The sequence below is a fragment of the Nostoc sp. UIC 10890 genome (assembly GCF_054786515.1).
This window is the reverse complement of record NZ_JBSGKF010000001.1, coordinates 1,857,672-1,973,014: the sequence shown is the minus strand read 5'-3', so window position 1 is coordinate 1,973,014 and position 115,343 is coordinate 1,857,672. Positions and strand designations below refer to the sequence as shown.

Annotated in this window: 111 protein-coding genes and 1 pseudogene; 39 read left to right on the top strand and 73 right to left on the bottom strand. The window is 42.0% G+C overall.

What is annotated here, in order from left to right; translation table 11 throughout:
• Positions 1 to 104 precede the first annotated feature (104 nt).
• Positions 105 to 383, top strand: coding sequence for a hypothetical protein (locus ACWATR_RS07900; RefSeq protein WP_460331154.1), 279 nt, complete (start codon positions 105 to 107; stop codon positions 381 to 383).
• A 637-nt stretch (positions 384 to 1,020) separates the two neighbouring features.
• Positions 1,021 to 1,746 (top strand): hypothetical protein, encoded by a 726-nt coding sequence (locus ACWATR_RS07895; protein ID WP_460331151.1) that lies wholly within the window; start codon positions 1,021 to 1,023, stop codon positions 1,744 to 1,746.
• A 159-nt stretch (positions 1,747 to 1,905) separates the two neighbouring features.
• Here the strand turns inward: ACWATR_RS07895 and ACWATR_RS07890 are convergent.
• The 3 genes and pseudogenes from ACWATR_RS07890 to ACWATR_RS07880 form a co-directional block, all read right to left on the bottom strand.
• A pseudogene (locus ACWATR_RS07890) lies at positions 1,906 to 2,043 on the bottom strand (Uma2 family endonuclease); the annotation flags it as partial.
• Positions 2,044 to 2,091: 48 nt separating this feature from the next.
• A complete protein-coding gene (locus ACWATR_RS07885; RefSeq protein WP_460331149.1) occupies positions 2,092 to 2,796 on the bottom strand; it encodes a hypothetical protein in 705 nt (234 codons plus the stop codon).
• 337 nt (positions 2,797 to 3,133) lie between these two features.
• On the bottom strand, positions 3,134 to 3,805 hold the full coding sequence (locus ACWATR_RS07880; protein WP_460331146.1) for a LuxR C-terminal-related transcriptional regulator: 672 nt from the start codon (positions 3,803 to 3,805) through the stop codon (positions 3,134 to 3,136).
• A 101-nt stretch (positions 3,806 to 3,906) separates the two neighbouring features.
• Between ACWATR_RS07880 and ACWATR_RS07875 the strand changes: the two genes are divergently transcribed.
• The 3 genes from ACWATR_RS07875 (at position 3,907) to ACWATR_RS07865 (ending at position 6,420) form a co-directional block, all read left to right on the top strand.
• Entirely contained in the window at positions 3,907 to 4,563 is a 657-nt protein-coding gene (locus ACWATR_RS07875) for a DUF3386 domain-containing protein (RefSeq protein WP_069071365.1), read from the top strand.
• A gap of 164 nt (positions 4,564 to 4,727) precedes the next feature.
• On the top strand, positions 4,728 to 5,237 hold the full coding sequence (locus ACWATR_RS07870) for a HugZ family pyridoxamine 5'-phosphate oxidase (RefSeq protein ID WP_460331144.1): 510 nt from the start codon (positions 4,728 to 4,730) through the stop codon (positions 5,235 to 5,237).
• Positions 5,238 to 5,532: 295 nt separating this feature from the next.
• Positions 5,533 to 6,420, top strand: a complete 888-nt coding sequence (locus ACWATR_RS07865; RefSeq protein ID WP_460331141.1) for an alpha/beta fold hydrolase — start codon at positions 5,533 to 5,535, stop codon at positions 6,418 to 6,420.
• A 91-nt stretch (positions 6,421 to 6,511) separates the two neighbouring features.
• Here the strand turns inward: ACWATR_RS07865 and ACWATR_RS07860 are convergent, their stop codons facing one another.
• Positions 6,512 to 9,265 (bottom strand): zinc-dependent metalloprotease, encoded by a 2,754-nt coding sequence (locus tag ACWATR_RS07860; RefSeq protein WP_460331139.1) that lies wholly within the window; start codon positions 9,263 to 9,265, stop codon positions 6,512 to 6,514.
• A gap of 500 nt (positions 9,266 to 9,765) precedes the next feature.
• Complete coding sequence (locus ACWATR_RS07855; protein ID WP_460331137.1) at positions 9,766 to 10,365, bottom strand: Coq4 family protein; 600 nt, start codon at positions 10,363 to 10,365, stop codon at positions 9,766 to 9,768.
• A 163-nt stretch (positions 10,366 to 10,528) separates the two neighbouring features.
• Here ACWATR_RS07855 and ACWATR_RS07850 point away from each other — a divergent pair, with 163 nt between their 5' ends.
• Entirely contained in the window at positions 10,529 to 10,924 is a 396-nt protein-coding gene (locus tag ACWATR_RS07850; RefSeq protein WP_460331134.1) for a hypothetical protein, read from the top strand.
• A 1,171-nt stretch (positions 10,925 to 12,095) separates the two neighbouring features.
• Positions 12,096 to 13,544 (top strand): AAA-like domain-containing protein, encoded by a 1,449-nt coding sequence (locus ACWATR_RS07845; protein WP_460331132.1) that lies wholly within the window; start codon positions 12,096 to 12,098, stop codon positions 13,542 to 13,544.
• A gap of 307 nt (positions 13,545 to 13,851) precedes the next feature.
• Here ACWATR_RS07845 and ACWATR_RS07840 read toward each other — a convergent pair whose 3' ends face one another.
• Together ACWATR_RS07840 and aat are read right to left on the bottom strand one after the other, a co-directional pair.
• Positions 13,852 to 14,229, bottom strand: coding sequence for a hypothetical protein (locus ACWATR_RS07840; protein WP_181930994.1), 378 nt, complete (start codon positions 14,227 to 14,229; stop codon positions 13,852 to 13,854).
• An 815-nt stretch (positions 14,230 to 15,044) separates the two neighbouring features.
• Positions 15,045 to 15,623: a leucyl/phenylalanyl-tRNA--protein transferase gene (gene aat / locus ACWATR_RS07835; protein ID WP_460331130.1), complete on the bottom strand. Its 579-nt coding sequence runs from the start codon at positions 15,621 to 15,623 to the stop codon at positions 15,045 to 15,047.
• Positions 15,624 to 15,725: 102 nt separating this feature from the next.
• Between aat and ACWATR_RS07830 the strand changes: the two genes are divergently transcribed.
• Entirely contained in the window at positions 15,726 to 16,055 is a 330-nt protein-coding gene (locus ACWATR_RS07830) for a hypothetical protein (RefSeq protein ID WP_012410384.1), read from the top strand.
• A gap of 77 nt (positions 16,056 to 16,132) precedes the next feature.
• Here ACWATR_RS07830 and rpsN read toward each other — a convergent pair whose 3' ends face one another.
• The 6 genes from rpsN to ACWATR_RS07800 form a co-directional block, all read right to left on the bottom strand.
• Positions 16,133 to 16,435, bottom strand: coding sequence for a 30S ribosomal protein S14 (gene rpsN / locus ACWATR_RS07825; RefSeq protein WP_012410383.1), 303 nt, complete (start codon positions 16,433 to 16,435; stop codon positions 16,133 to 16,135).
• 235 nt (positions 16,436 to 16,670) lie between these two features.
• Positions 16,671 to 17,360 carry an endonuclease III gene (gene nth / locus ACWATR_RS07820; RefSeq protein WP_460331127.1) on the bottom strand — a complete coding sequence of 230 codons (690 nt, stop codon included), beginning with the start codon at positions 17,358 to 17,360 and terminating at the stop codon, positions 16,671 to 16,673.
• A complete protein-coding gene (gene rseP, locus ACWATR_RS07815; protein WP_460331125.1) occupies positions 17,336 to 18,436 on the bottom strand; it encodes an RIP metalloprotease RseP in 1,101 nt (366 codons plus the stop codon). Before rseP ends, nth begins: the two co-directional genes overlap by 25 nt.
• Positions 18,437 to 18,553: 117 nt before the next feature.
• A complete protein-coding gene (gene serS / locus ACWATR_RS07810; protein ID WP_460331122.1) occupies positions 18,554 to 19,834 on the bottom strand; it encodes a serine--tRNA ligase in 1,281 nt (426 codons plus the stop codon).
• A 163-nt stretch (positions 19,835 to 19,997) separates the two neighbouring features.
• Complete coding sequence (locus tag ACWATR_RS07805; RefSeq protein WP_460331120.1) at positions 19,998 to 20,198, bottom strand: hypothetical protein; 201 nt, start codon at positions 20,196 to 20,198, stop codon at positions 19,998 to 20,000.
• Positions 20,199 to 20,434: 236 nt separating this feature from the next.
• The gene (locus ACWATR_RS07800) at positions 20,435 to 21,013 is read right to left on the bottom strand and encodes a DUF3611 family protein (RefSeq protein ID WP_181930989.1); all 579 of its coding nucleotides are present in this window, start codon (positions 21,011 to 21,013) and stop codon (positions 20,435 to 20,437) included.
• A gap of 953 nt (positions 21,014 to 21,966) precedes the next feature.
• Here ACWATR_RS07800 and ACWATR_RS07795 point away from each other — a divergent pair.
• Positions 21,967 to 22,314 carry a PadR family transcriptional regulator gene (locus tag ACWATR_RS07795; RefSeq protein ID WP_069071351.1) on the top strand — a complete coding sequence of 116 codons (348 nt, stop codon included), beginning with the start codon at positions 21,967 to 21,969 and terminating at the stop codon, positions 22,312 to 22,314.
• Between the two features lie 141 nt (positions 22,315 to 22,455).
• Entirely contained in the window at positions 22,456 to 22,986 is a 531-nt protein-coding gene (locus ACWATR_RS07790) for a cofactor assembly of complex C subunit B (protein WP_069071350.1), read from the top strand.
• Positions 22,987 to 23,434: 448 nt separating this feature from the next.
• Here the strand turns inward: ACWATR_RS07790 and ACWATR_RS07785 are convergent, their stop codons facing one another.
• On the bottom strand, positions 23,435 to 23,752 hold the full coding sequence (locus ACWATR_RS07785; protein ID WP_041566316.1) for a DUF3155 domain-containing protein: 318 nt from the start codon (positions 23,750 to 23,752) through the stop codon (positions 23,435 to 23,437).
• 285 nt (positions 23,753 to 24,037) lie between these two features.
• On the opposite strand from ACWATR_RS07785, the gene ACWATR_RS07780 reads away from it, so the two are divergent.
• Positions 24,038 to 25,393: a sensor histidine kinase gene (locus ACWATR_RS07780; RefSeq protein ID WP_460331114.1), complete on the top strand. Its 1,356-nt coding sequence runs from the start codon at positions 24,038 to 24,040 to the stop codon at positions 25,391 to 25,393.
• A gap of 90 nt (positions 25,394 to 25,483) precedes the next feature.
• On the opposite strand, the gene ACWATR_RS07775 is transcribed toward ACWATR_RS07780, so the two are convergent.
• Together ACWATR_RS07775 and ACWATR_RS07770 are read right to left on the bottom strand one after the other, a co-directional pair.
• A complete protein-coding gene (locus tag ACWATR_RS07775; RefSeq protein WP_460331111.1) occupies positions 25,484 to 26,725 on the bottom strand; it encodes an S-layer homology domain-containing protein in 1,242 nt (413 codons plus the stop codon).
• Between the two features lie 477 nt (positions 26,726 to 27,202).
• Positions 27,203 to 27,922 (bottom strand): conjugal transfer protein TrbI, encoded by a 720-nt coding sequence (locus ACWATR_RS07770; RefSeq protein WP_069071347.1) that lies wholly within the window; start codon positions 27,920 to 27,922, stop codon positions 27,203 to 27,205.
• Between the two features lie 713 nt (positions 27,923 to 28,635).
• On the opposite strand from ACWATR_RS07770, the gene ACWATR_RS07765 reads away from it, so the two are divergent.
• Positions 28,636 to 28,902 carry a hypothetical protein gene (locus ACWATR_RS07765; RefSeq protein ID WP_460331107.1) on the top strand — a complete coding sequence of 89 codons (267 nt, stop codon included), beginning with the start codon at positions 28,636 to 28,638 and terminating at the stop codon, positions 28,900 to 28,902.
• 196 nt (positions 28,903 to 29,098) lie between these two features.
• Here ACWATR_RS07765 and ACWATR_RS07760 read toward each other — a convergent pair whose 3' ends face one another.
• Positions 29,099 to 29,251: a hypothetical protein gene (locus ACWATR_RS07760; protein ID WP_460331104.1), complete on the bottom strand. Its 153-nt coding sequence runs from the start codon at positions 29,249 to 29,251 to the stop codon at positions 29,099 to 29,101.
• A 289-nt stretch (positions 29,252 to 29,540) separates the two neighbouring features.
• Here ACWATR_RS07760 and sbcC point away from each other — a divergent pair, with 289 nt between their 5' ends.
• On the top strand, positions 29,541 to 32,567 hold the full coding sequence (gene sbcC / locus ACWATR_RS07755) for an exonuclease subunit SbcC (protein WP_460331101.1): 3,027 nt from the start codon (positions 29,541 to 29,543) through the stop codon (positions 32,565 to 32,567).
• A 61-nt stretch (positions 32,568 to 32,628) separates the two neighbouring features.
• Here the strand turns inward: sbcC and ACWATR_RS07750 are convergent, their stop codons facing one another.
• The 10 genes from ACWATR_RS07750 to ACWATR_RS07705 all read right to left on the bottom strand — a co-directional run bounded on the left by ACWATR_RS07750 (position 32,629) and on the right by ACWATR_RS07705 (position 40,976).
• Positions 32,629 to 34,059 carry a peptidoglycan-binding protein gene (locus tag ACWATR_RS07750; RefSeq protein ID WP_460331098.1) on the bottom strand — a complete coding sequence of 477 codons (1,431 nt, stop codon included), beginning with the start codon at positions 34,057 to 34,059 and terminating at the stop codon, positions 32,629 to 32,631.
• 224 nt (positions 34,060 to 34,283) lie between these two features.
• Positions 34,284 to 34,751, bottom strand: coding sequence for an SH3 domain-containing protein (locus ACWATR_RS07745; protein ID WP_460331096.1), 468 nt, complete (start codon positions 34,749 to 34,751; stop codon positions 34,284 to 34,286).
• Between the two features lie 284 nt (positions 34,752 to 35,035).
• Entirely contained in the window at positions 35,036 to 36,547 is a 1,512-nt protein-coding gene (locus ACWATR_RS07740) for an AAA family ATPase (protein ID WP_460331093.1), read from the bottom strand.
• A gap of 279 nt (positions 36,548 to 36,826) precedes the next feature.
• Positions 36,827 to 37,354: a YceD family protein gene (locus ACWATR_RS07735; protein ID WP_460331090.1), complete on the bottom strand. Its 528-nt coding sequence runs from the start codon at positions 37,352 to 37,354 to the stop codon at positions 36,827 to 36,829.
• 146 nt (positions 37,355 to 37,500) lie between these two features.
• Positions 37,501 to 38,028, bottom strand: a complete 528-nt coding sequence (locus ACWATR_RS07730) for a Jag family protein (RefSeq protein WP_460331087.1) — start codon at positions 38,026 to 38,028, stop codon at positions 37,501 to 37,503.
• Complete coding sequence (gene yidC / locus ACWATR_RS07725) at positions 38,025 to 39,176, bottom strand: membrane protein insertase YidC (RefSeq protein WP_460331084.1); 1,152 nt, start codon at positions 39,174 to 39,176, stop codon at positions 38,025 to 38,027. The genes ACWATR_RS07730 and yidC overlap by 4 nt, the downstream gene beginning before the upstream one ends.
• 177 nt (positions 39,177 to 39,353) lie before the next feature.
• Positions 39,354 to 39,746 carry a PH domain-containing protein gene (locus ACWATR_RS07720; RefSeq protein WP_069071333.1) on the bottom strand — a complete coding sequence of 131 codons (393 nt, stop codon included), beginning with the start codon at positions 39,744 to 39,746 and terminating at the stop codon, positions 39,354 to 39,356.
• Entirely contained in the window at positions 39,733 to 40,155 is a 423-nt protein-coding gene (gene rnpA, locus ACWATR_RS07715) for a ribonuclease P protein component (protein ID WP_460331081.1), read from the bottom strand. Before rnpA ends, ACWATR_RS07720 begins: the two co-directional genes overlap by 14 nt.
• A gap of 36 nt (positions 40,156 to 40,191) precedes the next feature.
• Positions 40,192 to 40,326 carry a 50S ribosomal protein L34 gene (gene rpmH, locus ACWATR_RS07710; RefSeq protein ID WP_084227158.1) on the bottom strand — a complete coding sequence of 45 codons (135 nt, stop codon included), beginning with the start codon at positions 40,324 to 40,326 and terminating at the stop codon, positions 40,192 to 40,194.
• A gap of 137 nt (positions 40,327 to 40,463) precedes the next feature.
• Positions 40,464 to 40,976: a DUF2808 domain-containing protein gene (locus tag ACWATR_RS07705; RefSeq protein ID WP_460331077.1), complete on the bottom strand. Its 513-nt coding sequence runs from the start codon at positions 40,974 to 40,976 to the stop codon at positions 40,464 to 40,466.
• A gap of 761 nt (positions 40,977 to 41,737) precedes the next feature.
• Between ACWATR_RS07705 and ACWATR_RS07700 the strand changes: the two genes are divergently transcribed.
• From ACWATR_RS07700 to ACWATR_RS07690, 3 genes are all read left to right on the top strand, one after another.
• Entirely contained in the window at positions 41,738 to 42,910 is a 1,173-nt protein-coding gene (locus ACWATR_RS07700; protein ID WP_460340271.1) for a Re/Si-specific NAD(P)(+) transhydrogenase subunit alpha, read from the top strand.
• Between the two features lie 110 nt (positions 42,911 to 43,020).
• Positions 43,021 to 43,314, top strand: a complete 294-nt coding sequence (locus tag ACWATR_RS07695) for an NAD(P) transhydrogenase subunit alpha part 2 (RefSeq protein ID WP_069071329.1) — start codon at positions 43,021 to 43,023, stop codon at positions 43,312 to 43,314.
• The gene (locus ACWATR_RS07690; RefSeq protein WP_460331074.1) at positions 43,311 to 44,717 is read left to right on the top strand and encodes an NAD(P)(+) transhydrogenase (Re/Si-specific) subunit beta; all 1,407 of its coding nucleotides are present in this window, start codon (positions 43,311 to 43,313) and stop codon (positions 44,715 to 44,717) included. Before ACWATR_RS07695 ends, ACWATR_RS07690 begins: the two co-directional genes overlap by 4 nt.
• 618 nt (positions 44,718 to 45,335) lie before the next feature.
• Here the strand turns inward: ACWATR_RS07690 and ACWATR_RS07685 are convergent.
• From ACWATR_RS07685 to ndhC, 7 genes are all read right to left on the bottom strand, one after another.
• On the bottom strand, positions 45,336 to 46,064 hold the full coding sequence (locus ACWATR_RS07685) for a nuclear transport factor 2 family protein (RefSeq protein ID WP_460331071.1): 729 nt from the start codon (positions 46,062 to 46,064) through the stop codon (positions 45,336 to 45,338).
• Between the two features lie 133 nt (positions 46,065 to 46,197).
• Positions 46,198 to 46,341 carry a hypothetical protein gene (locus ACWATR_RS07680; protein ID WP_460331068.1) on the bottom strand — a complete coding sequence of 48 codons (144 nt, stop codon included), beginning with the start codon at positions 46,339 to 46,341 and terminating at the stop codon, positions 46,198 to 46,200.
• Between the two features lie 24 nt (positions 46,342 to 46,365).
• Positions 46,366 to 46,815: a type II toxin-antitoxin system VapC family toxin gene (locus ACWATR_RS07675; protein ID WP_460331066.1), complete on the bottom strand. Its 450-nt coding sequence runs from the start codon at positions 46,813 to 46,815 to the stop codon at positions 46,366 to 46,368.
• Complete coding sequence (locus ACWATR_RS07670) at positions 46,812 to 47,090, bottom strand: hypothetical protein (RefSeq protein ID WP_460331063.1); 279 nt, start codon at positions 47,088 to 47,090, stop codon at positions 46,812 to 46,814. Before ACWATR_RS07670 ends, ACWATR_RS07675 begins: the two co-directional genes overlap by 4 nt.
• Positions 47,091 to 47,645: 555 nt before the next feature.
• Positions 47,646 to 48,176: an NAD(P)H-quinone oxidoreductase subunit J gene (locus ACWATR_RS07665; RefSeq protein WP_460331061.1), complete on the bottom strand. Its 531-nt coding sequence runs from the start codon at positions 48,174 to 48,176 to the stop codon at positions 47,646 to 47,648.
• Positions 48,169 to 48,906 carry a photosynthetic/respiratory NAD(P)H-quinone oxidoreductase subunit K gene (ndhK, locus tag ACWATR_RS07660; protein ID WP_181930966.1) on the bottom strand — a complete coding sequence of 246 codons (738 nt, stop codon included), beginning with the start codon at positions 48,904 to 48,906 and terminating at the stop codon, positions 48,169 to 48,171. Before ndhK ends, ACWATR_RS07665 begins: the two co-directional genes overlap by 8 nt.
• Positions 48,897 to 49,259 (bottom strand): photosynthetic/respiratory NAD(P)H-quinone oxidoreductase subunit C, encoded by a 363-nt coding sequence (gene ndhC / locus ACWATR_RS07655; RefSeq protein ID WP_012411797.1) that lies wholly within the window; start codon positions 49,257 to 49,259, stop codon positions 48,897 to 48,899. The genes ndhK and ndhC overlap by 10 nt, the downstream gene beginning before the upstream one ends.
• Before the next feature lie 324 nt (positions 49,260 to 49,583).
• Between ndhC and ACWATR_RS07650 the strand changes: the two genes are divergently transcribed.
• From ACWATR_RS07650 to ACWATR_RS07625, 6 genes are all read left to right on the top strand, one after another.
• Positions 49,584 to 49,919, top strand: coding sequence for a rubredoxin (locus ACWATR_RS07650; RefSeq protein ID WP_069071324.1), 336 nt, complete (start codon positions 49,584 to 49,586; stop codon positions 49,917 to 49,919).
• Positions 49,920 to 50,060: 141 nt separating this feature from the next.
• On the top strand, positions 50,061 to 51,080 hold the full coding sequence (locus tag ACWATR_RS07645) for a photosynthesis system II assembly factor Ycf48 (RefSeq protein ID WP_460331056.1): 1,020 nt from the start codon (positions 50,061 to 50,063) through the stop codon (positions 51,078 to 51,080).
• A gap of 193 nt (positions 51,081 to 51,273) precedes the next feature.
• Complete coding sequence (psbE, locus tag ACWATR_RS07640; RefSeq protein ID WP_104908256.1) at positions 51,274 to 51,522, top strand: cytochrome b559 subunit alpha; 249 nt, start codon at positions 51,274 to 51,276, stop codon at positions 51,520 to 51,522.
• 9 nt (positions 51,523 to 51,531) lie between these two features.
• Positions 51,532 to 51,669, top strand: coding sequence for a cytochrome b559 subunit beta (psbF, locus tag ACWATR_RS07635; RefSeq protein WP_015115279.1), 138 nt, complete (start codon positions 51,532 to 51,534; stop codon positions 51,667 to 51,669).
• 8 nt (positions 51,670 to 51,677) lie between these two features.
• Positions 51,678 to 51,800, top strand: a complete 123-nt coding sequence (locus ACWATR_RS07630) for a photosystem II reaction center protein L (RefSeq protein ID WP_094332364.1) — start codon at positions 51,678 to 51,680, stop codon at positions 51,798 to 51,800.
• 70 nt (positions 51,801 to 51,870) lie between these two features.
• The gene (locus ACWATR_RS07625; RefSeq protein WP_012411803.1) at positions 51,871 to 51,990 is read left to right on the top strand and encodes a photosystem II reaction center protein J; all 120 of its coding nucleotides are present in this window, start codon (positions 51,871 to 51,873) and stop codon (positions 51,988 to 51,990) included.
• A 185-nt stretch (positions 51,991 to 52,175) separates the two neighbouring features.
• Here the strand turns inward: ACWATR_RS07625 and ACWATR_RS07620 are convergent, their stop codons facing one another.
• Both ACWATR_RS07620 and ACWATR_RS07615 read right to left on the bottom strand, forming a co-directional pair.
• Positions 52,176 to 52,286 (bottom strand): photosystem I reaction center subunit VIII, encoded by a 111-nt coding sequence (locus ACWATR_RS07620; RefSeq protein WP_193950956.1) that lies wholly within the window; start codon positions 52,284 to 52,286, stop codon positions 52,176 to 52,178.
• Positions 52,287 to 52,555: 269 nt separating this feature from the next.
• On the bottom strand, positions 52,556 to 55,591 hold the full coding sequence (locus ACWATR_RS07615; protein ID WP_460331048.1) for a hypothetical protein: 3,036 nt from the start codon (positions 55,589 to 55,591) through the stop codon (positions 52,556 to 52,558).
• 596 nt (positions 55,592 to 56,187) lie between these two features.
• On the opposite strand from ACWATR_RS07615, the gene ACWATR_RS07610 reads away from it, so the two are divergent.
• Complete coding sequence (locus ACWATR_RS07610) at positions 56,188 to 56,385, top strand: hypothetical protein (protein WP_181930961.1); 198 nt, start codon at positions 56,188 to 56,190, stop codon at positions 56,383 to 56,385.
• Positions 56,386 to 56,466: 81 nt separating this feature from the next.
• Positions 56,467 to 56,943 (top strand): Tic20 family protein, encoded by a 477-nt coding sequence (locus ACWATR_RS07605; protein ID WP_460331046.1) that lies wholly within the window; start codon positions 56,467 to 56,469, stop codon positions 56,941 to 56,943.
• Positions 56,944 to 56,946: 3 nt separating this feature from the next.
• On the opposite strand, the gene ACWATR_RS07600 is transcribed toward ACWATR_RS07605, so the two are convergent.
• Positions 56,947 to 57,720 carry a fumarylacetoacetate hydrolase family protein gene (locus ACWATR_RS07600; protein ID WP_460331043.1) on the bottom strand — a complete coding sequence of 258 codons (774 nt, stop codon included), beginning with the start codon at positions 57,718 to 57,720 and terminating at the stop codon, positions 56,947 to 56,949.
• Positions 57,721 to 57,789: 69 nt separating this feature from the next.
• On the bottom strand, positions 57,790 to 57,933 hold the full coding sequence (locus ACWATR_RS07595; protein ID WP_460331040.1) for a hypothetical protein: 144 nt from the start codon (positions 57,931 to 57,933) through the stop codon (positions 57,790 to 57,792).
• A 175-nt stretch (positions 57,934 to 58,108) separates the two neighbouring features.
• Between ACWATR_RS07595 and rpsF the strand changes: the two genes are divergently transcribed.
• Both rpsF and ACWATR_RS07585 read left to right on the top strand, forming a co-directional pair.
• Positions 58,109 to 58,459 (top strand): 30S ribosomal protein S6, encoded by a 351-nt coding sequence (rpsF, locus tag ACWATR_RS07590; protein ID WP_069072911.1) that lies wholly within the window; start codon positions 58,109 to 58,111, stop codon positions 58,457 to 58,459.
• Positions 58,460 to 58,686: 227 nt separating this feature from the next.
• Positions 58,687 to 59,247 (top strand): Npun_F5560 family protein, encoded by a 561-nt coding sequence (locus ACWATR_RS07585; protein WP_460331038.1) that lies wholly within the window; start codon positions 58,687 to 58,689, stop codon positions 59,245 to 59,247.
• Positions 59,248 to 59,595: 348 nt separating this feature from the next.
• On the opposite strand, the gene ACWATR_RS07580 is transcribed toward ACWATR_RS07585, so the two are convergent.
• A complete protein-coding gene (locus tag ACWATR_RS07580; RefSeq protein WP_435027380.1) occupies positions 59,596 to 59,949 on the bottom strand; it encodes an STAS domain-containing protein in 354 nt (117 codons plus the stop codon).
• 487 nt (positions 59,950 to 60,436) lie between these two features.
• Between ACWATR_RS07580 and ACWATR_RS07575 the strand changes: the two genes are divergently transcribed.
• Positions 60,437 to 61,066 carry a DedA family protein gene (locus ACWATR_RS07575; RefSeq protein ID WP_069072908.1) on the top strand — a complete coding sequence of 210 codons (630 nt, stop codon included), beginning with the start codon at positions 60,437 to 60,439 and terminating at the stop codon, positions 61,064 to 61,066.
• A 62-nt stretch (positions 61,067 to 61,128) separates the two neighbouring features.
• On the opposite strand, the gene ACWATR_RS07570 is transcribed toward ACWATR_RS07575, so the two are convergent.
• The 5 genes from ACWATR_RS07570 to ACWATR_RS07550 all read right to left on the bottom strand — a co-directional run bounded on the left by ACWATR_RS07570 (position 61,129) and on the right by ACWATR_RS07550 (position 66,647).
• Positions 61,129 to 62,331 carry an argininosuccinate synthase gene (locus ACWATR_RS07570; protein WP_460331035.1) on the bottom strand — a complete coding sequence of 401 codons (1,203 nt, stop codon included), beginning with the start codon at positions 62,329 to 62,331 and terminating at the stop codon, positions 61,129 to 61,131.
• A 309-nt stretch (positions 62,332 to 62,640) separates the two neighbouring features.
• Positions 62,641 to 63,156 (bottom strand): PEP-CTERM sorting domain-containing protein, encoded by a 516-nt coding sequence (locus ACWATR_RS07565; RefSeq protein ID WP_460331033.1) that lies wholly within the window; start codon positions 63,154 to 63,156, stop codon positions 62,641 to 62,643.
• Between the two features lie 106 nt (positions 63,157 to 63,262).
• Positions 63,263 to 65,266, bottom strand: a complete 2,004-nt coding sequence (locus ACWATR_RS07560; RefSeq protein ID WP_460331031.1) for an alkaline phosphatase — start codon at positions 65,264 to 65,266, stop codon at positions 63,263 to 63,265.
• 39 nt (positions 65,267 to 65,305) lie between these two features.
• The gene (locus tag ACWATR_RS07555; RefSeq protein ID WP_460331029.1) at positions 65,306 to 65,545 is read right to left on the bottom strand and encodes a hypothetical protein; all 240 of its coding nucleotides are present in this window, start codon (positions 65,543 to 65,545) and stop codon (positions 65,306 to 65,308) included.
• 127 nt (positions 65,546 to 65,672) lie between these two features.
• Positions 65,673 to 66,647, bottom strand: a complete 975-nt coding sequence (locus ACWATR_RS07550) for a cation diffusion facilitator family transporter (RefSeq protein ID WP_460331027.1) — start codon at positions 66,645 to 66,647, stop codon at positions 65,673 to 65,675.
• Positions 66,648 to 67,245: 598 nt separating this feature from the next.
• Here ACWATR_RS07550 and ACWATR_RS07545 point away from each other — a divergent pair.
• Together ACWATR_RS07545 and ACWATR_RS07540 are read left to right on the top strand one after the other, a co-directional pair.
• Positions 67,246 to 67,392 (top strand): hypothetical protein, encoded by a 147-nt coding sequence (locus ACWATR_RS07545; RefSeq protein WP_460331025.1) that lies wholly within the window; start codon positions 67,246 to 67,248, stop codon positions 67,390 to 67,392.
• Between the two features lie 101 nt (positions 67,393 to 67,493).
• A complete protein-coding gene (locus tag ACWATR_RS07540; RefSeq protein WP_460331022.1) occupies positions 67,494 to 68,042 on the top strand; it encodes a PEP-CTERM sorting domain-containing protein in 549 nt (182 codons plus the stop codon).
• Positions 68,043 to 68,450: 408 nt separating this feature from the next.
• Here the strand turns inward: ACWATR_RS07540 and ACWATR_RS07535 are convergent, their stop codons facing one another.
• Positions 68,451 to 70,613 (bottom strand): PhoX family protein, encoded by a 2,163-nt coding sequence (locus ACWATR_RS07535; protein WP_460331020.1) that lies wholly within the window; start codon positions 70,611 to 70,613, stop codon positions 68,451 to 68,453.
• Positions 70,614 to 71,478: 865 nt separating this feature from the next.
• Here ACWATR_RS07535 and ACWATR_RS07530 point away from each other — a divergent pair.
• Positions 71,479 to 72,432: a glycosyltransferase family 2 protein gene (locus ACWATR_RS07530; RefSeq protein WP_460331017.1), complete on the top strand. Its 954-nt coding sequence runs from the start codon at positions 71,479 to 71,481 to the stop codon at positions 72,430 to 72,432.
• A gap of 52 nt (positions 72,433 to 72,484) precedes the next feature.
• On the opposite strand, the gene recG is transcribed toward ACWATR_RS07530, so the two are convergent.
• From recG to ACWATR_RS07500, 6 genes are all read right to left on the bottom strand, one after another.
• The gene (gene recG, locus ACWATR_RS07525) at positions 72,485 to 74,980 is read right to left on the bottom strand and encodes an ATP-dependent DNA helicase RecG (RefSeq protein ID WP_460340268.1); all 2,496 of its coding nucleotides are present in this window, start codon (positions 74,978 to 74,980) and stop codon (positions 72,485 to 72,487) included.
• Positions 74,981 to 75,095: 115 nt separating this feature from the next.
• A complete protein-coding gene (locus ACWATR_RS07520; protein WP_460331014.1) occupies positions 75,096 to 75,893 on the bottom strand; it encodes a hypothetical protein in 798 nt (265 codons plus the stop codon).
• A 212-nt stretch (positions 75,894 to 76,105) separates the two neighbouring features.
• Positions 76,106 to 77,050 carry a translation elongation factor Ts gene (gene tsf / locus ACWATR_RS07515; RefSeq protein WP_181930944.1) on the bottom strand — a complete coding sequence of 315 codons (945 nt, stop codon included), beginning with the start codon at positions 77,048 to 77,050 and terminating at the stop codon, positions 76,106 to 76,108.
• 231 nt (positions 77,051 to 77,281) lie between these two features.
• Positions 77,282 to 78,076, bottom strand: coding sequence for a 30S ribosomal protein S2 (gene rpsB, locus ACWATR_RS07510; protein ID WP_460340265.1), 795 nt, complete (start codon positions 78,074 to 78,076; stop codon positions 77,282 to 77,284).
• Positions 78,077 to 78,289: 213 nt separating this feature from the next.
• The gene (locus tag ACWATR_RS07505) at positions 78,290 to 78,457 is read right to left on the bottom strand and encodes a hypothetical protein (protein ID WP_460331012.1); all 168 of its coding nucleotides are present in this window, start codon (positions 78,455 to 78,457) and stop codon (positions 78,290 to 78,292) included.
• Positions 78,458 to 78,921: 464 nt separating this feature from the next.
• The gene (locus ACWATR_RS07500; RefSeq protein ID WP_460331010.1) at positions 78,922 to 79,836 is read right to left on the bottom strand and encodes a helix-turn-helix domain-containing protein; all 915 of its coding nucleotides are present in this window, start codon (positions 79,834 to 79,836) and stop codon (positions 78,922 to 78,924) included.
• 151 nt (positions 79,837 to 79,987) lie between these two features.
• On the opposite strand from ACWATR_RS07500, the gene ACWATR_RS07495 reads away from it, so the two are divergent.
• Together ACWATR_RS07495 and ACWATR_RS07490 are read left to right on the top strand one after the other, a co-directional pair.
• A complete protein-coding gene (locus ACWATR_RS07495; protein ID WP_460331008.1) occupies positions 79,988 to 80,494 on the top strand; it encodes an MAPEG family protein in 507 nt (168 codons plus the stop codon).
• Between the two features lie 30 nt (positions 80,495 to 80,524).
• Positions 80,525 to 81,235, top strand: coding sequence for a DUF4336 domain-containing protein (locus ACWATR_RS07490; protein ID WP_460331005.1), 711 nt, complete (start codon positions 80,525 to 80,527; stop codon positions 81,233 to 81,235).
• Positions 81,236 to 81,321: 86 nt separating this feature from the next.
• Here ACWATR_RS07490 and ACWATR_RS07485 read toward each other — a convergent pair whose 3' ends face one another.
• Positions 81,322 to 82,062 carry a Uma2 family endonuclease gene (locus ACWATR_RS07485; RefSeq protein ID WP_460331003.1) on the bottom strand — a complete coding sequence of 247 codons (741 nt, stop codon included), beginning with the start codon at positions 82,060 to 82,062 and terminating at the stop codon, positions 81,322 to 81,324.
• Positions 82,063 to 82,112: 50 nt separating this feature from the next.
• On the bottom strand, positions 82,113 to 82,910 hold the full coding sequence (locus ACWATR_RS07480) for an HAD family hydrolase (protein WP_460331001.1): 798 nt from the start codon (positions 82,908 to 82,910) through the stop codon (positions 82,113 to 82,115).
• 105 nt (positions 82,911 to 83,015) lie between these two features.
• Here ACWATR_RS07480 and ACWATR_RS07475 point away from each other — a divergent pair, with 105 nt between their 5' ends.
• Positions 83,016 to 83,834 carry a hypothetical protein gene (locus tag ACWATR_RS07475; RefSeq protein ID WP_069072890.1) on the top strand — a complete coding sequence of 273 codons (819 nt, stop codon included), beginning with the start codon at positions 83,016 to 83,018 and terminating at the stop codon, positions 83,832 to 83,834.
• Between the two features lie 68 nt (positions 83,835 to 83,902).
• On the opposite strand, the gene ACWATR_RS07470 is transcribed toward ACWATR_RS07475, so the two are convergent.
• The 4 genes from ACWATR_RS07470 to ACWATR_RS07455 all read right to left on the bottom strand — a co-directional run bounded on the left by ACWATR_RS07470 (position 83,903) and on the right by ACWATR_RS07455 (position 89,333).
• A complete protein-coding gene (locus ACWATR_RS07470; RefSeq protein ID WP_460340262.1) occupies positions 83,903 to 84,607 on the bottom strand; it encodes a DevA family ABC transporter ATP-binding protein in 705 nt (234 codons plus the stop codon).
• A 129-nt stretch (positions 84,608 to 84,736) separates the two neighbouring features.
• The gene (gene devC, locus ACWATR_RS07465) at positions 84,737 to 85,891 is read right to left on the bottom strand and encodes an ABC transporter permease DevC (protein ID WP_460330999.1); all 1,155 of its coding nucleotides are present in this window, start codon (positions 85,889 to 85,891) and stop codon (positions 84,737 to 84,739) included.
• A 239-nt stretch (positions 85,892 to 86,130) separates the two neighbouring features.
• Positions 86,131 to 87,555 (bottom strand): HlyD family efflux transporter periplasmic adaptor subunit, encoded by a 1,425-nt coding sequence (locus ACWATR_RS07460; RefSeq protein ID WP_460330996.1) that lies wholly within the window; start codon positions 87,553 to 87,555, stop codon positions 86,131 to 86,133.
• Positions 87,556 to 88,595: 1,040 nt separating this feature from the next.
• A complete protein-coding gene (locus tag ACWATR_RS07455) occupies positions 88,596 to 89,333 on the bottom strand; it encodes a phycocyanobilin:ferredoxin oxidoreductase (RefSeq protein ID WP_460330994.1) in 738 nt (245 codons plus the stop codon).
• Between the two features lie 202 nt (positions 89,334 to 89,535).
• Here ACWATR_RS07455 and ACWATR_RS07450 point away from each other — a divergent pair, with 202 nt between their 5' ends.
• Positions 89,536 to 89,766 (top strand): hypothetical protein, encoded by a 231-nt coding sequence (locus ACWATR_RS07450; RefSeq protein WP_460330992.1) that lies wholly within the window; start codon positions 89,536 to 89,538, stop codon positions 89,764 to 89,766.
• Positions 89,767 to 89,857: 91 nt separating this feature from the next.
• On the opposite strand, the gene ACWATR_RS07445 is transcribed toward ACWATR_RS07450, so the two are convergent.
• The 6 genes from ACWATR_RS07445 to ACWATR_RS07420 all read right to left on the bottom strand — a co-directional run bounded on the left by ACWATR_RS07445 (position 89,858) and on the right by ACWATR_RS07420 (position 94,394).
• A complete protein-coding gene (locus ACWATR_RS07445) occupies positions 89,858 to 90,451 on the bottom strand; it encodes a Maf family protein (RefSeq protein WP_460330990.1) in 594 nt (197 codons plus the stop codon).
• 99 nt (positions 90,452 to 90,550) lie between these two features.
• Positions 90,551 to 91,096, bottom strand: a complete 546-nt coding sequence (gene psbP, locus ACWATR_RS07440) for a photosystem II reaction center PsbP (protein ID WP_420759020.1) — start codon at positions 91,094 to 91,096, stop codon at positions 90,551 to 90,553.
• Between the two features lie 204 nt (positions 91,097 to 91,300).
• Positions 91,301 to 91,924, bottom strand: coding sequence for a GDSL-type esterase/lipase family protein (locus ACWATR_RS07435; RefSeq protein ID WP_460330987.1), 624 nt, complete (start codon positions 91,922 to 91,924; stop codon positions 91,301 to 91,303).
• Between the two features lie 153 nt (positions 91,925 to 92,077).
• Positions 92,078 to 92,407, bottom strand: a complete 330-nt coding sequence (locus tag ACWATR_RS07430; RefSeq protein ID WP_069072884.1) for a ribulose bisphosphate carboxylase small subunit — start codon at positions 92,405 to 92,407, stop codon at positions 92,078 to 92,080.
• Positions 92,408 to 92,452: 45 nt separating this feature from the next.
• The gene (gene rcbX / locus ACWATR_RS07425) at positions 92,453 to 92,863 is read right to left on the bottom strand and encodes a RuBisCO chaperone RbcX (protein ID WP_460330984.1); all 411 of its coding nucleotides are present in this window, start codon (positions 92,861 to 92,863) and stop codon (positions 92,453 to 92,455) included.
• 100 nt (positions 92,864 to 92,963) lie between these two features.
• Positions 92,964 to 94,394 carry a form I ribulose bisphosphate carboxylase large subunit gene (locus ACWATR_RS07420; protein WP_012410537.1) on the bottom strand — a complete coding sequence of 477 codons (1,431 nt, stop codon included), beginning with the start codon at positions 94,392 to 94,394 and terminating at the stop codon, positions 92,964 to 92,966.
• Between the two features lie 845 nt (positions 94,395 to 95,239).
• On the opposite strand from ACWATR_RS07420, the gene ACWATR_RS07415 reads away from it, so the two are divergent.
• From ACWATR_RS07415 to ACWATR_RS07400, 4 genes are all read left to right on the top strand, one after another.
• A complete protein-coding gene (locus ACWATR_RS07415; RefSeq protein ID WP_460330980.1) occupies positions 95,240 to 96,316 on the top strand; it encodes a ligand-binding sensor domain-containing protein in 1,077 nt (358 codons plus the stop codon).
• 107 nt (positions 96,317 to 96,423) lie between these two features.
• The gene (gene panB, locus ACWATR_RS07410) at positions 96,424 to 97,194 is read left to right on the top strand and encodes a 3-methyl-2-oxobutanoate hydroxymethyltransferase (protein WP_069072880.1); all 771 of its coding nucleotides are present in this window, start codon (positions 96,424 to 96,426) and stop codon (positions 97,192 to 97,194) included.
• Between the two features lie 519 nt (positions 97,195 to 97,713).
• Complete coding sequence (gene dapB / locus ACWATR_RS07405; protein WP_460330978.1) at positions 97,714 to 98,550, top strand: 4-hydroxy-tetrahydrodipicolinate reductase; 837 nt, start codon at positions 97,714 to 97,716, stop codon at positions 98,548 to 98,550.
• A gap of 39 nt (positions 98,551 to 98,589) precedes the next feature.
• Positions 98,590 to 99,276 (top strand): phosphate ABC transporter permease, encoded by a 687-nt coding sequence (locus ACWATR_RS07400; RefSeq protein WP_460330975.1) that lies wholly within the window; start codon positions 98,590 to 98,592, stop codon positions 99,274 to 99,276.
• Between the two features lie 335 nt (positions 99,277 to 99,611).
• On the opposite strand, the gene ACWATR_RS07395 is transcribed toward ACWATR_RS07400, so the two are convergent.
• The 6 genes from ACWATR_RS07395 to ACWATR_RS07370 all read right to left on the bottom strand — a co-directional run bounded on the left by ACWATR_RS07395 (position 99,612) and on the right by ACWATR_RS07370 (position 104,509).
• Complete coding sequence (locus tag ACWATR_RS07395; protein WP_460330973.1) at positions 99,612 to 101,027, bottom strand: right-handed parallel beta-helix repeat-containing protein; 1,416 nt, start codon at positions 101,025 to 101,027, stop codon at positions 99,612 to 99,614.
• 100 nt (positions 101,028 to 101,127) lie between these two features.
• Positions 101,128 to 101,757 carry a precorrin-8X methylmutase gene (locus ACWATR_RS07390; protein ID WP_460330971.1) on the bottom strand — a complete coding sequence of 210 codons (630 nt, stop codon included), beginning with the start codon at positions 101,755 to 101,757 and terminating at the stop codon, positions 101,128 to 101,130.
• Between the two features lie 104 nt (positions 101,758 to 101,861).
• A complete protein-coding gene (locus ACWATR_RS07385) occupies positions 101,862 to 102,671 on the bottom strand; it encodes a TPM domain-containing protein (protein ID WP_435020211.1) in 810 nt (269 codons plus the stop codon).
• 188 nt (positions 102,672 to 102,859) lie between these two features.
• A complete protein-coding gene (locus tag ACWATR_RS07380) occupies positions 102,860 to 103,399 on the bottom strand; it encodes a DUF948 domain-containing protein (protein ID WP_460330968.1) in 540 nt (179 codons plus the stop codon).
• A gap of 11 nt (positions 103,400 to 103,410) precedes the next feature.
• Positions 103,411 to 103,761: a YtxH domain-containing protein gene (locus ACWATR_RS07375; RefSeq protein ID WP_435020219.1), complete on the bottom strand. Its 351-nt coding sequence runs from the start codon at positions 103,759 to 103,761 to the stop codon at positions 103,411 to 103,413.
• Between the two features lie 412 nt (positions 103,762 to 104,173).
• Positions 104,174 to 104,509, bottom strand: coding sequence for a hypothetical protein (locus tag ACWATR_RS07370; RefSeq protein ID WP_460330966.1), 336 nt, complete (start codon positions 104,507 to 104,509; stop codon positions 104,174 to 104,176).
• A 674-nt stretch (positions 104,510 to 105,183) separates the two neighbouring features.
• Here ACWATR_RS07370 and ACWATR_RS07365 point away from each other — a divergent pair.
• A complete protein-coding gene (locus tag ACWATR_RS07365; RefSeq protein WP_460330964.1) occupies positions 105,184 to 106,176 on the top strand; it encodes a metal ABC transporter solute-binding protein, Zn/Mn family in 993 nt (330 codons plus the stop codon).
• Positions 106,177 to 106,444: 268 nt separating this feature from the next.
• Here ACWATR_RS07365 and ACWATR_RS07360 read toward each other — a convergent pair whose 3' ends face one another.
• The 4 genes from ACWATR_RS07360 to ACWATR_RS07345 all read right to left on the bottom strand — a co-directional run bounded on the left by ACWATR_RS07360 (position 106,445) and on the right by ACWATR_RS07345 (position 115,233).
• The gene (locus ACWATR_RS07360) at positions 106,445 to 106,942 is read right to left on the bottom strand and encodes a DUF427 domain-containing protein (RefSeq protein ID WP_460330962.1); all 498 of its coding nucleotides are present in this window, start codon (positions 106,940 to 106,942) and stop codon (positions 106,445 to 106,447) included.
• A gap of 103 nt (positions 106,943 to 107,045) precedes the next feature.
• On the bottom strand, positions 107,046 to 108,629 hold the full coding sequence (locus tag ACWATR_RS07355) for an HlyD family efflux transporter periplasmic adaptor subunit (RefSeq protein WP_460330960.1): 1,584 nt from the start codon (positions 108,627 to 108,629) through the stop codon (positions 107,046 to 107,048).
• 95 nt (positions 108,630 to 108,724) lie between these two features.
• On the bottom strand, positions 108,725 to 111,733 hold the full coding sequence (locus tag ACWATR_RS07350) for a peptidase domain-containing ABC transporter (RefSeq protein WP_460330958.1): 3,009 nt from the start codon (positions 111,731 to 111,733) through the stop codon (positions 108,725 to 108,727).
• Between the two features lie 818 nt (positions 111,734 to 112,551).
• Positions 112,552 to 115,233: an FG-GAP-like repeat-containing protein gene (locus ACWATR_RS07345; RefSeq protein WP_460330955.1), complete on the bottom strand. Its 2,682-nt coding sequence runs from the start codon at positions 115,231 to 115,233 to the stop codon at positions 112,552 to 112,554.
• Positions 115,234 to 115,343: the final 110 nt, after the last annotated feature.

The window sequence follows — 115,343 nt, the reverse complement described above, 5'->3', positions numbered from 1 at the left end:
GTTACAAGTATTTCGGGAGATTTCTGGAACAAGCATTGCACCTTGTGTAGTCAAATTCAAATTCCAACATCACTTGATGCTTTTATCAGCTCAAGGGGGGACTTATGATTAATCGGGCTATAGACATAATCTTTGTAGATTCATTGGCCTTTGTCATCAATGTCACATTTGGCACACTACTTCATAGTAAAATATGCAATTACTCGTGGGAAGGAAAACCACTCTTAGATCCACAACCAGAAGAAATTAGCTCTGATCCGTCGATTTCAACATCATCTTCGGAAAATATAGATTTAAGCACTCCTGTCCTAAGCAAATATCCCAAAGTGAATGCAAAAATGAAAGCAGAAGCTTTGAGTAAAAATAGTTCAACGAGTGCGTAGATCGCAATCATTGGTCATGAAATAGGGTGTGGATAATACGGTTTGTAGGGGCAATTCATAAATTGCCCCTACAGCAGAGTTTTGGGTAAATCCTCTAGGCGCATCTTCAAAAAGAAACGGTATAAGGAGCAAGGGGAAGAGATTCTTCTTCCCTTTACAAATAAAATATGCCTAAAAAATTTGTAGTATCCTCTTGACATTATGTAGGCTTTATACTACAAATGTAATATAAAGATGAAAGTCTCTTTAAAAGGCAAAACTAAAACCTCTAGCAGCCTTGACAATTGCCTGGATGCTACTTTTTGGGAATTAGTTTAGCAGCTTCTTTCGGTAGTGCCCACTTTTGGGGCCGCGATTGGTGTTCGACTGCTCTGAAACCAACAAACGGACGGTTGCAGGATTCGGGTTCAATTCCCGACGGCTCCACTAAACTCTACTTCGATTGAAGTTAATTGATATTACCTCTTTCTCTTTCCGCACCCTGACTTTTCTTATTCAGAATTCTGTATTCTGTATTCTTCTTCAAATCGTATTTGTCTATAACCTTTACTTAATAAAGAGGTGAGTTCAATGATGTTAGCTAACTCATGTTTAATCACAACTCAATTAGTACAACTGCATTTAAACAACGTGAGATATGAGCGAACATCGTTTGAGCGAGATTGTGATTGAGCGTCCTCGCGGTGGGAGGAGAATCAGTCTTAAAAAGGTGACTGGTTTTAAGAAGCAATTATACAAACTCACCGAGGAAGCAATTCAGGATGGATTGTTGAATTCCTACCTGATTAAACCAATAAACAAATCCAAATATCTTTCAGATCATCTCGGCCCCTTGCGGCGGTTTTTGCGATCGCAAGTTGGACAGCCTTGGAATGACGTTTACAGCCAACTTTGTCAACGATTAGATCCCAAAACAATGGCCGGACAGCATGTTGTCGATCATGTGTGGGACTATGTTGAACGGCATGTAGAAATAATTGATGGTAGTTTCTATAGCAAGCCTTACCGAGGGTATCGAATTCAGCTAGATGCAAGCTATCGCGATCGCTTCTATATTCATCCTGAAACTGGAATTCTTTGTGCAGCCGAGAAAATACCTCGAAAACAGCAGCAAAAGCAGAAAGAAACTGATATTGTCATCATTGATAATTATCATCAATACCAGAAGATAAACGAGATTTGGTATTTAATTACCTTTGAAGATTTTCCACCACCACCGACTCATTATGTGACGGATGTTGTCAAAGGTATAATTTATCGTTCTGCCGCAATGTATAGAAGCCAAACAATTTACGCTGTCAGGAAACAACAGTGTAGTAAGAAGGAAATTCGATTTATTTTAAATCAACTTTCTCAAAACTAAAATTTTCACTTCGTGCCCTAACTGGATTTGAAAGTTGGGGCATCTTTCAGGCTGTGGATGAGAAGACACAGCAAGAGTTGTGGAAGAAGCAGACTTGCCGCAAATTGGGGAATATCTGCAACACTTTCCCCAAGTACGACTGCGGTTAGCACACTCACTGCTCTGAATTGGGCTGTGTTCTCTTTGCGGTATCGGTTTTTGGATGATATGCCCATCAATGTATTCACTGGCGGGTTCTGTCTCTGACAGATCCAGGAATTCACTTAGAGTCAGGGCTTTCGCAGAGAACTGTACAATTTAAGGTTTTTGTCAAAAATTCATCATTCATCATCAAGATGTTGGAGATTATTGGCACATTTGCAACGTGCGGCGATCGCTAGCAGTGATAGAATTTAACCGATGAAAGTCTTGCAGAGCCACGGAGTAATCATAAGAGTTATACTCATTCTCACTCACGTTGGGCAGTTTATTGCTTGTAGCTACCTGATTCGATTGATTAGAGTTAGCTTCATTTGACGAACTATTAACCGTCATTGCCAACTCTCCTGATGGGTTGATTGTACCCTGAAAACAATTAAATTCTGATTGGGGCATATACAAAGCACCCGTTACCTTGCCTTGCTGCTTTTGAAAAATGATATAACCTTGACCAAGCTCGTTTGCTTTTGGGGATTGACCATAGAGGTAAATCCCATCTTTTACAGGAAAATTTGCTTTTGGTAAAACTCCTGCGCCTTTTGTAGTTCCCTGAGTATCGGGAACCAATGCTGTGATTGTAGGTACTGTTTTTCCACCTCCAGAAGCCGCATTCAGTTGACTTCTCTGCTCCCGAACTTTTCTCAGCTGCGACAAAAGAGAGTTTTCAGAGCTTTTCTGAATCTGAGCCGATGATGAGCTTTTCTGAATCTGAGCCGATGATAATGGAGAATCTTTAACTGATACTACTTGAGTCTGCTTGGCTATACAGCCGAAACCGAGAAGTAAGCCTAAGCCCGCAAGGGAAATTCCCCACTGACGGGGAGATAATAACTGATGAAGGTTGTTAAGCACCCTACTTCTCCTGTTAAAAAACTAACTAAGTTCTAAGAACTTACTTAAATCATAACCAAGTCTTAATTGTTAAAGACTTTATTTACGACTTATATTACTATTGTCCAAAAAAGAAAACTGTCAAAAACAAAAGTTTTTATTTAATTTGGTTCAACAATCTTAGATTATCATCAGTTAGAGTCTTTATAACAGAAGGCAGGAGGCAGGAGGCTTTGTATGTCGCTGCACTCTACTCAATACAATTATTCTTTTAAACTGGGTATAAACTCCAGAATTAAAGTAAGTTTTCATTCATAATTCTTATCTTCTGCTTTCTGCCCTCTGTTTCCTGTCTCCTTCAAGAAACTTGTATATCTTGTAACTTTGCTACCATTTCTGCACGTGCCGAAACCTTCAATTTCCGAAACATCCTCTTTAAAGCTTGTTTGACGGAATTTTGCGTAATCCAAAGTTTTTCCCCAATTTCCGCATTCGTTAACCCCTGCGCCACCAAATCGGCAATTTCTAACTCACGCGCTGTTAAAGGACTTACTAAAATCGAATTAGATATTTTGGGTTTTGTCCGTAGAGTTGCCATTTTTGCTGACAAATGAATGCATAAAGCACTCAGATCAGCTAAATCGTTGCCATTAAATGCGGGATTTCCCTGATCACGAGCCAAGTTAAGCGTTCCGACAAGACGACCATCGCAAACAATTGGCCCAGTCATTACATGTTCGTGATCCGAGCGTGAGCAAAAATGCTTCCAGTCTCCTGGTGATAATAATAGCTGCTCATGAGCGGGAGCATGACGTTCAACCACGTAGCGTCCCACTGGATTGCTCTCTAAGCATACTGCCGGAATGCCTGGAATATTAATCTCAGTGGTTGGCTGCTCATCTAGAAGATAAATACCCCAATTTTGCACGCCAAAATGCTCGCTAATTTTATCCGTGAGAGCTAGTCTTAACTCTTGCTCATTCTGGACATTAGCGATCGCATGAAATACAGCGTGTAGAGAATTAGCCATAAGTGTACCCAGTTGGGGACTATCCAAGCCTCAACAATTACTTCTATGCTAATACCAAGGAAACTAAAACGCTAATTAACAGTAGCGACTAGGAGAAGCACATGACAGTTACACAACTCTCTGCTCAGGAACTTTTCCGGGCTGCTTATGAGAACCGCTATACTTGGGACAAGAATTTCCCCGGTTATACCGCAAATATTACTTTTAAGCATGATGACAAAGTGTTTACAGGCAAAGTTATCATCAGTGCCAATTTAAAAGCCGAAGTTTTGGATGTAGATGACGAAGCAGCGCAGAAAGCAATTCATGGGCAAGCATGGGAGATAGCAATTCACCGCGTCCGCCGCAGCTTTGAAGACACTCACAGCGCCAATACCTTTAGCTATGGCAAAACTGACGAAACGGGTGCCGTTGAGCTTTTAATGGGCGGTAAGGCTGAGGGCGATAAATACAAAGTCCGCAATAATGAAGTCTGCCATGTTCACCGTCTAATTCACGGTACTTTTGTGACTATTGACACCTTCAGCAGTCACGACACCGGGGAAGGCTACCTATCCCACCGTTATGACTCTGTTTACCATGACCCCAAAACTGGGGAACAAAAGGGTGGTAGAAGCGAATTTATTGATGAGTATGAAAAAGTTGGTGACTATTTCATCCTAAATCGTCGGGAGATTCGCACCGAGACAGCAGGACAATTTTCTACTCAGGAATTTATCTTCTCTGACATTAAATTGTTGGAACCTGTTGCTGGTTAAACTGTATTCTGTAATCGAAAAATTAGCGATCGCTCTTGAGTTAAAGGGAGCGATCGCTTTTATTTTTGGGTATTCCATGCGTAGGCGTAGCTCATCATCATAGACATCGTTCAATCACGTTAAGATACTTAATTATGTGTTCCTAATCAAGTGATAATTTACTTATGAGTCAACTTGAAAACATTCAAGCTGAGTACGAAAAGTTTCCTGAAGCATTTGAGAGTGTAATCATTAGCACCGTTAGCGCCCAAGCAATACCCAATGCTAGTTATGCTCCTTTTGTAATGGATGACTCCAAGAATATCTACATTTACGTCAGCGGTCTTTCCACTCATACCAAAAATCTTTATGCTAATCCTCATGTTAGTGTCTTATTTATCGAGGATGAAGCTAAGAGTAATCTAATTTTTGCGCGTCGTCGTTTGAGTTTTGATTGTACGGCAACTTTAATAGAGCGTGAAACTGACAAGTGGAATCAAATTGTTGAGCAATTTCAAGGGCGGTTTGGTGAAATTATCGAGGTTTTGCGCGGCTTGTCTGACTTTCGGATTTTCCAGCTAACTCCAAGTGAAGGCCGTTTTGTAGTTGGTTTTGGCGGAGCCTATCAAATCAGTGGTGATAACCTCCATCAACTTGTGCAAATCACAGGAGATGCCGAGAAAAAGCAAGGGTAAATTATGAATTATAAATTGCAAGAATTCAGCACCCAGGAGCCAAAAGTTAGAATTTAGAAAGAATCAAGTGTAATTGATACAGCGAATTTCAAGTTAGTGAGGTACACAAGCTAAGTCTAAAAGCCAGGTATAAAGCCTGTTTTACTTCTGAATTCTGACTACTGAATTCTGAATTCTGCTGTATATTGATTCATCAAATGTTCTCCCGATTCTTGAACTATTCAGACAGATGTATTCTGACTCCTGAATTAGTTTGACCGTATGCAAATTAAACTAAACTAAACTTTTTAATTTTATGCTTCAGTTTCAACCTCCTGGCTTTGGACATAAAGTCATCCATACATCCTTGGGGGCAATGGTTTACTATACCCAAACGAATGCACCTTGGGCGATTGCTGATACTGAAGATTTACCTCCACTACTGTTTCTCCATAACTTTGGTGGTGGAGCATCTGCTTATGAATGGTCTAAAGTTTACCCGGCTTTTGCCTCTAATTACCGCATTTTAGCCCCAGATTTAATCGGCTGGGGAGAATCGGCTCATCCAGTCCGGGATTATAAAATTAGGGATTATCTCAGCACGATCGCAGAGTTTATTATCCAAACTTGTCGCCAGCCGGTGACGGTGATAGCCTCGTCTCTCACAGCCGCTTTTGCTATCCGCCTAGCGATTGTTCAACCCAATTTGTTCAAAGGATTGTTTTTGGTGTCTCCTTCTGGATTTGATGATTTTGGACAGGGTGCTGGACGCAGACTTCCGCTTTCGGTAATTAATGCGCCTCTGTTGGACAGTTTTATTTATATGCTTGGTGCTGAAAATGAAATTGCAGTCCGAAATTTTTTACAAAGTTTTCTGTTTGCTAAGTCACAACGACTATCCCAAGAGACTGTACAGGCTTATTTAACCTCGGCACAACAACCTAATGCCAAATTTGCCGCCTTGGCATTTTTGCGGGGCGATCTTTACTTTGACCTGAGTTTATATATTAAGCAACTGACAATTCCCACGGTAATTTTTTGGGGAGAAAAGGCACAATTTACCAACATCAAACTAGGACAACGCTTGGCAAATTTAAATCCAAGAGCAATTCGAGATTTTTGTGCGATCGCAGATGCCGGAATATTACCTCATTTGGAAATACCAGAAGTTTTTATTGGTCTATTGCAACGGTATCTTAGGTAACTGGGGACTGGGGACTGGGGACTGGGGACTGGGGAAGACGAGGGGGATGAGGGAGACAAATAACAAATGACAAATGACAAATGACAAATGACTACTTAGAAAGTAACTGCGCGTTTAAGGCTTTAGTGATGCGATCGCCAGAAGCTTCTAAGTGAGCTAAGGTGTAAATATCAAGGCTTTCACCAAGTTTTTTGAGTCTGACATCAATGGCTTTTTGCAGTTGGCGCAATTCATACCAAGCCAATGTTCGACCATCTTCGGGTGTATTAGTAGTACCCAACATCATCTGTAGCAAAATATTTAGATATTCCCGTTGCAATGAACGGCGAATGCTAGAAATTGGCTTTGGTTCTCCAGGGGCGAAAACTTCTGTCCAGATGCCTGTTTGCAGAGTATCTAACAGTTCTGGAAGGGAAAGTGCTTCTCCAGGAAGAGTTTTTAATTCTATATCTTGTAACCGATTCAGGCGATCGCTGTCTAATAGCGATCGCAATATCGCACTTTGAAAACTCAGAATGCGATCGTGAATTGGATAATCAAGGCGGTTATTAGGTGCATAACTACCCCAGTGTTCCCAACGCGACGGTGCCAGTTGATTAAGCAATTCTGGTGAAAAGCTGAAAGCATCCTCTGAAAAAACATACTTTTGTAATTTTGTCAATGCTTGGCGTTGTTTTAAAAGTGAAACTGGTACAAATGCCCAAGCAGCATCATCACTAGCATGGAGACGCCGAAACGATTGTCCACCAATGTATTTAGAAAGCAAGGAGGCGTTCCGAAAATAATATTTAAGTACTCTATTGAATCTCAGGCGCAGGTTACTATAGCTTTCTCCTTTCGATAGATAACCCTTGTCAAGGCGCTGCCACATAAAACGAGCATTATCCATTTGCCACTGCGAATAAAGTAGCACATCACTACTCATGTCCCAGACATTTGCTAAAGGATTGATGTCCCAGATATCTTCATCAGTTGCGTAAGATAATTCTGGTTGAGGCGACGCCAATGCAATCTGCTCTAAAAAACTTTTTTCTGATTCTGGAATAATTGCCTCAAGTGTTGTTGATGGAGATATTTTATAACCATATTCAATTGCCCATTCGTCATAAGGGCCAACAACTCCGGGGAAATAGTCACCTTGCTTTACTCCCTGTGGTGCTATATTCACAGGTAGATAATCCATCACCGAACCAACTAAACCTTTAGTGTGAGTGATTTCAGTATTATTTAATTCTTCGGGCGCTAACATGGTGCTGCCATGAAAGTTGTGGCGCAAACCCAAAGTGTGCCCTACTTCATGAGCGATGAGAGAACGCAAATATTGATGCACATATTCTTTCATCGTTTCACTACTGGGCGTAGTGTTGGGCAAAATTGACAACGCCAGCGCCCCCATAGCTGCTTGATTTGAGGATTCCATGCCATAGCAGAATTCAGAGGAGGAAAAGAGAGCAGAGGAAGAGAAAGTGGAGAATCTATCCAGGAATTTCCCCACATCCTCGTGTCCTCTTGCTTTTTCTTGACATGGGTTTGTGTTCAGTGATGAATTTGCTTCCATCAGTGCGTGATATTCTTGCTGAATTAAACGCACCATATTGGCATCCACAATGATATCTGCATCCAATATTTCCCCTGTGAATGGGTTGACGCGCATCGGCCCTCTGGCAAAACCTGCATCCAAAGAATTGAACCAGCGAATAGTGTTGTAATGTACATCTGCTGGCTGCCAATCAGCATCATCTGGCATTTGCTGCACTTCAATGGCATTTTGAAATCCGGCTTTTTCAAATGCTTTGTTCCACATCAAAACGCCTTCACGAATCGCATCGCGGTACTCTAGGGGTACAGCATTTTCAATCCAATACACAATTGGTTTTTTGGGTGGAGATAAGGCGGCGTTAGGGTCAGATGGTTCTAGATGCCAGCGATTGATGTAACGTACAAATGATTCATGAGGATTATTGTTAGAGAAATCTTGGAACGCAGTAATAAAATATCCCACTCTGTCATCGGCAAGTCTGGGAATATAACCATTGTTTTCTCTAAGTTGAGAAAAACTGTAGTGTACCTTCAGAGTGAATGCCCTACTATCGGGTACGGTGACTAAATTTGATCCTTCTAATGATGAAAAACCGTAAATCGAATCAATCTCTACATTTTCTGGGAAGCTGTTAACATCGCCAAAATATGACTTGCGTGGGTCTAATCGGTAATCAGCCTGTAAAGAATATTTCAATAGGGGAGTTAATCCCGAAAAATCCTGCATTAGCAGTTCATTCAAGTTGATTAAAATATTTTTACTCTTTGGATCAATAGTAGCTATTTCGAGTGAATAAAGAACTGAATCGCTAAATGAACGAGCAAGCGATCTCTGCTCTGCTCTACTTTCTGTGCGGAATTTAACATTGCGTAAAACAAAATGCAATCTATTATTTACTTGTCGAAAGTAGAAGATAAAATCAGAAAGAGGTAATCCACTATAAATCCCACTTTCTCCAACCCCTGATTCCAATGTCACTATAGCTAGGTAGTCTTTATTTAGTTGCTCTGGTTTAAGTTCTAAGTAAACTTTGCCCGAATCCTCACTACAATAAAGTGTGAAGAGTCCTTCTAGTTTATCTATTTTATTAAGAGTTCCATTAAATTGGCAAAAATCTTCTTTTTTAATCTCAGCAAGATTATCATCAGCAGTTGCTAAGTTATCATCTCCTGGAAGTGCATTTAATTGCTGCACATCAATATTTGAAAGGCTTGAAAGTTGGTTTGCTCCTGCATAATCAGTTGACAGGAACAAGCCATACAGTAATACTATACAGATTGCTAATTTCGTTATCCAGTATTTCATCCTTTGGCTTTCCACCTGAAGCAGTTCTCGTGTTAAGGAAAAATGTGGATTAGTTTGTCGTCTGCAAGCCCTTCAAATATCTAGGGATTACGATATAAATCCACTCATTCAGATAAACAACGCCTCTAGTACAGCACAGCAGATATACAACCAGCATTTTAATTAACCAGACAAATTGCTTAAGCAACTTGTTAAAGGTAGTCAAACTTCCGCCACAGTGTACTAGCCTAAAAGTCATGTGACTATTGATTGTTATTAGTAGCTCTTTAGAAATTATCTATCAAGCATTTATGTCTGAAGATAGATAAGTTTTACAACTAAAGATATATGTTTTTTTTACTTCTATCTGTATTAAAAACCAAATGTAGCATTAAAAATGTATTTAGTGCTACATTTAGCAGTCGCAGCAATCTCAAGCATGATTTATAAACAAAGAGCTAGCTTTCTAAGAACGCTATTATTAAGCAAATAAATCCTTTTTTCGGATTAATTGTGGAAATTTATTGTAATCTCAAGCGTTTTCTCACATCGTCAATTGGTTCTTCCCAATGGTCTTCAAAGCGGTAGCCCAATAGAAAATCAGCTTTCTTACCTAGTTCTCGCCCTTTCACCAGATTGGCGCAAATCGCTTTTATTTGTTGAGGAGCCAGGATAGGATAGAGCAATCTAGCCAACCACAAACCGATGTGAAGTGATTTGCTGTAGTTTTGTGTAGCAGCAAAAGCAAGTACACCAATTTCTCCGGCGTAGGTGGTGTCAAAATCAAGCAAAACATGAAAAATATCGTGGGTGACCAAATATCGCAGAGCAAATAGATTACTTTTGGCAATGTCTTCTAGTTCTGGGCTGATATTTAATGGTTTTAGTTGATTTGCTCGCAGATGATTGGCATATTCTCGTCCAAAGGAGCCTTGAGGATATTGGCTTAATTGGTGCAAATCAATTGTGGGATAATAACCTACTACTGATTGAAGTTTCGAGGCGACTGTTGGAGAAACTTTAGCACCAAAAAAATCAGATTTAAGAATTGCAATATCACCCAAATTTTCTGAGTTTCTATAAGCCAGAATTACTTTGATTTGTTGTAGTTTTTTGAGCATCTCAACTTCTCGCGAATGATTTAGGATTGCTAGAGTAAGTCGTCTCTTCCTCAGGATTGAAGAAGCCTTTGTTTTTCATTACTGATATATGTCTTTTGTTAGAAGGATAATTAGTTTTTTATAGTTAATCTTTATTTGTACTTCAAAAAGCAACCTATTTGGCATGATAAATTTGATTTCTAGGACGATTAGTCACATCAGTACCTTGCTTAAAGGACTTCAGATAAAAGGTTTTTTGGCTGTTGTCCTAGTTGGTTTTCTAATGCTGACGACGAATGCTGCTCCTGGGCAAAATAACACAGCCTTAAAGGAAAGAGTTCGTGAACAGATACAGCAAGATGATTCTCAAAGACCGAGAACAATCGGGGAGTGGAATAAAGAAGCTCGTGAAACGGAAGGTTCTCCTGGTGAACGACTTCAGAAGATTGGTGAAGAGTCAGCAGAAGCCTTTAAACAATTTGGCTCTGGGTACGTAGAGGGTGCTCAGAAAACTGCTCGTGATGTAGGGAATAGTGCAGCAGAAACAGGCAAAGATATCTCTAACCAAGTTCGACGCTAAATGTGTTGCCATACTATATTGTATTGGCAGCAATTGCTAAGAACTTTTCACTAAGAAATGAGTAACACGTCGGGACAGTGGTGTATAACCAGCCAACTCCTCTAATGCTTGAGTAATACGCTTATCGAACAGAATTCAGGAGTCAGGAGTCAGAATTCAGCATGAATTCTGACCGAAAAAGTGGATGAATAACCAGCGTTTTTGCACCCCCACCAAATCGTAGATTTGGTGGTTTTCAATCAGTGGGGGATTCAGACTGGCGACTGATAGCGCAGCGTAAATCCTTCTCTACGAGACGCTACCGCGTAGCTTGCTTCTCCGTAGGAGTATGCTTAGAGCGAGTCCGCGATAGCGTAGCGGTAGCGATTATTCGAGCGTCGCGTCTTAATTCTGACTTCTGAATTTTTCTTTAACCTTCCTGATAAGAGATTGTAGCGTTTTTGAGTTGTATAAAATATACGTCTTTAGTAAGGGTGCATAGCTAGCTGTGCACCCTTACTGTGTGTTGAATCCAAAAGATAATTAGTTTAGAATCGTCACCGATAGCGTAAAACAAGCTACGCGTAAATACGTATTATTTCTTGCGCTACGCGTCTCTAAAAAAAATTTTATTTTTTTTCATCAATAAATTTAATTGCTCTGTACCCTTGATCTTCAAGGCTAATTCTTCTCCTGTTCCCTCGCCCCGAAGAAGCTTGGTCACAACCTTGTTATATGCATCTACACTGTAAAATCCAGATTAATACCAGATAAGAAATAACTTTCAGTAACACTGAATAAATCGGTACAAATAAAGTGAACTAAGCTAATTGTCATTCAAATTGCATCTTTGCGTCGCCGCGTCCCCGTATCTTTCTAGCGATTGAACTATGCAACTTAAAAGCGCATTAGATTATTAAGGCTTGTGATTTTTATTTGCTAGTAGTAAAAAGACTCTTGATATAGCAGCCTCAGCGGATTTTCATTGAGGGAGGAAAAATGACAATCAATTATAGTTATGTTTGTTTATACCCACTCGTCTAATTGTAGCGAAAGAGGCGCGTATATTTTTTTACCTGTTAATTAGTAATTTAGGAGCAGTTAAGTAACTGTTGAATAACCGTTTGAAAACATGAAACAATGAGGATACAGCTAAGACGGTAAAGAAAAAAACAGATAGATAATTAGCGATATGAAGCAATCTAAGAGCACGCGAAGACGAGGACTTATCCTAACGATCGCTGGGTTGAAGCGTTTACAGGCGTCGATTCTGACGATGGAAAAGGTAGAAAATAATGGGCATCGCTTCACTCTAGAAGATTTAGGCGATCGCATGAATGTTTCTACCAAAACTCTAAATCGATTATGGTCATTGAATACAGGCGTGGATCAAAAAACCCTAAAATTATGCTTCAGCGCCTTTAACTTAGAATTACGCAGAGAAGACTATACAGTTTTGAGTGAATCGAATCATACTGAAAACTCTCAAACTTTCTCACTGAGTTTAGACACAGAAGAACAAAAGTTATCTCCGTCTTTATCCTTAGATTCATTTGTTACTCAACACCATAACCTACTCGAAAATCTTTGGTCATACCCAGATGGCCCCGTAGCTCTAGATTCGCCCTTCTATGTCGAACGCCCCCCCATTGAGGAACTAGTCTATCGAGAAATAATTCAACCAGGCTGTGTGATCCGGATTCGAGCGCCAAGAGAGATGGGTAAAACTTCTCTTGTGCTGCGGCTGTTAGCCTTTGCTAAGATGCAAGGTTATAGCCCGGTGAACGTGAATTGCAACCAAATCGATTCAAGCTGTCTGACAGACTTAAACAAGCTTTTGCGTTCTCTTTGCTGGCAAATTGCAACAGAATTAGGCATTGATCCTAAGTTAGATGACAACTGGGATGAGGAAATAGGCTGTAAGTTGAGTTGCAGTGTATATTTGCAATCTTATTTGCTCAACCAGAGCAAAAGTCCAGTGGTTTTAGTCTTAAATGAGGTTGACCGCTTTTTTGAATATCCTGAAATTGCTCGAGAGTTTTTTGGTTTGTTGCGCTCTTGGTATGAGGAAGCACGACAAGATAACAACTTGCAGAAACTGAGGTTAGTGGTGGTTTACTCTACAGAAGTATATGTCTCTCTGGATATCAACCGCTCCCCATTTAATATCGGATTACCGATCCGCCTACCAGAATTTACTGAGTATCAAGTAAAATATTTAGCTCATCGGCATGGACTAGACTGGACTTCTAATAAGGAAGTTAAGCAACTAATGTCTCTCGTGGGGGGACATCCAGCGCTAATTCGGATTGCTTTGTATTATCTCTGCTGTCAAGGGATTACTTTAGAAGAACTCATGCAGGATGCGATCGCTAACGGTGGTATCTATCGTTATCATTTATGGCGACACTGGGCAATTCTGCAAGAAAATCCTAGTTTGGTAAAGGCGTATGTTGAAGTTGTGGCCGCAAAGCAAAGCATTTCTCTGAATCCCATTGACACTCATAAGCTCGAAAGCTTGGGGTTGATCACTTATGAAGGCGATCGCATCCTACCGCGTTGCGAACTCTACCGTGCTTACTTTAAAAAACAACTAGGCGTTGCTGAATTTGAATATAAATCATTGCAAAAACGTGCCTAATAAAAAACTATCAGTTACTCTTTTTCTCGTGCTCACCTTACTCCTACAATATAAGCAAGCTAGCAAGAGCGTCTCCATAAGCGCAGCTTTTTGTAGAGAAGGAAAGGAGAAGTTCGAGCGGCAACTTCCTCCGCTCATACTTCTCTTGAGCGTGAGCTTTTTAGAACGGATTGTTAAGTTATGGAATGAAGTGTTTTGTTCTATAAGCCAGATAAAAAGCCTTTTTTAATCCTAAATTAGGACGATCTCTGTCTTTATTTTGCTCTAGTTTAGGGCTGCTGATTTTGGTATTTCCAACGAAAAACAATTAATTAGCTGACCAATAAAGCTGATAATCCTCAATATGAAATTTTCCATTATTGGAAGACATTTTGAAAAAGAAGTAATAATCTCCTGGCTCCCAAATACTAAATTCTTGCTCTTGTTCTTGAACATTAGCTGTCGAACCACCATTAGGGATAGTCATACTAGCAGTTTGTGTTCCGTTATATGCTCTCATCAGAAAAACTTCTAGCAGGCAGAAACCCTGTATTTCAGCCGAATAACGAATTTTAAAACGGATTTTTCCTCCATCCCGTAGGGTCTTTTTAATAGAGAATTTTTCAGTTTGAATGGGATTACCAGACAGATAAATGTCTTGACCTTGCGTTAACATATAGCTTTGCCTTTGATTGAGTGAACTCATGATTTTTTCCTCAAAAAAGAATAGAGTCTATTGAGATAATTGCATTGTTGTCCAATGTTTTTTACTGTCGCGTTTGTATTTTCTCGCCATCAGCAAGAAAACGCAATGACAGATAAGACAGTTAAGAAGACAGTTAAAAAATAAATTCTGATGGGCGAGCGCAATCTAGAAAAATAGAGATTAAAACAATTCGCAATGGGCTAACGCCCCGCTCCGCTAACGCAATTCGCAATGACGCGACGCTCCTGCGTCGCTAACGCTTCGCTATCGAAGACTCGCTACCGCTACGCTAACGCAATTATGTTTTGTAACAGGGATTTAACCCCGACACAAAACGTGCTGCCTATCTTTCTGGGGACTCAAACCCCCAAAGTTCATTGAACAGTCAGATTTTTTAGGGTGGTGGTAAAGTTACGCTGTTCTGCTGTTGCAATGAATGAGATAATTGCTTCACACGCCACAACAACGATTAACACCAGCTGATAAAAATCACAGCCTTCCAAACTATTGCAGGTTTTTCAAATCCAATTTAACCCTGTTTTGTCAAGCTGGAAGGAAGCAATCGCTGAAAGCATTTCTGAACTTTACTTTTCAGCTTTTGGCTATAAATTTTAGTTTCTACTAGAAAATAAAGGCTCAAAACTTTATTAAATAAAAGTTTCAGAGTTTCGCTTCGATTATTTTCTCCGAAAGTGATAAAACAGGGATAGAAGTAGTTAATACGATCTGACGCAATCAAGGCGCGAATTATTTTTAGAAGATCACGATAATTGCGAGAGTTTAACACAAATAAGTAGTTACAAATTTTAGTCTGACTAAATTATTAGAGAACATGGACGGTGTAATGCTTGCTTTAGTAAAACTTGATATTCTTCATCCTCAACTCGATAGGCACCAAACCTCTCAAGGTGAGGATTCATCATTTGGGCATCAAAAAATACAAATTCCCTCTGACGCAATCTTTCCACCAACTTGACCATCGCTACCTTTGAACCTTCGGGAATGCGGTAAAACATCGACTCACCAATAAAAGCCCCACCAATCACAATCCCTAAAATTCCCCCGGCTAGTTCGTCACCTTGCCAAGTTTCAAAACTATAAGCATAACCACTCTGGTACAGTAGCCAGTAAATCTTTTCCAATTCTGGTGAAATCCAAGTTGTCTCTCTGTCTGCACACCCAGCCACCACAGCTTGGAAGTCCCGATTAATCGCCACGCTAAAGCGTTCTTGATTCAGAACGCGCTGCAAAGACTTGGGGTAACGAAACCGCTCATCCAAAGGAATCAAAGTCCGATCGCGACTTCCGTACCAACTCAGGCGATCGCGTTCATCAGCCATGAGAAAATAGCCTTGTGCATAGCCCTCAACAATAGCGGCGATATCATATTGCATAAATAAATATAAAAAAACACTCTTAGAAACGCAATTTGATGCTAAAAGTCAACCTCAGCGTTCCTCTGTGTTTCCCTCCGCGTCCCTCTGCGTTTAAAAAAGATGACTCAACCAATTCCACCCATCACCCTACCACCGCCCGAAAATCCGTTGCTCGAAGGTGAATGGTTACGAGAACGCTTACAACGGTGGCTAGATACAGAATTTATCCCCGAAGCAGTCAACCAAAATATTGCCCAACGAGCCGCACAGATTTTTGTGCGTCAACGGATGGAAGGAGAAAATGACCTTGGTTCTCTGGTAATTGCCATTGTCACAGAGATGCAGTCCTATGATTTTTCCAATAGCTTTTATGGAGAGTTTGCGATCGCCAACGCCGTCAGCGATCTACTCTTAGAAAGTCTGGGAATTGATAAGTGTTGTGGTCAATAATATTTTGTCATTTGTCCTTTGTCATTAGTCCTTTGTTATTTACCAATGACCAATGACTAATGACTAATGACTCTTAACTACCAACTAGACTTAACAACTCCAGGTAAAAGACCTTCATGCGCCCATTCTCGTAGCACGTTCCGAGAGAGTCCAAAATCGCGGTAAACTCCTCTAGAACGACCAGTCAACCAGCAACGATTGCGGTGGCGGGTGGGCGCACTATTCCGGGGTAGCTGTTGAATCTTCCGGTGGATTTCTAGCTTATCCAAAGGAGATGCTGCACTTCTGAACTCTTCTAAGAGAGCTTCCCGTTTGTCAGCATACTTTTCTATCAACCTGGTGCGCTTTTTCTCGCGCTCAATCATGCTCTTTTTAGCCATATATTCTCTAACTTATTTAAAGACACCGTTTTCCATTCTACATTCTCTCCATCAATTCTGGGGTTACTTGTGTCAACATAATTCGTAATTGATAATTCGTAATTCGTAGTTGCAATCAATGCTTGCTCTGAACTCTCCACTGATTGTTGACCACTGAAATCAAAGATTTCAGTGCTTGCTCTTTACTCTCTTCAATTACGAATTACGAATTACGAATTAGTAATTATTTAGTCGCTTACCCTACAACCACTGGCTTATTGGCTACAGGGCATAAATCAGCAAGCTCACACGCAATACAAACTGGAGAGCGGGCTTTACAAATAGCACGACCGTGATAAATCAACCGAATTGACCAATTTTCCCAATCAGGCTGAGGCAATAAACCCATTAAATCTTGCTCAATCCGAACGGGGTCTTTTGCTTCAGTTAAACCCAAACGTTGGCTGAGGCGCTTGACGTGAGTATCTACTGTCACGCCAGCATTAATGCCATAAGCATGGGCCAGAACTACATTTGCTGTCTTCCGTGCCACACCTGGAAGCTTTAACAACTGTTCCATTTGGTTGGGCACAACAGAGTTAAATTCAGTAACAATCATCCGACAGGCGGCTTGAATGTTCTTGGCTTTATTGTGATAAAACCCTGTAGAACGCACCAAACTTTCTAATTCTACTAAGTCAGCGATCGCTAAACTCTCAGCATCAGGAAACTTACCAAATAAAGCTGGTGTTACCTTATTTACCCGCTCATCAGTACATTGAGCAGAGAGAATGGTTGCTACCAACAGTTGTACTGGCGTTGAGTAGTTCAAAGAGCAAGTAGCATCTGGATAAAGACGCTTCAGACGAGCTAAAATTTCTAGCGATCGCTGCTTTTTAGATAAGGATTTGCGCGTAGTACTCACTGGAATAATTTTTGTACCCACTCCAATTGACTAGTTAATTGAGTAGTTTCTTTGACGATCAGAAAAATTCCTAAGCCTAAGAGTAAAACCAAGCCTGTTTGCATTACACCTTCTTGAATGCGGCTAGGCACAGGCTTACCACGCAAACCTTCAATCAGCAGAAAAGCGAGTTGTCCGCCATCTAAGGCTGGTAAAGGCAAAATATTGATAATAGCCAAGTTAATGCTGATAATTGCCGCAAAAGACAACAGATTTACAGTATTGTCTTCAGCTAATTTTGCACCAATTTTGACAATATTAACTGGCCCAGAAACTTGCCCAGCAGTTTGTTGAAAGTTGGTAATTAACTGGCCAAAACCGCTTAGTGTACCAACAAATAATTGTTGAAATCTATTAGCAGCAAGACCAAAAATTTCAAAAGGACTATTAGGACGGCGATAAATTGCTGTAGCATTTGGACTAAGTGCCACACCAACTACACCTTTGCCATCGGCTCCTAGTTTTGGTGTTAATTTCAGAGTTTGTTGTTGGTTTTCACGCAGAATTTTCAGTTCGATTTGCTGATTGGGATGAGTTTGAATTTCTTTGGTCAGCAAAGGAGTTGACTGATCAGAAGCCGGGAGTTCCTGACCGTTCACAGCCAGAATAATATCACCTTCTCGAATTCCTGCTTGGTAGGCAACAGATTCTTGATTAACAGGCTGTACAAGAACACCAGCTTGATAGTTTAATTCCTTGGGAATACCAACAATACCCAATTGCAGAGCCAACACTAAGTAGGCAAATATTAAATTTGCGATCACTCCGGCACTGATAACGATCGCCCGGTCTAAAACTGGACGGTTACGCAGCAGATTTGGGTCATTGGGTGGAACATCGCTATCGGGGTCATCATCGGGAAAGCCCACAAAGCCGCCCAAAGGAAAGGCGCGGACAGCATATTCGGTTTGTGAACCTTGGTACTTCAAAAGAACTGGGCCAAAACCCAAAGAAAAACGGTTAACGAGAATGCCTTGAGAACGTGCTGCAACAAAATGTCCCAGCTCGTGTACCAAGATCAAAACAGCCAAGACTGCGATCGCTGCTAAAACTGACATAGAACAAATTACTGAAAATATTAAGCTATAGTTATCTCCATTCTAATTGGGCATTGGGTATTGGGTATTAGTCATTGGTCATTGGTAAATAACAAAGGACTAATGACTAATGACAAATCACAATACTTCACGTCCCAAGTAAGGTTGCAACGCTTCTGGTATCCTCACTGTCCCATCAGGTTGTTGATAATTCTCCAAAATTGCTGCCATCGTCCTTCCTACCGCCAAACCCGAACCATTCAGAGTGTGTACGAACTGAGTTCCTTTCTTCCCTGCCTCTTTGAAGCGAATATCAGCCCGTCGTGCCTGGAAATCTATAGTATTAGAACAGCTAGAAATTTCGCGGTATTTGCCAGAAGAGGGCAACCAAACTTCTAAATCATAAGTTTTGGTAGAGGCAAATCCCAAATCCCCAGTACTTAAATTTACTACTCGGTAAGGCAACTGCAATGCCTGTAAAATTGCTTCTGCATTCCCCACCAATTTCTCCAGCTCATCAAAAGACGTACTGGGTTCGACAAATTTCACCATTTCCACCTTATTAAATTGATGGAGGCGAATTAATCCCCGCATATCGCGCCCATAACTACCAGCTTCACGGCGAAAACAGGGAGTAAAAGCACAGTGGTAAATAGGTAAATCTTCAGCAGCGAGAATTTCACCCCGGTAGAGATTTGTAACTGGAACTTCCGCCGTCGGAATCAGCCATAAGTCATCATCAGCGCATTTAAAGCTTTCTTCCGCAAACTTGGGTAACTGACCGGTTGCAGTCAAAGACTCAGTATTTACTAACAGCGGCGGGCTGACTTCCACATACCCAGCTTGAGTATGAAGACTCAGCATAAATTGAATTAATGCCCTCTCCAATGCTGCACCGGCGCCTATCAATGTCACAAAGCGACTTTGGGCAACTTTTACAGCTCGTTCAACATTGAGAATACCAAGCTTTTCGCCAATTTCCCAGTGAGGCAGAATATTAGGATTTTGAGGAATGTACTCATCACCCCAACGGCGTACTTCTACGTTATCTTCCTCATTCTTTCCAAGGGGTGTAGAGTCGCTTGGCAAGTTGGGAAGTGCCAACACAAGTTGGGCAATTTCAGCTTTGAGTTCTTTTTCTTGGGGTTCCAGTTGGCTCAACGTAGCTTTGACAGAGTTTCCTTCATCCCGTAAGGCTTGAATTTCTGGGTCTTGAGGATCGATCCCAGATTTAATCTTCTGCCCGACAATTTTACCGATTTCGTTGCTACGGGCTTGGAGTTGACTACGTGTCCCCTCAAGCTCCCGTTGTTGTCGATCTAACTGTAAAATCGGTTCGATGTCGTATTTACCACTACGACTATTCAATCGTTCTTGAACTAATTGCGGATTTTCCCGTATTTGCTTGATATCCAGCACAGATTTTTCTCAGTTTTTAACCTATTATCTACCTGCCAACACATCAGCATATACTGATTTTGGCTTGCCATGATCAGAAAAGCAACCATAAAAATTTAGCCCTGCCAATCTTGCCAGGGCTAGAAAAATTTAAAATCCAAAATTTAAAATCCAAAATTTGGTATTACTCCTCTGATTTTCCAGACCCCTGAGTGTTTGCAGGTGAGGGTAGCCAGTAGGCAAGTACGCCTGATAAACCACTCCAATACACTGCTTGATTTTGACTATTATCGCGTTCCATAAAGATCAGGGAACTACACAATCCAATCATCAATGTACTAAAAAGTACTTGTATACCAAACTTCCAAATTTCTAGTTGTTTCATAATGGTAAGACCTCTAATAAAGATTAATTCACCCTAATAACGGTTCTGTTATCACTCTGTAGACGGATGCTAATATTAATTAACTGGTATGAGTCTTCACACTGTACTTTGATAATTTCGGAAAAGTACAATGAACATATTTGAATTATTCGCCATACAACCTCTGAAAAATAGGGGAAAAGAAGTCAAAAGAATTACTTGATTTTGACTTTTACCTTTTATTCCGACTCCCCTTTCTAAGGTCGGTTAATGCGATTGAGTAGCCAAAGCGACGCTACAAGCCCTGCAAAGTGTGCTGAGACAGTGTTGGTGTTTGCCTGCACCACAAGCATATCTAGACCGCTAATAATTCGGGTAGGGTCAAAAAATTGGGTAGTTATGGCTTGAGGAGATATGGATCTTGCTACCAGTGTTCCAACGATCGCTTGTGCCCCCAAAAGAGTCACTAGCGTTCCCCCTAAATTCACCCACAGCCCTAAGCGTAATACTTGCACTGTCTCACTTTTCCGAGGGCGGTTGCTGGGATTAGAGGATTCCAATTGCTTACCAATTCTGGTGTAACGGTAAGCTAAATAAATCCCCCCACCTAAAACAACCAATCCACAAATTGCTAAAAATACGCCAAAGCCAGTCCCAGGATTATTACTAGGACTGCCAGTTCTTTGATTAAAGATGGCGAACAGCAACACAATTATGCTAGAAACAACGCCTAGTACTAGCTGAATCCAGAAGCTAATCCAACCTGTAAGGCGAAAAGTTTGGGCAATTGCCCTAAGAGTTGAGGAAGATGATGGGGCATCGGGAGTTTGTGACATAGTTCACCAATGTGCTGGGCGCTTGATTAAAGGACATGGGGACGCGGGGATACGGAGACACAGAGAGTTATTTCCCCTCATTCCCGCGTTTCCCCGTCTTCTTTCTGACTTTTTATGCTATCTGGAAAACCTCTTTCTAAATCTCTTTCCTTCTAGGAAACATACTTTACGCCGTGTGCAACTTTCTCTCAGACCTAACCCCCAACCCCTTCCGTTGTAGGGAAGGGGAGCAAGAATCAAAGCCTCTCTCGCTGTGGGGGAGAGGAATGGAAGTGGGGTTCTAAGGATAAGTTGCACATCGCGTTACTTTGAATTTTCCCTTTCCCGATGCGGGAATGGGTTTAGGGTATTAGATTTTTCGTGGGCTTTTCCATATAACGTGAAAAGTCAGGTCTTCTTTCCCCCCGCCTTTAGGTCTTCTTTGATAAATTTACTATCACGCTTGCCAAATGACACAAGAGATTCTCTTGTTGAAGAAATTAGTAATGGTTACTGCTTAAGTGTTTCCACTGCCGTAGCAGCTTTAACCCAGACATTTCCCTTAGCGTAAGCTTTTAGAATTCGCATTGGGAAAATCACTGTAAAACAAAGTGTTTATTAACTTTTACAGACAAAATAGCATTTTACCTGTAAAATTTTTTCGATGGCATTTTATTGCTTAAGCGGTTCTAACTAGTTCGGCATCACTTGACACCAAGATAGTGAGTTCGCAACTGTCTGTTCGCTCCTCACCACACCGTATCGAGCTTGGGTAGGAATACATTATTTTCTGCCCCTAAAACTCGCAAACTCGTCCCACAACTTCACAGGCGTGGGTGATTATTTGGTGTTTACGCTTTGGAAATATAGTCTAAGTAGCTCTATCTGTATTACTCACTTAGTAGTAGCACTGTATACTGACTACAAGGATTGTAGACCTTACCCTAAGGCATTTTTTTAGCCATTCACTAACCATGAAACTTGAGGATATATATCAATTCTTTGAAAATCCTCCGCCAACTTACCTTTGTCAAGAACTAGCAGTTTGTTACATCCTGTCTGTTTTATTACAAGGTGAATCCTACGGAACCGAGTTGATCGAGCAATTAGAAACTGAATATCCCATCTACCGGCTTTCAGATACCGTACTTTACAGTGCAATCAAATTTCTGGAAGATCAAGGGGCAATCACTGGATATTGGAAGAAACTCGAAGGACGGGGACGCCCCAGGCGTATGTACCAAGTTTCTCCCGAATGGCAAGTTCAAGGTCAGGATTTAGCTTTTCTTTGGCAAGACTACATCAATAGGAGGACAAAGTAATCCGATTTTGGATTTTGGATTGTGGAAGAGTTCCTAGCGATCGCTTTTTGGCGTTCCATTTCTCGCAATCATTTTTCAAACTGGTATAACGAATAATTGATAATGAATAAGTCTCCTCCAGTCAAACACTAACAATTAGTTATGGATACTGCTATTCTGCCATCTACGTTCCTGTTAACCTTGTTGTTATCCGTTGGGCTGTTTTTCTTTATTCGTGCCTCGACTAAAGACCGCATAGAAACAGCGCAACTGGTATCTGAGCAAGACGAAGCTGTTTTAATGTCTCAATTAAAAGAGTATTTTCGCTCGCGGTCTTACCGAGTGGCAGCGGTAGACCGAGAACAAAACAAGGTGACTTTTGAAGGTAATGTTCGCCCCAGCTGGTTCTTAGCTATATTTCTAACTTTACTGGCAGCTATTGGGATTATTTGTCTATCTTTGGTGGTATACCTGCTTTTTCCTAGCCTCAGTACCATTGTTCTGGCTATGGTACTGCTGTCGCCTTTAAGTGGTCTATTTTATTGGAAAAAATCTGAAAGACTTGAGAAGGTTTCGCTCAAAGTAGAAACAACTCAGAGCGAACAAACCTCCTCAAGTAAGATAACCGTAGTAGCCCATCGAGATGAACTCAGTGAGTTACAAAGGACTCTACAGCTAAAGCCTGGGATATAATTGTTGATTTTTCTGACCATCTTTTAACTATGATATGCAGACTTCTGACCTGACCTACTCTTTAGGCAATGGAAAGTAGGAAGGAGGAAATCAAGAACATTGCTTTGTCAGTTTTCCCCACAACTTGTGTTGTGGGGAAAAATTTAAATTAATTAACTTAAATTCATTGACAGAGCTTGCCTAACAATCTACGGCATAGAGCGCAACTTCACTAGCGCTTTTAAACGCGCTTGGCTCTATACCTACTCCCTTCTGCATCATCAAAATAGTGTCAACCCATGCAATGTAGCGTGGTTTGAGACAAGTTTACTTTCCAACTACCTGGACTAGACTTACTGGCAAATCAGCTACAAACTAAAAAAAAATTAAATTTTGCATAAACTTAGCAATTTTGCCAGTTAATAATAGTCAGGAGCCACACTCAATGCTTAAGATGACCATCTATGGTTCACCGACTAGCTAAAGCAAGAGGTTCTTGACCTGGCGAAGGTTCTAACACCCTCAAGCTAGGAAACAAGAAATGGTTTTCCTCTACGTATTGAGCACCAAACAGTCCCTTTTCTGCCCAGAAATAACGATCTGTGGTGTGTTCATTTCGCTTTACGAGTAGCAATGCCGGTGGCAAAATCCCTTCAGCTTGAATGAATCTTCTCGCTGCTGTCACAGGCTTTTCTTCGCCACTTTCGATGCTATATTGAGGCACATGTTCCAAAATTCGCCGTCCTTCCTGACGACGACGACTCTTCCTTTTGCGTCTCCTTGCCAATCTATTGTCCTCCTCTTTCAAGCTATAGATTGTAGTGATAGCTACAAAATCCGTCGTCATTATATAGGTTCTAGTTCAAAATATCAATACTTTTTAACCTTTTCATGTAAGAAAGTTAATATCTTTGAAAATAGATAAAACAGAACCACCTAAAGATATAATCCCCTGGTACAAACCATCTCTGAGAAAATTTTAGTTAAGCTTTATTAAATGAGTGAGGTAAAAATTAAGTATCCTCTCTTACATCATGCCTCAAAATCTGTAATCTTGAGCAAGAGCTAAAAAATGTTAATGTCTGCCAGTTCCGATTTTCTTGCTCTGTGTCGAGAGCAAATAGCGCTACTAACCCAAGGGCTGGGAGCAACTTTAAGTATTGTGTACCTAACACAAGAATTGGTAGAGACTCCTTCAGGTGATGCAAAACTGATTCCTGTGGTAATTTACCCGGAAACAGCATTATTACCGCCAGGGGAGGTGACTGCTGAAGCGACAGCACACAAGCAGCTTCAAGTTGGAAATGTGTTTGTATTACCCAATGATCAGAGAAAATTATTGACAGCAGGATCAGAATCTCCAACCTCATCACAGGGTTCGGAGATACCAGATGCATCTCAACCCCATCTCAAAGAGGAATACCTATTTAGTGGAAACCAAATTGTTTTACCTCTAATTTATGAGGGTGTGATGATGGGCTTATTGGTGACAAGTAGGCAAGACCGGGCATGGAATGAAAACGAGGAAAGTCAGATTCAACGAATAGCTCAAACATTAGCGATCGCTTGTATTTTAGATCAACGACGAGCATGGTTTGAGCAGCAGTTGCGTGAGCAACAAATTCTCCAAGAAAAACAGCGGGATTTATTAGATAACCTTTTGCATCAGTTTCGTAACCCATTAACGGCGTTGCGGACTTTTGGCAAACTGCTATTGAAAAGACTACGACCAGCAGATGCCAATCGGGATGTAGCAAGTAGTATTGTGCGCGAAAGCGATCGCCTTCAAGAATTACTGCAACAATTTGAGCAAGTAATTGACTTGACAGAGGCAGATTTAGCACCACTACATCTAGCAGAAGATGAAGTATTTGTAGAAGCAACTATCCAAAAAGACGCAAAACCACCGCTATTATTGCCAGGAACGGGAGATAAAGCAGTTGACTGCTCGCTAGCGGATATATTAGAACCATTATTAATATCAGCCAAAGCGATCGCTCAAGAGCGAAAGCTAAAACTAATAACTGAAATTCAACAGAATTCATCTCTAGTACGTGCCAACGTCAAAGCATTACGAGAAGTATTAACTAACATCATCGATAATGCTTTGAAATACACTCCTACTGGTGGCAAAATTTTGATTCAGGCGGGGCAAGAAAAAGCTAATTTTCAAGGAATTATTATCAGTGACAACGGGCCGGGGATTCCACCCGAAGATTTAGAACATCTTGGAGAACGTCATTATCGGGGTGTACAAGCGCAAACAGAAATCCCTGGCACAGGTTTGGGGTTAGCGATCGCTAAACAACTAATAGAGCAAATGCAGGGCGAAATCGAGGTTTTCAGCCCTGCAATCAACTCTAAGCTAACTTCACCCGATGCGCCGGGGACTACATTTATTATTTGGTTGCCGGAAGTTCAAAATTAGTCATTTGTCCTTTGTCCTTTGTCCTTTGTCCTTTGTAAATACTAATGACTAATGACTAATGACTAATGACTAATGACTAATGACCAATGACTATCTTACTGAAACCAACAAGTTCTGATTGATGGTCATTTGTAGATCGGTATCTGGGTCAATTGCTACTAAGTCAACACTATTTCTGCCGAAGAACAGACCAATCAATGCACCGATACCAGCGCCACCCAATACTTCTTCTGTGGCAATGGCGCGATCGCCTGTGACAGCAGATACCGCCGCGGCTGCACCTGCGCCCAATACAGTATTTCTGATAATTGCACCAGTACTAGTACCTTTGTTGACGGTTTCAGTTTTGGTAATCACGTCAGAACTAGCGTTAAGTTGATACTCTTGACCACTGGCCAAAACTAGTTTCTCGGCAATGAATTGAGAACCGCCTGTAGCAGGTCTGAGTTGACCAATAACTTGACTACCAGCCGGAATCACTACAGATCCGTTTTGCGTAACCACGTTTTGGGATACTGTCAATGTCAAAGGCGCTGTTTCGTCCTTTGTAACCAGAATTTTTTCTGCCTTGTCATACTTCACAGGAATAGCAGTCCCTTGGGGAATTGTGACTGATACGGGTGTTGGGGTAGTAGACCCAAGTGCCACAACATAAGGCGAGTTAATAGCTGAGGCTTGATTAGAGCTAACTAATGCTTGATAGATGAAGGCTGCTACCTGGGCGCGAGTGGCGGTTGCAGTTGGATTCAGGAAGTTCACATTAGGATAGTTGACCACAATTTGCTTTTCAGTTGCAGCTGCGATCGGGCTACGGGCATAGCTAGCAATGTTATAGCCATCGTTGAAGTATTGCAGAGTGCTTTCAGTATTGCCGATGGGACTATATTCCAGACCGTTCGCCAGGGAAACTAAAACTTGTTGACGGGGAATAGCCTGGTTAGGTTCAAAGCGATTTCCAGGATAACCTGATAAGAAACCAATGGTATAAGCTTGCTGAATTGCACTAGATGCCCAATAGTTGCTAGGCACATCAGCAAAATTGATTGCTTGCCGTTGCGGTGCTTTTTGGAAAGCTTTGTTGACCATCGCGGCAAATTGAGCGCGTGTTACCGCTTCTTCAGGGCGGAAAGTACCATCAGGAAATCCGGCAATTACACCTCGCTGAGACAATTGTTGAATAAATTGTGCTGCCCAATAGTTAGATGAAACATCAGAAAAAGTAGTTTGAGCAAAAGAAGGTGCAGCTGTAATGAAGGGCGCTACAGTACCAACTGTGACGCTTAAAGCCATGAGTGCAGCTGTTTTAGATTGCCAACGATTTAAGTTAAACATTATTTTTTACTCCAGTACAATTAGTTTTTTTACTTGTTAATTAATTAGACATTTACTAAAGTACAAGGTTCCCAATTTTTCCTGCTTTTTGTAAAAACCATTACCTTAGTCATACAGTCATAATCAAGAAGTCTATGTCAAACGAAGTAGGTAATAGAAGTAGTAGTCTGTCAAGTTTAAATTGATGAGCAAATAAGCTCGTAGTAAGGACTTCAGTCCTTCTTTTCTAAGCACTAAAGGGCTTACTACAAACCGCAAACTAGCTTGAAAAAGTAGTAGTGTAATCACCCTATTAACTCTGAGCACAATTAAATCAGTGTTCTAATAAATATCAGTACTGACTAAGACGATAAAGAGATAGAATAGTTGCTGATTAATAGATTTTTTATGGTAAAAGTGAAAGCGATCGCACACTATAGTTAAAGTGGCGATCGCATATAAGTAATGATTAAATTCACAACTTGAATGAAGTTAAATCTAGTAGCGAGATGGTGGTACTAAATTCAAGTTAGAATTCAGCGTGAGCCTTAAATCCTGTGCAGGTCTGAGGACAAAAGCATTTCCTTCTTTTTTCCGCAACAGGACACTTGCACCCGCACCCGCAGCGCCACCGAGAACAGGTTTTAAATCGTCAACTCTGCGGTTCCCAGTAATTAGTGAACCTAAAAGACCAGCACCCGCACCAATAGCTGCATCAGTTAAAACCTGACCTGTGCTGGGCCCCTGTGAAACTTTTTGAGTTGTGGTATATGTACGAGAAGTTGCATTAATCGACTGACGCTGACCATTAGAAAATTCTAATTCTTGCGCTACAAATCTTACGCCTTTTCCTTGGTTATCATCATCTCTTGTATCTCTGGAATAACTATCTAAGTCAACAGATTCTAGCCGTCCATTTACTTTAGTACCAGCAGGAATTAAGACGTTTCTGTTTCTGTCGATAATGTCGTTCGCTATCCTCAAGGTTAGAGATTTACTTTCCCCAGGAGCAATAGTGATTGTTTCTTTTTCGTAGGTGACAGGTAAAGCAACACCAGAAGGAATAGTAACGTTTCCATATTGTCCAATTCTGTCTTGCCCAATTCTATATTGAGCATTAGCAGGAGCCAAGCTCAATAGAGGGCTAATGACGCTTGTAGTAACTGCCATTGCCATAAGTGCAGCAGTTCCAGATTTCCATTGATGTAGGCGAGTCATAAGAGGGTTATCCTTTGTGTATGTGATGTATTTAATGACGGGGATTCACTGAGTTTGTTTCTGACTGTTTTTGAACCTGTCTATAGGCGTATTCCGCAGATAAAAGTACTTATATATGATCGTAAGTTTGTGCGATCGCATAGGTGTAGCCCGTCGTAGACATCGGTTCTCAGAATTTGTCTTCTGCTAATGTGTGTTAGTAAAATTAGAAGCAAGACACTCATAAGACGTAAAACGAGTATCATTTTGTTCCCAAATGCTGTTTTATTACTTATGTTCACATATCTAAGCCATTGAATAGAGGGGAATGGTCTGAATGTGAACTCTTACTTCTATTGTAAATTAATTTGCTAGGACTTGGAAAATATTATCGCTTTCTTTTAGAAATGCTAAAGTCAATTTATAGAGTAATTCCTAATGTCAGCGAGTGAAGCGCAATACTTGATTATTAACGCACTTATAGGAATCCGCTTTGATTTATGAACTAATTTGCGTAGGCAGGCAATAGGCAATAGGCAACAGTCAAGAAGGCTTCTTAGTGGTACTGAGTTTTTTCAGAAATCAAATATGAGTCCTATATTACTCTCGGTTTGCTTGGTAATAGGTTCTATGATGAAGATAGTGGCAATTGGTACATAAAGATACCAGCCCAGTTTTACCGCTACGGTTTTACAAAAAGGTGATATTGTTCCGATTAGTTGGGACTTGTAATTATGGCAAATTGGACTGAAAAGCAAAAACAAAAGTATGCTAGGTTCCAAGAAATTTTAGAAATTGGAAAACAGCGTTATGTGGATGCTGGTGGTAATCCTCAACGTTATCGAGTAGGTTTCAAAGGTCAAGATTACTTGACAGATGAAGAGAGAAAAGAAGCTACCAAAATCATGCGGCAAATGTTTGGTATTTCCATCACAAATGGTTATGTCTATTGTCAAGGGTCTTCTTGGCAGTTGCCTGAGAATTCGCTATTAGGTAAATAGCAAGTCTAATAGCAACAGATATAGCAGTCCTAAATCATTCGTTAACAATAAGATCCCCGACTTCTTTGAGAAGTCGGGGATCTGAATTTCTCGATTTTCACAACTCATTTAGGATCGCTATAGGTAACTAGTATAACCAATTATTGACCTGTGGTACTGAAAGATAATGGGTATTTAAGATTTTGCGATGAAAATTCTAGATCGCAAAGACGCGATAAATCATCACAAAGACGCGATGAATCGCCGTCTCTACAATAATCAGTCTTTCGTCTTGACGGCGATTCATCGCGTCTCTTGCCTTAACCGAACAGTATTCCCAGCTACCCTGGTTCTGAAGGGTAAAGAACATTGGGGAATCCAAATAGAAATAATCTTGTACAACTCTGAGAGCAACTCTTGTTTTAATGTTTTCCTCTCAGACATCTGAAAGAAATAACGATAAGCTTCCAGGAGAGTCTAATTTTTCTCCGAATATAGTAAAACGTCTTAATGCAACAAGAAAAATTCACTCATAATATTGTAAATTTTTGTAAAATTGATGTCTTCAAGACTAGAAACCTGATATCTAGATAGCTAAACTAACAAACAGTGCATCTGTACTGTTAATTATTAAAAGTAGATGTGGCGCCATAGCGTGAATGATCCCAGTACAACTTATCCTCAAAAACTTTCTTAGTTACCGTGATGCAACTTTAGATTTTGGCGGTTTGCATACGGCTTGTATTTGTGGTTCCAATGGTGCGGGTAAATCTTCTCTTTTAGAAGCAATCACTTGGGCAATTTGGGGTGAAAGCCGTGCCACTGTTGAAGATGATGTCATCTATTCTGGTGCTAAAGAAGTTCGGGTTGATTTTACTTTTCAAAGTAACCAACAAAAATATCGGGTGATTCGTACCCGAATTCGGGGAGGTACTAGCGTACTCGAATTTCAAATAGAAATACCATCTGGGTTTCGCTCACTCACTGGCAAAGGGGTAAGAGCAACCCAAGATTTGATTTTAGAACACATCAAGCTCGATTACGATACATTTATTAATTCTGCTTACTTACGTCAAGGGTGTGCAGATGAGTTCATGCTCAAACGTCCCACGGAACGCAAAGAAATTTTAGCGGAGTTGTTAAAACTCAATCAGTATGATGATTTGGAAGAACGTGCTAAGGAATCTTCTCGTCAGTTTAAAGCACAGGCAGTAGAGTTAGAGCGTTCTTTGGAGTCGATAAAAACTCAGCTGCAACAACGCGAGCCAACTCAAGCGCAAAGAGTGGAGTTAGAAGCCGAACTTAACCAACTGCAACAGGTGCAAGCTTTTGATAATATTCAATTACAAAGTTTGCAAGTTGTCCAGCACCAGCGCCAAAGTTGGGAACAACAACTCAATTTTGTAAAGCAGCAATACCAAAATCTTACCCAAGATTGCGATCGCCTCCAACAAGAACAATCAGCTATTGGCTCTCAGCTATCAGATTTAGAAAAAATATTACACCAAGAAGCTGAAATTAAAGCTGGATACGCCCAATATCAAAGTCTCCAATCTCAAGAAGAAGCTTTTGCTGTCAAATTTGAAGAATACACCCGCGCCCAACAGAATCGCCAACAAAAGCAACAGCAGCTTACCAAACAAATTCACGAAATCGAACGGCAACTGCAACAAGCCCAAGCGCAGTTAGAAGCTTTGCAGCAACAAGAGCGAGATATTCAGCAAACTCTAACTAAATCAGGTGAAGTAGAAGCTGCCTTGTCACAACTAGCCGCAGCCCGTCACCATGTTGCTCGTCTGGATCAACTGCAAATGCAAGTTACTCCGTTGTTGCAACAACGAGCAACTTTACAAAGCCAACTTGATCGCACTCATGCTGGTTTAGTAGCGCGACTCGAACAACTCCAAAGTACTGAAAACCAATTGCAACGCCAGCACCGCCGCCAACCGCAACTACAACAAGCGGTGATGGATGTGGCAATCCAAATTGAGGAACTGGAGAAAAAGCGGGTTTATCTGCAACGAGTCCAAGAAAAAGGGCAAGAAAGGCGGCACTTTATCGAACGTTTGCAAGCTCATCAACGGGACTATGAAAAACTATTGGGAGAATTAGAGCAGAAATTGCAAATGCTCCAAAATCCTGAAGCACTTTGTCCATTATGTGAGCGTCCTTTAGACGAACATCACTGGAGTCGGGTAGTGGAAAAAACCCAGGCTGAGTTAGAGGATACTCAAGGGCAGTTTTGGGTAGTCAGAGAACAAATGGCTGTGTCTGATAGAGAAATTCAAGTACTTAGGCAGGAATATCGGGAAATTTCTCAACAGTTGGCGGGCTACGATGGTTTACGCGAACAGCGGGGACAGTTGGCAGCACAGTTAGAAGCTACAACTGATGTACAACAACAGTTACAACAAATTGCTGCCGAAAAACAGCATTTAGAGCGATCGCTCCAAGCTGGTGATTACGCTCCTGATAAACAAGCCGAACTCCGGCAACTAGACCAATATCTGCAACAAGCTAATTATAATGAACAAGACCATGCCCTCGCCCGGAGCGAAGTTGAGCGGTGGCGATGGGCAGAAATTAAACAAGGGCAGATTAAAGATGCAACTAAGCGACAAGCGCAACTATTAGCCCGAAAACCAGAACTCCAGGCTCAAATTGCCCAATTACAAACCAGAATCCAGCAGGATCTGACTGATTCTGAATGCGCTAAACAAATCGCGGCTCTTGAGCGTCACATTACCGAAATTGGCTATAGTTCTGAGCAGCACAACAATCTGCGTATGGCTGTAAAGAAAGCTCAATCTTGGCATTTACGATATCAACAACTGCTATCAGCCCAGCAGCAGTATCCGCAACTAGAGACGAGATTGCAAGAGTTAGAGGACTCCAAAAGTGCTAGATTAACCGAACGGCAAAAACTGGGCGGACAAATCGAAAGCATTATCCAGCAACTACAAGCAACAGCTAACCCATCTGCCCAAATTCAAGCTCTAGAGCAGCAGTTAGCAATCCGCAGACGGCAACTTGATGAGCAGATAGCCAAGTTGGGACGTTTAGAACAGCTGGCGCATCAACTGGAAACGCTTCAAATTCAGTATGAACAACAGCAGCAGCAATTACAATCTTGCAAACAGGAATATCGTGTTTATCAGGAATTAGCGCAAGCTTTTGGTAAAAATGGCATCCAAGCACTGATGATTGAGAATGTGTTGCCACAACTGGAAGCTGAAACAAATCAACTACTTTCGCGGCTGAGTGGGAATCAGTTTCATGTACAATTTATTACTCAAAAAGCTGGACGAAGTGCTAAATCAACCAAGAAAAATGCCAAGTTAATAGACACTCTAGATATTTTAATCGCCGATTCTAGAGGAACGCGATCTTATGAAACTTACTCTGGTGGGGAAGCCTTTAGAATTAACTTTGCCATCCGTTTGGCTTTGGCGAAATTATTAGCGCAACGGGCGGGGGCAGCGTTGCAATTGTTGATTGTGGATGAGGGTTTTGGTACACAGGATGCCGAAGGATGCGATCGCTTGATTGCAGCGATTAATGCGATCGCCTCCGATTTCGCCTGCATCCTCACTGTCACTCACATGCCCCACCTCAAAGAAGCCTTCCAAGCCAGGATTGAGGTTAATAAAACTCAAGAAGGTTCGCAGTTGAGTTTGTCAATTTAATTACGAATTACGTTAGCGCAGCGTTAGCGACGCAGGAGCGTCATTACGAATTACGAATTAGTTAATTGAATTTTACTCGTGCATCCAGACCTAATGAGCGAAGCTTTTTTGATAGGGTTTCTGCTTGAGCGCGATCGCTAAATGCCCCAGCATTCACATAATCCCCTAGACTGGATTGCTCTGTAACAGCATTGGGTATATATTGTTGTACTTTACTCAGAGTATCATTATTTGAAATTGGAATTATTACTCTGTAAGGATTGTTAGCAGCTAATGTATTGCCATTAGTAACACGCACTACGTTATTAGTGGGAGGTAAATAGCGAGTTTGAGGTGCTACATAGTCATTAGTAGGAGGTAAATAACTATTAGTAGTCTCAGCATAATCGCCCCCAGTCGAGTTATTCAACCCTAATGCTTGCCAAGTTTGCCAATCTACATTTCCAGTCGAATTAATTCGAGAAGATTGCTGGAATGCAATCACCGATTCTCTGGTGTAATCGTTGAAAAAGCCATCAGGATTGGTATTAGAGAAACCCAACTGCCACAAACGCTCTTGAACTAATCTGACATTCTCTCCCTGATCGCCTACAGTCAAATAACTTCTGGCTGGTTGTTGAGTAGGATATCCACTAGTCGAGGCTCTGCGTACTGCCTCCAATACTTGGGCATTGGCGATGCCATCAACAGGTAAGCGATAATTTCGCTGAAATTGGATGACAGCTTCCCTAGTCATTGGGCCAATATTCCCAGTGGGATTAGTATTAAAAAAACCTAGCTGCTGCAAACGCACTTGGAGTTCTCTCACCTGCTGAGTCGAGAGACTTGATCTAGCTGTACTTGGAGAGGAACCCAGTAATGCGTTCCAAGTTTGTCGATTCACAATCCCGTTAGCAGATATGCGATAACTTCGCTGGAATGCAATTACAGCATCTTTAGTAATTTGTCCAAAATTCCCAGTGGGATTAGCATTAAAATAGCCTAACTGCCGTAAACGCTGTTGCAACCTTGTAACTGCTGCACCAGTGTTACCTTGAGAGAGAGTAGGGTATTGACCAACTGCACCATTAGTATTCCTGCTAGAAGCTCTACTCTGACAGGCTCGTTGCAAGGCTTGTTGAGTATTAATACCCACAACTCCATCAGCAGGTAGCCTATTGGCTTGTTGGAATTTAATAACCGCATTTTGAGTCAGACTAGCAAACTTACCTGTTACCGGGCCGTTAAAGTAGCCTAACTTTTTTAAACATCTCTGGTTACTGGTAACTTCAGCGCCATTACTTCCAATTTTCTGAAGTGCTAAAGCTTGCCCAGCGATACTCAGAAGCCCCGTAATCAGTGCCACAGATAAAAGACGTATTGCAGCACCAGTAGATAACTTTTTCCAATTTAAAAATTTGAAATTAACTACGATAGGAACAACCTTGATGCTTTCGGATGCCTCGTAGACTGAGGCGAGCTTGATTAAATAGCTATCTACCCCTGTTTTCACTTGCTTTTTTTAAATTGATGACTATAAAAAAGTATACTACTTTCTCTGTGTAATAATTACTTTTCGTATGATTCTTTACAAGTAATTATTCAGGGGAGTGGGGAGTAGTAGTGCTGAGTGCTGTACATTGATAGCGGGGCGTTTAGCCCGTCCTGAGTGAGAAATCTCGCTTCTTGGCTCGGAACTGTTTTGCCCAATGCCCCATTCCCCATTCCCCATACATATTATTCATCAACTTTTTCAGTATTACCTGCTTTCACCCAACCTTCTTGTTCGCTATCTTCCAAACGAATTTTTTGCCAGCCTTTATCCCCGCTTTCTTCCAAGACAATAATTTTTTGATTAAAAGCAACCCCACCAATCCGTTCAGCTTCTTGATTTGGTTGCGATCGCAAACTCAAGCCATCAGCCCAAGTAACACGCCCTCGGTAAGCTCCCGATGGCAATGGTTTTGCTGTTGGGGTAGGTTTAGGCGATTCTGTGGGAGTAGAAGTTGAGCTTGGAGACAATTGAGCCTGAGTTGCTTTGGGAGCTTGGGCTTTCACCGAGGGACTATCGTTTGAATAAACGGGTTTGGCAGGGGGTATGCCGGTGCGATTCATGAAATAGAGGGCAATTGCAGCACCGCCACCGATTAAGACAGCGATCGCTAAGAAAAACCCAAGTATAAACTTTGTTAAGCCAGACAACATAGTTAAAACCTGATTATTAAGAGTCAAGGGTCAACATAATTCGTAATTGCATTGATAAGGGGCTTGTACCTTCTTAATTACGAATTAGTAATTATTTAGTCAAGGTGAGCCAGCCACGTGCGTATTTTACCCATTAAGGGGAGTGACGTTGATCTGGCTCTCAAGATTTACGAGTAGAGAAGCAATGTAACCTATCCGTATAAGAATCAATAGTCCATAATAATTCATCATTAACTATTGACTATGGACTTTTAACTCATTATTTTAGCTACTGCTGAATGTCTTCATGTAGTCCGTCGGAGGCGTTCGCTTAAAGGATTGTGTTTCGATGCTAAACGCGCTCTCCCAGCAGCAGCCCATTCTTGGAGTTGCTGAATTTGCTCTACGGCAGTTCGCGCTAAGGGTATTATCTGACTCGCTGCTTCTAAAATATCATCCGTAGCAAAGTCGCGGTTTTGGCTAAATCCAATATGCATCGCTTCAATTAAAGTTTGCTCAATCTCTGCCCCAGAAAAATCCGGTGTCTCATAAGCTAATCTTTCGATGTCATAACTTTTCAAGTTGTGGGGGCGCAGTCGGGATAAATGAACATCATAAATTGCTTTTCTTTCTTCTTGGGTGGGCAATCCCACAAAGAAAATTTCATCAAATCGCCCCTTACGCAACATTTCTGGTGGTAAAGCTTGGATGTCGTTGGCGGTGGCGACGACAAAAACGGGTGAGCTTTTTTCGGCTAGCCAGGTAATAAAAGTACCAAACACACGGCTGGCTGTTCCGGCATCACCTTTGCTACCAAGTCCAGCAAAGGCTTTATCTATTTCATCAATCCATAAAATACAGGGTGCAAGGGCTTCAGCTACTTGGATCATTTGGCGAGTCCGAGATTCTGATTCACCCACCAAACCACCAAATAATCTTCCCACATCCAGGCGTAGTAAGGGTAAATGCCAATGATGAGCGATCGCTTTTGCTGTTAACGATTTACCGGTTCCCTGAATACCCACCAACATTAAACCACGGGGGTGCGGTAATCCGTACTGTCGCGCTCGATCGGTAAATGAACCTCCCCGACGAATCAGCCAATCTTTCAAGTTATCCAGTCCGCCTATATCAGAAATTTGCTCAGTGGCAGGGTAGAAGTCCAGGATTTGGGTTTGGCGGATAGTTTGGCGCTTTTCTTCCAAAACTAGATCCACGTCTTCTGGTCGCAATTCACCGTGAGTTGCGATCGCTTTTGCCAAAACCCGGCGAATCCGTTCCATCGAAAGTCCTTGACAAGAGCGCACTAAGTCATCTAAAACTTTTCCAGCAAGGGAGTTACCAGTACTTTGTAGTAAGCGTTCTACCTCAGTTTTAATTTCTGGGGCGGCGGGTAAGGGAAACTCAACGACTGTCAGAACTTCCGTTAAATCGTCAGGAATGGCAATGCGTGGTGAGAGTAATACAATATTTTTTGGTTGCGACTTGAGGAGTCGGGCGAGATTGCGGAGTTTGCGGGCGATCGCTACATCATCTAGAAAGCGATGATAATCTCGCAAAATCAATACCGCAGGTGCGGAAGCTGGTAATTTTTCGATAAATTCTAAAGCTTGCAACGGGTTACGCCGCCCAAACCCAACATCATTGGGGTTTCCTTGATAGCCATCAACAAAATCCCAAGTATATACTGGGCGATTACCCTGGTTGGTTGCTTCTTCCCGGATAGCTGCTTCTACCCGTTCTTCCTCATAAGTGGGAATATAAATCAAAGGGTAGCGGGCGCGTAGTAGCAGTTTAAACTCTTCACGGAAGTTCATATTTGGCTTTGGTTATTTGTTATTCTCTCATTGTTCAGGTTTGTATCGCCTCTAACAACTAAAAAACCAATATCTACCAATTCATAGCGGTTGTCAGTGCGATCGCTCTAAGGCTAAAATCCGTTACCAACTATAGAGGCTCAGAGGATACCGAGAGAATAAAGAAATGTTTAGCTGAAGATATGCTATTTATGCAAAAAAATAAATTAGAAACCCGACTTCTTTAAGAAATCGGGTTCTATATAAATCTCATAGATTAACTGCGTAAACTACTAAATACTACTGTCCCGGAAGTTGCTTTTTCAAAGCTTCCAGAGAAGCCCAACGGTTATCAACTGGAGTTTCAGAACTATCAGGACTATCAGAACTATCAAAAGTAATTACAGGAATACCTGGACAATTGCGATCGCACAGTTGCCGCAGGGGTACTGCCAAGCACATCTGTTCATAGAGCCATTCGTTGGGATAAAAATAACCATCAGGCGGTAAGCTTTCCAGCAACTCTTCCATAACTACTTCCCTTTCTAAGGGCAAGTCATTTGGCTGATTTGCAGTTTCGTCTAACCAGATAATTTCTTTTGTATCAATCCCTAAGCGGCGATTGTATTGCTGCAAGCAGCGGTTGCAGGTACAAGTAATAATTGTTTCTGCCTGACTGGACACTTCCAGATAAGTGCCATTATGCTGCACGCGCACATGGCCACGAACTGGTGTCAAAGTTTCCAGACCAGGCAGAAATTCATTAACCTGAACTTCCTCTGTCCGCTCCGATGCTCTAATTAGCTGCGGAATATAAATTGCGTCCATAGGATTTTGTGAGATATGCTCACTAAAATTAACAGTTATTGCCAGTATTTGTACTGGTACTACATCTTTATTTTAGCTTTTAGGAACAAGAGAAATTTTGAAATTATATAGTCATGAGCTTTCAATTAACTCCTAACTCTTAACTCCTAACCCCTAACTTCTTCCAACGAAGCTGGTCGCACAACTAGATGACGATGCGGCTCTTTACCGCGACTGAAGGTTTCCAAATCTCCAAATTCCTTCAAGAATGTATGGATTTGTCGCCTTTCAGCAGAACTAAGAGATTTGATTTCCACTTCTCTACCAGAAAAGCGCACTTCATCGGCTGCTGCTTCTGCTAATGCGCGAATTTCGGCTTCTCTTTTAACTCGGTAGCCATTTAACTCAATGGTGTAAGAGGCTTGTTCTTCCGGGGGTTGGCTCAGGTTTAAAACTGAATTTGCTAGATACTGAATCGCATCTAACACAGAACCATCGACACCAATTAATACTTGGATTTGTTCTGAGGTTAAGTTCGTTTGGTCAATTGTCAGCCAGTAGTTATCTGGTTCTGGGGAATCGCCATCTTGAGATTGGGCAGTTTCTAAATGACCCTGAATCTCAGCAGGTATTCCAGTGAGTTCCAGCAGGGTTTTTAACCACTGCTGACCTCGCTGCATCGGAATGTCGCTCATGATCCCCCTGTCGCCTTTTTCTTAGGACTTTTTGGTTCAAAGGGCAATGCCTTTTGTTCTATGACTGCTGCTTCCTTCTCCTGGGTTTCTACGATTTTTTGCAGTTCTTCTGGTAGAGGTTCGCGGGAGAGCAGATAAGTTTGTGCGGTTTGGAAAATATTGCCAATCACCATATACATCAGCACCCCAGCTGGTAGGGGAAAGAACAAAAACATCCCAGAAAAGATGACGGGGGTGATTTTGTTAACTGTATCTTGCTGCGGATTGCCACCACTGGAATTTTGCCCGGAAAGCATTTGGCTAACATAAAGGCTGATCCCAAAGAAGACAATCATGGCGACGATATCCCAGTGGATTGTGCCATCTGGATCTTGTGCGCCAACCCTGCCTAAAGCATCAATGAATAGAAAGCCTTTTTCTGCTGCTAGTCCAGGAATTGTTCCTTGAATAGTAACTTCTCCTGGTTGCAAGGCTTCTACATTGCCATCAGCATCAATTTTTACCCTATCTTCACCTTTGGTAATTTTCCAATCAGGAATCAGCTTATTTTCTGGGTGTTCTGCTAAAAGAACCTGAAATGGTTTGCCCTCAACAGTCTGATACTGTATCTTGGTTTGTTCTCCCACCGCTAGTTTGGTTCCGCTGGGAATGATTGCAGCTACTTTAACGTGTTCCCCATCTGCAACGTAAATATTTTGAGGAGCAGTAGCAAAGGCTTGCGGTTGAATTTGTTCGATTTGTTCTGCGGGAAAGATTTGCAGGTTAACGCTGTAGTTCGCACTTGCAAAAGGCGAACCCCGCAAAGTGGCAAACAGTGCGAACAAGACCGGCATTTGCACTAGTAATGGAAAACAACCTGCCAAAGGGTTGCCAAATTCTTTTTGGACATTAACCATTTCCTCCTGCTGCTTTTGCGGTTCATCCTTATAGCGCTCTTTGATTTCTGCCATCCGCTTCTGCATCAGAGGTTGTACAATTCGCATTTTCCGCATATTGCGAATTGAGCCAGCACTCAGGGGATAGAGCGCGAAGCGGACTATCAAGGTCAAAGCAACGATCGCTAATCCGTAGCTAGGCACTATACCATAGAAAAAATCTATGATTGGCAGCATCACGTTGTTCGAGAGAAAGCCGATACCAAAATCCATTATTCTGAATTCAACCTGAGGTACTGTAAACTGAATCTAATTTATCTAAATCATGATTTGTCGGCGACTATCTTTCGCTACGGATAGCCGCACATTCAAATGGGGAATCAGGAATTGGGCATGGGGCATTGGGCATTGGTTCATCTCCCTCACCTCCCCCTGCTTTCTCTATTCCCATTACTTGTTGGCAGCAGCGCTAAATTCGGGATTTTTCGCAGCAATTCTTTCGTTAATGTAGTCATAGACTTCCCTAAAATTGGGAATTGCACGCAATTCAAGACGACTGCCGTTTCTGAGGGTTATCGCCATATCTCCCCACAAGCCTATGCCACGGGGAACTTTGACGATTTTGACAATTTCTGAGTAAACTACGTCAGTGCGATCGCGCCCTTGCCAACCTCCCGTCACTGTAATTCGGCGATCGGTGATGCGGAAACGCAGCCACAATGCCCTGACAATTGCCCCGACTGCTAATGGTATCCCGACAATGGTTAGCCCGATTAGCAGGTTGACAATTAAATCCCCAATATGGGGGCCACCTTCATAATATACGTCTTCACGAATTCCCATCGAACACCTCGGCTTGTGCCAACAACTGCTCTAATTCTTGCAGAAATTGTGGGCTTACGCACTTCGATTCTGCTGCTGTGGGTTTGACAATGACCACAAGCCGCCATCCTGGTGATAATTTGGGCAGCAAGTTGTATAAAGCAGCAGTAATTTGTCGTTTGATTCGGTTGCGAACCACTGCCCTTTTGCTGACTTTTGTGCTTATGGAAATGCCAATCCGCGTACTGACAACATGTGCTGAGTCAATTATTTGTGTAGTCTGGGTGGCAGTGTCCAAAGAAGGTTTTGATGAACACAACGGTTTTAAGGCTCTTAATGTCAAATAAGAGCCATGACGCCGAATTCCTTCCCGGAAAACTGCCTGGAAATCCTTTCGGGATTTTAGCCGATTTGCTTTGGGCAAAGCCACTGATGCTCTTTGATGCTCTTTATAGCTTGATATGCCCTAAACGGCCAGACGGTGACGCCCCTTTTTTCTTCTGGCGCTAATCACGTTTCTGCCGTCTGGTGTCCGCATCCTAGCGCGAAAACCAGAGGTTCTTTTTCTCTTACGGCTAGTGCCGCCCAGTGTTCTTTTCATACTGTTCTCCTCTTAGGTGATTTTTATAAAAACTCACAATCTCTAATTTTATCACTTTATCATTGAATTGGGAATTAGATTAGGGGAGAGATGATAGGGAATAATCTGTAACCTATTCCCTTCCTCACTCCCCAAATTTAATTGATGCTCAAAATCCATGTTCCCATGTAGCGCAGCAGTGGCACATCGCCAGGGGAGAGCACTTGACAATTAAAATAGTAAACTCCACCGAAGGATGGGTTTTTCACATTAGAGAAGACTACCTCAACTGGGCTACCTGCTGGTACAGGCTCTTGGGGAAAAATATTAATCAGCTTACCTTCTTTGTCCCACTTCACCTCAGAAAGTGGAACTGCTTTGCCTTTGACTCGGACTTCAATTTTGTTCTGGTCAAAAGTTCCTTTGTAATAATCAGGGTAGTTAATGGCAAATTGACCAACAGCCAATTTCATTCTTTGGGCTGGAATTCTTAATCTGTATCGATCCCAACCATTAGCTTGTCCACCAAAATCTAACCGGAAGGGCAGTTGATTTTCGCTTTTGACGCCGCTAAACAGCGTAAATCCGGGTAAGCTTTGCGCCCAAGTCAAGGCTGGTAATCCAGTAACCAGAAAGCTAGTCACGGCTAAAGCAGAAAGTAAACGTCGCATAATCGGGCTTCCTCTACCAAAATATAAATCTGTTATCTAAATAACTCTGTGTTAGTATTCTTTACTAAACTTTACTACTGACTTCCTGACAATGGACGTTGGATTTCAACAAAAAGTGCCATCTTCCCTGAAATTGGGGGCGACAGTAAAACTACTTAGTAGCGAATTTAACATATTATTGAATATACTTCATTACCCTTGCAGAGTACTGATTTGATTACTAAGTTGGTCAAATTTTAACTAGATAGAAACACAGTTGAGATTAGATTGTATTTCCAAATATGTATAAGTGTATCTAAATTTGATAATTTTGTTATAAAAATTGATCCTTGCCATCAGCGATCGCCAGTTAACTTGGGCTAAATTGATTAAAATAAGTTGGAATCGAAGTCGTAATCATTAAAATTTGATTGGGAAATTATAAAGCCTTCAAAATTCGGTCAATATTACTCTATAAGAAAGGAATACCAAAATTTCTCAATCCCGAAAATAAGCTAAAGATAAAGATGCAAAATTTGGGAATCAATTTAGGATGTGCAATACGTAACCCTGTTTGCAACTATCTGAAAATATGACATCTGCGAACGGCAAAGTTAGGCTTTGCCTGGAGAGCTAAGAGTGGGAGAGGAAAGTTTCAAGGTTCAATCTACAAGTAAAATTCATGGCTGATGTTCCTGCCTAAGTACTATGAGTGCGGGACACGCCTCATCTGGACAACCGCTTACTTGGCAGAGATTAGGTATTTATCTTCAGGAGATTTCATGAGAATAGCAGTTGCTAAAGAAATTGAAGTTTGTGAACGTCGTGTGGCATTAATTCCTGACACCGTTGCCCGATTGGTAAAACAAGGTTTGGAAGTGTGGGTAGAAACAGGTGCAGGAGAGCGATCATTTTTCAGCGATTCTGCCTATGAAACCGCAGGAGCCACAATAATCAGCGATACTGCCAAATTATGGGGCGAAACAGATATTCTGCTGAAAGTCAGCCCGCCACAAGAACGAGAAGATGGACGCTCAGAAATTGATTTATTAAAGGAAGGGGCTGTATTAGTCAGCTTCCTCAATCCTTTGGGAAATCCTGTTGTCGCGCAGCAACTAGCAAATCGGAAAGTCACAGCTTTGAGTATGGAGATGATTCCCCGTACTACCAGGGCGCAAAGTATGGATGCTTTGTCTTCGCAAGCTTCATTAGCAGGTTACAAAGCAGTACTAATTGCCGCAGCTGCATTACCGAAATATTTCCCGATGTTAACCACAGCCGCAGGTACGATCGCACCAGCGAAAGTATTTATTATGGGCGCTGGTGTCGCCGGATTGCAAGCGATCGCTACCGCTAGACGTTTGGGAGCAGTAGTAGAAGCCTTTGATATTCGTCCCGCCGTCAAGGAAGAAGTGCAAAGCTTAGGGGCAAAATTCGTTGAAGTCAAATTAGACGAAGAAACCGTTGCTGCTGGCGGTTACGCCAAGGAAATTTCTGAAGCTAGCAAACAACGTACCCAAGAAGTTGTCGCCGAACACGTTAAGAATTCTGATGTGGTGATTACTACTGCTCAAGTGCCTGGGAGACAAGCACCACGGCTAGTTACAGAAGAAATGGTAGCACAAATGAAACCAGGTTCAGTAATTGTGGATTTGGCTGCTGATCAGGGTGGTAACTGCGCCTGTACAGAACCAGGTAAAGATATTGTGTGGAACGGTGTGACAATTATCGGCCCCATCAATCTCCCATCATCGATGCCAATTCACGCCAGCCAATTGTATGCCAAGAACGTAACTTCGTTGATGCAATTGCTAATTAAAGACAAAGCTTTGCAGGTTGACTTTAGCGACGACATCGTTGACGCAGCTTGCGTTACCCACGCTGGTGAAATTCGCAATCAACGAGTGCGGGATGCGCTACAAGCATCCAATACTCAACAACCAGCGGTTAATTAGGGAACGGGGAATGGGGAATAGGGACTGGGGAATAGGGGAAAAAGAATAACTAATGCCCAATGCCCAATGCCCAATGCCCAATGCCCATTTACACAAGGAGTTTTGATTTCATGACAGAGGCATTACTTGCTGCTTTGTTTGTATTTGTTTTGGCATCTTTTATCGGCTTTGAAGTCATCAACAAAATACCACCGACTCTACACACGCCTTTGATGTCAGGCTCAAACGCGATTTCCGGGATTGCGGTACTTGGAGCAATAGTTGCTGCTGGTGCAAAAGACACAAGTGTGTCTGTAATTCTCGGTTTGATTGCTGTAATCCTGGCAACAATCAACGTTGTGGGTGGTTTTTTAGTGACAGACAGAATGTTGCAAATGTTCAAGAAGAAGGAGATTAAGGCGTGAGCGACTTTTTACCAACTGGCATTCAGCTGACGTACTTAGTCGCTGCATCTTTATTCATTCTGGGCTTGAAAAAGCTGGGATCACCTGCTACAGCGAGAAACGGTAATATTGTAGCGGCTGTGGGAATGCTGCTGGCGATCGCAGCAACAATGCTGGATCAGCATGTGTTGAACTACGAGATGATATTGTTGGGCTTGGCGATTGGATCGGGAATTGGTGCGATCGTTGCCTACAAAGTTCAAATGACCGAAATGCCCCAAATGGTGGGTTTACTCAACGGTTTGGGCGGTGCGGCTTCGGCATTAGTAGCCGTTGCGGAATTCTGGCGGTTATTGGATAGTTCTCAGACAATACCCCTAGATGTGAACATTTCCATGCTATTGGACGTGTTAATTGGTGGTGTTACCTTCACAGGTAGTTTTCTCGCCTTTGCCAAATTACAAGGTTTAATTAGCGGTTCCCCAATTACATTTCCATTCCAGCAACCATTTAACCTCTTGCTTCTGGGTGCTTATATAGTAGGTAGTGCCTATTTAATCATCACACCAGATAGCTTACCCATATTCTTGGGAGTGGTTGGCGTTTCATTAGTGCTGGGCGTGATGTTCGTCATCCCCATTGGTGGCGGCGATATGCCAGTAGTAATCTCCCTGTTGAACTCCTTGTCAGGTGTGGCGGCGGCGGCGGCTGGGTTCGTGGTGATGAACAATATGTTAATCATCGCTGGTGCTTTGGTAGGAGCATCTGGCTTAATCCTTACCGAGATTATGTGTAAGGCGATGAACCGCTCCTTATTTAGTGTGCTGTTCAGCGCTTTTGGTACAGGTTCTAGTTCTGGTGGTGGTGCTGCTAGTGGTGGTGCAACCGATCAAAGCGTCCGCAGCATCGATCCTGAAGAAGGGGCGATGATGCTGGGTTATGCCCGTTCTGTGGTAATTGTGCCCGGTTATGGTATGGCGGTTGCCCAAGCGCAACATAGCGTCCGGGAATTGTCAGATCAGTTAGAAAAAATGGGCGTTGATGTCAAGTATGCCATTCACCCCGTTGCTGGAAGAATGCCGGGGCACATGAATGTGTTGCTGGCGGAGGCAAATGTGCCTTATACCCAGTTGTACGACATGGATGATATTAACCCCCAGTTCGATCAAGCGGATGTGGCTTTAGTAATTGGGGCAAATGATGTGGTAAATCCGGCGGCGCGGAGTGATACAAGTAGCCCGATTTATGGTATGCCGATTTTGGAAGTAGATCGGGCGAAGCAGACGATTGTGATTAAGCGCGGGATGAGTACGGGTTTTGCCGGTGTAGATAATGAGTTGTTCTACAAGGATAAAACGACGATGCTTTTTGGTAGTGCTAAGGATATGGTGGCGAAGTTAGTTTCGGAAGTGAAGCAACTTTAAACGAACCGCCAAGACGCAGAGAGCGCGGAGTAAAGAATTTAAAGAGCTAGCTTGCCTTGGGGGTGTGATGCTTCTGGGGCAAGTTTTTTTGGTAAATAGCCTCATGTAAAGGCGCAAAGAATAAAAAATTGAAAATTACTTTACAACAATTCAAAATATTGAACAAAGAAAAAAGTAAGTTAAGGATAAAAAGAGAGTCAGGGTTACAAGCGATTTGATTGGATGATTGAGTCTCGGAACCTCAAATTTATTTATGGGCTTGATGATGCTTCAAACCTTGTTAACTTCCTACTCCCTACCTGAACAGTTACGTCTGGATATAGTTTCTCTTGAATACTAATTACGCAGGATAAGCGAATCTAATTTTGTATCTCTTGATACAGATAAAAAGCCTAAAACTCTATCTAAATATCAATTTTTCATTTAAAATAGGACAATTTGTCGTAAATAATTGAAAAAACATATATCAAATAGCTTTTTGTGTTTTTTAATCACATGAAGACAAAAATGTCAATCCCACTCCTTGGCTTAGTGTAGTAATTTGGAACTGATTTGTGCTTTGGGTGAACCCCAAAACCATCATGTCAATAGGGTTTGAGATGCGCTAACCCTGACTAATTATGGAGTTATTATGCTATCTCCACATTTATAACCAATACCATTCATGCAATTGAACATATTCCTTTGCATTTCCCCATTTCTTATCATCTGGTTCAATAACATTTGTTCTTGTTCAATAAGTAATTGTCGTTGTTCAGGAGTTAATTTCTGTCGGTTTCCTTGAGAGCTTTGTTGTTGTCCCACAGCGACATTTTGGTTTAAAACGTGAGTGCTGATTACTTTCCATCCACTCGAAGTTCGTTTCCAAATATCTTGATATTGACTTACAGCTGAGACAGGTACAGGAACTTGAGGATTCTTCGGGTTTGAAATAATTGCGCTTGAATATCCAATACCGATTACTGTTGCAGTTTGCCCATTGATTTGGATTTGTTTAATCTCATCGTGTACGTTAATTTGGCGTATAGTCTGAAAATACTGCTGCGTATCTTGGCGTGATTGCTCCAGATTCAGTAACTTTCCGTTCTGCCTGATTAAGGTATATTCAGGCGCATAGTAAGCATATACTTGATTAACATCCTTACGCTCCACAGCTGTCTTAAGAGCACGGTATGCTTCTATGATTGCTTGCTTGTCCCCTTGCTCATCAGCATAAACAACACTACTAGTTGCAAGCGTTACAGTTAGCAGAGTCGTAAAAGCGACAATGGGATATTTCATAAAGAATTTTTCATCTAGGTAGTAAACCAACAGAATTATAGCAATAAACTCTGTTAGTGATTGCATCTACATAAATACCTTCTAATATTCTATACCTCTTTCTAAGGAGACTTTTATCCTTCTTTTGAATTTTCTCACGAATGATTTAGGATCGCTATATTACTAAGTACTAGTGAAATTATGACGTTTAAAGTGTGCGTTAGCGAAGCTTACCGCAGGTATCACCTTCAAAACTAAACCACGCGATCGCTCCCCTTCTTCCTCTGTGTCCTCTGCGCCTAGAAAGGTTCGTTAAAAAAGCGTAGGTGAAACCCGCCGAAGGCATCGCCTGTAAAATCTTCACCGTGCGATCGCTCTGGCAATATAATTAAGACTGCGATGTAACACTGCGTGGATCAACAACTACAATTTCAGAAAAACGTTTAAAGTCATCAATATTAAATGTAAGTAGATGTGTAATCCGGTGTGTTATCATCGCTGCAACTAAACGTGTATCATGCACCTTCTTTCCCATAACTTGGTATTTAACAATTAGAGATTCCCACTCACCAAAAGTCGTAGGTGTATCAAGGTGTAGTATAAATATCTTCTTAAGTTTATCAGTTTCTTCTACTGCTTGAGCCGTGGATAAACCTAAACCATTACTATTAATTGGTCTTGTAGCAACAGCCCAAAACTCAATGATATTCTGTGGAATTATATATAATAATTCCCTTTGTCTCTTGAGCATCAATATCGCTCTTTGAGTATCAAAGTGCATTGGGCTATTCTTCTGCACCAAACGCAGCAAAATATTAGTATCCACCAAATAGCTCATAACATTTCATCTTCTCTGGTGTAAATACTCTCTCGACTAATCGCTGCATCTGAAAGTGCTGGCGCTAAAGAAAAAGCAGGACTATTTATTAAATCTGTTAATATAGCTTCCCATTCTTCCTGATTTGATACTTCATAAAAAAAACTTTCTTCATGGCTGGTTAAACTGTTTTCAATCAGAGATGCAAGATAAACTTCTACCGATAAACCTTGTGCAGCAGCTTCAGCAATGAGACGAGCTTCTATTTCTGGTTTCAATTGTAGCTGTATAGTCATTTGTTGCCTCCTAATTAACTGAGTTGTAGAAGTCTTTATCAGGATAATGACAAAAGTATTCTCCCTCTAACTCTGAGAATATATCTAATTCACTACTAGGTGCATAATCTGCAACAACTGTCATTGCGGTTAGTGTGAATTGGCATTTTTGCTCATCTTTAAGTGAGTGGTGAGTGTTTTTCTTGAATAACCAATTGCAGGGCTGATTCAGCTATTTTCAGGCGATCGCTTATGCTCAGGTTGGGAGTGCTTGAAGAATTTCTTTAGTTTCCATATTAGTTAATATAGTAATCCGCTTTGATTTCTGAACTAATTTGCGTAGGCAGGCAATAGGTAATAGGCAATAGTCAACAGTCAAGAAGGCTTCTTAGTTGTACTGAGTTTTTTCAGAAATCAAATATGAGTCCTATAGTCAATGAATTACAGCAAATATTGCCAACCAACTGTTATATAAGACACCAAAAACATAACCCCTCTCCGCGACCGGAAAGGGGTTAATGACTGCCGAAACTATATTGTACAGACGCGATTCATCGCGTCTCTATTCAGCACTATTTAATAAGCATCCTGCAACTCGTAGAAATCAGGCGAGATATAATCCTTCCGCAAAGGCCAACCTACCCAATCTTCCGGCATCAAAATCCGCTTGAGATTTGGGTGTCCTTCGTAGATAATGCCGTACATATCGTAAGACTCGCGCTCTTGCCAATCTGCGGTTTTCCAAATCCAGTACACAGAAGGCACTACGGGGTTTTCCCGTGGTAAGAACACTTTAACTCGGACTTCTTCGGGGCGATCGCTATTATCACCGACTTTAATCAAGTGATACATACTCACCAATTCTTGTCCTGGGCCAAGGTCAATACCACCTTGACACTGGAGATAATTAAACCCATAAGCATAAAGGGCTGTAGCGGTGGGAAGCAAGAAATCTGCCGGCACCTTAATTATCTCTACACCATTCTTATCTGGTGCTAAAAACTCATGGTCAAAACCATTTTCTGTCAACCACTGGGAAACTTTACCCGCTTGTACCAATGCCTCTTCTTTCGCTGCTGGTACTGGTTTAGATTCTTCTTCAGCCACGGGTTTGTTCCTCCTTTTGCGCCTTTTCTGTCAGCAGTGCAGGTGGTATTGGCATACCAATCGCTTCCGCCAATTCCTTCGGTGGTGCATAGCGAGTGTCTGACTGCAAATACTTACCAGTTAAGATTTCTTCTACTGGCTTCAAATTATGAGTCGTGCTGTAATAGCGGTGAGTTTGCTTAATTTTATCCCGCTCTTGCATCGATTCATTGGAGATTTTCTTTCGCAGCTTAATGATTGCGTCAATAATTGCTTCGGGACGGGGAGGACAACCAGGTAAGTACACATCCACAGGAATCAGTTTATCGACTCCGCGCACTGCCGTAGGGGAATCAACGCTGAACATCCCGCCAGTAATTGTGCAAGCTCCCATCGCAATTACATACTTCGGCTCTGGCATTTGTTCGTAAAGACGCACCAGTTGGGGAGCCATCTTCATCGTAATAGTCCCTGCCGTAATAATTAAATCGGCTTGGCGGGGGCTAGAACGGGGAATTAGTCCAAAACGGTCAAAGTCAAATCGGGAACCAATTAAAGCTGCAAACTCAATAAAGCAGCAAGCAGTACCAAATAACAACGGCCACAAACTAGAAAGCCGCGCCCAGTCGTAAAGATCGTCAACCGTCGTCAAAATGACGTTTTCTGAAAGGTCTTGAGTGACATTGGTACGCTCAATGGGGTTGATGATTCGTTCTTTACCCTGGGTTGTTAAGTTAGAATTCAAGACCATTCCAAAGCTCCTTTACGCCATGCGTAAACTAAAGCGACTACAAGAATTGCAATAAAGACTAGCGCTTCAATAAAAGCCAATAGCCCCAAACGGTGGAAAGCTACCGCCCAAGGATACAAGAAAACAGTCTCCACATCAAAGACGACGAAGACCAGAGCAAACATGTAGTAGCGGATGTTGAATTGAATCCAGGCTCCCCCGATGGGTTCCATCCCAGATTCATAAGTGGTGCGACGTTCTGGAGCGTAACCACTGGGTCGTAGGAGCTTGGAAGCTGAGAGCGCTAAGGCAGGTACTAGGCTACAGATGATGAAGAAGCCTAGAAGGTACTCGTAACCGCTGAGGACAAACACAATGAGTATCTACCGCTTATGGAGTATTTTAAGTAGTGAGTTTTGAGTGCTGAGTGCTGAGTGTTGAGTTTTGAGTGCTGAGTGCTGAGTAGGGAATCTCACTTCTTTACTCAGAACTTTCGGAACTCGGAACTGTTTTACCCAACGCCCAATCCCTTAACTGCGTAACTTTCTTTTACATTATATCTGTTTGGTTTTTCTGAAATCTGGGAAACAGACGGACTTCAAGTATTTGATTCGCTTTTGCTAGTGATAGAAAAGTCTAACAATTATGTCATAATTTTTAACGTATATTTAAGATTTCTTCTCTGCGAGGCCTTAGCCATGAGCGAACCAGCTGTTGAGACTCCGGTGTTAGACCGCTACGAGTGTCGCGCCTGCGGTTATGTTTACGAACCTGAGAAGGGAGATGACAAGCATGATATTCCTTCAGGGACACTCTTTGCAGAACTGCCCATAAATTGGCGCTGTCCAGTTTGTTCTGCTAAAAAGACCGCTTTTGCCAACATCGGCCCTGCCGGTACTGCATCCGGCTTTAAAGAAAATCTCGGTTATGGTTTGGGTGTTAACAACCTAACGCCAACCCAAAAGAATATCCTAATTTTTGGTGCTTTGGCTCTTGGCTTCTTGTTTTTTATCAGTCTTTACGGCTTACAATGACAGCCTTTAAACAATTCCAAATAACGTTCTCTTCCAGAGGCTTTACACTGCGCTAACAAAATTCAAAATGAAAAAGCCAGGACTTTAAAGCATCCTGGCTGCCAACTCCTACAAAAATTTAGAAATAACTAAGAAATACTGATGCATTCAATTGTGAAAGGTTGGCAACGAATATTTGCCTTGTTAATAGTAGTCGTGATGTGCATAGGGTGTAGCCAAGTTCCCTCTGTTAGCTACAACCCTTGGAAAGTCATTTCTGTGCCAACAGACTCGAATTTATTGGATATTGCTTTTACTGATAACCTTGAGCATGGCTATTTAGTCGGTAGCAATGCCACCCTATTGGAAACCAATGACGGTGGTAATACCTGGAAACCAATAACACTGCAACTGGATGAGCAAAAGTATCGCTTTGACTCAGTAAGTTTTGCAGGCAAAGAAGGCTGGATTGCCGGAGAGCCTGGACTGTTATTACACACGACCGATGAAGGTGCTTCTTGGTCGCGTATCCCCCTGAGCGAAAAGCTACCAGGTAGTCCGATCGCAGTTAAGGCGCTAGCAGACAATACAGCTGAAATGGCTACTGATGTGGGAGCCATATATAAGACCACAGACGGCGGCAAAAACTGGAAAGCCCAAGTGGAATCAGCAGTGGGTGTGGTGCGTAACTTGGAACGTTCTCCTGATGGTAAATATATTGCGGTTTCTGCTAAGGGTAGTTTCTACTCGACTTGGGAACCAGGGCAAGATGCTTGGGTTCCCCATAACCGCAATAGTTCTCGGCGTTTAGAAAACATGGGTTTTACGGAGAATGGGCAATTGTGGTTACTAGCTAGAGGAGGTCAAGTTCAGTTTAGTGACCCAACTAAACCTGAAGAATGGCAAGAGGCAAAATATCCAGAGTTATCCACCAGTTGGGGTTTACTGGATTTGGCATATCGTACACCCGATGAAATTTGGGTAGGTGGCGGTAGCGGTAATTTACTACGCAGTGGCGACGGTGGCAAAACCTGGGAAAAAGACCGTGACATAGAAGAAGTTGCGGCTAATTTGTACAAGATTGTGTTCTTAGAGCCAGAGCGTGGATTTATAATTGGCGATCGCGGCGTTTTGCTCAAATATCTCCCAAATCCTGAAACAACTTCCCCAGAAGCAGCTTAGTGAGGCAGAGGAGCAGAGGAGCAGGGGAGTAGAGGCAGGGGAAGAAGCAACTATTGATTATTGACCAATGCCCCATGCCCCATGCCCCATTCCCAACGTACAATTTCTGAGAAGAACGTTGCAACTTGTAACTCTTTCTTAACTTTGTAGGATAATAAACTCTATAACATTCTTTGTGGAGGTAGGGATCTAAATGTCAGGTACCACTGGAGAACGTCCATTTTCAGACATCATTACCAGCGTTCGTTACTGGGTAATTCACAGCATCACCATCCCAGCATTGTTTATTGCTGGTTGGCTATTTGTGCAAACTGGACTGGCTTATGATGCCTTTGGCACACCTCGTCCCAACGAGTATTTCACACCAGCGCGGCAAGAAGTGCCCATTGTGAAGAACCGTTTTGAAGCTAAAAAACAAGTTGAAGAATTTATTGGAAAGTAGTTTGAGATCATGACTAGCGGAAACAACATCAATCAACCAGTTACCTATCCAATTTTTACCGTTAGATGGCTGGCAGTACACACTTTAGGTGTACCAACTGTATTCTTTTTGGGCGCGATCGCCGCAATGCAATTTATTCAACGTTAGGAGCAATTATGGCAGAAAGATCGCCTAATCCCAATAATCAGCCGGTTGAACTAAACCGGACTTCGCTATACCTGGGACTACTACTAGTTTTCGTTCTGGGGATTCTGTTTTCCAGTTACTTCTTTAACTAATTGGAACTACTGTTGTTAATCTTTGTTTATTGAACGTGTGTTGATTTGTTGTTAAGGGAGGAGAGAAGCTGTGTCTGGAAGTGGGAGAATTCCCCTGTGGGTCGTCGCTACGATCGCAGGTTTAGGTATAATTACAGTCTTGGGCATTTTCTTTTATGGTGCCTACGCCGGACTCGGTTCTTCGATTTAACATTAGTTAGTTTGAACCGAATACTATAAGTTAGAATTTTCTAGCATTTGTTGAGAAATCAACGTTAAAAAAACCGCCTGTCTCTATGAGATAGGCGGTATTAATTTTGGTCAATAGTCATTTGTCCTTTATCCTTTGTCATTTGTTTCTTGCAAATGACTAATGACTAATGACTATTGACTACATCAGCTGATATCGTCGCTTTCAATGTATAAAAATAGAAACGCGAAGGTTACAGCTGGTAAAACCCAACCAATGATGGGAACGAAGATAGAAGGCAAAAAGGAAGCTGCCATAGTAAAAGTTCCTGTTAAATAACACTACAATTCAAAATGAGCTTACTGCAAATCCTGCCAGATTTTTGAAATTCTAAAGATTTTTAACACAGCCCAGGTTGAGAGAGGGGAAGTGGGGGAGCAGGGGAGCAGGGGAGCAGGGGAGCAGAGGAGAGTTCTTGTATAAGTTCTTTCCCCTCTGCCCCTCTGCCCCTCTGCTCCCCTGCCTCTTATACCCCATACCCAATGCCCAATGCCCAATGCCCAATGCCCAATGCCCAATACCTAAGTTACATACCCAGGAGTTCATCTAGCTGCAAGTTTGGCAAGTCTGGAGGAATTACAGTTCTCAATATTGTGACTTTGTGACTCTCTTGCTGGGTTGTCAGATCAAGTGCGATCGCTTCCAAGCGAATTTCCAAACAGCCAAAGGGAATGTTTAATTGCGTCATCACTTCCAAGGCTCCCGATGCATTAGGTAGCAAATTTGTCAATAAATGAGGCCCATCTAGTAACCAGCGAGTTTGATAATCTTCAAGCCATAACTTGACAACAACTTGCGGAGGTACTTCAGGCAGTACTACGCGTACTAGCAAAGACTTGCCAGCGATTAGTTCGCCTTCTGGCACATGCAACTGTGGAATTGGCAAAGGCTTATTAGTTGCTGCAATCATAGGTAAGGAAGGGGATAAATCTAATAGTGCTTGCTCCTTTTCTTCAAAGAGGTAACTCCTGGTTGCATCGGCTTCTAGTTCACTATATGTATCATCTACAACTATTTCTTGCGCCAACCAAGCTGACGCTATATTTACTTTTATCGGAGGAGGGGGGGGCGGTAGTTGTGTTACCAGAGCCGATGAGAGTGTTGCTTCTTCTAATACTTTTTCTAGTTCCGTATTTACTCCTGTCCCCTCCGCTTCCTCTGCTGTGTCTACATCTTCCCCAAATTTACTCAGTTCGTTAGCCAACCCTTGGTCTTCTTCCCATGTTTCCTGTTCGTGCCGTGTCTGAGTCAGGATAAGTTCTGAGTGACCCCAATCTTCGCTCAGATTATTCTCCGTGTTGGTATCTAGATTTAACGACAAGTTGATATCAAGATTCGTAGTTTCTGCACTAAGAGAAACGGGTGTCTGCTGCGCTGAAACATAGTTATCGTAATCTTGAAGTTGCAGATTATTGATGGATTCAGGCAAAGAGTATCCTTGGCTCTGCATCCACTTCCTGAGTAAAGGAGATGAGTAAAGATTGCCTGTTGTAATGAATTGTGCATTTTGCTGGGCTTCTACTTCAGCAACGGATTCTTCCTGAAATTGTGTATTTGGTTGGGCTTCGACTTCAGCAACAAATTCTTCCTGGAATTGTTTATTTTGCTGGGCTTCGACTTCAGCAACAAATTCTTCCTGGAATTGTGCATCACCTACTATTAATTCAGGTGTATTTTCATCTTCAGCTACAATTGCGTCCAACTGCGGGAAGTCTTCAGCCGCCTGAACTTCCAAGGCATCTGCGGGGACATTGTTTTTTACTTCTTCTTCTGCATCATTTGGCAAAGCTTGTAGCCGTTTCAAGTATGGCAAAGCAGTGTCGAGTATTGGCATTCGACGTTGCCTGATGACCAACTGCTCCAAGTTAATGGCAGCTATAGTAGTATCCTTGTCTAGAAGCTCCTCCTGTATAGGGGGTTCTGCAACAACATCTGTGGGAGAGTTGGCATCGGTTTGAATAGGAGGCAGTTTCGGCAATTGAGGTGAAGTGCCTGAAGTCTTTAACTTAGATGTTGTCCGCAGGGTGGCTTCTCGCAGAACTTGCAGATTTATTTGCGGTGGTAGGGGTGTGCTTGAGGATGGATTAAGTATCTGTTGCTGGTCTGTTTTTGGAATTTTGACCAGATTGAATAGTTTCAAATCGAGCTTAACAGGTGTCTCTGGTTCTGTGAAAGCAGCAGATGAGTCTGATGGTGTTATGGGGTCATTTAAGGGTGTACTAGGTTTTGCTGCGGCTGTGATTGCCAGTAGTTCCGTTACATCTGCCGTAATGGTGAAGGACTGACTAGCTAACTGGATAACTTCACCAGCATGGGCGAATTTACCATACAAACTAATATCTGCCAAAATTAACTTGGATTTACAGTCAGCAGGAATATCAATTGAGGTATTGATAGTGAAGGGTAATTCCTGATCTGGCAAGGATCGCCGTACCTGGGTCAAGATTTTCGACTCTAGCGGCGATCGCAGTTCAATTCCTAGTTCAATTGACCGCAGGCTTTCTGGGGATAATGTTTCTGCCTGATCTAGATTTGTCTTTTCTTTGAGTTCTATTTGTCCATTGATTGTAAGAGCGTGTCCCCAACGAGCAATGTAAGTATCCTGATCTAAAGTTAGCTGTAATGGTGGCGGTGGTTGTGTTGCTAGAGAATCTGTAACCTTATCATCTTGGGGCAGCAGTTCAGAGGTGGGTAAAGCTAAATCTATTAAATTTTGTAAAATCTGCTCTGCCGTCTCACCTTTGAGCCACACAGGACTCACAGGCTCATTGATAACTATATCTTCATCTTCTTCCGTTTCATCTGACAGAACAGTGGTAGAGGGATTGCTGTGTGTAGTAATTGCCAGTTCTGTAGAAACAGCGATCGCTTCATCAAACGTAATTGCGGTTTCTGCTGGGGCAGTGTATTCTAACTTTTCTTCATCAGGGAGAACAGTAATAGTGGGGTTGCTGTGTAATTCTGCGGGAACAGCGATCGCTTCATCGAATGTAATTGCGGTTTCTGCTGGGGCAGTGTATTCTAAGTTCTCTTCTGGGAGAACAGCGATAGTGGGGCTGCTGTATTTAGTAATTGCCAGTTCTGTGGAAACAGCGATCGCGTTATCAAATGTAATTGCGGGTTCTGCTGGGGCTGTGCATTCCAAGTTTTCAGAAACAGTATTTGGGTGAGCGAGTGAATTTGATTCTACATTCTTCCTCTGCTCCTCTTCCATCTGTGACAAGACTTGCAGTTGGACTCTGTATTGCCAAGATTTACCGAGCAGTTCCGACATCAAATCGCCGGAACAGCGCAACTCCCAAACTCCCGCCTGGAAGTAGGTAAAAGGAATTACCGCCATTAAGCCTTCTGAGTTAGTGCGACGCGATCGCTTGAAAATTCGCCGCGTTGGTTGAACTTCCTCAGTTGAAGAGTGAGTTACCCGAACTTCCACATCTGTATTAGGAAGGTTAGAACGAGCCAAAACTCTATACTGTCCTTCCAAAATTTCCAAATTTGGCGATTCTAGGATATGCCACGAGCGTGCGCCTTGTTTCTGTATCAGAAATTGCCAGTGTTCCATTGTAAGTGATGCCCAGACCGACGAGCCGCTGAGTAATATTGTGTATTAACTTGCTTGCAAGTTTACCTCAGTATTTTGGAAATGCCCCACTTAAATGGCTATCAAATTAACTCAGTTTTACTTACTTGACTTCTCTTGCTTTAACTAGCCACGTTAAGGTTACTTCAAGAGGTCGCCTTATTGCTTGTGCGTAAAGCTTTTGTTGTTTTCTGAATATTAAGTTTGACACTCTCCAGTGCTCAATTACCAGGGATACAAGAGATAGTATTAGCTATCTCTGCTCAACTTAGCGCCAATACTTTTGTATCATTTTTTACTAAATATTCAATTTACCATAGACACAACATACAATAAATTAAAATTCACTTGACAATTTTTATTAAATTGTGATTACCCACATTTTTGCTACAAAGAGGTAAGATGTGGCTCTTAAGTGTCTTCTGCGATCGCCCAGGCTGGGCGCAAAGCGCCATCATGAAGAGTGCTGAGTGGGTAAATCACAACACTTAACCCTAGATATATCTATGGGGTCAATCCAAAATCCAAAATCTAAAATCCAAAATTGTTTGACAATGAGGATTTATAGGAGGGATTCGATGCTAGTCATTTTAATGGACGATCAAATCCTTGCCCCTGAGCAAGTTTGCCAGTCTTGTTTACTCGCTGACGGGAGGGGTCAACCTCGTTGGCGTGAGGGTCAACTGCGCTGTGGTCAAGCCATTCACAAACTTACTCAACAGCAGCCAGACCAGTATGAGTGCATGATGGGCTTTCGTATCGCCCATATAGAATAGTTGAATTTATCAGCAAGACCAAGCAACTGCGTTATCCTAAGCTCAAGTAACTATTGAAATTTAACCACAGGAGAACGCATAATGTCTTGGCGCGGGTCTACAACAGTTTCAGATCGGATTTTTGCTTCCTTGCCTTATTTGCTTCCTCTAGTTGAAGTTTTTGTATTTGGTAGATATTTGCTCTCAGAATTTCCACCACTACAACTGCTGTTTCTGCCGCTCGTGCCATTGTTAAATATTTACTACGGCGTGCGTTATGCAGGAATGATTATTTTCTTTGCTTTATTTTTGCTGGTAGTGAGAAACGAAAAAATTAGTCACTTTATTCGTTTCAACACCATGCAAGCAATCCTTTTGGACATCATTATCTTTTTGTTTAGCATCCTTACTGATGTTGTGGGACTAGTTCCCGTTGGTGGTTTTGCAATCCAAACCCTATCCACAACAATTTTTATTGGCATAGTGGGAGCAGTTGTATATTCAGTCATCCAATCCGTAAGCGGACGTTATGCGGAAATCCCGGCGATTTCCGATGCAGTGTATATGCAAGTACGTTAGAAGTTAACGAGCCACTACGGTGTTTTCCAGGCGACCAATACCTTCAATTTCTACGCGGACGCGATCGCCTGGATGCAATGCGCTTACACCCTCTGGCGTACCTGTAAGCACCAAATCACCAGGTAGTAGCGTCATCACCTGACTGATATAGGAAACTAAAACATCGGGCGAAAACACCATCTGATCGATGCAGGCAGATTGGACTGGGTTAGCGTCATCATTCACAAAAGTCTGCAATCTCGCTCCAGGATTTAATTCTCGTACAATCCAAGGGCCCAAAGGACAGAAAGTATCAAAACCTTTGGCTCGCGTCCATTGACCATCCTTTTTTTGTAAATCCCGCGCTGTGACATCATTAGCGATGGTGTAGCCCCAAATTTTAGTTTGGGCTACCTCTGGTGTGCATTCAAAGGCGTAATCGCCAATCACTAGTGCTAACTCTCCTTCATAGTCAACTTTTTGTGATTGGGGAGGATACTTAATTTCCCTCTCAGATGGAATGATCGACGTGGGTGGCTTCAGAAAGATTAGTGGCTCAGAAGGTACTAAAGTTCCCATTTCGGCTGCATGTTCTGCATAATTCTTACCCACCGCCACAATTTTTGAGGGAGCGCAAGGAGCCAGAATTTGGTAATTTTCTGGTGTCAAAGTCAAATCAGTGGGTTGTCCTTGTAACCAGGGCGGAGCATCTAGCACCTGGACATTGAGGGATAGTTGGAGTATCCCATAATAAATCTGTCCTTCTTGATTTTGAATTCGCACATAGCGCTGCGCCATAACCTTGACGAATATCCTTTTATTTGATTTTTTGTTGCTGTGAGCGGGTAGCAATCCTCAGTTGGCTTTTTAGCGAACCGATTGAGCCTTGAGCATGAAAGCGATCGCGATCGCTATAGACGCCCATAGGGTAAAGATACCCATTGGCGAAGCTAATAACTTGATCAATCTTGCTAAAGAAATATCGGGGTTGCCTCCCGACCTAGTTTTCATTGGGGAAATCCAAAATAATCCAAACTCCGGCGATTTGGCTAATGATTCAAATTGAAAACTGGTAAGATTATAGTTCCTTGTTGCTTCAGATGTTGATTAATACTGGCATTTTTAATTAAAACCAGGTATAAATTAACATCAGCAGCCACTTTTGTCCATGAGGAAACTGAAAAATATGACTACAAGTTACGAAACAATGTACATTCTCCGTCCTGACCTGGGAGAAGAACAGGTAGAGCAAGCAATTACTAAATATCAGAATTTGCTTCGCGATCAAGGCGCTGAGGATATCCAAATTCAAAATCGTGGTAAGCGTCGTCTGGCTTATGAAATCAAAAAACACCGCGATGGTATCTATATCCAGTTAAACTACGGTGCGCCTGCAACTGCGATCGCCCCCTTTGAACGCGCCATGCGCTTGAGTGAAGAAGTGATTCGCTATTTGACCGTTAAGCAAGAAATCGCCGAAGAAAAACCTCCTAAAGAGGAAAAAGAAAAGCCAACTAAAGTAGCTGCAACAGTCTAGTCTAAGGCAGAGGAGCAGAGGAGCAGAGGAGCAGAGGAGCAGAGGAGCAGAGGGGAAATAACCAACGCCCAATGCCCAATGCCCAAATCCCATTCAATAAAATTTTGTCTTTTTCTTTTTTCGTGACTTGTTTGGGAATGCTAAATTAACAAATACTTGCCAAAGGTAGTACTCCCGCAGTTATACCTAAGAGTGGACAAGATTCTGAATGGGAGCTTTAAGCTACTGTGATCCAATCTGATACACCCAATATTCAAGTTCTCTCTACGGAAGTATCGCAGCTACGCCAAGAGTTGCAGCTTCGCGATCAATTAGTACAACAACTATCTCAAGAACTCTTCCGGCTGGTAAAAGGTAATACTAGTTTTATGCCCCAGCAGCCGGATCTTGAGCGTGATCTCACCCAGTTACACGCTTTACAAGAACAACTCCAGGCTGTAGAGCAGCAGGTGACGTTCTACCAAGAGCAAATTACAACTCGTGACTCCGAAATTTACCAATTGCGACAGTCAGTCCAAGAACTCACCGATCGCACTCGGATGTTGGAGCAAGTAGTACAAGAGTTACCTCAAATTTACCGCCGGAAGTTTGAGGAGCGGATGACGCCAGTGAGAGAAAAGGTAGCAATGCTACAACGGGAAAACCGCCAACTACAAGCAGAACTGCAAAGTGTGAGTTACCGTTTAGCTCTCAAAACTCGTAATGCTAGTCACAGTGGCATTGATTTACCAAATTTTCCTCGCCCAGCATCCGAACAAGCTAATATTTCAACTCCCCAGAATGCCTAAAATTAACATTATGGTGGAATCTTAAGAGGTAAGAAATTGGTGCGGCAAAGGATCTCTGACATTCGAGCCTTTCTTACCTCCTGCTTCCTTACACTAGCTACGTCGGATATATATTTAGCTCAAATTAACTTCTCCCACAGCTAAAAGCCAATGGGATTATTTATACCCAAAGCGGTGCAGGCTGATTTAAACAGCCTATACCAACTTGCCATTAAGTACTTGTGCTTACTTACTTTTCTAGAGAAAAAAGAAAATCAGCCTGCTAGCATCAGACTGTGATCTTTAGAAAATGTGAAAAAATGCAAATTTTGCTTGACTACGCTATCCTTCTATAGGTAGATTTATTATCTAACCTGCTAGCACCAGACTGTTATCTTTGACGGTAGTAAAAATATCTTCGTAAGCGTGAAAAATTTCAAACACTGTATCTAGTTGGGTAAGTTCCAAAATTAACCGTACAGGAGCTTGCACGTTGCATAGAACCAAGCGGCATCCACTCTGACGTGCAGCTTTTAAACCTTTAACTAAAGGCACTAATCCAGAACTGTCCATGAAGTTGACTTCTGCTAGGTCGATAACCCAGAGCTGATGAGCTTGAGGCACTACTTCAGCCATCTGTTCACTCAGAGCCTTGCCACCTTCCAAATCTATACTTCCTTGGGGTTTAAACAAAATCACTTGAAGTTCTTGTGTGAGAGCCATAAATTTAACAGGGTAATTGGAACACTTGACAGAAAATTGAAAAAAGACATCAATACGTCTTCTCTTTCAACGGCAAAATGACTGTTTTACCCAGATATTTGGGCAATTTCAGTCGTACAGTTGAGAGAGATTATTTCAGTATTCATGTCGTATAATTTGTGATAACTTTCATCAATATAGGCATAAGCGCCTAACAATTTCGGTATCAACCGTATCTTTTACAAGATTTTCACAATTTAAATGGATATTTATGAACTTTCTATAAATTTTTTATTTCCTTTGTAATAAATATTAACTTGTGGTAGTAAGTTTCAAAAAATTTATAGTTAATATTCAAGATTTAAGAGCTACCATAGACTAAAATCTATGGATTATTCAGTATTAAACTAATGACTTAATAACTCTATGTATTGGTTTGATTGACACCCCAGCCAAAAACAAGCAAAGATATAGTAAAAGTAAAAATTTGTAAAGACGGCGGTGCGGGATGTCTTTAGAGCTGATTTCACTAGAAAATATCCAGAAAGTCGCCCATAGTTACGGGTATTGGGCAATCTTTTTGGGAATTTTGCTAGAAAATTTAGGCATTCCCCTTCCTGGTGAAACCGTGACCTTAGTGGGCGGGTTTCTAGCTGGCAGCGATGAACTAAATTTCTGGCTGGTTCTCGGTGATGCAATCATGGGTGCTGTCATTGGTGGCACTTGTGGCTATTGGATTGGTAGGGTTAGCGGTTGGCCTTTCCTGGTAAAAGTTGGTAGCATTTTTCGGATTTCGGAAGTGCGATTACTAACTATTAAAGATCAATTTAGTCAAAATGCTGCTAAAGCGGTATTTTTTGGACGTTTTCTGGCATTATTACGAGTTTTTGCTGCACCACTAGCTGGTATAGCTGAAATGCCCTTTGGAAAATTCTTTTTATACAACTTTTTAGGAGCAGTTGCTTGGGCTAGTTTGATGGTGACATTAGCTTTCTTTGCTGGCAAAATTGTCTCTCTAGAACAATTGGTTGCTTGGGTGGGTCAATTTGCGATCGCAGCTTTACTGATCCTCACTGCTTTAATTGTTGTGCCCCTGTGGCTCGAATCTCGTCAAGTCAAGGGTGCAGCAGAAGAGTAAATAGTCGGAGTGGGGAGATGAGGGAGAAAATTTTTCCTTGTCTTCTCATCCCCCTTATCTTCCTAACCTCTAACTTGCTGTGACCAAATGCGAGTTGGTAGTCCCCAAACATAGATAAAGCCTTCAGCGGCTTTGTGGTCAAATCGGTCTTCGGCTCCGTAAGTTGCCAAATCGGGAGTATAGAGGGAATTATCGCTCGAACGCCCAACTATTGTAGAGTTGCCCTTGAACAACTTCATTCGCACAGTTCCAGAGACTCGCTCTTGTGTCTTTTGAATAAAGGCATCTAGTGCAACTTTTAACGGACTGTACCACAAACCGTTATAAACGATTTGGCTGTAAGTTTCTTCAATCCCACGCTTGTAATGGGTGACATCTGCCGTCAAAGTCAAGCTTTCTAAATCCCTATGTGCCTGAATTAGCACCAACATCGCGGGAGATTCGTAGATTTCCCGCGATTTAATACCTACCAGACGGTTTTCAATCATATCAATCCGGCCGATACCGTGATTTCCTACCACCTGATTGAGTTCTTCAATTAGTTCAACTGGCTTTTTAGCTATACCGTTGATGGTTGTGGGAATACCACGCTGGAAACCGATTTCGATGTACTCTGGCTGGTTGGGAGTATCAGCGATCGCTTTGGTCATTTCATAAATTTCTTCTGGTGGCTCAAATGAGGGATCTTCGAGACTACCCGCTTCAATGCTACGACCGAGCAAATTTTTATCAATACTATAAGGAGAAGATTTTTTGACTGGTGAAGGTATACCAAACTTCTCACCATAAGCGATCGTTTCCTCACGGCTCATTCCCCATTCTCTAGCTGGTGCGAGGATCTTTATGTTGGGGTTGAGCGCGGTTACAGAGACATCAAAACGAACCTGATCGTTACCTTTACCGGTGCAACCGTGAGCGATCGCATCAGCACCATATTTTTCAGCCGTTTCTACTAATATCTTAGCAATCAGTGGACGGGCAAGAGCGGTTCCGAGAGGATAACGATTTTCATAGAGGGCATTGGCTTGAATCGCTCCAAAGGCGTAATCTTTAACGAAGCTGTCTTTGACATCCGCCACAAGTGATTCACTTGCACCCGATTTCAGAGCTTTTTCTCGAACTGGCTCTAATTCATCTCCCTGACCTAAATCTGCTGCTAGGGTAATCACCTCTTCCACACCCCACTCCTGTTTGAGGTAAGGGATGCAAACAGAAGTATCCACTCCACCAGAATATGCCAGGACAACCTTTTTGGCGCGACCCATTAATTTCTCCACTTAGGACAACAAAGAATGAGTCATTATTATATCTAAACTAATCCATGTATATTTTATTCATGCAACTGAATCATAAAAATCCCGACTTCTTAGAAAAGTCGGGAATGTGAGCCTTGCTATTTTCATAAATTAAATAAGATTGCGATCGTTTCTAGATAAAACTTTTTTTTATCTGGCTTTGTATCAGTTTTCACTAGACTAAATAAATATTCAAAATCTACAGGGTGGGATTATCCACCCTGTTTTAGATAGATGCAAATCAATCACCTAACAGAAGTTGATTCTTGATAATCTGGTTTAAGCTTTTGTGCTTGATGGTTTAGAAGATACTGTCTTTTTACCCAAGAATAAACCCAACCCGAACACAGACAATCCAAGCATCAAACTTGGTTCTGGAACGCTTGTACTTTTGTAAGTAACGGTCTGAACACCTGCGTCAGTGGAATCATTCAAATTGATAAAACTTTCGCGGAAGACGTTAAAAGTGCCAGGTGTAAAATACAACCCTAACCCCGCTTCGTTCAAAATTGTTCCCGAAAAATCGGTGAAAACTGAGGCTAAAGGATCATCGGCTTCGGTGTATAACTGTCCACCAAAGGTAGCAGAAATCTTTAAACCTTCGGCGATCGTTACTTCTTGATCGTCTGCTGCTGCTGCTTGGTCAAACGAAAAACTGCCTATGAGAGTTTTATCGCCATTAGAAAAATTATAAGTTAGGGCTGCTGCTTGGGCGGGGATAGCCTCGCCTAACGAAAAAATCAAAGCAGTTCCTACTGTTGCAACTGCTAACTTTTTGAAGATGGAGTCAGTCATTTTTTTTCCTTGATCAAAGAACTGGAGCAAAAATACTGCAATAGTTTTGTGAAACAGAGATGTGTGTTACTACATCTCTGCAATACAAAGCTTTTCAGTTAGTTGTTTAGTGAAACGGTGTATTTAATTCACTGGCGATCGCAGTTTTCATAGCCTGGAAGATATGACTTTGGTCAACTACACCCCGAACACCAGGTACAGTGTAAGTACCAGAGCTGTCTGTAATCTGGAAGCCTTGTCCTAGCGATCGCGTCAGAGTTGATGCGTAAGCGCCCTGATAGTAAACAGGTACAACCCGACGGCTATGGCTACCCCAGAGGTATTTGTAATTTGGATCAGACCCCCAGAAGTGACCAGCATCAGTAGGATTGTGCTTCACGAATGTGATGTCTTTGGCGTTATACTTCAAGCCTCTAGCCTGATTTGGGTCAGGATTAGGAGTCAATTTAGAGGCAAAGTCATTATTCAAAGTTAGATAGTGGTCATGGTCAGCAGTAACCAGTAGTAGATTCTTACTCCAACCACCATGATTTTCTACCCAAGTAATGACTTGCTGAACTGCCTTATCAAAATCATTCATGGTACCAATTAGGTTATCCATGTTGTTGTCATGAGCAGCCCAGTCTACATCACCTCCCTCAACCATCAACCAGAAGCCGTCTTTGTCTTTACCTAAAACGGTTAAAGCTGCTTTGGTCAGATCAGCCAAAGTTGGATTTTCGTTAATTTCTTTAGCGACAAAGCTAGCATCGGTTTCACCAGGAGCTAGAGGACGAACTGTATCGGGCGTAGGAGCATTAGGAGCGATGGGATTACCCGCTGCATCGATGACAGGAACACAATCCCCAGCAGTACCAGTAATTATTTTACCGGATGGACAGGTATCGGGGGTTCCACCGCCTCTGACAACAGAGCTATAGAGAGTGAAGGTGCCCAGGCCTGTTAAGCTGTAATCTCCCTTAGAAGAACTAGCAGGAAGGTTGCCGTCTTGTCCACGAGCACCATACAGACCAAATAATTTCTCTCCCTTATTTGGATCGATTTTTGCAGCCGTGTTTAGCAGTGTCTCAGTTGCATTTGGGCCACGTTCCAAAAAGGTATAACCGTAACGATTTGACGTAGGGTTATTCTTCAAATGCTGATAAGTGTCTTCTGTTATGTACGTATATTTCAAGACGCCATCAGCTGTACTTGCAATATCTCTATTCTCAAGGTCTTTAGGATGACCGCCACCTAACAAAACATTAGGCTGAAAGTTCAGCAATGTCTGTTGCAAAATGCTGTCTTGGTTACTCTTGCTAGGGTCGTAAACACTATCGTATTTGCTACGACGATTTACGAAAGAAGCAGCAGCACCAGGCGTTGCGTGGCTAATAGGTACGGAAGTTACCAAGCCTGTAGACTTACTATTTTCTTTAGCAATTTCCAGGATGGTTTTTAATCTCTTTTCGTAAATGTCTACCCCCATCGCGTTGTTGAAGCTCTTTACTCCCGTATAAAGAGTTGTAGCGGTGTTAGCAGAGTCAGGATAACTGTACTTAATGTAATCTTTGTCATAAGTACCAGGATTAGCAGGGGTCAGAGGAACCCAAGGAAGAGGGCCACCTTTACTGATGTCATAACCCGCGAGATTACCGTTTTCTAAGCTATTACCATCAGATCTATTGCCAGGGTTAAAAGGAGTCGGCTGGAATGAGAAGTTGGGACGAACAGGACTTGCACCTGTGAGTGGATTAGAGTTATCTAGAGCAGAGTTACCTGTTAGATGAGGCTGATCTGTTGGATTGGCTGGTGTATTTCCCTGAATCGTTGTGCCGTAAGTTGTTACCAGCCCATATCCAGTTAGCTTTTGGAAGCTAAGACCTGAACCTTTACCACTAGTGTAAAAAGGCGCACCTTTGGCGACGGCTGCGGCTCGTGCCATTTCCCAACCCATGCCATCACCAATCATGATAATTACGTTAACTCCATTACCAGCAGCCAGGGTGGGCTGAAAAACAGAATTACCAAATACCAGCAGAACAGTACAAAGCAAGCCAGTCATAGTCAAGGCTAGCGTAGGCGTAGCCCGCCGCAGGCATCGCTTGTACTTTTGCAAAAATGAAATCATTGTAGTGTGCCTTAAAGTTAATTGAGCAAGTGTTAGCCGTTAATACTGATAAAAATTTGGTTCTAGATGACTAGCACCAAAGTCTGAGTATGTTGCAGTCACATCTACCTGATTAGGTGCTGCGGCATAACTTGGATGAGAGGCGGTTGCTGGTTGTTGATTTGATGTTCCTAAAAACAATAAAACTGCCAAAACCAGACCAGACAAGAACCAAGCCAAGGTGCGCTTGTACTGTTTAAGTAATGAAATGATTGGGGATTGATGAATGAAAGTCATCATCAGAAAACCTCCTAGTAAATTAAACTGGCGCTATGCTTTGACAATTAAAGTTAATGTCAATAAGCATGATTTTTAAAGGTTATTTTAAGTAAGTACGGTATGGAAATCTAGAAAAATTATCCTGGTTCTAATGTGTTTTGTTAACAGACAACATTAAAACTAAATCTTGATTAAATAAAGGATGAATTGGCAATATTGAAGGCTTTTTACAGCTAGTTAGCTGCAAAGTTATCTCAGTAATATGAAAAGTTTTTCGGATATGATTTTCCAACTTATTGAGTAAGCGATCGCGTTCTTGGATAGTTGTACATTCAACTGTCAAATTGGCACAAAGCATTACCTTATTTAAGCTAAGTGTCCAGATGTGGAGTTTTTCTACTTCCACAACCCCAGGAAAAGATTGGAGAGATATTTCCACCTCAACAGGGTCAATTGATTCTGGTGCATACTCCAAAAAAATTTTTAAACTTTCTTGTACTAAGGGGAAAGCACTTAAACCTGTAAAAGTTGCAACGACTAAACTAATAGCGACATCTGCCCACCACCAATCCCAAAGATGAACTGCTAAGGCAGCTATAATTACACCCACAGAGCTAGCAGTATCGGCAATTACATGAAGCAAAGCTCCGCGCAGATTTAAATCGTTGTGAGTGTGGGGATGAAGCAAAGTAATATTGAGCAAATTGACGATTAAACCTAATACGGCAATCCCTAACATTGGTAAGCCCAAAATGGTTGCTGGATGTTGCCAGCGTTGAATAGCTTCCTGTATGATAAAAGTCGCGATCGCTAGCAAACCTAATCCATTCAACAAAGCTGCTAAAACTTCAATCCGCTGATTTCCAAAGGTTGCTTTTTTCTTAGCTGGTTGCTGTGCCAAAAAACTAGCAAGTAGCGATATTACTAAAGCTGTAATATCCGATAGGATATGTCCTGCATCTGCTTGTAAGGATAAACTTTTACTCCATAAACCCACACTCCACTCAGCAATAAAAAAAACAGCAAGTAAACCTACTGTTATCCACAAAACTTTGGATTTTTGCTGATTATTAAATACTTTTCCTGAATCATCTTCACATCCACACAATTGAACTGAAAGCATTACTTAAAAACCTTTTTACAGTACAGAATTCGCTCAATTGGTATGACGATTAGATTCACAAATATGTGAACAACATAAAAATATGAACCTATAAAAAAGTTATCTTACTTAATTTAAGAAATGGTAATATTTGTGTTAAAACTGATAGATTAAAGCAGAATAATCCGTGCAGTACCCAGCAGAGGAAGAAGCAAATATCCTATTAGTAATGTGATAAGCTTATCAAGCCGAATAAAGGATGATAATCATTATCTTTTAACTTGTGCTGATGCAGATAATAAAAGCCTTTCTGAGGCGCAAATATGCGTTACGTAAATATATATTGATAATAAGAATCTTTTTCACTGATTTCCAACAATATTTGGATAAAGTTTTAAAGATTATGAGATGCTGATTTGCATATTTACTTACTACAAATAGAGTTTTGTGAATCATTTTAATCTGATTCTATGAGAATTTGACGGAAACAAAAGTGTTGGAATGACAAAAACTAAAGTCAGGAGCTTGAAACCTTTTTATGTTAATTCATCCCCCGGCTTGAAGTCGGGGGATTTCGAGTCATTGGTCATTAGTCATTAGCACCAATGACTAATGACTAATGACTAATGACTTTGGAGGCGGGCGGCTATCCTGGACACCCCATGAAGGGATGGGATTCCCGCCGATTTTCGATGAGTGGATAAGTGGAATTATCGCTTCACAGCAAATTTATATATCCCTGACAATCTTAAAGATTTTACGATAATAATCTTTTGTTTGATATTTCTTAACCTGTACGCAGTGGTTAAAAGCTTATGTAAGTGAAATTACAGGACTATTGATTTTTTAACTCTGGAGTATATTCTGATGAAATTAGCTAAAAATCTTGGTATTGCGACCGTTGCAGCTGCCATGTCTATTGCTGCTATGGGTGCTAAACCAGTGCAAGCTGCCTTGGTTAATTACGGTTTTACTGTAAATGCCACATCTGGCGATAATCCCGGTCAGTATTTCGGCTCTTTTCAATACGATGACTCGACTTTAACCAATACAGGTCTTGAGACATTGGGAGTTGAGAATGGATTAACAGTTGCATTCAACTACTTGGGTACTAACTATACAGAGGCAGATGATATTGATTTTGACAGTTTTCCTATAGCCAGCTTTAATAATGGCGAAGTTTTAGGATTAAGCTATTTTGTTGCAGACCAGTTTCTAATCGGAAGTGATCCCAATACTCCAGATGTAGGAGGAAACAACTTTTATCTGATTGATCAATCAGTAAATACAACACAAGTAGGTACTGTAAGCTACGCTAAAGTACCCGAACCGTTAGCTGCTGGTGGTACAGCTATTGCTGCTGTTATGGGATTCTGGATGCAACGTAAGAAGAGAGCAACAAAAGTTGTGGGTTAATAACTATAAGTGAATGGCATTAAGAAAAGATACAGCCCTTGCTCTGACTGGAACAAGCCTCTAGGCTGGGAACCCATTCTGGGAGGCTCTGCCTCTAGTAGCTTGACAAGAGGCAGAGCCTCTTTTAGATGCATTCCCAGCCTTGAGGCTGGGAACGAGACGACACAAGCTTTTGGGCTTTTCTTAGCGCCATTCAGCTATAAGTAATATTGACTGGAACAAGCCTCCAGGCTGGGAAATCATCATTGGAGGCCGAGCCTCCAATGGCTTGACCAGAGAAAGCAGCCCTCTTGGAATACATTCCCTGTAAGTAAATCACCTTAATCCTTGCCCATGTTTAGAGTCAAGAATTAAGGTGATTTAAAACTATTTAGAATACTTCGCTAAATGAATCTTTTCCTATCGTCTTTATAGACCACCAATAACACCACCGTCATTACGAGTAATTACTACAGTTGAAGAACGTGGGCGACCTGATGGGCCATAACCTTGACTGTTAGGCCAATTGCTCACTAGCGTGGGATTCGAGGTAGTCCCACCATCACCTGGATGCTGGATGTTGATAAACATCGCTTTGCCATCGGGTGTACTAGTAATACCAGTTACTTCACAATCCGTAGGGCTTGTTAGAAAGCGTCTAACTTGTTTGGTATTAGGGTCAGCACATGACATAGTGTTGCTACCAATATTTGTCAAGTCACCGCGACCATCGCCTGCGTGGTCAGTCTGAACCCAGAGGCGGCCAAAGTCGTCAAACCATAGACCATCTGGTGAACTTAAGTCGTCACCTTTAATATTGCCCTGAAGATTTGGTTCAGGTCTGGTTTTGTCGCCAGCTTCAAAGAAGATATCCCATTTGAAAGTTGTAGCCGTAACGCTGCGTCCATCTTCACGCCAACGGATGATGTGACCGTAACGGTTGTCAGGACGTGGGTTGGAAGCATTTACGGCAGGACGCGCGCCGCCTGCTGCTGTTGTGCCGTCTGGCTGGTTGGAGGAAACTGGAGTTGTTCCACGACGAGTATTATTAGTCAGCGTGCAGTAGACTTCAATCTCTTTATATCCACCAATCCGAGGACGTACAGCTACCCACTCTGGGCGATCCATCATGGTTGCGCCGACTCGATCGCCAGCTTGTCTTGTCTTAACGAGTACTTCAGCTTGGCTTCTGAAACCGTTCTCTGGTGTCAAACCATTCTGACCGTAGACCAAAGGAATCCACTTACCAGTACCGTTGTCATTGAATTTAGCAACGTATAGAACACCGTTGTCAAGCAAATCGCGGTTAGCAGCAGGATTTCCGGGATTTAAAGGTTGGGCACAAACGAACTTGTAGATATATTCGTTGCGCTCGTCATCACCCTGATAGAAAGCAACACGGTTATTGTCATCAACAACAACCTGAGCGCTCTCGTGCTTGAACCGACCAAGGGCAGTTCGCTTAACTGGTTTGCTTTGCGGATTGTAGGGATCAATCTCAACCACCCAGCCGAATAAATGGGGTTCGAGTGGGTTGGTGCTGGCATCAAAGCGTGGATCAACTTCCGGCCAGCGATAGCTAGATGATGTTGAAACGCCGTAGCGATTCTGTCCTGCCAGGATATCAGACTTTTCGATGCCTGGAATTGCAACTACATCTCCTGTGGGATTAGCAAAGTAGCCGTTCCAGTTCTCCTCACAGGTCAAGTAAGTGCCCCAAGGAGTGTAGCCGTTGGCGCAGTTGTTGAGTGTGCCATAAGCGGTGTAGCCGTCGTTGAGTGTGCCGGTATCAACAGAGCCAGTTGGCGTAATGTTAAACTTTTTCGACTTTAACAATGCATCGCCAGCCGCAGGCCCCGATACTCGCATCTCGGTGTTGCCGGTAATGCGGCGACCATAAGACGAATTGCGATTGAAACTCCACTCATTGCCGTTTTTGGAAATTTCTACAACAGATACGCCATGAGCAGCCTGAGACTTCCGTACCTTGGCAATTGTGACTACATCCAAACCATCGGGATGCAAAATTGATTCTTGGGTGTACTCATGGTTGACGCACAGCAGACCAGTATTGATGGGTTGGTTGAAAAAGCCTCTTAATGATCTTGCTTGTGAACTTACTGTCCGACCAACAACATTTCCTGGCTGTAAAGGGAAATAGTGCATCCCATCATTGTGCATACCAAACTGCTTTTCTTGAGCAGCAGCATCTTGGGAGGCATCTGGTAGCCAAGTTGGGCCACCAGGTGCGATCGGATCTCCCCAAGCAATCAGCACTTTAGCTGTGTAACCTTCAGGAACACTGACAAGATCCTTTTCCAGAAATCCTGTAGCTGGGTTGAGTAGATTTGGTGGAATGCTCTTGAAGCCTATGCCAGCAAATCCTGTTCCCTTGGGAATAGGGGCTGCATCAACACTTTGAAGAAAGCCACCGATGGAAACATCACCCAGAACAGTTAGCACTGATGTACCCACAGCCGTCATGATGAACCGCCGCCGACTCAAACTAACGCGGTCAATCACATCACGAATTGACTCGTTACCGGATGGGTTGAGGGTCAAATTGTTTTTAGGGTGAAAGCGTCCTTTCATTCTTTGTTCTCCGTTTTAAGGCTTACGAGATTGCTATTCAGTTCATCTCTCAATAAGATGAGTAATTTGGTAAAGAAAAACTCTACATACTTACATCAATTACTTAGATATTTATTGAGATTTGACACATTTTTAACAGCCAATAAATAGCAGTGAATAACAAATCAAGACTGGCTGATGCTGCTTACGCAGACTAAAATAATCATGTTTTCTTTAACTTAAGTACTAAGTATTAACATCAGGTTATATATTGATTAATTTAAATTTATCAACAATTTTTTTTGATAAAAAACATATTGTTCACTAAAAAATAATGATTTCGTGATGAATAATCGTCACGCTACAAAAATAGAGTTATTAAAAACAGTGCAAGATGTCAGGTTAAACAAATTTGACGCGATAATTTTTGGTCAAGAACGTTTCAAACATCCTCCGACATAAGTAAATGGGCGTAAATAATTAAAGGTTTGTAGTGGGGACTTTAGTCCTCTTTTAAGGGCTAAAGCCCTTACTAAAAGCTAATTAAATTGAATTTTACATTACTTAATATAGTTTGATTTATTCTTACCCACTTACTTACCACACCCACTCTTTAACATGGTTGAAATTACAAAGTTTTTCCGCCCATAATGGACGGTATATGTACCAAAATCCAGTGACTAATCACCAATTAACTCTGAATTACTTGGTTTTTATGAATAAATATAATTAATTGATTGGTTAGCACAGTTCATAATAATTAAGCTGAGGTTATATGTTGATTAACTAGAAATTATCAACCTCTTGCTATTTCCTTAACTCAAATTAGGCAAGGAACAGTGTCAGCGCCCCATCTGTCCTATTCTGGAGATGGATAAATAGTGTTGTGGGTGAGACTGTGTTTTTCAGCGTTGTGATACCGACTTATAATCGCCAACCGATTTTAGAAAAGTGCCTCCGCGCCTTGGAGGTGCAGGATTTGAGTAAGCCAAGTTCGGTTCTTGATTACGAGATTGTCTTGGTGGATGATGGTTCTACTGATGGCACATTGGAGTGGTTGGCAGCACACAAAGAGGAGTTTCCTCATGTGCGCTGGTTTCAACAAGATCATGCTGGGCCAGCTGCGGCTCGGAATTTGGGAGTAGAACAGGCACTAGGAGACACAATTATCTTTATTGATAGTGATTTAGTGGTGCTGAAGAATTTCCTGCAAGCTCATGGTAACGCGCTAGTGGAGGGGAAAGAGAAATTAGGAAGCGATCGCTTTTTCACTTACGGTGCAGTTATTAATACCTGTAACTTCAACAATCCAACGGCTGAACCCTACAAAGTCACAGATTTTTCAGCAGCTTTTTTTGCTACGGGAAATGTAGCAATCTCTAAGTATTGGTTAGAGAAAGCCGGACTTTTTGATACCACGTTTCAACTCTATGGCTGGGAAGATTTAGAATTAGGTGTGCGGCTGAAAAAACTAGGTTTGACACTAATTAAATGTCCCGAAGCCGTAGGATATCACTGGCATCCAGCATTTAACTTAGAGCAAATTCCCCGATTGATTGACCAAGAAATTCAACGCGGACGCATGGGAGTTTTATTTTATAAAAAGCATCCTACATGGGAAGTAAGAATGATGATTCAAATGACTTGGCTGCATCGCTTACTTTGGGGAATTTTGTCACTTAATGGCGCACTGAATGAACGGACAATGGCGCCATTTTTGCAATGGCTAATTAATTTAGGTAAACCACAATTAGCTTTAGAAATTGCTCGAATTTTCCTCAACTGGTACAACGTGAAGGGTGTTTATGAGGCCTATGACCAAATGCAGCAAGCATCGTGATTAAAAAGTTACGTAGGCGTAGCCCGTCGTAGACATCGCAAGCTTAAATATACTATGTTAAAATCGCACCACCCATCAACCGCTCATACCGATACTTTAACTCTTCTTTCATCAAATACCAGCGCTCTAAAGTTGCATCCATCTCGATTATTTTTTCCGCTGCTTGCCGCGCTAAAAGTAAAACTTCCTCATCCTCAACCAAGCTTGCTAAGGTAAAATCTGGCACTCCAGATTGACGAGTTCCCAGTACTTGCCCTGGCCCACGAAAACGCATATCCATCTCAGAAATGAAAAAGCCATCCTGAGATTGTTCCAATACCTTCAATCGTTGTTGAGCATCAGGACTTCTGGAACTGCTCATTAACAGACAGTAAGATTGAGCCGCACCACGACCAACACGCCCCCGCAGTTGGTGCAGTTGTGATAAGCCAAATCGCTCTGCATTTTCAATGAGCATTACTGTAGCATTAGGTACGTCTACGCCAACCTCAACAACAGTAGTAGAAACTAATATCTGCGTTTGATTATCGCGGAATTTGGTTATCGCTTCATCCTTATCGGCTGAACTCATGCGACCGTGCAGCAGCCCCACTTGAAAATCGGGAAAAACGCTTTCTTGTAGCTTTTGATGCTCATCAGTTGCCGATCGCAAATCCAGTTTTTCTGATTCCTCCACCAACGGCAAAACCACATAAACTTGTCTGCCTTGAACAATTTCTCGGCGGATGAGATCATAAGCATGGTTGCGTTGCTGACCTGACAATACTGTTGTCTGAATCTTTTGCCGTCCCGGTGGTAACTCATCAATTTGGCTCACATCCAAATCCCCGTGTATCGTCAGTGCTAAGGTTCGGGGAATCGGGGTTGCTGTCATAGTTAACACATGGGGTTGTTCGCCTTTTTGCTGCAAACGTGCCCGTTGTTCTACCCCAAAGCGATGCTGCTCATCAATCACTACTAACCCCAATTGCTGGAAGTTTACAGGGTCTTGAATCAAGGCATGGGTTCCTACTAATAGAGGTAATTCACCAGTGCTTAACTGAGAATGTATTTGTCTTCGTTTAGCAGTTTTGGTGGAACCTGTAAGTAATTCCACTGGTAAATGCAGTAGATTAAACCAACCAACTAACTTGCGATAATGTTGTTCTGCCAAAACTTCTGTGGGAGCCATCAGCGCCGCTTGGTAGCCAGATTGAATTGCTGCGAGGATAGCTAAGACGGCGACGACTGTTTTACCAGAACCGACATCGCCTTGCACCAAACGATTCATTGGTACAGATTTTTGTAAATCATTGAGAATGTCGTTGAGAACTCGTTGCTGTGCGCCAGTGAGTTGAAAAGGCAGTATTTCGTGGAATTTCTCTACAAGTTGACCGCGTGGAACCAGGATGGCGCTAGTTTGAATCGCTCTTGCTTGCTGCTGACGTTGCAGTAACCCAAGTTGCAGGTAGAAAAATTCATCAAAAACCAGGCGACGACGGGCAACTTGTAAGGCGGCGCTATCGCTGGGAAAATGGATGTTAGCGATCGCATCTTTCAATTCCATCAAACCATACTTCTGCCGCAAACCACTTGGCAAAGGGTCTTTCAGGTTAGCCGCAGCAGGTAAAGCAGCAATTACCGCCTGCCTGACTGTATTCGCCACTACGCCCTCAGTCAGTCCATAAATTGGCACCACCCGCCCAATATTCAGCGACTCAATCGAATCTCCTGGATTTGCCAAAACCTCTAATTCTGGATTATCCAGTGTCAAGCCGTATTTACTTTCTTTCACCAACCCACAGGCTGCCAAAATACTACCTACTGGATAACGGCGTTTTAAACTTTCTTGCCAAGCGCGACTGCTAAAGCGCGTACCTGCGTAAAAACGACCAATTTTGATTTGACCACTGTTATCTTTGACTACGAGTTCTAAAATTGATAATTTCTGATTTTTAGGGCTAGTAAAGCAGTTGCAACGTTTAACTGTAGCGACTATTGTCACCGTCTCACCCGCCTGTAACTCGCGGATATTCACTTGACGCGCGTAATCAATGTGGTCACGAGGATAGTAGAAAAGCAAGTCACGGACGGTGTGTAAACCGAGCCGTGCCAAATTATCAGCTTTTTTGAAGCCTATTTCTGGTAAATCACTGAGTTTTTGCTCAATTTTCGGTGCAAGTCTCCGACTCACCTCAGTAAAAATTGGAGATTTTGGATTTTGAATTTTAGCTTGATAAGTTTTCCCTTGCTCCCCTGCTCCCCTGCTCCCCTGCTTCCCCTGCTCCCCCTGCTCCTCTTGCTGTAGTTGGGAAAGATACCTACGAGTCTCTGCTACTAAATGCTGCCTTTCTTCCAGTGCTAGATGTGGATAACTAGCAAATTGCACCGCTAGCCCTTGCCAACGGCGGCGTTCAGTTTGTGGTAAGCCTGTTGGGAATTTGCCCAAAGTCAGGCTTAGAAATTCACTGAAACGGTATTCTCTGCCCATCAAGTCTGTAAAGCCCCGTTCAGCCTCTATTGCCAAGGCTTTCTGCAATCGTATCCAATCTGGTTTTTCATTAGTCATTGGATTATTAGGGATGGGCATTGGGCATTGGGCATGGGGCATTGGGCATGGGGCATGGGGCATTAGTTATTCACAAATGACAAATGACTAATGACAAATGACAAATGACTAATGACTAATCCTCAAACCAACTAGCACGCCATGCAGCTTCCGCTTCAGCGATCGCCATTTCTCTATGTTTCTTTTGATACTCTCGTCCGAGCTTGTTTAGCTGAACTAAAATACTGCGGATTTGCCTGCGCTCAGAGGATAGTGTCACATCAGCAAATTCAATTTCCCCTAACCGCAGGTTAATAGCCATAATTTGTGTCAGACCAGAATCTTCTGACTGCTGCTCATTTTCAATTTCAATTACTAAGTTTAATAAGTTGGGTGGCCCTGGCATTACCTCCGCTGATGCTTCTGATGCAGCGGCTGCTGCTGCTAAAATCGGTTCTGGTAATTTTTTGGGTAATACTCCGGCTCTTTGTAATAAAAGATTAGCATCATGGGAAATTTTTTTCAGTATTTCTTGCGTAACCTCTTCTAAGTTCTGTTGCCATTTTGCCAGTTCTATAGGATTCGAGGTATCTGGAGACAAGGGGGACAAGGAGGAATTTAGTTCCTCATCTCCCTCATCTCCCAATGCTTCTTCATTTTTAATATAAGTGAGCAATTGTTCAGCTGCCAGTTGACCCAAGCTGCGGACGGCTTGTTGCAATTGTTGCCGCTGATTCAATGACAAATGCAAAAAGTTTTCGGGATACCCTTGGGTACAGAGGTGGTAACTCGCGAGAATCAACTGTTTTCGTAGAGCTAGTCCCAAGGTGGCTAGATAACTAGCATAGGCGGTTTGTAGTTCTACTGCGATCGCCCGAATCGCTTCTTTCAGTGCTGCAATATCCCGTTCAATTCGCTCGATTGCTCTTGCCATATCTTTTCGTTCTTGCCCATCTGAACCATTACATAGTACAAATGTACAAATTTATTTTAGGATAACTTTCCAGAGAATTTTAGATTTTAAATTAAATGCGATATTTCGCGTCTTTACTAAATAAAATACAGGTCAGCCTATTTGCTTGACCTGTATTTTAAAGAGTCATTAGTCATTAGTCCTTGGTAAAGACTAATGACTAATGACTAATATTACTTGCTGCCAATTTGTGCAGCGACTTCATCAGCAAAGCTCATTTCTTGCTTTTCAATGCCTTCGCCCAGTATATAGCGGACAAAGCGGGTCACTTGAATTTCTTCGCCTACCTGCGCCTTCACTTGCTTTACCAAGTCTTCCACAGAAATACTCTGGTCGCGAATGTAAGGTTGATCGAGCAAAGCCAATTCTTTCAGGCGTTTTTCAATCCGTCCCTGAACAATCTTTTCTTTGATATTATCTGGCTTGTTCGCCAAATCATCCTTGCCCATTTCAATGTCTTTTTCTTTTTGAGCAATTTCGGTAGGGATTTGGTCTACGCTAACATACTCGACATTTGGGCAAGCCGCAACTTGCATTGCAGCGTTTCGTGCCAAGGCTTGGAACTCTGAATTAGAGGCCACGGACTCCGTTTGGGAACCGAGTTCTACCAACACACCAACTCGACCGCCAGTGTGAATGTAGCTGTCTACTACACCTTGCGTGCCCTCTGCTAAGGGAAAGTTGACAAAGCGACGCACTTGGATATTTTCACCAAGGGTGGCAATGGTTTGCTTGATAAATTCTTCTACAGTCACGCTTTCATTTTCAATATAATGTTGAGCCAACAAAGACTCGACACTATCAGCGGTCGCTGCTTGCTTTGCTAGGTTCTTAACTAAAGCTTTAAAAGCCTCATTACGAGCAACAAAGTCAGTTTGGCAGTTCACTTCTATTAATACACCCACTCGACCTCCGGGCTGAATGTAAGTGTCTATTAGACCTTCTGCCGCAATGCGATCGCTTTTCTTCCCCGCCGAAGCGATGCCCTTTTTCCGTAACCAGTCTATGGCTTCTTCTATGTTGCCATCAGTCTCTTTCAGCGCCTTTTTGCAGTCCATCATGCCAGCACCAGTTTTTTGGCGTAGCTCTTGGACGAGTTTTGCAGATATTTCCGCCATGTTGCCTCAATTCCTAACTTGACCTCGAGTTGTAATCACTCACCTAATTTAGTACTGAGTACTGAGTTTTGTTAGCGTAAGCGGGGCGTTTAGCCCGTGCTGAGTTTTGAGTGTTCAGTTATCAATTTTATTCTTCATTGACAAATCACAACTTCAAAAATCAAGACTCAGCACTATCTAATTTGCTGAGTCTTTCTATCTTACTCAGCACTCAGCACTCTTCACTCAGGACTATTCCTCTGTTTCCTCGTCGGGAATTACAGCGTCAGTATATTCGCCTTCTTCGTAGTCATCGTCATACTCACCACCGTCGTAATCTTCGTAATCCTCTTCAGCATCCAGCTGACCGTGACGACCTTCATAAATGGCATCTGCCAATTTTCCAACTATCAGCTTGATTGACCTGATAGCATCGTCGTTTGCCGGGATGGGGATATCTACTACATCTGGGTCACAGTTTGTATCCAACATGGACACAATGGGAATATTCAGCTTTTGGCATTCTTGAACTGCGTTATATTCCCGCCGTTGGTCTACAATCACCACGATATCGGGTACTTTCCGCATTGTTTTAATGCCGCCCAAGTATTTCTGAAGCTTCGTCATTTCCCGACGTAGCATTGATGCTTCTTTTTTGGGTAATAAATCTAGTGCGCCAGTTTCCTCACGGCGTTCTAAATCTTTCAGACGATCTACGCGTGTTTTGATGGTTGCCCAGTTGGTCAACATTCCACCCAACCAGCGTTGGTTAATGTAGTGGGAACCACAACGGCTGGCTTCTTGGGCAATAATTCCAGCTGCTTGGCGTTTAGTGCCAACGAAAAGAAACTTCTTCCCTTGTTCTGCGTGCGATCGCATGTAGTTGTAAGCATTATCCATCAACTGGGCAGTTTGCACCAAGTCGATAATATGCACGCCATTGCGGGAAGTATAAATGTAAGGAGACATTTTTGGGTTCCAACGCCGGGTCTGATGCCCAAAGTGAACCCCTGACTCCATCATTTGAGCCAATGAAACTACTGGCATATATTTTTCAACTCCGATTCGGGTTAAACCTCCATCCAAGTGCATTTCCCAACTGGGAAACACCCGAATTCTCAGATGTGCGAGATTAGTTAACCATACTAGGTTAGCATATTCCGAAGAGTTGTAGTTGCTTGACCGAGTGAGGGCAAAAAAATAGCGCTACCCACTCAACAATTGGGAAGCGCTATGTTGCATTAAACCCAAAATACCTATCTACTGGCGATCTTCTTGATCTTTGGGTTTGGGTTTGTGCCGCCGTTGTTCTACCTGCTCGTCGATAGTTTCTCTCATTTTGCGATCAGCAGCGTCCATCGCAGAATACTTAAAGCGGTTGACTATACCACTGAACAAGTTGCCAAAAAATCTTTCAATTTCTTGCATAATTTGATACCTCAGTATTTGAAGGTAAATTCTTGACTCTACATCGGTCTTGGACTTTCTAGTGGAAGTTAGAAATAAAATACCAACCTGTCTTTCAAGTATCTATTAGTCTCTTAGCGTCTTTGGGTGCTTAAAAGGTTGGCGGTTTATTTATTCTTTGATTCAGTTTTGCTTACAAATGACTGTATAAAACAGTCTGATCAATTAAATCAGTATTGTTGAGACTTACTAGATTGAAACGCCCTAGAGATTCATCTATTGTATTCTCTCTCAGGTAATAAATATAGCAAAGATGCAGGTAACAAATTGTTTACTTGGCATTGGGTTGAGATATAACCAAAAACCTGCAAGATGATCTGGAAAGGCTTGATTTTCTGTTGTGAAAAATTCAGATATAGCAAGTTTTCAAACCCAGAGAGGATAAAGTTTTTCAGACCGTCTTGCAGAAAACTACACATAAAGTTTTATGTATGGTCTAAAATACTACTCATTTCTTGCTGATAACGCTTGGGAGTTGTGTGTAGCATTCGTTGAAACACAGATGTCATGTGACTTTGGTTGCCAAATCCCGCTTCTGCGGCTACCTGTGCTAGCGATCGCTTTTGGTTTTGTAAGAGTTTTTGGGCCAGTTCCAGCCGACACCGGAGGACATATTGATAAGGCGATAGTCCAGTTGTGACTTTAAATGCTCGTGCGAAATGGTAGGGACTGAATGCTACCGTAGCAGCAATCTGGTTCAGGTTAAGTTCCTCGGATAGATGCGCTCTGATGTATTCCAAGGCAGACTTTAACAAATTTGGGTCTAAAAACTCTGGTGGACGTTTGAGCCGTCCAGATAGATTTGAACGTCGGTGAATAATCTGTGCTAACACCGCCGTTGCAACTGATTCTAAGTAAAATGCACCACCAATTTGTCCATTATCAAAAAATTCTTGCATAGCGATCGCAGCACTCAAGCCCCAATGAGTTTTGGGAATTTGCCCTGGCTGTAATTCAATTTTCTGTCCCTCTGCTTCCACTTTGACTATCCGCTCTAGAAAAGATTGGGAATATCCAAACACCACAAAACAAGAAGCATCTTCCACCGAACTATAAGTACTGCCTTGAGGCACAATATCAAAACCTCCTGGTAGCGCTTGGTAAGGTTGCAGTCGATCAGCATTGAAGGCAGCAATCCCACGAGTTTCCCCAAAACTTGTTACCACCAGGTTAAGTGGTGAGCGAATATTGACTTCTAAATGTCCTGGCGAAATGATTGCTACCATCAACTCTGGTGTTTCTAGCCAGTGTCCCCACTGCGGTAGAGCTTCTAGTGGGGGCTGATCAAGAGGAATTTTACATTCTGGGGGATTGAATAAAAACTCTTTTAACAGATTCATGGGCAGAGGCAATTAAGTATTAACAGCAATTTAAATACTTCAACCCGATTGTCTCAAAAAGTAGATTTCGATATTCCGCAAGAATTGAAAAGACAGTAACAATTGCAGGCAAGTATTTTCAAAGTTAGGATTTTGATTCGAGTGATTGTCAATGCCTGTTCTGATTCCTATTTCAACCTTCTTTATCGGCTGTCATGGGCTACTTGCTCTGGGCTTGTCTTATCGAGTAGCAATAGAACGTACCCGTACTCGGATTTGGCATGGTGCATCTCTATCTGAGGTCGCCTCACAGCCCAATTACTTAGATCATCCGAATGCTTGGGCAGAGTTTGTGGAAAAAATAACACAACAATCTATTGTCACGAAAAACATGGAAGATGGGGTGTTACAGCGTACTATCCGAGCGCATGGGAACTTTACAGAATACGTACCCCTTAGCCTCATGTTCCTAATTGCCCTAGAGTGGATGCAAGCTCTTAACGGACTGTTGTGGATGCTAGGTACTCTACTGACAGTAGCTCGGATTGCCCATGCCTGGGGATTAATACAAACTTATGGGCCATCACCGGGCAGGGCGATCGGTTTTTTCGGAACTTGGCTAGTCTATATCGTCGGCAGTCTGGCTTGTCTTTACTACAGCGTGCAGCAATTTTTATAGTCCAGCAACGGTTCTAACTCAAAAATTATAATGCTCAAAGCAATTGATACTGACCTTTGGGTTGCTGAACAACCCCTAAAATATTTTGGCTTGGAAGTAGGGACGAGGATGACTGTGATTCGTCTAACCAGTGGCAAATTAATGGTGATCTCACCTATTGGCATAGATGACGCAACTATCAATGAGCTAAATCAATTGGGAGAAGTTATTTACATTGTCGCCCCCAACTTGTATCATCATCTATTTGTTGCTGACTTCAAGCTATGCTATCCTCGTGCCAAACTATGGGCAGTATCTGGTCTAGAGCGTAAACGACCAGATTTGCAAATCGACCAGATTATTAGCGATCGCACTATTCACCTGATTGATGGGGTTGAATATTTATTAGTACAAGGATTCAACACACTGGATACTAGTGGATTTTCACCACTCAATGAATGCGTCTTTTTTCATGTCAAAAGCCGAACTTTGATTGTCACTGATACAGTGTTCCATTTTGATGATCAATGTTCGCCAAGCACAAAGTTAGTAGCCAAACTTCTAGGTGGTTACAACCAACTTCGTCCATCGTTATTGGAGAAATTTGCAACTCAGGATAAAGTCAAAGTCAAATCGTCAATTCAACAGCTTCTCACTTGGGATTTTGAACGAGTCATCATGGCGCATGGCAGCATAATTGAACAAGATGGTAAATCTCAGTTGAAAGCAGGTTATGAGTGGTTTTTAGAAACTCCTTTGTAGTGATCCTTTACTCACAGAAAATATATAATTCTGTTTTTGAACTTTACACCAAAATAAAATTAGTCTTTTCAAAAAAGCCGCACCCGTTACTGAATAGTATCGGGGTCTACATTGAGCGATCGCAACCTTGCCTTTAACTGTTCTATCTGCAACTCTGCCTGTTCAGCTCGTTGGCGTTCTTGTTCAGCTCGTTGGCGTTCTTGTTCTACTAGTTCTTCTACTTGCTGTCTTGCTAAAATTTCTTGCCTTAAAGCCTCTACCAGTTCATCGGGTATCAGTAATTTTTCCCCTGTATCCTCTCGGTAAAACCCAATTAGCCTTCCCTCAACCACCAAGCGTAGTTGTAACGGTTCACTGCGTCCATCCTCTATAGGTTCGTAGATTTCTCCCCGCAGGCGATAGCCACGTAACTGTTGTTCCACCCACTCGCCTTTAGGGTCAAATAGCCAGTATTCCTTGACACCTAGCTGCTCATAGAGGGTCTTTTTGAAGATTTCGTCTTGTCCCTTAGTCCCAAAGGATGTCATCTCAAAAATAACTGTGGGTACTTGACCCTCTTCCCAGATTTTATAGTTGTCCCGACCGCCGGGTGTAACATCAAAAATCACCATCACATCTGGGGCTACCCGCAACTTGGGAAAGCCTTGTGCATAGTAAAGAAATTGATTTCCTAATACTGTTGCCTGACGATTTGCCAAATACTGTTTCAGGACTTCTAAGGTAGTTAGCAAGGCATAAAGGTGGTCGTAGGTTTCTGCCACTGGTTGACCATCAGCACTGGGATAGAAGATTTCTGATTCGACACTAACAGGTAAAGTAGCCGTCATGGTGGTAAAATCAGCGCTACAAAATTATTGTAAAACAACTCTAGTTCTTCCTAACTTGGGATGTACAAGCTTTTTAAAATATAACTAGATAACTCACAAAATCCTTCGCCTTCAGCAGCGTTAGTAATATAAGCAGGCTGATATTTCAACTGATTCATATATTCCAGCACGTTTGCCACGCCTACAGAAACAGGAAAATAACGCTGATCAAATAAACTTTCATCATTGGGACTATCACCCACAGTGACAATTTCTTCTGATGAGTACTGGGGCAAATATTCGCGCAATACTTGTAACAATCCCACAGCTTTATCTTGTCTTTGGGGTTTAATGTGACACTGCACGTTGCTATAGGTAAATCCCCAACCCATTTCTTGACAAAGACTATCTAGGGTTTGTAGTTCATCTTGAAGCAAACCAGCTACATCAAAAGTCCAGTCGGTGATGCGAAAGCGATTATCAGCAGATTCTTGGATTTGGGGAAATTTAGTTTGTAAATTCTCAAAAGTTGTAGCTAACTGCTGGCGATGTTTAGCTAAATCGGGAATGGGTGTTAAAACTACTGGTTTATGGTTTCCAGGTGGAAAGTACAAACCGCCATTTTCTGCGATCGCACCTGCTACTGGCATCAAACTACTCAATCCACTCACCCAGCCAGCAGAACGTCCTGTGACAATCAGCACCTTAATGTCAACTGCTGCTAAATCCTCTAAAGCTTGTAACAGTGCAGGAGTAAATTTTCCTCGTCTGGTTAGAGTGCCATCCATATCTGTGGCTATCAGACGAATATGAAGAAAGCTTGTAGATGAAACTTCAGACAGGGCAGGGACGCTCTGGTGTCTGGACATAGGCAGTTTGTAAAAAGCTGTTAAAAATATTAATGATACAGCAAGATGACCTTGAAGATTTGGGCATCCTAAACATCAGGAGTCAAGTTTTTCAGTTTTCCAACCATGCCCACTTCGATGTTTCTTGCCCAAACCCCAGGAAAGCCTAAAAAAGCATCCCAGGAAGTGCCAGCAAGTAATCCTCAAATGCCACCATTATTGTTGGTAACTTCTGGAGGACTGGCTTTAGCGGTGATTGCTTTGATTGTGTATAGTAAACTCCAGATGGATAAGCTGGAGAAAAAAATTAAGTTTGAACAATTCCGGGCGCGAGAATTAGAGAAAAAGTTTAAGCTGGCGCTGGAAACAATTCGCAAAATGGAAACTAATCCCGATTTGGTCAATTCACGGGACTTTAACCTGGATTATCTGCGAATGCGGATGTCAGAGGAGGTGTTTCATTTTGCAATTCTTAATCAAATAAAGATTCAGATCAAAGAAAAAATTTCTCAAGCCCTGCGTCCAAATCAAGCCCAACAAGGATCGGTTGGAATTGCTAATAGCGCTGGACGGCAAGTAGATGAAACTTTTGATGTAGAGTATGAAACTGGTAGTCCAGGGAACTCTGCCAAGCGAGTGCTGTTTCGGATTCAAATCCGGTTAATGAAGTTACCGACACAAGCAACTTCTGCGACTATTAGTCAAATTATTGATTGTATAGAAACTTACCTAAGCCCCATAGAAGATGAAGATAGTTGGCAACCAATAATTCAAGGTCGGATTGCTACTATGCATTGGGATCAAAAAGCCAAACCTACGCCTCTATTGGTGCTGGAGCAATCGAATGAAGGCGTGAATGTAACTTTCCGTACTAGTCGCCAACCAAATACCCCAACTCCGCCAAAGTCACCTGGAATGAAAAAATCAGGTTCGGCTAGATTATAAATTATGGCTGTCATTGGTCATTTGTCGTTTGTCATTGGTCATTCACAAAGGACAAATGACTAAAATCATTACTGAATAACTGTATTTGGGGAATTACGGGTTAAAAGACCATCTTCCATTTCTACGATGCGATCGGCTATGTCTAAAATGCGGTTGTCATGTGTCACCAATAAGATAGTAGTTCCCTGATTTTTAGCTAGACTCTGCATTATTTCCACAACATCGCGTCCTGATTGTTTATCTAATGCGGCTGTTGGTTCGTCTGCTAGCACTAGTGGGGGACGATTTACTAGAGCGCGAGCGATCGCAATTCTTTGTTTTTGTCCACCAGAAAGATTGTCTGGGTAGTAATCAACTCGTTCTTCTAGACCAACAGAACCCAGCATGGCTTTTGATTTAGCCATTGCTTCTGTTTGAGAAATATTATCATTCAACTCTACTGCCATTTGCACATTTTGCTTCGCAGTTAAGAAACCTAGCAAATTGTGGGCTTGGAAAATATAACCAATGTTGCGTCGCATCTGCACCAATTTGTTTTGACTGACGCCAACGAGTTCTTCACCTAAAAATTTTAAGCTTCCCTCTTGTACAGACCGTAAACCACCAATTAAGCTGAGTAATGTGGTTTTACCTGAACCTGATGGCCCGGTCATAATCACAATCTCACCTGGATAAATTTCTAGGTTAATGTCAAATAATATCTGTTTTCTCAGTGCGCCTTTTCCATAGTAGTGGTTTAGATTTTTAATGGCGATTACAGGTTCTTTTTCCATCATATTTTTGTTAGTTTTAAGTTAGATTTTTCAAGACTTAACTGTAGTTAATGCCAAAAATTAAATTTGAGAAATTGCAAATCATAAGATATGGTTATCAACAATATTTACTAATTAAGTTTGAATTAATTAAAAGATATCTGCTGGATCGGCAGAGCGTAATTTTCGGACTGCGATCGCACCGGAAATGATACACATTAGCATCGTTAGAATTAACACCATTACCGCTCGATCAAAACTCATAAAAACTGGTAAAAGTGTTGCTTTTCTGGCACTATCATACATAAACAAAGTAAATATTATTCCAGGTATATATCCTAAAGCTGCTAATAACAAAGCTTCCTGAAGAATGACTGTTAATAAATAGTTTTGTGTATAGCCTATTGCCTTGAGAGTAGCGTATTCAGATAAGTGATCTGCAACTTCTGTATAAAGAATTTGATAAACAATCACAGTCCCCACAATGAAACCCATGACAGTTCCTAATGTGAAAATAAATCCAATAGCTGTACTATTTGCCCAGTAATTCCGCTCAAAATCAATAAATTCTTGCTTAGTTAGAACATTGACCTCGTTAGGTAAATACTTTCGTAATTCTTGGGCAACAACTGTAGCATTCGCTCCCGGTTTTAATCTAATTAAACCAATATCAATCAATCCTTGTTGACGATTATTGAATATTCGCAGAAAGTTAATATCACTTGTAATTAAATTACCATCTGCACCAAAGGATGCACCTAATGTAAATAATCCTTCTACTTTAATTCGCCGCCTTCGCACTTCTGATGTTACAGTCTTTCCTTGGTCATAATTAGCAGCAATTGGGCCATACTCCACCCTAGAAGAACGGTCAAATAGAACTACATCAGGTAGTTTAAGTTTATCTAAATTTTCCTGAACTCCAGGTAAGTTAACTAGATTAGTTTCTGGATTCATGCCAAATATCAGGATACTCCGAGGACGGCCTGTTACAGGATTTTTCCAGATTGTAAAATCCAAATATATCGGATGTACTGATTGGACTGCGGGTAACTCTAAAGCTTTATATAACCGTCGTTGAGAAAAGCTTCTCATCGCCAAGACAGCGCTAGATTGACTGTTAATTAAAACAATATCGCCCTGCAAGCTGTTATGAAATCTAACGTTACTATAATACAGAGCATCTCGGAAGCCGAGTTGCATAAACATTAAAATATCAGCAAAAGAAATTCCTGCTAAAGCCACCGCTAGGCGAGTTTTTTCCCTTGTCAGTTGTAGCCACGACAGAGGTATTTTTTGATTCATTTTATAGGCATCCAAGCACAGTTAAGTAATTCGTAATTCGTAATTCGTAATTCGCAGTTAATTTGTGCTATTGATTTCAACTCCAGATATTAGTTAAAAGTTGAGTTTTCCACTCAATTCTGGCAAGGCTAGCATCGAAGTTATAGAATGCTTAAACTTAATTAAACAGCCTGTTGAAGAATATTTATCATCCAAAGTATCAAATCAATAATTGGTGTTACTGCTCATCCATAACTTAATTAGTTATTAATTTCGACAACAACTTTGGCGTAAGTTAAACCAGAAACTTTCTCGCTATCTTCTGGAGGTAGAGCAATTTTAACTTCTACGACTCTGGCATCTACATCTGCTGCTGGATCTGTATTCAGCACATCTTTTTTACCAATTTTTCTACCAATTTCAGTGACAGTTCCCTTTAACTCGCCGCTAAATGCTCCATTGTCGCTGCTGATAGTGGCGTTTTGACCAATCCGCACTTTACCAATGCTGTCTTCGGCGACTTCAGCAATCACAAACATTTGGCTGGTTTGTCCAATTTCAGCAATGCCATTAGCACCAATCGCTTCGCCTGATTTGGTGTAAACTTTTAAAATTTCTCCGGCGATTGGTGCTTGAACGTAGCTCAATCTCAGTTCTGCTTCGGCTTTTCTAACATTTGCGAGGGCATTACTAACTTGGGCTTGCGCTACTTGCACATCAGTAGGACTAACGTCCACAATTCTGCTCAGTTTGGCCTTTTCTTCATCGATTTGTCTTTGCAAAGTTGCTACGGTTTTATCGCGGTTCACTTTAGCTTCGATGAGCTGCTGTTGCAAAACTGCTAAATTTTGTATTTGGTTAGCTCTAGCCTCAGCAAGTTGCTGTCGCAGGGTTGCCAATGTCTGCTTTAAGGTAGCTTGGCTTTCGACAACCTGCTGATTAGCTGTTACTGCACTCAAGCGTCTTCTGTCCCGCTCTTGCTGAGAAATAGCACCTTCTCTGTATAAAAAATCATAGCGTCCAGCATCTACTTGAGCATTACGCTGTTCGGCTTGGATACGTGTAATGGTCGCTCTTAGAGCATCTCTTTGCCCACTAAGTTCAGCTTCTAGGCGATTCACAGTTGCTTGTTGGACAAGTTTATCACCACTTAACTGAGCTGCAATCCGGGCGATCGCAGCTTGTTGAGCATTCCTTTCGCCAATTAACTGTGCTTGTAGGCGAGCAATAACTGCTCTTTGGGCTTGAATATCTCTTGGAGATCCAGCCCTAACTTGCGCTAAATTTGCACGGGCTTCTTGCACTTTGGCTTTTGCTTCTTCTAGTCCGGCTATTTGAGTATCACGGTTATCCAAAATTGCCAAAATTTGACCTTGCTTTACCTGTTCACCCTCTCTCACCAAAAGTTGCTGAATTCGTGACGATGGTGCTAATCCTGATGATGGGGCGGACAATTTAACCACTTCACCTCGCGGTTCCAAACGCCCTACAGCACTAATGCTATTGGTAGATGGCATTACGGGGGCAGATGTAGTTAGTTTTCTCAGCTGCTCGATTTTAGCTGTACCTAGTATCCCAGCGGCGATTACTATGGGCACAGCTACAGCGATGCCCCACCAAATCTTAGGTTGTTCTTGGTTAAGTGCCTGCTCACTTGGCTTTGGCTTTTCAGTCACCCTTGACATAGTATGTTGCCCATTTACCTGAATTGTGCTGATGGAAGTAAAAATAAAAGGGTTTTTAATCAACAGCCAGCCGCTTAGGACAAACAACAGTGGTTTAAAGCTGGGTATGGCTTAAAAATCCATTGCGTGATGAACGCTCAACACTATGGCTTTGTAAAATGGTGTTTTCTATAGCGATCGTTTGTATGCAATACATTCACCTCTCTCCAAACCTCTCTCCTAAAAGGAGAGAGGCTTTGAAGCTTACTTACTCCCCAACGCTAGTAGGGAAAGGGCTGGGGGTTAGGTCTGTATTGAAACTGAGAAACGCTATAGTAGCTGGCTATTCAATAACTCTGAGTATTATTGAGACATGAGTGCAATGGAAGTTAGCAGAATTCACAAGCAGTATGAATCTAGATGCAGAGGCGCGATATATCGCGTCTCTACATAAAATCCCAAAATGGTATGATGCGGTACTTTACTGCTACATTGACTACGGCTACAGTTAGTTACAAAATTGAAAAGAAACGTCAAAAATAGACTGTTGCCTTTGCTGGATACAATCTTGCTACAAAAGTTAGTCTTCCTTAAGTGAATCAACGATTAACGAACTAAAAAATATCTGTCAACTTGAGCATTCCTAACATCAGAGTTTCCTTAACTTCTGGTCAATGAGTTAGCTGTCTCTAGTTGCTTGCACACTACTAAGACAACAAACCATTTTGTGATATTCGCTTCAAAGACCTTACTATTCTCCCTGTTGCTGTTTTGGGACTCCATTAAACTCTCGTTGAATGAATTCTACATTTATCCCTTACCTGAAAACGTAACAGAGCCTACAGATGAGGGAGATGGGGGAGATGAAGGAGATAATTAACTAATTTTGGGTGGGGGTTTAAGTTGCATAGCAACTAGCAGACGCAAGTTTTGTGGCTCTTGTCTTATAAGAGTTACAAAACTTAATGACGTTAGCGAGTCCGTGATAGCGAAGCGTTAGCGACGCAGGAGCGTCGCGTCATTACGAATTACGAATTACGAATTACGAATTACGAATTATTTTAAGTTGGGAGGTCGAATAAAACTGTGGTCATGTAATGTTCTGCCCAAGCTGGGCCAAAGGCTTTTTCTAGGACGCGACGGGTTTTATCGTTTTGCTGCTGTTTGGTGCAGTAGTTGTGTTGTCCGGCGAGATTTTGGGTGACTTGTTCAACTGAAACAGGATGTGAGGCGATCGCTTGGGTGCAATGAATGTCTAAAAATTCTCGCACCCGCGACAGAAACATTGCTTCTTCTTCGGGAGAACTGGGGCGGACAAAAATGCAAAAATCCGAAAAAATATTTCCCCATTCTGGTAATTCACGGGGTTGGGAAAAGTTAAGCACCGTTAGCTGTGTCAGTGCAGAAGTATAAGATTCTGGTAAGGTGCGCTCTAATTGAATCGGAGAAAGGTCTGCGATCGCTGCACTAATTTGTCCTCTACCGCCAACTAAGTCACAACCAAACATCGGCAGGTTGTATTCTGGACGGGGAAACATGACGCAGTGCAAAATATCCAGCATATTTCCGATTTTCGCCAGTTCCAAGTGCATTTTCCGAAACTGGGGTGTTTGATAGCAGCGGTTTTCAATCGTCAGTTTTTCGCCTTCTAGTCTACCTTCCACATACCCCAACTCATCAGGCAAATGGTAGGGCGATAGATCCAGGTGCTGATGCCAAGCTGCCTCAATACAATCAGCTAGCTGACGAATTAGGGGATGTTGTTGCTCACGCAGCGAGGGCATAGAAGTAAATGACATATTCTAGTTGGGAATGCGATCTAAATGGCCAGTCTACAACCAGTCGTGTCATACCTGTTGTGGTCTGCAATATAAGCAAACACTTGCACCCAGCCAACGTAAATTTATAAGACAGATACTTTTCACAAGGATTATTTATTTTGTAGTCTAGGTTACAGAAATAATTTTAGATTAGCCCATTTGTGAAGGCTAATAGAAAGCTATGAAACTAGATTCCCATAGACCGGATTTTGCTGTACATACAAGAAAGCACTATAATCTGGAAGGCTTACAGAGGTTCAGAGCTTCCACTTGGGTAAACCTTTTGCAACTTCCCAACCCCTTTAGTTTTGACGAAGCACTTTTATTATGTCCAGTTTCAGCAGATGAGTGGTTAGCCTGGATTCCAGATCATGGAGAGGCAATACTGAATATCAGGCAATTTAGTTATTAGTCATTTGTCATTTGTCATTTGTCATTTGTCATTTGTCATTACTCATTACTCATTACTCATTTGTCATTGGTTAATAACTTTAAACAAGGGACTATTGCCAGAAATCAGTGACATCGTATCCCAATTCACTTAGCATCTGCCGTAGCAGGGGTAAACTGAGTCCAATGACATTGCTGTGACAGCCTGCAATTTTTTCTACGAAGAAACTACCAAAACCTTCAATTGCAAAGGCTCCAGCACACTTGAGGGGTTCACCTGTGGCAACATAAGCTTCAATGGCGCGATCGCTCATTTGAGCAAAGTAAACTCTTGTAACTTGTGACTTGACTAAAGTACGGTTTTGGTTGTGGTCAATTAAAGCGTGACCTGTGTACAAATCGCCAAAGTTACCTTGCATTATCTGCCAACGAGCGATCGCTTCTGAAGCATCTGCTGGTTTGCCGTAAATTTCACCATTCATGGACAAAACTGAATCACAACCCATAATCAAAGCCGATTCAAACTGCGGTGCTACAGTTTCCGCTTTGTACTGGGCAAGAGTTTTGACCAATTCTGCTGGTTCACTTAGTTCAATTTGCGACTCATCAAAGTCACTAGATTGAACTATCGGTTCAATACCAACAGTTTGCAGCAAGCGGCGTCGGGCTGGAGAAGCTGAAGCAAGTACAAAAGGTGGAATTTTCATGATCTAACAAATTTGTTAATTGGGCATTGGTAATTAAGTTTCTTTCTTATTCCCCATTCCCCATTCCCCATTCCCCATTCCCCATTCCCCACTCCCCAATTAATAAACAGAAAAAGAATTGACAACCTCATCAATCATTCGTTTAACTTTCGGCCAGCGTTTTTCAGGAATTGAAGCGTTGAAGGTAAAAACTTTACCACGACTCACAGCAACGCTGGCGATGTTGTGTCGTTGCTGTTGATTGGGAAGTTTAACCTCATACTCTAAAAGGTAATATGTTTTACCGTCTACTTCTCGCTCTGCGGCATTGACTAATTCAGCCGAACGACCAGAGCCAGGAGGCGCGAGAGCGGCTTTCCCTAATTTGTATCCTACTTCTGTTGGGGTTCCCAATTCTGACAAAGTTTTGCCTTCTGGAACTGGGCTAATCACAACCGAAACATTTTCAGACACCTCAATCAAATCGTGGAAAACCACATCTGGCCCATCGGCAACTTTAACTGGCAGCCAGCCGTTAGGGTATAGAAACTGATAGCCATCACCACTGTCTACAAAGCTTTTGAGTCCAGCCGCAGCCGCCACATCCGAATTACTCAGACTGAAGCTCAACACCAATAGTAAAATTAATACAATTCGTTTCAACATTTCTACAGATTCCTTTGGGCTGGAGACAACACTAGCCAGTTTGTCCAGAAAGCGGGGAACGATATGATAACCCATGAGCTTGTCTTATCTTATGAATAATTAACACTTCTGAAGTTAATGTTAAGTTTTTTTTGAGTATAGCGATCGCTTTTTTTCACACAAGACACAGTTTAGCGGTGTGAACAGCCGCAATCAACCAAAATATTATATAGGAATGTTATGGGGAAACCAATTTAACCAAGCGTCCCAATTTTCTACAATTTGGGCAAATTCTGCATAACCGCCTGCTTGCGGATGAACACCATCATTAGCTTTTGCTTCATTTATCCAGATGTTTGATTTTTCTAATATCGGAAAAATATCTAAATAAGGTACATTTAATTCCTTACAAATTAAAGCAAACTGTTTAGATAAATCAATAGTTCTCTGCTTTCTTTCTGGGTCTTCTCGTTCTTCATATGGTGCTAATCCAACCATCAAAATAGGATACAAGGATTTTGCTTCACTTAAAATTTCACGGGTATTTTTGATAGAAGCTGTAAAATCTACACGAGTTTTACCGTTTTCCACTGTTGTGTCATTCAATCCAAAGGAAAATATAACTCTGCCATCATATTCTTTGGGTAAGCGAAGTGATACTTCCTGTAACCAACGCTTTGCTATATCGGTACTAGTATCTCGCCTAATTCCTAAATTATAGTAGGTAATGTCATAACCTTTTTTATTAGTGTTAGCGCATATTCTACCTGTCCAACCAAGACATTCAGGATCGCCAGTACCATTAACAAAAGAGTCACCAACAAAGCAAATTCTGACTGCTTTTAGCATTATCAGTATCTTAAGAAACGTATAGACACATAGAGAATAACTTTGTACCCCTTTGCGTCTCTCTATGTTTCAAAACAAATTTAGTAAATAGGAGAGGTAGATAATTCTACCTCTCCTATGGGGATAAACTAATTACTTAAAGCTAATGAGCTTTTAGTATCTGTTTGGTTTGTGAACAAGAAAGCTGAGAACTTGGCACTGCTTGATGTTGTCAAAACCCACAACACGGATATAGCTGTTGTTGAATTGAGAACGGCATCCTTGAACTTCGCTCAATACTTCTTGAGTAGATTTAGCGCCGAACAAAGGCAACTTCCACATTGTCCAATATAATTCTGTTGGCTCAGAAGTTTCGTTAAACTCGATCGCAGGAATGTAACCTTGATTCAAGATGTACTGGACTTGTTTAGCGATTTGAGCATCAGACAGAGGGGGAAGATAAGAAAGGGTTTCGTAACGACGCTCTTTTGGTAAAGTTTGCATAGCTTTTGATAATGGGTTGCGATTTTTACTACTAGATTGACCGAACTAATTGGATAAGTTATCCAAATTCTGATCTGAAGTTGTTTGCTGTTCTGATTGCAGACTGGGGTTAGATGTGTCTACTACTTGTGTGATGCGTTCTAAATGCTGGCGACGCTGCTCCATATTGGCTTGTTGAATGCCAGTGCGAACCATTTCAGGTAAAAATTCTGCAATTTCTTCCGCAATGTGTTCTCTGACAGTCATGATTCGCAAAGCCAAATCTGGTTTTTCTCGCAACAGCTGCTCAAGGAATGACTCACCATTTTGAATTTTGCCAGACGAAAAGTTATGCAACCAAAGTTCTAATGGCGGATTAGTTTCGCCTAGCTGTGCCAATACTGTCCTTAGAGCCTGATAAGTCAGATAGCTTTGGAGAGTTTTGGCTGTGTCCTTCGCAATTTGCTTAAGATTCATGCTTGACCCCAGCCCTGAAGAGTTATGAGTTATGAGTTATGAGTTATGAATTAATGCAAATCCTAACTCTTAACTCTTAACTCTTAACTGTTAACTCAGATCAGACGGTATCCATTGCTTCAAACTCGAACTTGATTTCTTTCCACAGTTCGCAAGCAACAGCCAGTTCAGGAGACCACTTGGCAGCTTCGCGGATGATATCGTTACCTTCCCGAGCCAAGTTACGGCCTTCGTTACGAGCTTGAACAACGGCTTCTAAGGCGACGCGGTTAGCGGTTGCACCAGGAGCGTTACCCCAAGGGTGTCCCAGAGTACCACCACCGAATTGTAGTACGGAGTCATCACCAAAGATTTCTACCAGTGCGGGCATGTGCCATACGTGGATACCACCAGAAGCAACTGCCATTACACCAGGTAGAGAAGCCCAGTCTTGGGTAAAGTAGATACCACGAGACTTGTCTTGCTCAATGTAGTTTTCACGCAACAGGTCAACGAAGCCCATTGTGATGCCGCGCTCACCTTCCAACTTACCAACTACTGTACCAGTGTGGATGTGATCGCCACCAGACAAACGTAGGGCTTTAGCCAATACACGGAAGTGGATACCGTGGTTCTTTTGACGGTCAATTACAGCGTGCATCGCACGGTGAATGTGTAGCAAGATACCGTTGTCGCGGCACCAACGAGCCAATGTAGTGTTGGCGGTGAAACCTGCGGTCAGGTAGTCATGCATGATGATGGGCTGTTTGAGTTCTTTAGCGTACTCAGCCCGTTGCAACATTTGTTCACAGGTGGGGGCGGTGACGTTGAGGTAGTGACCTTTGATTTCACCGGTTTCTGCTTGAGCCTTGTTGATAGCTTCAGCTACGAACAAAAAGCGATCGCGCCATCTTTGGAATGGTGCGGAGTTGATGTTTTCGTCGTCTTTGGTGAAGTCCAAACCACCGCGTAAGCACTCGTATACAGCGCGTCCGTAGTTCTTAGCGGAAAGACCCAATTTGGGCTTAATGGTACAACCCAACAAAGGACGACCGTATTTGTTTAACTTGTCACGCTCAACTTGAATACCGTGGGGAGGCCCTTGGAAGGTCTTGATGTAAGCTACTGGGAAACGGATGTCTTCTAGACGTAGTGCCCGTAAAGCTTTGAAACCAAATACGTTACCAACGATTGAGGTCAATACGTTGGTTACAGAACCTTCTTCAAACAAGTCCAAAGGATAGGCAACGTAACAGATGTACTGGTTGTCTTCGCCGGGAACTGGTTCGATGTCATAGCAACGACCTTTGTAGCGATCGAGGTCGGTGAGCAAATCTGTCCACACAGTTGTCCAAGTACCTGTGGAAGATTCAGCCGCAACAGCCGCACCTGCTTCTTCGGGAGGAACACCAGGCTGAGGTGTCATGCGGAACGCAGCTAGAAGATCGGTATCTTTTGGTGTGTAATCGGGTGTGTAATAAGTTAGTCTGTAATCTTTAACCCCGGCTTGATACCCAGACTTGCTCTGAGTCTTCGTTTGAGCGTAAGACATATTTTATCCTTCCCTGAAATCACTCTTAATTAATTATCAAATCACGTTTTGTGCAACTTCCCCTCACCCCGGCTCTTTCCCGCCTAGATGGGGGAGAAGATCAGGAAAATTTTTGTTAAGGGTTGCCTTTGGCAGAGGTTAGCAGTTTTTTTGCGGCGGACACTTTGGTAGCGGTGGTAGCCCTCCTCACCAGTGTTCTCCCCTTCTAGGGGTACACGACCTAGCGCTTCTACTGTTCCCTCTTGCTAAAAATCAAAATTCTTTTTTACCTCTTCTTCGCACCCAACTAAACCTTCTCAATTTCACCAAAACTTCCGCGTTTTTGCGGGTAGCATTCAGATAATTCCCCCATAAACTGGGATATTCAGGGGATTGGGCTGGCTGGCACACATTCCCGGCTTTACACTCCCTATATCTTTCCCCTTGATGGAAAAGATACCAGAAAAGAATTTACTTGACAGAGATTTAGCGGAGTGGTGAGTGAAAGATAAAAGAATTGCACACCACGTAATTTGTAACTTGTTTCACAATATATCAAGAATTCGATAAGTTATTCTTTGAAAGTTTTTAACTTATCTATTTAATTTTGTTATTACATAAAGATTTAAACTTTTTGTTACGAATGCTTTACAAAGTGTCATCAATGGTATGTGGGGACTGGGTATTCGGGACTGGGTATTGGGTAATGAGAAAGTATTCCTAAATATTTATTTCCTAGTCCCCAGTCCCCAGTCCCTATTCCCCAATCCCCAATGTTTAAAAAATCCCAGCTAGGGGAACACTGGAGTTAACCCAAAGCCAGTTTAGGTAACGGCTATGGGCACTGTCTCCAAAGGAATGTGACCGTGGTATTGTTTTGCAAGCGTAATAGTTTATTGATTACTTCTATCCTCCTGGGGTTGATAGCTTTGCCAAGTATGGGATGGGCACAAAAAACCCCTGATGTTAATTCATCTGATTTAACCCCTGCTTACCCAGCTTCTCCACCGCCACCGCGAGTAGAACCCTTACCCGATGAGCGAGGAGTGCAAGAAAATTCGCCAGAAACTGATTACCGTGTTGGTAACTTACTGGGAGATGTTACAGGCAATCTTTGGGTAGGTTCTTGGCGGGGACTATCGCGGATTGATCCTAAAACGGGCAAGATTATTTCTCGTGTTAGCTTACCGAATATTGCCATTGGTGCTTTAGCCCAAGACAAAGTAGGACGTTTGTGGGTAGGAAGTTATGGCGGACTGATGCGAGTAGACCCCCGCACTAACGAAATCACCGCGCAGAATTTATTTTTGCCTTCTAAACGGATATTGTCGCTATTACTTGACAAGCGGGGTTATTTGTGGACTGGAACCGATAGTGGTTTAGCTCTAATTAGTCCCGACCAAGGCTTGATTATGACAACATTAAAAAATCTGCCTGGTGTCAGCGCCAACACCCTGACTTTAGATGCTGAAGGTCAGCTGTGGGTTGGCACTCTTGATGGATTAGTGCGGGTAAATACTGCTAGTGCTGCGATTATGAAGCGGATTGCTGATTTACCGGGAACCACCGTACAAGCTTTGGCTATTAGTCCAGAAGGATTAATTTGGGCCGGAATGCCAAATAATTTGCTAGTTATTAACCCAAAAACTGGTGCAGTTTTGCGGTCTGTGACTCGGCTGCGTGGGCGTGACGTGACAGCAGTACGTTTTGCTAAGGATGGTAGTGTCTGGGTCGGGACTAACAATGGTTTGTTACGATTAAATCCAAATACAGGAGCTGTCTTAGATGCAGAAGTTGCTGGACTTCCTTCTAGTCGGGTTCTTGCCCTTGCACCTGACATCGGCAATAAATTATGGATTGGAACTAGTGAAGGTCTAGCTTGGTTAATGCCCAAAACAGACAGTGCAAAACCTCATATTGCTTTCAGTCGCGCCGTTAAATGATTAGTTAAGAGTTATGAGTTAGGAGTTATAAGTTAAAGAATTTTTTAAATTAAAAACTCCTCACTCCTCACTCTTAACTCCTAACTCCCTACTCCCCACCTAAAAAAATGGCAATCACTACCCAGCAATTAATTCAATGGAAACAACAGGGACGTTCAATTGTGGCGTTGACCGCCTGGGATTATGCGATCGCTCAACTCCTCGATGCAGCTGGTGTAGACTTAATCCTCGTGGGTGACTCTATGGCAGTAGTTCTAGGGTATGAAACAACACTGCCAATAACTTTGGATGAAATCATATATCATGCCAAATCTGTGCGCCGTGGGGTGAAACGAGCATTGGTAGTTGTAGATTTACCATTTTTGACGTATCAAGAAAGTCTCCAACAAGCGATGCACTCAGCTGGGCGGGTACTGAAGGAAACGGGCGCTCAAGCGGTAAAATTGGAGGGTGGCTATCCAGCGATCGCAGAAACAGTGGCTCGTTTAGTACAAGCTGGAATTCCGGTAATGGGTCATGTGGGTTTGACACCACAATCAGTACATCAACTGGGTTTGCGACAACAAGGCAAGACGCAAGAAGCCAGTGAGAGAATTTTACGAGAAGCGATCGCTCTCGAACAAGCGGGTGTATTTTCTCTCGTGTTAGAGCATATCCCCGCAGATTTAGCAATGCAGATTTCACAAAAATTAAGTATTCCCACAATTGGTATCGGTGCGGGTATTCACTGCGATGGACAAGTTTTAGTTACTTCAGATGTCCTCGGACTTGCAGAAAAGCATCCACCATTCGCCAAAGTTTACACAAATTTGCGCGAGACGATTACCAAAGCCGTGCAAGATTATGCTGTGGAAGTGCGAGAGCGGAAGTTTCCTTGAAGAATAATTCCGAATTAATACAAAAGTTAAAGCAATTAGCGGCTAATCGAGAACACAAAAAACCCCGACTTAATAGCCGAGGTATATAGGAGAAGTCCAAATGTCGATGGGATACAATACCGAAGTCTGTTTTTCTTAGTTAACACCCAATGTAACCAAAACTACATAGGCAGTAGATAAGGTGCAATTTCAGCTATACAAGCTTATTTTCGGGTTTTCCTAAGTTATGTAAATAAATATAACAATAATATTACAAATGGTCAACTAGACTTGACAAATAAAGGCTGATAGAAAGTATAAGCAATACTTATCAAAGCAGCATGAGCGGAAAATAAAACGGGTTACTGGCTAAAATAATGGGATGAAAATGAGAATCGCTCTTTTGGGGAGTAGAAAAAATAAGAGATTAGTTACACAAATCAGGGTTGTCAGAATTAAGCCAGAGATTTGAGAAGCTAGCTACTAGATCGCGAAAGTCTTTACAATTCCTTTGTTGACTCAAAAAGTATTTCTCGACCTATGACGAATCAAGCTCCTATCCCGGTTATTGTCAACGGTGCTGCTGGCAAAATGGGCCGTGAAGTGGTTAAGGCGGTGGCACAAGCACCTGACTTAAACCTAGTGGGTGCAATTGACTACAGTTTAGAACATCAAGATAAAGACGCTGGGGAGTTGGCGGGTTTAAGCGAACCTCTGGAAGTGCCGATTACCAATCAATTAGAACCGATGTTGGGGTATGTGGCTGGCGACAGACAGTCTCCTCCAGGGGTGATTGTAGACTTTACCCATCCCGATTCAGTTTATGACAATATTCGCAGTGCGATCGCTTACGGTATTCGTCCTGTAGTTGGCACCACTGGCTTAAGTCCAGAACAAATTCAAGACTTGGCAGACTTTGCCGACAAAGCTAGCACTGGTTGCCTAATTATTCCTAATTTTTCCATTGGGATGGTACTGTTGCAACAAGCTGCGATCGCAGCCTCAAAATATTTTGACCATGTAGAAATTATCGAACTGCATCACAACCAAAAAGCCGATGCTCCCAGTGGTACTGCCATTCAAACAGCGCAATTATTAGGAGAATTGGGTAAAACTTTCAACCCTGCTCTTGTAGAAGAAACGGAGAAATTACCAGGAGCTAGGGGCAGTATCGCAGACGAAGGGATTAGAATTCATAGCGTGCGCTTGCCGGGATTGATTGCCCACCAGGAAGTGATTTTTGGCGCAGCTGGACAGATTTATACTTTACGACATGATACGAGCGATCGCGCTTGTTATATGCCAGGAGTGCTACTAGCGATTCGCAAAGTCTTAGCGCTAAAGTCGTTAGTATATGGATTAGAAAAGATACTTTAAACTTTAAACACATTATTCAGCATTCATTACTCAGCACTCATGTTAGTACCACTGACTCGCCAGAAATTTGAACAAGTTGTCCCCCTAATTGCCACTGGTTTGCAGTATAAGTACTACTGGGGGAAGTTCTCAAATTTTTTGCAACGGCTGTTAATTTCTGTAGTTGCAGTAGTCGTTATTTTGCTTGTAACAGTCGTTTTTAGACTTGAGTTTGCTTCAATAGTATTTGTGCTAGGGATAATTAGCGCATTTTTTTGGCTGTGGTATCCAGTGTTTCAAGCAAGTATGCGGAATTTACAATGCCGCCGTTACAAATATGGCGGCTTTTTCCGTGGTCGAGTCTTAGATTGGTGGATTACAGACCAGTTGATAGGTAAAACCGAAACAGTCAACAACAAAGGCGAATTGGTAATTATAGAAAACCGAGAAAAACAGATAAATTTAGAAATAGGAGATGACACAGGATTTAGCGTTGAGTTTGTAGCACCGTTACGTTCTGCTCACAAAGTTATTACTCGTGGTCAAATTGCAGAAATGGTAGTAATGTCAAATCGCCCAGATTTAAGTAGTATTGAAGAATTCAGCGATATATACTTTCCCAATAGTAACTTGTGGGTAAGCGATTATCCTTATCTGCGGCGGGATTTCTTTAATGAAGTCGGTCGCCGCTTGCGTGAAGACCAACAACAAAAGCCACGTCGGCGGCGTCGTAGAGTAGAGGATTAATGAAGCATAGGCTTCTCTTGCAGACACGCGCAAGAAACATACCTACACTAATTAACCAGCTACCTATTGTAGGCCTTTTAGTAGTTTGTTCTTAACTACAAGTCCCCCTTTTTAAGGGGGATTTAGGGGGATCTAAAACTTTTCACTACCAACAACAGGACTTTTCAAACAACCTCTTAGGGTGGGGTAAAACCTTCGTTAATCAGTTATTTCAGACTTGTGTACATACCGTAGCCTTTTTAAGGGGGGTTGTGAGAATTAATAAGTGCCTAAAATTACAGCCAACCACTTTTAAAACATCCTCTGAAACTCGTTTCATCGAGACTGGCTAATTACTAACGAGAACATCCAACTTTTATAAGTTTTCCTTGCAAGCGATAAGTCACCGTCCCACAAACAAAACCTGCCGACTGAGGTTCTACATAAGTCCGCTTTGGTGGGTTTTGTTTATCTAGCCGCAACTTCCAATCGCCAGAGATTTTTTCTAGAGTAGGATACTTACTTAAAAATTGTGAGTTTGCAACAATATCACGAGGGCCCTTAACACTTACCTTAGAACTATTGATGTAGATATTATAATCATAAACAACATTTGCATTTTTAGTATTATTATTAACCTGTTTTCCAGGAAAAGCATAAAGAATGTTCCTAAGAATTCTGACATCAGATGACGTATGAGCAAATATTTGCCCGCCATTAATTTCTGGACTTTGATTATTTAAAACAGCTGTGTTATTGACAATATCAACATGCTCACTCAAAAATGCATGAATACCTGATCCACCATTATTAAATGTAAGATTGTTTTGAACTAAAGTGTATCCTTTATATGCACCCAATTTTGAGTTATTCTGATCATTTCTTGTACTATCAATAATAATGCCATTACCGTCTGTGATCTTTCCAACTGCAATCCAAGGGATATACATACGATTGTTGTAAGACTTGTTGTTGGTAACAAACATCTTGTATCCCCTGTTGTTGTCAGAATTCCAATTGTTCAACATCGAAATGCCACTGCAACCATAAACGCTGTACCAGGCATTATCGAACACCACATTATTATCTATTGTTACGTAGTCAGATTCAATCGCTGAAATGCCTGCTCCTCCACACTTGTGTACCTTGTTATTGACAATACGTATATGACGGCTATGACCATTTGTTCGCCCATCTACATTGATGCAGTTTCCATTCGTCAGCGGGTTTAGTTTGTTAGTTTTCTGACTCATCGCATAATCAAGGGTTATATTGGCATTGTTTCCGATGACTTCTAGCCCGTTGATCTCGATATATGAAGCTCCATTTGAAACTAAGATACCGTTCCATGTATTGTGCTGAATTTTTGGTAAATGCCCAGGATATGCTTTATATTTGATCCATGCTTTTGCAGTTCCAGAACGTTTAATATTTACTACACTCCCAGCCTTGGCTGAATTTGTATATACTCCATTCATAATCAATACTGTATCGCCAGGGTTAGTTAGATTTGCTGCCTTTTGAATAGTTCTAAAAGCGGATGAAGTAGAGAGTCCGCTATTTTTGTCGTTTCCAGCACCACTAACATAGTATGTTTTCGGTGTTACTTGAGCGCTGATTAGCTCACGGCTGGATAGGAGCATTTCCTTGTTAGTGGATATCTGATGGACGTTTTCAACTAAAGGTACTTTTATACTTTCTCCCTCAGCTAAAAGACTTAATACCACAGGAATTGCAAGATATGCGCTGAAACTGAAACCTTGAATTACCACAACAAAAGGCTCCTTGATGTGCACTACTTAACAAAAATATCAGGATATCCAGTGATTTTGAATACTCTTTTGGATACAGAATACAATAGAGCCGATCTGACTAGCTTCCCCGATTTCCATCTTGTCCATAGGCTTGCCAAGCCAAGTCTACCAATCCATCAACGATCGCAGCTGCTACAACTGCATTCCCTTTGCGACTGTCAATTGTAATATGAGGCACTAGAGAGTCTTGTAAACGCTCCTTAGCTTCATCAGCATTTACAAATACCACTGGAGTCGCAATTATTAAAGCAGGTCTAATTTCCTCAGCTTCAATTAAATCTACCAGTGCAGTCAATGCCGTTTGTGCTTGACCAACCACAAAAATACCCTCTGGATAACGCTTTGCTAAGGTTTCTATTCCCCATGCTGCGCGAGTTTTTTCTTTTTGAGGGCGTGTTAGAGCTTCCATGCTGCAATACAGCGGATTAGCAAAGGTGTTTTGAATGTCAGATGCAATACCTACTTGTACCATCGGCACATCTACCACAATCGTGGTACGCGCGGCTAGTGCTGCGGCTCCAGCTTGCAAGGCACGCTCCGAAAAGCGAATCAAAGACTTATACTCAAAGTCAGCCGTGGCGTAGATTACGCGACGCACAATCTCATACTCTGCGGGTGAAAAGACATGATCACCAATTTCACTATCAATAATTGCTAAACTTTGAGCATCAGTTACGTGCCATTCCATTTTTGTTGAGCTTCTCAAATATTAGCTTTCAGCTTATCAGCTTCAGAGAGTTAAGAGTTAGGAGTTAGGAGTGATAAGTTAATTAAAAACTCCTAACTACTCACTCATAACTCATTACTGGAAGAAGGCCGACTGAAAATAGGAGATAAGTAGGCAACCAAGACGCCAATGAGAAACCCAGAGATATTGCGAACTAGAGGTAACCAGTCACTTGTGCGTGTCACCACTGGCCCAATGCCAAAGGCAATAAACAAGATTCCCCACAAAGGTGAGAAAATTAAAGCCCATTGCCAAGCAAAAATTTGTCCTTTCTCGCGGGGTTGAGCTGCAAATCCACAAATCACCCCACCAATAACTGAGGTAATCAAGGTGAGAATCCACTGTTCTCGTGGTAGTCCGGGGACAACATTGCAACCACCCTTGATTAAACAGCCTTTAACGGATTCTAAAGCTTGCAGAATGGCTTGGTCTTCGCCTTGTTCACGGACAAAGTACAAATTACCAAAACGGGTTTGCAATTCTATCCAGAAAGTCCGGGGTAAAAGCTTATAAACAGCATCGCCGACACTAAAACTGAGAATGTTACCGCCACGAGAATCGGCAACTAGTAAAATACTTTTGTCATCCAAACCCCAATATTTTATAACTGCGCGACCTGGGGTGCGATCGTACTGAGTCAATACTCGCAGTTTCCAGCCCGTATCGGCTTCAAACTGCTCTAAATCTTTAACAAGCTTTTCTTCTTGCAGCACAGGCAGAGATTTAGCTAAGTCTACAACTGGCGTAAAGGTGTTAGGGAGTAACTCAGGATTGTCATAAGCCAGTGCTGGGGGAGAATGCATGACCCAAATTGACCCAGCCAGGAAAAATATTGCAATAGATACGAGAATTCGTCGCCAAAAACAAGATTGCATGGACGTTTTTATACAAATATCAACGGTAAAAGCGAACAGGTTGTTTTAAAAGAGTACTAGAAAAATGATAGTTCTTTACACTTGTTTACTTTACTCTAATCTAGGGGATCAAAGCAAAGGGTTTTTGGGGAGTGGGGAAGATGAGGGAACAAGGAGAATAACCAATGCCCCATGCTCGATCCCCTAATTCAATCTTCATCATCGAAATTGGTTTCCCAGCTAACGGCGTCGTTATAACCGTCATTAGCACGGTACACTTCTGCGTTTATCCGGCGATTTTCTTGCCTGGGCACTTCTCGTTCTCGCAACGTTAGTGGTGGTTTTTCATTGCTTGGTAAGCGATCGCCTGTTCGCCTTGTGGGTTTTTGGCGCGTGAAATTTCTCCAAGCAGCTTTCGCGCCAATCAAGATGCTGCGCGTACCTACTTGCAGATTTTGAGCCTGAATTCTTGCAGTATCAAGACTTTGGTCAACTTGCTTCGCTACTTTACTAGCACTTTTTACACCTTCACTGACATCATCCGTTAAGTCAGTGATTTCTAAGCCAGTCACGCGGATAGCTTCTAAAGTGGGTGGTAACTCCCGCGAGAGAGTATCAAATAGCTTTTCTGCACTGCGAGCCGCGCGTGCTAACTCCTGCAAAGCCGGTATCGCCGCCACTAAAACCGCAGTCAAGCTTGTGGCGACTAAAAGTAAGGAAAGTCCCAACCAAAACAGGGGTTCAATCACGGTTGTATCATTTATGAGCGTTCTAATTCCTGGGGAAGCGAATCTGAGTCTTCCACAGATGCTTGTCGCTTCAAGACTTGGCTTTCTCGCTGGCTGGCATCTACACCAGCTGCGATCGCTTCCCGTAATCTATCTAAAGTCTCATCCCAGTTTCGTAGTGCGCTAGCAGAAAGACGATCTGCCTGGATTTGCACACTCGTTGATAAATCTTCTGCCAATTCTGGGATAGCATTAGCAGATTTTTTCAAAATTTTACGCGTTTCGCGCCCTGTGCGTGGAGCGGCGAGCAAACCGGTTAAAGCACCGATAGTAGCCCCCAGCATCAAACCGCCAATAAATACTCCAGAACGGTTATTAGACATCTTGTTATTTCTCTCCTTACACCCATTTTAGGTGGGTTGTCTCCCCTTGCAAGACTCAACCGGTTTTATCCAGTTAATCTATCGTGACAAAATATCAGCCAGAAATGTTGCTTTTATTCATTAATATCAAAAGCATTAATTACTTAATAATCCAAAAATATCCGTATATCCCCAAGTTTAGAACCTCCGACAAGCCTTCTGGCGGGGTTTCTTTGTGCTAGCACATCTGTCGTAGTTCTGTACCCTTCTCCTGACGGAGACGCTCTTGCTAGCAAACTTAAAGAGTAAGGGATGAGAAGGGGGAGCGATGCCTACGCCAGAAGCTAATGCACCCTATAGAATTTTACTACGGACTTCTCTCAGTGTCCCTCGTCAGCCCTAATTATAAATGTTCATGTGAACCTGACATAACTCATTTTGCAACTGTTCTTTTCCCGGTTATTAACTCTAGCTTCGGAAAATAACGCTGCCAGATTTGCCTTCCTAGCAAAAGTAGACTGATAATTTGCCGCACTTGTTGAATTTGTATTTGTAGCGCTTGATTTCTCTGCCGTAAGTTGTGGATATTCTGCTGACTGAGGTAAATATTTTCGGGTGCTTTATTCAGTGCTGTATGGGTACAACTTTCATAGGCGGTTAATCTATCTGCTATGTATGCTAGCTGCTGCTTGAGTTGCCACACCCGCCAAGCCACATACAGTAGTGTCAACGAAATGAGGGTGTTAATTATGACAACTAAAATTACCATTGTTTATCTTCAATATTAGCTTTGAGGAATTGTTCTATATACTTTATTTGGCTCTTATTTAATGATTCAGAAACTAGAGGGTGAAAATTTAGTGTAACAAAGGCTGATGGCTAAAAAATCGCCAATTTGCCAATTTTGTAACAACTATATGTCCACACCTCGCAAAACCACAGCTACAATTACTTTAGATTCACGACTCGGTTTGCGAAATCAACCCGTATGCTCAATAAGCCTCATCATTACTACGTCCTACTCCTTAACCTGATAACTCTATTCAATTTGCGATCTTTGTGGTGTGCAAGCACAATGGTATAGCCCCTTCAACAGACGGTGAGAGAACTACACTACACTCCTTGAAGGCTTACCAGCATCGTCTTTATTATTGTGCTCCTACCTCTACCAGTTTTCCAGCCTATTGCGTGAAGTTAACTAAATATTTTGCCTGTAAAAACCTCACTAATGGTTCACCAACCAAAAATTGCTGGGTGTGGACTGGGGAAAAGGGAAAGGAGAGAGTCTATTAATTCCTCCTCCCTTAAGCTTTACCCTTTTCTCAGCCGAAGGCTTACCTGTCTCCCCTTAACCTCTTCCCTGCTGAAGACTTCCTCTTGCTATTTCACTAATACTTTACCGATAATGATTATCTTTTTTTATACATCCAGTAGGAGTTGAGGATGTCAAAAAAATCACCATTGAATAATTTCTTCCGAGCTATTTTTGTTACTTTGACGATTGGATTTGTTGGGTGTGGAAATCAAGCTGCAAGAACCACATTTACTCAGACTAGCACCCAGGTAGATGAGAATCTTCCTCAAGTCGTAGCGACTACAAGCGTACTATGTGACTTAACCAGACAGGTTGCCGGAAATACAGTTAACCTCACCTGCTTAATTTCTCCTACTGCCAACCCCCAATTTTATAAACCAAAACAGGAAGATCGTGAAGCCATTGAGCAAGCTAATCTTATTCTTTATACTGGTTATAATTTTGAACCAAATCTGATCAAATTAATTAAAGCGACTAAAAACCCAGCACCGAAAATAGCCGTTGGTCAACTGGCAGTGCCTAAGCCACAAAAATTTCAGGCAGGTGCTAAGAATGTAACTGATCCTCATCTTTGGCACAATACCAAAAATGCTATCAGAATGGTGGAGGTAATTAATAGTAACTTGAGAAAATTAGAATCTAGTGATGCAGAGGCTTATACCAGCAATACTAAAAAAATTACAAATGAACTGACTCAACTCGATAGCTGGATTAAGTCAAGAATTGCCAGTATTCCTGCCAAACAACGCAAGTTAGTTACAACCTATGATGAACTGGGTTATTACGCCAAAGCATACGGTATTCCATTAGCAGGGGGATTACAAAGTATTAGTACTAATGAAAAACTGACAGCCGCACGAGTCAAAAATTTAGCTACAAATATTAAACGGGCTAGAGTGCCAACAGTTTTTGCTAAGGTAGAAATTAACCCTAATTTGATTGAATCTGTAGCCACAGAAGCCGAAGTTAAAGTTTCTAACAAAAACCTGTATGCTGAGGGACTTGGAGAAGCAGGAAGCGACGGGGACACTTATCAAAAAATGATGATTGCCAATACACGCACAATTGTGGAAGGTCTAGGAGGGACATATTTGATGTTTCAAGTGAAAGCTGCTAGATAGCAATAACATCAATTTAGTAAATCTATAAACCAATACAGTTCAGATAAGACCAATACACTTGTAGAGACGGCGATTTATCGCGTCTCGAAAACCCACAATTTTGTACACTTAGCCCTTAGCTGAACCGTATTGGTTTATAAACCTATTTTTTCAGTTGAAGAAGAATTCAGAAGTCAGAATTCTGTTCGATAAAATTCGGATTTTAAACGTTAAAAGAGATTCTTTGATTTAGACTTATCAAGTTTACAATCCCAAATCTAAAATTGACTCACCATCCCCAAGTACCAGGAGCGCCTTTAAATGGCCCAACAATATCACTGGTTATCCAACCGCCGTAAAAGTTACCGGGTTGTGGTTGCACCTCTTCACTATTCACGTAGCATTTATCCATTAAATGAGCGTAAAAAGCTACGTAGTCTTTGAGAGATTCAAAGGCTGGTGTGGGGTTGGGATAGAACCAACAAGCATTATGAACTTCTTTGTCACCAACTTGAATTGTGTAGTAAAAAGCACCTCCCTTCCACTCACAAAAGCTAGATTGTGGTGTCATTTGTAGATATTCCATTTTGATATCCGCAGGAGGAATGTAGTAAGAAGGAGGATGACTAGTTTCTAAAACACGTTTGGCGTTGTGGGTATCTGCAATTATTACGCCGTTAAAGATTATTTGGATATGTTTGCTTGTGTCCTCTAGACGAGGAGGACGGGGGTAATCCCAAACTGATTCTTGTCCGGGAGCGGGTTCGATGCGTTGAGAATTAACCATTTTAGATATCAGCAATTAGTAATGGCTTATATTTTTTAATATAAACCATTACTAATGCATTACTTATTTTCCAGTTTCTCACAATTTCCAATCTCAAATTTGTTTAACGCACCTGTTTAAGATTATCAACTTGCTTGGTAAACAACTCAGTGAATAAACTAAGCACAGTCCGTTCTTCACGCACTTTGATATTGGCGCTGATGGACATACCTGATTGCAAAGTAACATTTTTACCCCTAATCACTAAGGATTGCTTATCCAATGACACTTTTGCCGGGAATCTATAAAACTGATGGGTTTGGTCTGGCGGTAATGCGTCTGACCCTATGTCACTCACTTCCCCTTTGATATCGCCAAACTCGCTGTAAGGAAAGGAGTCAATTCTGACATCTACCTTCATGCCTTTCCGTACAAAACCGATATCTTTGTTGGTGATGAAAACTTCAGCTATATAGTTTTCATTGGGGACAATTTGCAGCAGTTTTGTAGTCGGATTCGCTACAAAACCAGGGTTTTTTGCTTGCAAATCAAAAACTGTTCCAGCTACAGGTGCGCGGAGTTCTTGATATCTAACGTTTAACTGTGTTTGAGATATTTTACTATTGACATCTGCCAAACGTTGTTCGTTATCTAGAAGAACTTTCGTGAATTGACTATCGATTTCGGCAATGCGTTTTTTGTTATTAGCTATATTGTCTACAATGTTTTTATCAGAAACAGCTACGGTATTACTTAGCTCTTGCCGTCCTTTTTGAATATCAAACTGGAGGCGTTTTTGTTCTTCACCTAGTTGTGCTACTTCCGCCGCGAGGGTTTGTACTTGTTGTTGTTGGTTGAGATATTGAAGCTGAGAAATACCGCCTTCTTCTGCTAATATTTTAAGTTTATCTAGAATCTGCTGTTGAATTGCTAAACCGGCTTTAGTATCTTCTAATTTGACTTGATTTTGAGACAGTTGTTTTTTGGTTTTCTCTATTTCTAATTCTGCCGCAGCTGACCGAGAATCTAACTCTCTTTTGGCAACTTCTAGACGTTGCTGTTCATCAATACCTAGTCTAGAATCTTGACCAGAATTTTTTAATTGAGTCCGCAATAGGTCATTTTCTGCTACTAGTGCTGCCCGACTTTTCAGCAGAAAAGCAGTTTCTTGTGGCAAATTACCGCGCAAAAATAACAGTTCTGAGCCTGTAGCATTACTCGCTCCCATTAATCGGCGATAAATCTGGTTTTCTTTCATTAATGCAATGCGAATCTGGTTCAAAGAATTTAATTCAGCAACAGGGGCTATGGAATCAAAGGTCAGTAGCAAATCTCCTGGCTTTACCTCTTGTCCATCTTTGACATTAACTGTTTTTACTACTCCACTAACAGGAGCCTGAACTTCTTTGATTGTTCCTTCCGGCTTTAATTGCCCTGTTGCTGGCACTACTTGCTCAATTTTTGCAAAATAAGCCCAGGTAATTCCAAAACAGGCCAAAGCCATAAGAGTAACCATGATTGTACGCGACCAAATTGGAGATTGGCGCAAGACAACAGATTGCTCAAATTCTTGAGAACTTGAGTTAATTAAAGACTCTTGTTCAGCTTTCTGTTGTTTGGTAAGTATCGGTGAATCTTGCTTGACTCCATTTTTTTGATTGCCGTTCTTCTGATTACCGTTGAGGTGATTTCCATTAAGTTGAGTCATAACGATTTTGGATTTTGGATTTTAGATTTTAGATTTTTTGTAGGGTGGGCAATGTTTCCCGATGCCAAAAACTTTTGCCCACAACTAATGACTAATTACAAATTCACATCTTGTTGCTGATATAGATAATAATAATGACCTTTAGTAGCCATTAATTCTTGATGGCTTCCTTGTTCTATAACCCTGCTATTATCCATCACAACGATCATGTCTGCATTACTCACGGTGTTCAGGCGGTGAGTAATAAAAAATACTGTATCACCCTTGAATGCTTTGGCTAAATTCAGACAGATTTGCCGTTCTGTGGGATAGTCTAGGGCGCTAGTTGCTTCATCTAAAACTAATAATTTTGGTCGTTGTAAAACTGAACGAGCGATCGCAATTCTTTGTCTTTGTCCACCTGAAAGTGCCGAACCCCGTTCTCCCACCCGTGTGTTGTAACCGTTGGGCAAGTTCATGATAAACTCGTGGGCGCAAGCAACTTGAGCCGCTTCGATAATTTCTTCGGTTGTCGCATCGGGATTGGTTAGGGCAATATTTTCCTGAACACTGCCATCAAACAACAACGTTTCTTGGGGAACTACACCAATTTGTCGTCGCAGTGAATAAAGCTCCACTTTGGCGATATCATAACCATCAATCAAGATTCTGCCAGACTCGGTTTCGTAAAGTCTCAGCAGTAATTTCATCATCGTACTTTTACCAGAACCACTTTGTCCGACGATGCCGATAAATTTACCTGGTGTAAATTCGAGGTTGACATTAGAAAGTTGTAGAGGGCCACTTGTACCAAAACGGAAGGAAACATTTTCATATTTCACTGCTCCCTTAATCGCAGGTAAGGGTATGTTGTAGCGGTCTGTTTCTCCTTCTTGTGGTGTATCGACAATATCGCTTAAACGCTCTAGAGACAAGGCAGTTTCTTGGAAGCTTTGCCAGAGTTGAGCTAAACGCAATATGGGGCTGGTGACGTAACCCGATATAATTCTAAAAGCAATTAATTCGCCTAAAGTTAATTCTCCTTGGAGTACTAGATAAGCTCCTACCCACAAAACTAGTAAGCTGCTGAGTTTGTTGAGAAAGTTACTGGTAGAGTTCGCGAGGGTGGAAGTCACAACTGTTTTAAAACCAGCGGCGACAAACCGAGCATAACGCTCTTGCCAAGAAAAGCGCGATCGCAATTCGATATTTTGCGCTTTAACTGTTTGAATTCCTGACATCACCTCCACTAAATAAGATTGAGTTTCGGCGTTGCGTTCGGCTTTGGCACGTAACTGTCTACTAATTGTGGGAGAAGCAATTAAAGTGATCACAATAAACACTGGAATTGTGCTTAAGCCTACCAAGGTGAGTTGCCAACTATAAATCAGCATCACACCGATATAAACCACCGAGAAAAGAGCATCTAACCCAACTGTTAAGGCAGTACCAGTTAAGAATTGGCGGATATTTTCTAATTCGTTGATGCGAGTAGAAAGTTCACCCACCGGTCGGCGTTCAAAATAACGCAGAGGTAAACGTAGTAAGTGATCGATGATTTGCGACCCTAATCCCATATCGATCCGGTTAGTGGTATCGACAAATAAGTAGGTTCGTAAGGTAGTCAGCACTGCTTCAAATAGCCCGACTACTAATAGTAAAATCCCCAAAATATGTAGTGTACCAATACTATTTTGAGTGATAACTTTGTCGATAATTAACTGGACAACTAGCGGATTTGCCAACGCCGCCAACTGCACGAAAAAGGAAGCAATAAAAACCTCTATTAAGACTCGCCGATGCTTTGACAAATAAGGTATAAACCACCGTAAACTAAAGCGTTCTTGGGGTGTTTCATTGGTAGCAGTAAGCAGTAATACTCTCGCTTGGGGTGGGAAGGTGGTTGGATCAACATCTAATTGTTCAACCAATTGAGCAGGTTTGCAGCGCACAATTCCTTTAGATGGGACACCCACTACCACGGTATTTGCATCCGCTGCATATAAAACTGCAAAATTATCACCATAGCGAATCAATGCCGGTGTCGGAATGCGGGTCACTGAAGCAATCGGTATATCTACCAACTGCGCTTTAAGTCCGATCAACTCTGCCAGGTAAGCAGTAACTTGAAAAGATATAGTACCCTGACGTTTGACTTGCTCGGTTAAGATGCGGCGAACTACCTCTCGGCGAAACGGCATTTCTAGGTGCTTCGCGACCATTTGGAAGCAGGCGAAGGCTGTATTTAGTTCTCCCTTACCACCAAAAAACGGGTATTTCTGTTTTGACGAACTATTTGAGGTTTGGGGGGCTGTCTGTGGAACTATTTCGTCTGATGCATAAGGGATATCTAATTCATCTTCATCTTGGGTATCTAATTGGGTGTTATTTACCGCAAGTACTATCTCATGGCTATCTTCCAAGATCAAATCTGAGGGATGTATACCAAGTAACCTTGCGGGGTTTTGACCTATGACCTGAATCTTGTCTCTGTCGTCGTCTGATTCTAAGCGATCGCCAGGTGATAAATTCGTGACTGTCCCACCGCCACTTACAAACCAGACGCTTTCACTATCCAGTTGGTTAAATGAAGTTTTCCCTGGGGGTAAGTATTGTACTTTCGCCTGTGGTAAAGCTTTTTCTGCCAGTTCTCTGAGGTTTAAAGTAGCGATCGCTTGTTTTTGCCAATAGGAACCGAGAATATCAAAAACTTCTACCAAATAACTGCGGTTCTTACGAGCTTCGGCAAAAGCTGGGTATGAAGCCAGAAAGCTAAAATATGCTGATGCACTCAAGGTTAAACAGACTACTTCGGTAGAAGCGATCGCTGTTTCACAGGCGATATCGCGCAACAAACCAATTTCGCCAATAATTTCCCCTGGTTGCAGTAATTTTAGGGTAATTGGCATTTGCGTCTGGGGGTCATATCCCAACAGGCGCACTTGTCCCTCATAAATAATGGTGATGCGTTCTGGGAGACTTTCTTTACCGATGATTTTCTGACCTATGCGATATCGCCAAGCTTGCAGTTGTTCTGATAGATTAGCGATCGCTCCATCTGGTAACTGCTCAAACCCTTCTAGGGTGGTGAGAAATTCGGTAAAAGTGTTCTTAATATAAGTCATATAAAATCAAGTTGAAGGTAAAACTGAGGAATAAAGTGGAAAATATTAGAGAGTATCTTTTTTACTAACAGTGGCAGTGTTTGGTTTTATGCCACCAACAGCAAGACTTTTATGGCATTCAGCGTGGCTCAATATGTATAGATACAGAGGGTATTTTAGTCTAATTGCATACCTGCGCTTACATCAGATGGTTTCTATTTTTATGCATTGTTCAGAACAAGATAGTGTAAATAGATCGAGAGCAAGTTATCACTTGGTTAACGCTACATAATTTATACAAGTTTAAAATCAATATTTAGCATTGCAACTATGAACGATGGATACTTATCATCAACCCAAGACACAGAAAAGCGTTTGTTAAATTTAAGGTTGCCTATTTTAATTTATGATAATCAACATGAAAGTATCACAGATGCCTTCCTAAGTAAATACCCTATTAAGAATTATGTAATAAAAAAACCTTTAAATTTTTGAGTGATGTTTTACAAATTCTTTAACATAGGGATTAACAGTATTACGTATGGCAAAAGACAGTGAGCTTTCTTGATAAACAGCGTGATACCCGATTATGAAAGAATTTTCCATCACTTTTTGGTAGCTTAATTTAATAAAAATTAACTGGAAAAGTAAAGGTGAAGATTTTTGTCACCCTAGAGGAATCAACCATTAAATTTATGAAGGAAAGACAATAACTGCCTTCAGTAAATTCACTAGTTTAATTAATATCAAGCCAATTTAATCACCATGCATTAAACAACCCCACCCCGCAACCGGGATGAGGTTGTTTGATTTTGCTAAGTAATTACTCGCGTTTAATACTAGGCAGGATTAACACTCAATTTTACCTGCACAATCACATCGTTGTAATCTTTATCACCACCATTTGGCAAATCTTCAAAACCAAAGGTGTTATTTCCCAACAGTCGAATGTGATCTACTTTATCTGAGTTAGCGCCCAAGAATGAGAAGTAAACCTTCTTATTACCATTGCCATTGAGAATAGCATCGGGTTTACCATCCACAATAATAAATGGTGCAAACAAAGAATTCGGCCCGAAAGTGCCAGTGTAATTTGCAGTACCTTGGTTGTCCGCTACCAAGTCAATGCCTGTAACACGCGCACTCACAGCGGCTTGGGCGTAACCAGCCTGTCCAACGAGAATATCTGCTTTGCCATCACCATTGGTGTCAATCCCACCATTTTCATCAGCCACTTGATAGAAGCCGACAAAGTTGTTGTAAGCTGCTTCTCTGTTGACTGTAAACTCGGCTGTTACTAACTGCGTCACACTTCGTAAATCAATCAGTTCACCTTGATATTTGCCTTGCAAACCAGTACCTAAAGATACCTCTTCTTCTGTTGTCTGAACTGTCACAGTGAAATCCTTGAAGTTGAGAGAAAATCCTTCCTCTTCTGTGTTGTTACTTGTAGCTGAAGAAAAAACGACACTTGAGAAAGAACTTTTTCCAGACAGTACAGCCCCAGTTGTACTGTTGGATATCAGAAAGAATCTGAGCTTAGTACCAGACTCGAATTCTAAGATATTTTTCAGGTCATCATTCTTAAAACCCTTGGGCAGTTTAGCAATGGAGGAAAAAATCACCTTTGAACGCTCTAAAGCAACTCGCGTATAACCCTCTGCACCAGGTGCTATGCCGTTAATTCTACCTTCATCATCGTCAACAGCAAATACACACAGTTCATTCACCTCTTTAGAATTGTTGTTTTTAATCTTAAGAGAGAGCTTTCCTTTTTTACCCTTAACTTTACTATTGACGATAAAGATATTCTGAGTAATATTGACCAGTTGAAAAATTGTTGTTATCTGGGTATTTGTAGTAGACCCAAAGCCATCAATATTAACAGCTAAATCTTTTTCAAAAGAAAGTCCAGCAAGGTCAGTAGTGCGAACGCGGATGTTGTAACTAGATTTAGTCGCCTCAGATTTAATTTTTAAGCTATCTCCCTCGATGATGAATGCATCAGTATCGCCACTACCTGCTACCAAACTATAAGTGTGCTTATCGTTTTTATCTGGGTCAATGGTGCTGAAGATACCGATGATTTTTTTATCATCATCATCATCGTCGTCATCATCTCCATCACCACCATCGTCATCATCGTCGTCATCATCGTCGTCATCGTCATCGCTGATAGCGCTAAATATCAAGTCTGTAGGCTTTTCGTTGAGGTCATTGACATTAATAACTAAATCTTTCTCAAAGATAAATCCAGAAAGGTCGGTGCTGGCTACCCGAATGTTGTAAATTGATTTGCTTTCAAAATTGGGGGAATTATTTATTTGTAGGCTATTGTCAACAATGGTGAAGAGAGTATTATCAGTATCGCCAATACCCGCTATTAAACTATAGGTATACTCCTCATTGATGTCTAAGCTAGTGGTGAAAGTGGCAACTGAAGTTGCCGCAGCCACATTCTCATCTACACTGCTAACATTCAACATCAAGTCTCTATTTAGAAGCACAGAGATATTGTTGGAACCGGAATTAGCTACTACCAAATCTAGCTTATCGTCACCGTTAAAGTCTGCCACGGCAACGGACTCAGGATTTGAACCGACTGTGAAGTTGGTGGCAGTGCCAAAGCCGCCATTGCCATCGTTCAGCAGCACAGAGATATTGTTGGAACCGGAATTAGCTACCGCCAAGTCCAGCTTGCCGTCACCATTAATATCTGCTACCGCAACGGAACGAGGACTTGTCCCGACTGCGAAGGTGGTAGCAGCGTTAAAGCCGCCACTGCCATTGTTCAGTAGCACAGAGACATTGTTGGAACTATAATTAGCTACTACTAAGTCCAGGTTGCCGTCACCGTCAAAGTCTTCCACAGCAACGAAACGGGGACTTGTCCCGACTGTGAAATTGGTGGCAGCATTAAAGATGCCACTGCCATCGTTCAGCAACACCGAGACATTGTTAGAATCGGAATTAGCTACTACTAAGTCCAGGTTGCTGTCACCGTCAAAGTCTCCCACAGCAACAGAACGGGGACTTGTCCCAACTGTGAAATTAGTGGCAGCGTTAAAGCCACCACTGCCATCGTTCAGCAACACCGAGACATTATTAGAACCGGAATTAGCTACTACCAAGTCCAGGTTGCCGTCACCGTCAAAGTCTTCCACAGCAACAGAACGGGGACTTGTCCCGACTGCGAAGGTGGTGGCAGCGTTAAAGCCGCCGCTGCCATTGTTCAGCAACACCGAGACATTGTTATCAGCAAAGTTCGTTATTACAAAGTCTAGTTGGCTGTCACCGTCAAAGTCGGCTACAGCAACCAAACTAGGACTGCCACCAGATGGGTAGTTGGTGGCAGTGCCAAAGCTGCCATTATCATCATTCAACAGCACTGAGACATTATTGGAACCGGAATTAGCTACCACCAAGTCCTTTTTACCGTCACCGTCAATATCTTCCACCGTAACGGAAGTGGGATTTGTTCCAGCTAGGAAGTTAGTGGCATTGGTAAATGATGCGGTCATAATTGTTTTGAAGTATGATATTTGGTTGCCTCACACCTGTTTTTATGGAGATTGAAAGATAGTTAATAAAGGTAATATTCTTTGCTAGCAAGGTGAGGAATGCACTATAT

Coding starts and splice junctions, on each gene's coding strand:
- tsf (WP_181930944.1), bottom strand. CDS start 77,050: ATGGCGGAAATATCTGCAAAACTCGTCCAAGAGCTACGCCAAAAAACT.
- ACWATR_RS07485 (WP_460331003.1), bottom strand. CDS start 82,062: ATGACGGCTACTTTACCTGTTAGTGTCGAATCAGAAATCTTCTATCCC.
- ACWATR_RS07430 (WP_069072884.1), bottom strand. CDS start 92,407: ATGCAAACTTTACCAAAAGAGCGTCGTTACGAAACCCTTTCTTATCTT.
- ACWATR_RS07865 (WP_460331141.1), top strand. CDS start 5,533: ATGCTTCAGTTTCAACCTCCTGGCTTTGGACATAAAGTCATCCATACA.
- ACWATR_RS07560 (WP_460331031.1), bottom strand. CDS start 65,266: ATGATTTCATTTTTGCAAAAGTACAAGCGATGCCTGCGGCGGGCTACG.
- ACWATR_RS07870 (WP_460331144.1), top strand. CDS start 4,728: ATGAGTCAACTTGAAAACATTCAAGCTGAGTACGAAAAGTTTCCTGAA.
- ACWATR_RS07480 (WP_460331001.1), bottom strand. CDS start 82,910: ATGTCCAGACACCAGAGCGTCCCTGCCCTGTCTGAAGTTTCATCTACA.
- ACWATR_RS07780 (WP_460331114.1), top strand. CDS start 24,038: ATGTTAATGTCTGCCAGTTCCGATTTTCTTGCTCTGTGTCGAGAGCAA.
- ACWATR_RS07900 (WP_460331154.1), top strand. CDS start 105: ATGATTAATCGGGCTATAGACATAATCTTTGTAGATTCATTGGCCTTT.
- ACWATR_RS07895 (WP_460331151.1), top strand. CDS start 1,021: ATGAGCGAACATCGTTTGAGCGAGATTGTGATTGAGCGTCCTCGCGGT.
- ACWATR_RS07620 (WP_193950956.1), bottom strand. CDS start 52,286: ATGGCAGCTTCCTTTTTGCCTTCTATCTTCGTTCCCATCATTGGTTGG.
- ACWATR_RS07520 (WP_460331014.1), bottom strand. CDS start 75,893: ATGGCAAGAGCAATCGAGCGAATTGAACGGGATATTGCAGCACTGAAA.
- rpsF (WP_069072911.1), top strand. CDS start 58,109: ATGACTACAAGTTACGAAACAATGTACATTCTCCGTCCTGACCTGGGA.
- ACWATR_RS07580 (WP_435027380.1), bottom strand. CDS start 59,949: ATGGCTCTCACACAAGAACTTCAAGTGATTTTGTTTAAACCCCAAGGA.
- ACWATR_RS07535 (WP_460331020.1), bottom strand. CDS start 70,613: ATGAAAGGACGCTTTCACCCTAAAAACAATTTGACCCTCAACCCATCC.
- ACWATR_RS07880 (WP_460331146.1), bottom strand. CDS start 3,805: ATGGCTAATTCTCTACACGCTGTATTTCATGCGATCGCTAATGTCCAG.
- recG (WP_460340268.1), bottom strand. CDS start 74,980: ATGACTAATGAAAAACCAGATTGGATACGATTGCAGAAAGCCTTGGCA.
- ACWATR_RS07760 (WP_460331104.1), bottom strand. CDS start 29,251: ATGTTCTTTACCCTTCAGAACCAGGGTAGCTGGGAATACTGTTCGGTT.
- ACWATR_RS07695 (WP_069071329.1), top strand. CDS start 43,021: ATGACAGAGGCATTACTTGCTGCTTTGTTTGTATTTGTTTTGGCATCT.
- ACWATR_RS07495 (WP_460331008.1), top strand. CDS start 79,988: ATGCCTGTTCTGATTCCTATTTCAACCTTCTTTATCGGCTGTCATGGG.
- ACWATR_RS07840 (WP_181930994.1), bottom strand. CDS start 14,229: ATGAGTTCACTCAATCAAAGGCAAAGCTATATGTTAACGCAAGGTCAA.
- ACWATR_RS07375 (WP_435020219.1), bottom strand. CDS start 103,761: ATGTCTAATAACCGTTCTGGAGTATTTATTGGCGGTTTGATGCTGGGG.
- ACWATR_RS07435 (WP_460330987.1), bottom strand. CDS start 91,924: ATGCTAAAAGCAGTCAGAATTTGCTTTGTTGGTGACTCTTTTGTTAAT.
- ACWATR_RS07855 (WP_460331137.1), bottom strand. CDS start 10,365: ATGCTCAAAAAACTACAACAAATCAAAGTAATTCTGGCTTATAGAAAC.
- ACWATR_RS07745 (WP_460331096.1), bottom strand. CDS start 34,751: ATGTTGTCTGGCTTAACAAAGTTTATACTTGGGTTTTTCTTAGCGATC.
- ACWATR_RS07805 (WP_460331120.1), bottom strand. CDS start 20,198: ATGAAACAACTAGAAATTTGGAAGTTTGGTATACAAGTACTTTTTAGT.
- ACWATR_RS07575 (WP_069072908.1), top strand. CDS start 60,437: ATGTCTTTAGAGCTGATTTCACTAGAAAATATCCAGAAAGTCGCCCAT.
- ACWATR_RS07730 (WP_460331087.1), bottom strand. CDS start 38,028: ATGAGCGACATTCCGATGCAGCGAGGTCAGCAGTGGTTAAAAACCCTG.
- ACWATR_RS07675 (WP_460331066.1), bottom strand. CDS start 46,815: ATGAGCTATTTGGTGGATACTAATATTTTGCTGCGTTTGGTGCAGAAG.
- ACWATR_RS07420 (WP_012410537.1), bottom strand. CDS start 94,394: ATGTCTTACGCTCAAACGAAGACTCAGAGCAAGTCTGGGTATCAAGCC.
- ACWATR_RS07445 (WP_460330990.1), bottom strand. CDS start 90,451: ATGAAAATTCCACCTTTTGTACTTGCTTCAGCTTCTCCAGCCCGACGC.
- ACWATR_RS07540 (WP_460331022.1), top strand. CDS start 67,494: ATGAAATTAGCTAAAAATCTTGGTATTGCGACCGTTGCAGCTGCCATG.
- ACWATR_RS07545 (WP_460331025.1), top strand. CDS start 67,246: ATGACTAATGACTTTGGAGGCGGGCGGCTATCCTGGACACCCCATGAA.
- ACWATR_RS07350 (WP_460330958.1), bottom strand. CDS start 111,733: ATGACTTATATTAAGAACACTTTTACCGAATTTCTCACCACCCTAGAA.
- rcbX (WP_460330984.1), bottom strand. CDS start 92,863: ATGAATCTTAAGCAAATTGCGAAGGACACAGCCAAAACTCTCCAAAGC.
- panB (WP_069072880.1), top strand. CDS start 96,424: ATGGCAATCACTACCCAGCAATTAATTCAATGGAAACAACAGGGACGT.
- ACWATR_RS07600 (WP_460331043.1), bottom strand. CDS start 57,720: ATGGCGCAGCGCTATGTGCGAATTCAAAATCAAGAAGGACAGATTTAT.
- ACWATR_RS07630 (WP_094332364.1), top strand. CDS start 51,678: ATGGCAGAAAGATCGCCTAATCCCAATAATCAGCCGGTTGAACTAAAC.
- ACWATR_RS07790 (WP_069071350.1), top strand. CDS start 22,456: ATGGATACTGCTATTCTGCCATCTACGTTCCTGTTAACCTTGTTGTTA.
- ACWATR_RS07475 (WP_069072890.1), top strand. CDS start 83,016: ATGCCCACTTCGATGTTTCTTGCCCAAACCCCAGGAAAGCCTAAAAAA.
- ACWATR_RS07360 (WP_460330962.1), bottom strand. CDS start 106,942: ATGGTTAATTCTCAACGCATCGAACCCGCTCCCGGACAAGAATCAGTT.
- ACWATR_RS07345 (WP_460330955.1), bottom strand. CDS start 115,233: ATGACCGCATCATTTACCAATGCCACTAACTTCCTAGCTGGAACAAAT.
- ACWATR_RS07470 (WP_460340262.1), bottom strand. CDS start 84,607: ATGGAAAAAGAACCTGTAATCGCCATTAAAAATCTAAACCACTACTAT.
- psbF (WP_015115279.1), top strand. CDS start 51,532: ATGACTAGCGGAAACAACATCAATCAACCAGTTACCTATCCAATTTTT.
- ACWATR_RS07650 (WP_069071324.1), top strand. CDS start 49,584: ATGAGCGAACCAGCTGTTGAGACTCCGGTGTTAGACCGCTACGAGTGT.
- ACWATR_RS07460 (WP_460330996.1), bottom strand. CDS start 87,555: ATGTCAAGGGTGACTGAAAAGCCAAAGCCAAGTGAGCAGGCACTTAAC.
- ACWATR_RS07850 (WP_460331134.1), top strand. CDS start 10,529: ATGATAAATTTGATTTCTAGGACGATTAGTCACATCAGTACCTTGCTT.
- ACWATR_RS07610 (WP_181930961.1), top strand. CDS start 56,188: ATGCTAGTCATTTTAATGGACGATCAAATCCTTGCCCCTGAGCAAGTT.
- rpsB (WP_460340265.1), bottom strand. CDS start 78,076: ATGCCAGTAGTTTCATTGGCTCAAATGATGGAGTCAGGGGTTCACTTT.
- yidC (WP_460331084.1), bottom strand. CDS start 39,176: ATGGATTTTGGTATCGGCTTTCTCTCGAACAACGTGATGCTGCCAATC.
- ACWATR_RS07550 (WP_460331027.1), bottom strand. CDS start 66,647: ATGCTTTCAGTTCAATTGTGTGGATGTGAAGATGATTCAGGAAAAGTA.
- ACWATR_RS07705 (WP_460331077.1), bottom strand. CDS start 40,976: ATGCGACGTTTACTTTCTGCTTTAGCCGTGACTAGCTTTCTGGTTACT.
- ACWATR_RS07775 (WP_460331111.1), bottom strand. CDS start 26,725: ATGTTTAACTTAAATCGTTGGCAATCTAAAACAGCTGCACTCATGGCT.
- ACWATR_RS07875 (WP_069071365.1), top strand. CDS start 3,907: ATGACAGTTACACAACTCTCTGCTCAGGAACTTTTCCGGGCTGCTTAT.
- psbP (WP_420759020.1), bottom strand. CDS start 91,096: ATGTTGAAACGAATTGTATTAATTTTACTATTGGTGTTGAGCTTCAGT.
- rpsN (WP_012410383.1), bottom strand. CDS start 16,435: ATGGCTAAAAAGAGCATGATTGAGCGCGAGAAAAAGCGCACCAGGTTG.
- psbE (WP_104908256.1), top strand. CDS start 51,274: ATGTCAGGTACCACTGGAGAACGTCCATTTTCAGACATCATTACCAGC.
- ACWATR_RS07860 (WP_460331139.1), bottom strand. CDS start 9,265: ATGAAATACTGGATAACGAAATTAGCAATCTGTATAGTATTACTGTAT.
- ACWATR_RS07615 (WP_460331048.1), bottom strand. CDS start 55,591: ATGGAACACTGGCAATTTCTGATACAGAAACAAGGCGCACGCTCGTGG.
- rpmH (WP_084227158.1), bottom strand. CDS start 40,326: ATGAAAAGAACACTGGGCGGCACTAGCCGTAAGAGAAAAAGAACCTCT.
- ACWATR_RS07845 (WP_460331132.1), top strand. CDS start 12,096: ATGAAGCAATCTAAGAGCACGCGAAGACGAGGACTTATCCTAACGATC.
- sbcC (WP_460331101.1), top strand. CDS start 29,541: ATGATCCCAGTACAACTTATCCTCAAAAACTTTCTTAGTTACCGTGAT.
- ACWATR_RS07735 (WP_460331090.1), bottom strand. CDS start 37,354: ATGGACGCAATTTATATTCCGCAGCTAATTAGAGCATCGGAGCGGACA.
- ACWATR_RS07605 (WP_460331046.1), top strand. CDS start 56,467: ATGTCTTGGCGCGGGTCTACAACAGTTTCAGATCGGATTTTTGCTTCC.
- ACWATR_RS07565 (WP_460331033.1), bottom strand. CDS start 63,156: ATGACTGACTCCATCTTCAAAAAGTTAGCAGTTGCAACAGTAGGAACT.
- ACWATR_RS07400 (WP_460330975.1), top strand. CDS start 98,590: ATGTTAGTACCACTGACTCGCCAGAAATTTGAACAAGTTGTCCCCCTA.
- ACWATR_RS07500 (WP_460331010.1), bottom strand. CDS start 79,836: ATGAATCTGTTAAAAGAGTTTTTATTCAATCCCCCAGAATGTAAAATT.
- ACWATR_RS07455 (WP_460330994.1), bottom strand. CDS start 89,333: ATGTCATTTACTTCTATGCCCTCGCTGCGTGAGCAACAACATCCCCTA.
- ndhK (WP_181930966.1), bottom strand. CDS start 48,906: ATGGTCTTGAATTCTAACTTAACAACCCAGGGTAAAGAACGAATCATC.
- ACWATR_RS07830 (WP_012410384.1), top strand. CDS start 15,726: ATGACTCAACCAATTCCACCCATCACCCTACCACCGCCCGAAAATCCG.
- ACWATR_RS07700 (WP_460340271.1), top strand. CDS start 41,738: ATGAGAATAGCAGTTGCTAAAGAAATTGAAGTTTGTGAACGTCGTGTG.
- ACWATR_RS07645 (WP_460331056.1), top strand. CDS start 50,061: ATGCATTCAATTGTGAAAGGTTGGCAACGAATATTTGCCTTGTTAATA.
- ACWATR_RS07490 (WP_460331005.1), top strand. CDS start 80,525: ATGCTCAAAGCAATTGATACTGACCTTTGGGTTGCTGAACAACCCCTA.
- ACWATR_RS07670 (WP_460331063.1), bottom strand. CDS start 47,090: ATGACTATACAGCTACAATTGAAACCAGAAATAGAAGCTCGTCTCATT.
- ACWATR_RS07385 (WP_435020211.1), bottom strand. CDS start 102,671: ATGCAATCTTGTTTTTGGCGACGAATTCTCGTATCTATTGCAATATTT.
- ACWATR_RS07795 (WP_069071351.1), top strand. CDS start 21,967: ATGAAACTTGAGGATATATATCAATTCTTTGAAAATCCTCCGCCAACT.
- ACWATR_RS07720 (WP_069071333.1), bottom strand. CDS start 39,746: ATGGGAATTCGTGAAGACGTATATTATGAAGGTGGCCCCCATATTGGG.
- ACWATR_RS07390 (WP_460330971.1), bottom strand. CDS start 101,757: ATGGAATGGCACGTAACTGATGCTCAAAGTTTAGCAATTATTGATAGT.
- ACWATR_RS07595 (WP_460331040.1), bottom strand. CDS start 57,933: ATGAAAACTAGGTCGGGAGGCAACCCCGATATTTCTTTAGCAAGATTG.
- devC (WP_460330999.1), bottom strand. CDS start 85,891: ATGAATCAAAAAATACCTCTGTCGTGGCTACAACTGACAAGGGAAAAA.
- ACWATR_RS07685 (WP_460331071.1), bottom strand. CDS start 46,064: ATGCAATCACTAACAGAGTTTATTGCTATAATTCTGTTGGTTTACTAC.
- ACWATR_RS07355 (WP_460330960.1), bottom strand. CDS start 108,629: ATGACTCAACTTAATGGAAATCACCTCAACGGTAATCAGAAGAACGGC.
- ACWATR_RS07800 (WP_181930989.1), bottom strand. CDS start 21,013: ATGTCACAAACTCCCGATGCCCCATCATCTTCCTCAACTCTTAGGGCA.
- ACWATR_RS07505 (WP_460331012.1), bottom strand. CDS start 78,457: ATGCAAGAAATTGAAAGATTTTTTGGCAACTTGTTCAGTGGTATAGTC.
- ACWATR_RS07555 (WP_460331029.1), bottom strand. CDS start 65,545: ATGATGACTTTCATTCATCAATCCCCAATCATTTCATTACTTAAACAG.
- ACWATR_RS07740 (WP_460331093.1), bottom strand. CDS start 36,547: ATGAACTTCCGTGAAGAGTTTAAACTGCTACTACGCGCCCGCTACCCT.
- ACWATR_RS07365 (WP_460330964.1), top strand. CDS start 105,184: ATGTCAAAAAAATCACCATTGAATAATTTCTTCCGAGCTATTTTTGTT.
- dapB (WP_460330978.1), top strand. CDS start 97,714: ATGACGAATCAAGCTCCTATCCCGGTTATTGTCAACGGTGCTGCTGGC.
- ACWATR_RS07570 (WP_460331035.1), bottom strand. CDS start 62,331: ATGGGTCGCGCCAAAAAGGTTGTCCTGGCATATTCTGGTGGAGTGGAT.
- ACWATR_RS07450 (WP_460330992.1), top strand. CDS start 89,536: ATGAAACTAGATTCCCATAGACCGGATTTTGCTGTACATACAAGAAAG.
- ACWATR_RS07765 (WP_460331107.1), top strand. CDS start 28,636: ATGGCAAATTGGACTGAAAAGCAAAAACAAAAGTATGCTAGGTTCCAA.
- ACWATR_RS07770 (WP_069071347.1), bottom strand. CDS start 27,922: ATGACTCGCCTACATCAATGGAAATCTGGAACTGCTGCACTTATGGCA.
- aat (WP_460331130.1), bottom strand. CDS start 15,623: ATGCAATATGATATCGCCGCTATTGTTGAGGGCTATGCACAAGGCTAT.
- rseP (WP_460331125.1), bottom strand. CDS start 18,436: ATGTCAGTTTTAGCAGCGATCGCAGTCTTGGCTGTTTTGATCTTGGTA.
- ACWATR_RS07370 (WP_460330966.1), bottom strand. CDS start 104,509: ATGGTAATTTTAGTTGTCATAATTAACACCCTCATTTCGTTGACACTA.